109 protein-coding genes, 1 pseudogene and 1 riboswitch (1 of these 111 running past the window's edge) are annotated in these 112136 nt (G+C 67.7%); of the genes and pseudogenes, 66 read left to right on the forward strand and 44 right to left on the reverse strand.

Going from position 1 to position 112136, the window contains the following annotated elements; all coding sequences use genetic code 11:
• Together DQP58_RS03850 and DQP58_RS03855 are read right to left on the reverse strand one after the other, a co-directional pair.
• A pseudogene (locus DQP58_RS03850) lies at nucleotides 1-2878 on the reverse strand (cation-translocating P-type ATPase); the annotation flags it as partial.
• Nucleotides 2879-3060: 182 nt separating this feature from the next.
• Nucleotides 3061-4017, reverse strand: coding sequence for a sigma-70 family RNA polymerase sigma factor (locus DQP58_RS03855; RefSeq protein ID WP_112707184.1), 957 nt, complete (start codon nucleotides 4015-4017; stop codon nucleotides 3061-3063).
• A gap of 158 nt (nucleotides 4018-4175) precedes the next feature.
• Here DQP58_RS03855 and DQP58_RS03860 point away from each other — a divergent pair, with 158 nt between their 5' ends.
• Nucleotides 4176-4949, forward strand: coding sequence for an SDR family NAD(P)-dependent oxidoreductase (locus DQP58_RS03860; protein WP_112707185.1), 774 nt, complete (start codon nucleotides 4176-4178; stop codon nucleotides 4947-4949).
• 27 nt (nucleotides 4950-4976) lie between these two features.
• Nucleotides 4977-5714, forward strand: a complete 738-nt coding sequence (locus DQP58_RS03865; protein ID WP_112707186.1) for a DUF899 domain-containing protein — start codon at nucleotides 4977-4979, stop codon at nucleotides 5712-5714.
• A 70-nt stretch (nucleotides 5715-5784) separates the two neighbouring features.
• Here the strand turns inward: DQP58_RS03865 and DQP58_RS03870 are convergent, their stop codons facing one another.
• Nucleotides 5785-6009 (reverse strand): hypothetical protein, encoded by a 225-nt coding sequence (locus DQP58_RS03870; protein WP_112707187.1) that lies wholly within the window; start codon nucleotides 6007-6009, stop codon nucleotides 5785-5787.
• A 43-nt stretch (nucleotides 6010-6052) separates the two neighbouring features.
• Nucleotides 6053-6430 (reverse strand): nuclear transport factor 2 family protein, encoded by a 378-nt coding sequence (locus DQP58_RS03875; protein WP_112707188.1) that lies wholly within the window; start codon nucleotides 6428-6430, stop codon nucleotides 6053-6055.
• A 66-nt stretch (nucleotides 6431-6496) separates the two neighbouring features.
• Here DQP58_RS03875 and DQP58_RS03880 point away from each other — a divergent pair, with 66 nt between their 5' ends.
• Nucleotides 6497-6979, forward strand: coding sequence for an SRPBCC family protein (locus DQP58_RS03880; protein ID WP_112707189.1), 483 nt, complete (start codon nucleotides 6497-6499; stop codon nucleotides 6977-6979).
• Nucleotides 6980-7006: 27 nt separating this feature from the next.
• Here DQP58_RS03880 and DQP58_RS03885 read toward each other — a convergent pair whose 3' ends face one another.
• The 6 genes from DQP58_RS03885 to DQP58_RS03910 are packed head-to-tail and all read right to left on the reverse strand — an operon-like array spanning nucleotide 7007 to nucleotide 14441.
• Complete coding sequence (locus tag DQP58_RS03885; RefSeq protein ID WP_112707190.1) at nucleotides 7007-8167, reverse strand: NDMA-dependent alcohol dehydrogenase; 1161 nt, start codon at nucleotides 8165-8167, stop codon at nucleotides 7007-7009.
• 32 nt (nucleotides 8168-8199) lie between these two features.
• Complete coding sequence (locus DQP58_RS03890) at nucleotides 8200-9672, reverse strand: AMP-binding protein (protein WP_205869327.1); 1473 nt, start codon at nucleotides 9670-9672, stop codon at nucleotides 8200-8202.
• Nucleotides 9669-10451 (reverse strand): SDR family NAD(P)-dependent oxidoreductase, encoded by a 783-nt coding sequence (locus DQP58_RS03895; protein ID WP_082976136.1) that lies wholly within the window; start codon nucleotides 10449-10451, stop codon nucleotides 9669-9671. Before DQP58_RS03895 ends, DQP58_RS03890 begins: the two co-directional genes overlap by 4 nt.
• Nucleotides 10444-12069, reverse strand: coding sequence for an AMP-binding protein (locus DQP58_RS03900; RefSeq protein ID WP_112707192.1), 1626 nt, complete (start codon nucleotides 12067-12069; stop codon nucleotides 10444-10446). Before DQP58_RS03900 ends, DQP58_RS03895 begins: the two co-directional genes overlap by 8 nt.
• A 21-nt stretch (nucleotides 12070-12090) precedes the next feature.
• Nucleotides 12091-12831 carry a GntR family transcriptional regulator gene (locus tag DQP58_RS03905; RefSeq protein ID WP_112707193.1) on the reverse strand — a complete coding sequence of 247 codons (741 nt, stop codon included), beginning with the start codon at nucleotides 12829-12831 and terminating at the stop codon, nucleotides 12091-12093.
• Complete coding sequence (locus DQP58_RS03910; protein WP_112707194.1) at nucleotides 12831-14441, reverse strand: SMP-30/gluconolactonase/LRE family protein; 1611 nt, start codon at nucleotides 14439-14441, stop codon at nucleotides 12831-12833. Before DQP58_RS03910 ends, DQP58_RS03905 begins: the two co-directional genes overlap by 1 nt.
• 217 nt (nucleotides 14442-14658) lie before the next feature.
• Between DQP58_RS03910 and DQP58_RS03915 the strand changes: the two genes are divergently transcribed.
• The 8 genes from DQP58_RS03915 to DQP58_RS03950 all read left to right on the forward strand — a co-directional run bounded on the left by DQP58_RS03915 (nucleotide 14659) and on the right by DQP58_RS03950 (nucleotide 26359).
• Nucleotides 14659-15513, forward strand: a complete 855-nt coding sequence (locus DQP58_RS03915) for an SDR family NAD(P)-dependent oxidoreductase (RefSeq protein WP_112707195.1) — start codon at nucleotides 14659-14661, stop codon at nucleotides 15511-15513.
• On the forward strand, nucleotides 15513-16913 hold the full coding sequence (locus DQP58_RS03920) for an aromatic ring-hydroxylating oxygenase subunit alpha (protein WP_112707196.1): 1401 nt from the start codon (nucleotides 15513-15515) through the stop codon (nucleotides 16911-16913). The genes DQP58_RS03915 and DQP58_RS03920 overlap by 1 nt, the downstream gene beginning before the upstream one ends.
• Nucleotides 16910-18757 carry a flavin-containing monooxygenase gene (locus DQP58_RS03925; protein ID WP_165827790.1) on the forward strand — a complete coding sequence of 616 codons (1848 nt, stop codon included), beginning with the start codon at nucleotides 16910-16912 and terminating at the stop codon, nucleotides 18755-18757. The genes DQP58_RS03920 and DQP58_RS03925 overlap by 4 nt, the downstream gene beginning before the upstream one ends.
• A 65-nt stretch (nucleotides 18758-18822) precedes the next feature.
• Entirely contained in the window at nucleotides 18823-19758 is a 936-nt protein-coding gene (locus tag DQP58_RS03930; RefSeq protein WP_112707281.1) for an SDR family NAD(P)-dependent oxidoreductase, read from the forward strand.
• 13 nt (nucleotides 19759-19771) lie between these two features.
• The gene (locus tag DQP58_RS03935; RefSeq protein WP_112707198.1) at nucleotides 19772-20914 is read left to right on the forward strand and encodes a CaiB/BaiF CoA transferase family protein; all 1143 of its coding nucleotides are present in this window, start codon (nucleotides 19772-19774) and stop codon (nucleotides 20912-20914) included.
• A gap of 43 nt (nucleotides 20915-20957) precedes the next feature.
• Nucleotides 20958-22670 (forward strand): thiamine pyrophosphate-binding protein, encoded by a 1713-nt coding sequence (locus tag DQP58_RS03940; RefSeq protein WP_112707199.1) that lies wholly within the window; start codon nucleotides 20958-20960, stop codon nucleotides 22668-22670.
• A 28-nt stretch (nucleotides 22671-22698) separates the two neighbouring features.
• A complete protein-coding gene (locus DQP58_RS03945) occupies nucleotides 22699-24126 on the forward strand; it encodes an aldehyde dehydrogenase family protein (protein WP_112707200.1) in 1428 nt (475 codons plus the stop codon).
• Nucleotides 24127-24364: 238 nt separating this feature from the next.
• Nucleotides 24365-26359, forward strand: a complete 1995-nt coding sequence (locus DQP58_RS03950; RefSeq protein ID WP_112707201.1) for an acyltransferase family protein — start codon at nucleotides 24365-24367, stop codon at nucleotides 26357-26359.
• Between the two features lie 3 nt (nucleotides 26360-26362).
• Here the strand turns inward: DQP58_RS03950 and DQP58_RS03955 are convergent, their stop codons facing one another.
• Both DQP58_RS03955 and DQP58_RS27555 read right to left on the reverse strand, forming a co-directional pair.
• On the reverse strand, nucleotides 26363-27022 hold the full coding sequence (locus DQP58_RS03955) for an O-methyltransferase (protein ID WP_112707202.1): 660 nt from the start codon (nucleotides 27020-27022) through the stop codon (nucleotides 26363-26365).
• Nucleotides 27023-27122: 100 nt separating this feature from the next.
• A riboswitch (M-box (ykoK) riboswitch) is annotated at nucleotides 27123-27350 on the forward strand.
• 114 nt (nucleotides 27351-27464) lie between these two features.
• The gene (locus DQP58_RS27555; RefSeq protein ID WP_165827789.1) at nucleotides 27465-27674 is read right to left on the reverse strand and encodes a hypothetical protein; all 210 of its coding nucleotides are present in this window, start codon (nucleotides 27672-27674) and stop codon (nucleotides 27465-27467) included.
• A gap of 262 nt (nucleotides 27675-27936) precedes the next feature.
• Here DQP58_RS27555 and DQP58_RS03960 point away from each other — a divergent pair, with 262 nt between their 5' ends.
• Nucleotides 27937-29739 carry an NRAMP family divalent metal transporter gene (locus DQP58_RS03960; RefSeq protein WP_112707203.1) on the forward strand — a complete coding sequence of 601 codons (1803 nt, stop codon included), beginning with the start codon at nucleotides 27937-27939 and terminating at the stop codon, nucleotides 29737-29739.
• Here DQP58_RS03960 and DQP58_RS03965 read toward each other — a convergent pair.
• Nucleotides 29731-30675 carry an NADP-dependent oxidoreductase gene (locus DQP58_RS03965; RefSeq protein ID WP_112707282.1) on the reverse strand — a complete coding sequence of 315 codons (945 nt, stop codon included), beginning with the start codon at nucleotides 30673-30675 and terminating at the stop codon, nucleotides 29731-29733. The two genes, DQP58_RS03960 and DQP58_RS03965, sit on opposite strands and share 9 nt — an antisense overlap.
• Nucleotides 30676-30856: 181 nt before the next feature.
• On the opposite strand from DQP58_RS03965, the gene DQP58_RS03970 reads away from it, so the two are divergent.
• A complete protein-coding gene (locus DQP58_RS03970) occupies nucleotides 30857-31465 on the forward strand; it encodes a hypothetical protein (RefSeq protein WP_112707204.1) in 609 nt (202 codons plus the stop codon).
• A gap of 11 nt (nucleotides 31466-31476) precedes the next feature.
• Here DQP58_RS03970 and car read toward each other — a convergent pair whose 3' ends face one another.
• Together car and DQP58_RS03980 are read right to left on the reverse strand one after the other, a co-directional pair.
• Nucleotides 31477-35058: a carboxylic acid reductase gene (gene car / locus DQP58_RS03975; protein WP_240629559.1), complete on the reverse strand. Its 3582-nt coding sequence runs from the start codon at nucleotides 35056-35058 to the stop codon at nucleotides 31477-31479.
• 114 nt (nucleotides 35059-35172) lie between these two features.
• Complete coding sequence (locus DQP58_RS03980) at nucleotides 35173-35928, reverse strand: L,D-transpeptidase (RefSeq protein ID WP_112707205.1); 756 nt, start codon at nucleotides 35926-35928, stop codon at nucleotides 35173-35175.
• A 393-nt stretch (nucleotides 35929-36321) separates the two neighbouring features.
• On the opposite strand from DQP58_RS03980, the gene DQP58_RS03985 reads away from it, so the two are divergent.
• Nucleotides 36322-37254, forward strand: coding sequence for a LysR family transcriptional regulator (locus tag DQP58_RS03985; RefSeq protein ID WP_112707284.1), 933 nt, complete (start codon nucleotides 36322-36324; stop codon nucleotides 37252-37254).
• On the opposite strand, the gene oxc is transcribed toward DQP58_RS03985, so the two are convergent.
• Nucleotides 37238-39001, reverse strand: a complete 1764-nt coding sequence (oxc, locus tag DQP58_RS03990) for an oxalyl-CoA decarboxylase (protein ID WP_112707206.1) — start codon at nucleotides 38999-39001, stop codon at nucleotides 37238-37240. The genes DQP58_RS03985 and oxc overlap by 17 nt on opposite strands.
• A gap of 263 nt (nucleotides 39002-39264) precedes the next feature.
• Between oxc and DQP58_RS03995 the strand changes: the two genes are divergently transcribed.
• Nucleotides 39265-40857: a FadD7 family fatty acid--CoA ligase gene (locus tag DQP58_RS03995; protein WP_112707207.1), complete on the forward strand. Its 1593-nt coding sequence runs from the start codon at nucleotides 39265-39267 to the stop codon at nucleotides 40855-40857.
• A gap of 23 nt (nucleotides 40858-40880) precedes the next feature.
• Here the strand turns inward: DQP58_RS03995 and DQP58_RS04000 are convergent, their stop codons facing one another.
• Both DQP58_RS04000 and DQP58_RS04005 read right to left on the reverse strand, forming a co-directional pair.
• Complete coding sequence (locus DQP58_RS04000) at nucleotides 40881-43049, reverse strand: elongation factor G-like protein EF-G2 (RefSeq protein WP_112707208.1); 2169 nt, start codon at nucleotides 43047-43049, stop codon at nucleotides 40881-40883.
• A 141-nt stretch (nucleotides 43050-43190) separates the two neighbouring features.
• Entirely contained in the window at nucleotides 43191-43616 is a 426-nt protein-coding gene (locus tag DQP58_RS04005) for a TIGR03668 family PPOX class F420-dependent oxidoreductase (RefSeq protein WP_112707209.1), read from the reverse strand.
• A 175-nt stretch (nucleotides 43617-43791) separates the two neighbouring features.
• Here DQP58_RS04005 and DQP58_RS04010 point away from each other — a divergent pair, with 175 nt between their 5' ends.
• From DQP58_RS04010 to DQP58_RS04025, 4 genes are all read left to right on the forward strand, one after another.
• A complete protein-coding gene (locus DQP58_RS04010; RefSeq protein ID WP_112707210.1) occupies nucleotides 43792-44874 on the forward strand; it encodes a S1C family serine protease in 1083 nt (360 codons plus the stop codon).
• A 120-nt stretch (nucleotides 44875-44994) separates the two neighbouring features.
• Nucleotides 44995-46767, forward strand: a complete 1773-nt coding sequence (gene treS / locus DQP58_RS04015) for a maltose alpha-D-glucosyltransferase (protein WP_112707285.1) — start codon at nucleotides 44995-44997, stop codon at nucleotides 46765-46767.
• Nucleotides 46768-46816: 49 nt separating this feature from the next.
• Nucleotides 46817-48166, forward strand: coding sequence for a maltokinase N-terminal cap-like domain-containing protein (locus tag DQP58_RS04020; RefSeq protein WP_112707286.1), 1350 nt, complete (start codon nucleotides 46817-46819; stop codon nucleotides 48164-48166).
• Between the two features lie 47 nt (nucleotides 48167-48213).
• Nucleotides 48214-48900 (forward strand): YoaK family protein, encoded by a 687-nt coding sequence (locus DQP58_RS04025; RefSeq protein ID WP_112707211.1) that lies wholly within the window; start codon nucleotides 48214-48216, stop codon nucleotides 48898-48900.
• Nucleotides 48901-48957: 57 nt separating this feature from the next.
• On the opposite strand, the gene ag85C is transcribed toward DQP58_RS04025, so the two are convergent.
• The 5 genes from ag85C to DQP58_RS04050 all read right to left on the reverse strand — a co-directional run bounded on the left by ag85C (nucleotide 48958) and on the right by DQP58_RS04050 (nucleotide 52868).
• The gene (ag85C, locus tag DQP58_RS04030; protein ID WP_112707212.1) at nucleotides 48958-49983 is read right to left on the reverse strand and encodes a diacylglycerol acyltransferase/mycolyltransferase Ag85C; all 1026 of its coding nucleotides are present in this window, start codon (nucleotides 49981-49983) and stop codon (nucleotides 48958-48960) included.
• A gap of 232 nt (nucleotides 49984-50215) precedes the next feature.
• Nucleotides 50216-51034 (reverse strand): ABC transporter permease, encoded by an 819-nt coding sequence (locus DQP58_RS04035; RefSeq protein ID WP_112707213.1) that lies wholly within the window; start codon nucleotides 51032-51034, stop codon nucleotides 50216-50218.
• Entirely contained in the window at nucleotides 51024-51854 is an 831-nt protein-coding gene (locus DQP58_RS04040; protein WP_112707214.1) for an ATP-binding cassette domain-containing protein, read from the reverse strand. The genes DQP58_RS04035 and DQP58_RS04040 overlap by 11 nt, the downstream gene beginning before the upstream one ends.
• A complete protein-coding gene (locus DQP58_RS04045) occupies nucleotides 51851-52303 on the reverse strand; it encodes a MarR family winged helix-turn-helix transcriptional regulator (protein ID WP_112707215.1) in 453 nt (150 codons plus the stop codon). Before DQP58_RS04045 ends, DQP58_RS04040 begins: the two co-directional genes overlap by 4 nt.
• Before the next feature lie 67 nt (nucleotides 52304-52370).
• On the reverse strand, nucleotides 52371-52868 hold the full coding sequence (locus DQP58_RS04050) for a metallophosphoesterase family protein (RefSeq protein ID WP_112707216.1): 498 nt from the start codon (nucleotides 52866-52868) through the stop codon (nucleotides 52371-52373).
• A 79-nt stretch (nucleotides 52869-52947) separates the two neighbouring features.
• Between DQP58_RS04050 and DQP58_RS04055 the strand changes: the two genes are divergently transcribed.
• The 3 genes from DQP58_RS04055 to DQP58_RS04065 are packed head-to-tail and all read left to right on the forward strand — an operon-like array spanning nucleotide 52948 to nucleotide 54353.
• Nucleotides 52948-53256: a metal-sensitive transcriptional regulator gene (locus DQP58_RS04055; protein WP_112707217.1), complete on the forward strand. Its 309-nt coding sequence runs from the start codon at nucleotides 52948-52950 to the stop codon at nucleotides 53254-53256.
• Nucleotides 53257-53284: 28 nt separating this feature from the next.
• Nucleotides 53285-53899: a DsbA family protein gene (locus tag DQP58_RS04060; protein WP_112707218.1), complete on the forward strand. Its 615-nt coding sequence runs from the start codon at nucleotides 53285-53287 to the stop codon at nucleotides 53897-53899.
• 52 nt (nucleotides 53900-53951) lie between these two features.
• A complete protein-coding gene (locus DQP58_RS04065; protein ID WP_112707219.1) occupies nucleotides 53952-54353 on the forward strand; it encodes a DUF302 domain-containing protein in 402 nt (133 codons plus the stop codon).
• 36 nt (nucleotides 54354-54389) lie between these two features.
• On the opposite strand, the gene DQP58_RS26715 is transcribed toward DQP58_RS04065, so the two are convergent.
• Nucleotides 54390-54563 (reverse strand): hypothetical protein, encoded by a 174-nt coding sequence (locus tag DQP58_RS26715; protein WP_165827791.1) that lies wholly within the window; start codon nucleotides 54561-54563, stop codon nucleotides 54390-54392.
• 131 nt (nucleotides 54564-54694) lie between these two features.
• Here DQP58_RS26715 and DQP58_RS04070 point away from each other — a divergent pair, with 131 nt between their 5' ends.
• Nucleotides 54695-55150 carry a MaoC family dehydratase gene (locus DQP58_RS04070; RefSeq protein ID WP_112707220.1) on the forward strand — a complete coding sequence of 152 codons (456 nt, stop codon included), beginning with the start codon at nucleotides 54695-54697 and terminating at the stop codon, nucleotides 55148-55150.
• 16 nt (nucleotides 55151-55166) lie between these two features.
• On the opposite strand, the gene DQP58_RS04075 is transcribed toward DQP58_RS04070, so the two are convergent.
• The 3 genes from DQP58_RS04075 to DQP58_RS04085 form a co-directional block, all read right to left on the reverse strand.
• Nucleotides 55167-56462, reverse strand: coding sequence for an acyl-CoA dehydrogenase family protein (locus DQP58_RS04075; RefSeq protein WP_112707287.1), 1296 nt, complete (start codon nucleotides 56460-56462; stop codon nucleotides 55167-55169).
• Between the two features lie 81 nt (nucleotides 56463-56543).
• Nucleotides 56544-57242 (reverse strand): GAF and ANTAR domain-containing protein, encoded by a 699-nt coding sequence (locus tag DQP58_RS04080; RefSeq protein WP_112707221.1) that lies wholly within the window; start codon nucleotides 57240-57242, stop codon nucleotides 56544-56546.
• A 148-nt stretch (nucleotides 57243-57390) separates the two neighbouring features.
• A complete protein-coding gene (locus tag DQP58_RS04085) occupies nucleotides 57391-58488 on the reverse strand; it encodes a F420-dependent hydroxymycolic acid dehydrogenase (RefSeq protein WP_112707222.1) in 1098 nt (365 codons plus the stop codon).
• A gap of 51 nt (nucleotides 58489-58539) precedes the next feature.
• Here DQP58_RS04085 and DQP58_RS04090 point away from each other — a divergent pair, with 51 nt between their 5' ends.
• Nucleotides 58540-59145, forward strand: coding sequence for a GNAT family N-acetyltransferase (locus DQP58_RS04090; RefSeq protein ID WP_066868239.1), 606 nt, complete (start codon nucleotides 58540-58542; stop codon nucleotides 59143-59145).
• Between the two features lie 64 nt (nucleotides 59146-59209).
• A complete protein-coding gene (locus DQP58_RS04095) occupies nucleotides 59210-59557 on the forward strand; it encodes a hypothetical protein (protein WP_112707288.1) in 348 nt (115 codons plus the stop codon).
• Nucleotides 59558-59591: 34 nt separating this feature from the next.
• Here DQP58_RS04095 and DQP58_RS04100 read toward each other — a convergent pair whose 3' ends face one another.
• Complete coding sequence (locus DQP58_RS04100) at nucleotides 59592-60293, reverse strand: TetR family transcriptional regulator (RefSeq protein ID WP_205869328.1); 702 nt, start codon at nucleotides 60291-60293, stop codon at nucleotides 59592-59594.
• Between the two features lie 43 nt (nucleotides 60294-60336).
• On the opposite strand from DQP58_RS04100, the gene DQP58_RS04105 reads away from it, so the two are divergent.
• From DQP58_RS04105 to DQP58_RS04120, 4 genes are read left to right on the forward strand one after another with little or no spacing between them, the layout of a single operon-like run.
• The gene (locus DQP58_RS04105) at nucleotides 60337-61434 is read left to right on the forward strand and encodes a ferredoxin reductase (RefSeq protein ID WP_112707224.1); all 1098 of its coding nucleotides are present in this window, start codon (nucleotides 60337-60339) and stop codon (nucleotides 61432-61434) included.
• A 43-nt stretch (nucleotides 61435-61477) separates the two neighbouring features.
• On the forward strand, nucleotides 61478-62593 hold the full coding sequence (locus tag DQP58_RS04110; protein ID WP_112707225.1) for a fatty acid desaturase family protein: 1116 nt from the start codon (nucleotides 61478-61480) through the stop codon (nucleotides 62591-62593).
• 44 nt (nucleotides 62594-62637) lie between these two features.
• On the forward strand, nucleotides 62638-63162 hold the full coding sequence (locus tag DQP58_RS04115) for an SRPBCC family protein (protein ID WP_205869330.1): 525 nt from the start codon (nucleotides 62638-62640) through the stop codon (nucleotides 63160-63162).
• Nucleotides 63162-64214 carry an LLM class flavin-dependent oxidoreductase gene (locus DQP58_RS04120; RefSeq protein ID WP_112707227.1) on the forward strand — a complete coding sequence of 351 codons (1053 nt, stop codon included), beginning with the start codon at nucleotides 63162-63164 and terminating at the stop codon, nucleotides 64212-64214. Before DQP58_RS04115 ends, DQP58_RS04120 begins: the two co-directional genes overlap by 1 nt.
• Before the next feature lie 84 nt (nucleotides 64215-64298).
• Here DQP58_RS04120 and DQP58_RS04125 read toward each other — a convergent pair whose 3' ends face one another.
• Complete coding sequence (locus tag DQP58_RS04125; RefSeq protein WP_112707228.1) at nucleotides 64299-65402, reverse strand: DUF1214 domain-containing protein; 1104 nt, start codon at nucleotides 65400-65402, stop codon at nucleotides 64299-64301.
• The gene (locus tag DQP58_RS04130; RefSeq protein ID WP_112707229.1) at nucleotides 65399-65974 is read right to left on the reverse strand and encodes a TetR/AcrR family transcriptional regulator; all 576 of its coding nucleotides are present in this window, start codon (nucleotides 65972-65974) and stop codon (nucleotides 65399-65401) included. Before DQP58_RS04130 ends, DQP58_RS04125 begins: the two co-directional genes overlap by 4 nt.
• 104 nt (nucleotides 65975-66078) lie before the next feature.
• On the opposite strand from DQP58_RS04130, the gene DQP58_RS04135 reads away from it, so the two are divergent.
• Nucleotides 66079-67242, forward strand: a complete 1164-nt coding sequence (locus DQP58_RS04135; protein WP_240629560.1) for a sulfotransferase family protein — start codon at nucleotides 66079-66081, stop codon at nucleotides 67240-67242.
• Between the two features lie 25 nt (nucleotides 67243-67267).
• Nucleotides 67268-68152 carry an alpha/beta fold hydrolase gene (locus DQP58_RS04140; protein ID WP_112707231.1) on the forward strand — a complete coding sequence of 295 codons (885 nt, stop codon included), beginning with the start codon at nucleotides 67268-67270 and terminating at the stop codon, nucleotides 68150-68152.
• Nucleotide 68153: 1 nt separating this feature from the next.
• Here the strand turns inward: DQP58_RS04140 and DQP58_RS04145 are convergent, their stop codons facing one another.
• Nucleotides 68154-68366 (reverse strand): TOBE domain-containing protein, encoded by a 213-nt coding sequence (locus DQP58_RS04145; protein WP_064938695.1) that lies wholly within the window; start codon nucleotides 68364-68366, stop codon nucleotides 68154-68156.
• Nucleotides 68367-68450: 84 nt separating this feature from the next.
• A complete protein-coding gene (locus DQP58_RS04150; protein WP_112707232.1) occupies nucleotides 68451-69056 on the reverse strand; it encodes a TetR/AcrR family transcriptional regulator in 606 nt (201 codons plus the stop codon).
• Between the two features lie 140 nt (nucleotides 69057-69196).
• Here DQP58_RS04150 and DQP58_RS04155 point away from each other — a divergent pair, with 140 nt between their 5' ends.
• Complete coding sequence (locus DQP58_RS04155) at nucleotides 69197-70522, forward strand: cytochrome P450 (RefSeq protein WP_112707233.1); 1326 nt, start codon at nucleotides 69197-69199, stop codon at nucleotides 70520-70522.
• A 1-nt stretch (nucleotide 70523) separates the two neighbouring features.
• Here the strand turns inward: DQP58_RS04155 and msrA are convergent, their stop codons facing one another.
• Nucleotides 70524-71033 (reverse strand): peptide-methionine (S)-S-oxide reductase MsrA, encoded by a 510-nt coding sequence (msrA, locus tag DQP58_RS04160; protein WP_112707234.1) that lies wholly within the window; start codon nucleotides 71031-71033, stop codon nucleotides 70524-70526.
• Nucleotides 71034-71121: 88 nt separating this feature from the next.
• Between msrA and DQP58_RS04165 the strand changes: the two genes are divergently transcribed.
• From DQP58_RS04165 to DQP58_RS04180, 4 genes are all read left to right on the forward strand, one after another.
• Entirely contained in the window at nucleotides 71122-71628 is a 507-nt protein-coding gene (locus DQP58_RS04165; protein ID WP_112707235.1) for a nuclear transport factor 2 family protein, read from the forward strand.
• The gene (locus DQP58_RS04170) at nucleotides 71625-72644 is read left to right on the forward strand and encodes an NAD-dependent epimerase/dehydratase family protein (RefSeq protein ID WP_112707236.1); all 1020 of its coding nucleotides are present in this window, start codon (nucleotides 71625-71627) and stop codon (nucleotides 72642-72644) included. The genes DQP58_RS04165 and DQP58_RS04170 overlap by 4 nt, the downstream gene beginning before the upstream one ends.
• Nucleotides 72645-72708: 64 nt before the next feature.
• Complete coding sequence (locus DQP58_RS04175; protein ID WP_112707237.1) at nucleotides 72709-73551, forward strand: class I SAM-dependent methyltransferase; 843 nt, start codon at nucleotides 72709-72711, stop codon at nucleotides 73549-73551.
• Between the two features lie 50 nt (nucleotides 73552-73601).
• On the forward strand, nucleotides 73602-73982 hold the full coding sequence (locus tag DQP58_RS04180; RefSeq protein WP_112707238.1) for a DUF427 domain-containing protein: 381 nt from the start codon (nucleotides 73602-73604) through the stop codon (nucleotides 73980-73982).
• Here DQP58_RS04180 and DQP58_RS04185 read toward each other — a convergent pair.
• Nucleotides 73976-74377 (reverse strand): nuclear transport factor 2 family protein, encoded by a 402-nt coding sequence (locus tag DQP58_RS04185; RefSeq protein ID WP_112707239.1) that lies wholly within the window; start codon nucleotides 74375-74377, stop codon nucleotides 73976-73978. The two genes, DQP58_RS04180 and DQP58_RS04185, sit on opposite strands and share 7 nt — an antisense overlap.
• A 60-nt stretch (nucleotides 74378-74437) precedes the next feature.
• Between DQP58_RS04185 and DQP58_RS04190 the strand changes: the two genes are divergently transcribed.
• Together DQP58_RS04190 and DQP58_RS04195 are read left to right on the forward strand one after the other, a co-directional pair.
• Nucleotides 74438-75349 (forward strand): DNA-3-methyladenine glycosylase family protein, encoded by a 912-nt coding sequence (locus tag DQP58_RS04190; protein WP_112707240.1) that lies wholly within the window; start codon nucleotides 74438-74440, stop codon nucleotides 75347-75349.
• Between the two features lie 88 nt (nucleotides 75350-75437).
• The gene (locus tag DQP58_RS04195) at nucleotides 75438-75986 is read left to right on the forward strand and encodes a Dps family protein (RefSeq protein WP_112707241.1); all 549 of its coding nucleotides are present in this window, start codon (nucleotides 75438-75440) and stop codon (nucleotides 75984-75986) included.
• Between the two features lie 8 nt (nucleotides 75987-75994).
• Here DQP58_RS04195 and DQP58_RS04200 read toward each other — a convergent pair whose 3' ends face one another.
• Nucleotides 75995-77989: a chloride channel protein gene (locus tag DQP58_RS04200; RefSeq protein WP_112707242.1), complete on the reverse strand. Its 1995-nt coding sequence runs from the start codon at nucleotides 77987-77989 to the stop codon at nucleotides 75995-75997.
• A 188-nt stretch (nucleotides 77990-78177) separates the two neighbouring features.
• On the opposite strand from DQP58_RS04200, the gene DQP58_RS04205 reads away from it, so the two are divergent.
• The 7 genes from DQP58_RS04205 to DQP58_RS04235 all read left to right on the forward strand — a co-directional run bounded on the left by DQP58_RS04205 (nucleotide 78178) and on the right by DQP58_RS04235 (nucleotide 85907).
• Complete coding sequence (locus tag DQP58_RS04205; RefSeq protein WP_112707243.1) at nucleotides 78178-79170, forward strand: pirin family protein; 993 nt, start codon at nucleotides 78178-78180, stop codon at nucleotides 79168-79170.
• Nucleotides 79171-79172: 2 nt separating this feature from the next.
• The gene (locus DQP58_RS04210; protein WP_112707244.1) at nucleotides 79173-79808 is read left to right on the forward strand and encodes a TetR/AcrR family transcriptional regulator; all 636 of its coding nucleotides are present in this window, start codon (nucleotides 79173-79175) and stop codon (nucleotides 79806-79808) included.
• A gap of 72 nt (nucleotides 79809-79880) precedes the next feature.
• Nucleotides 79881-80822 carry a class I SAM-dependent methyltransferase gene (locus DQP58_RS04215; RefSeq protein WP_112707245.1) on the forward strand — a complete coding sequence of 314 codons (942 nt, stop codon included), beginning with the start codon at nucleotides 79881-79883 and terminating at the stop codon, nucleotides 80820-80822.
• Between the two features lie 27 nt (nucleotides 80823-80849).
• Nucleotides 80850-81791, forward strand: a complete 942-nt coding sequence (locus DQP58_RS04220; RefSeq protein WP_112707246.1) for a class I SAM-dependent methyltransferase — start codon at nucleotides 80850-80852, stop codon at nucleotides 81789-81791.
• Between the two features lie 89 nt (nucleotides 81792-81880).
• Nucleotides 81881-83446, forward strand: coding sequence for an LCP family protein (locus tag DQP58_RS04225; protein ID WP_112707247.1), 1566 nt, complete (start codon nucleotides 81881-81883; stop codon nucleotides 83444-83446).
• Nucleotides 83447-83552: 106 nt separating this feature from the next.
• On the forward strand, nucleotides 83553-84986 hold the full coding sequence (locus DQP58_RS04230; RefSeq protein ID WP_165827792.1) for an aldehyde dehydrogenase family protein: 1434 nt from the start codon (nucleotides 83553-83555) through the stop codon (nucleotides 84984-84986).
• Between the two features lie 57 nt (nucleotides 84987-85043).
• Nucleotides 85044-85907, forward strand: coding sequence for an SDR family oxidoreductase (locus DQP58_RS04235; protein WP_112707249.1), 864 nt, complete (start codon nucleotides 85044-85046; stop codon nucleotides 85905-85907).
• 27 nt (nucleotides 85908-85934) lie between these two features.
• Here DQP58_RS04235 and DQP58_RS04240 read toward each other — a convergent pair whose 3' ends face one another.
• Complete coding sequence (locus DQP58_RS04240) at nucleotides 85935-86759, reverse strand: tyrosine-protein phosphatase (RefSeq protein ID WP_112707250.1); 825 nt, start codon at nucleotides 86757-86759, stop codon at nucleotides 85935-85937.
• Complete coding sequence (locus DQP58_RS04245; protein ID WP_112707289.1) at nucleotides 86756-87973, reverse strand: acyl-CoA dehydrogenase family protein; 1218 nt, start codon at nucleotides 87971-87973, stop codon at nucleotides 86756-86758. Before DQP58_RS04245 ends, DQP58_RS04240 begins: the two co-directional genes overlap by 4 nt.
• 114 nt (nucleotides 87974-88087) lie before the next feature.
• Between DQP58_RS04245 and DQP58_RS04250 the strand changes: the two genes are divergently transcribed.
• The 4 genes from DQP58_RS04250 (at nucleotide 88088) to DQP58_RS04265 (ending at nucleotide 91666) form a co-directional block, all read left to right on the forward strand.
• Nucleotides 88088-88549 carry a DUF1348 family protein gene (locus tag DQP58_RS04250; protein WP_112707251.1) on the forward strand — a complete coding sequence of 154 codons (462 nt, stop codon included), beginning with the start codon at nucleotides 88088-88090 and terminating at the stop codon, nucleotides 88547-88549.
• Nucleotides 88550-88775: 226 nt separating this feature from the next.
• The gene (locus tag DQP58_RS04255; protein WP_112707252.1) at nucleotides 88776-89918 is read left to right on the forward strand and encodes a Re/Si-specific NAD(P)(+) transhydrogenase subunit alpha; all 1143 of its coding nucleotides are present in this window, start codon (nucleotides 88776-88778) and stop codon (nucleotides 89916-89918) included.
• A complete protein-coding gene (locus DQP58_RS04260) occupies nucleotides 89919-90245 on the forward strand; it encodes an NAD(P) transhydrogenase subunit alpha (RefSeq protein WP_112707253.1) in 327 nt (108 codons plus the stop codon). It abuts the gene before it with no gap.
• Nucleotides 90242-91666: an NAD(P)(+) transhydrogenase (Re/Si-specific) subunit beta gene (locus tag DQP58_RS04265; RefSeq protein ID WP_112707254.1), complete on the forward strand. Its 1425-nt coding sequence runs from the start codon at nucleotides 90242-90244 to the stop codon at nucleotides 91664-91666. The genes DQP58_RS04260 and DQP58_RS04265 overlap by 4 nt, the downstream gene beginning before the upstream one ends.
• A 30-nt stretch (nucleotides 91667-91696) precedes the next feature.
• On the opposite strand, the gene DQP58_RS04270 is transcribed toward DQP58_RS04265, so the two are convergent.
• A complete protein-coding gene (locus DQP58_RS04270) occupies nucleotides 91697-91822 on the reverse strand; it encodes a hypothetical protein (RefSeq protein ID WP_003874194.1) in 126 nt (41 codons plus the stop codon).
• Between the two features lie 159 nt (nucleotides 91823-91981).
• On the opposite strand from DQP58_RS04270, the gene DQP58_RS04275 reads away from it, so the two are divergent.
• Complete coding sequence (locus tag DQP58_RS04275) at nucleotides 91982-92617, forward strand: TetR/AcrR family transcriptional regulator (protein ID WP_066868225.1); 636 nt, start codon at nucleotides 91982-91984, stop codon at nucleotides 92615-92617.
• On the opposite strand, the gene DQP58_RS04280 is transcribed toward DQP58_RS04275, so the two are convergent.
• The gene (locus DQP58_RS04280) at nucleotides 92614-93513 is read right to left on the reverse strand and encodes an alpha/beta hydrolase (RefSeq protein WP_112707255.1); all 900 of its coding nucleotides are present in this window, start codon (nucleotides 93511-93513) and stop codon (nucleotides 92614-92616) included. The two genes, DQP58_RS04275 and DQP58_RS04280, sit on opposite strands and share 4 nt — an antisense overlap.
• Nucleotides 93514-93624: 111 nt before the next feature.
• Between DQP58_RS04280 and DQP58_RS04285 the strand changes: the two genes are divergently transcribed.
• The 5 genes from DQP58_RS04285 (at nucleotide 93625) to DQP58_RS04305 (ending at nucleotide 98880) form a co-directional block, all read left to right on the forward strand.
• Nucleotides 93625-94725, forward strand: coding sequence for an NAD(P)H-dependent amine dehydrogenase family protein (locus DQP58_RS04285; RefSeq protein ID WP_112707256.1), 1101 nt, complete (start codon nucleotides 93625-93627; stop codon nucleotides 94723-94725).
• Nucleotides 94726-94742: 17 nt separating this feature from the next.
• Nucleotides 94743-95483 (forward strand): glucose 1-dehydrogenase, encoded by a 741-nt coding sequence (locus tag DQP58_RS04290; protein ID WP_112707257.1) that lies wholly within the window; start codon nucleotides 94743-94745, stop codon nucleotides 95481-95483.
• Between the two features lie 205 nt (nucleotides 95484-95688).
• Nucleotides 95689-96279 (forward strand): TetR/AcrR family transcriptional regulator, encoded by a 591-nt coding sequence (locus DQP58_RS04295; protein WP_112707290.1) that lies wholly within the window; start codon nucleotides 95689-95691, stop codon nucleotides 96277-96279.
• 92 nt (nucleotides 96280-96371) lie between these two features.
• Complete coding sequence (locus DQP58_RS04300; RefSeq protein ID WP_112707258.1) at nucleotides 96372-97319, forward strand: aldo/keto reductase; 948 nt, start codon at nucleotides 96372-96374, stop codon at nucleotides 97317-97319.
• A gap of 220 nt (nucleotides 97320-97539) precedes the next feature.
• Nucleotides 97540-98880 (forward strand): FAD-binding oxidoreductase, encoded by a 1341-nt coding sequence (locus DQP58_RS04305; RefSeq protein ID WP_112707259.1) that lies wholly within the window; start codon nucleotides 97540-97542, stop codon nucleotides 98878-98880.
• Here DQP58_RS04305 and DQP58_RS04310 read toward each other — a convergent pair.
• The 4 genes from DQP58_RS04310 to DQP58_RS04325 form a co-directional block, all read right to left on the reverse strand.
• Nucleotides 98877-99422: a TetR/AcrR family transcriptional regulator gene (locus DQP58_RS04310; protein WP_066882088.1), complete on the reverse strand. Its 546-nt coding sequence runs from the start codon at nucleotides 99420-99422 to the stop codon at nucleotides 98877-98879. The two genes, DQP58_RS04305 and DQP58_RS04310, sit on opposite strands and share 4 nt — an antisense overlap.
• A 52-nt stretch (nucleotides 99423-99474) precedes the next feature.
• Entirely contained in the window at nucleotides 99475-100308 is an 834-nt protein-coding gene (locus tag DQP58_RS04315; protein WP_112707260.1) for a thioesterase family protein, read from the reverse strand.
• A 15-nt stretch (nucleotides 100309-100323) separates the two neighbouring features.
• Nucleotides 100324-101142: an SMP-30/gluconolactonase/LRE family protein gene (locus tag DQP58_RS04320; protein ID WP_112707261.1), complete on the reverse strand. Its 819-nt coding sequence runs from the start codon at nucleotides 101140-101142 to the stop codon at nucleotides 100324-100326.
• A gap of 73 nt (nucleotides 101143-101215) precedes the next feature.
• Nucleotides 101216-101692 (reverse strand): SRPBCC family protein, encoded by a 477-nt coding sequence (locus DQP58_RS04325; RefSeq protein WP_112707262.1) that lies wholly within the window; start codon nucleotides 101690-101692, stop codon nucleotides 101216-101218.
• 130 nt (nucleotides 101693-101822) lie between these two features.
• Here DQP58_RS04325 and DQP58_RS04330 point away from each other — a divergent pair, with 130 nt between their 5' ends.
• From DQP58_RS04330 to DQP58_RS04340, 3 genes are read left to right on the forward strand one after another with little or no spacing between them, the layout of a single operon-like run.
• The gene (locus tag DQP58_RS04330; protein WP_112707263.1) at nucleotides 101823-102713 is read left to right on the forward strand and encodes an acyl-CoA thioesterase; all 891 of its coding nucleotides are present in this window, start codon (nucleotides 101823-101825) and stop codon (nucleotides 102711-102713) included.
• A gap of 4 nt (nucleotides 102714-102717) precedes the next feature.
• Nucleotides 102718-103638: an LLM class F420-dependent oxidoreductase gene (locus DQP58_RS04335; protein ID WP_112707264.1), complete on the forward strand. Its 921-nt coding sequence runs from the start codon at nucleotides 102718-102720 to the stop codon at nucleotides 103636-103638.
• Nucleotides 103638-104828 (forward strand): acyl-CoA dehydrogenase family protein, encoded by a 1191-nt coding sequence (locus tag DQP58_RS04340; RefSeq protein ID WP_112707265.1) that lies wholly within the window; start codon nucleotides 103638-103640, stop codon nucleotides 104826-104828. Before DQP58_RS04335 ends, DQP58_RS04340 begins: the two co-directional genes overlap by 1 nt.
• On the opposite strand, the gene DQP58_RS04345 is transcribed toward DQP58_RS04340, so the two are convergent.
• Nucleotides 104812-105498, reverse strand: coding sequence for a DUF427 domain-containing protein (locus DQP58_RS04345; protein ID WP_112707266.1), 687 nt, complete (start codon nucleotides 105496-105498; stop codon nucleotides 104812-104814). The two genes, DQP58_RS04340 and DQP58_RS04345, sit on opposite strands and share 17 nt — an antisense overlap.
• A gap of 101 nt (nucleotides 105499-105599) precedes the next feature.
• Between DQP58_RS04345 and DQP58_RS04350 the strand changes: the two genes are divergently transcribed.
• From DQP58_RS04350 to DQP58_RS04385, 8 genes are all read left to right on the forward strand, one after another.
• Nucleotides 105600-106778: a CaiB/BaiF CoA transferase family protein gene (locus DQP58_RS04350; protein WP_112707267.1), complete on the forward strand. Its 1179-nt coding sequence runs from the start codon at nucleotides 105600-105602 to the stop codon at nucleotides 106776-106778.
• 159 nt (nucleotides 106779-106937) lie between these two features.
• Nucleotides 106938-107501, forward strand: a complete 564-nt coding sequence (locus DQP58_RS04355) for a hypothetical protein (RefSeq protein ID WP_112707268.1) — start codon at nucleotides 106938-106940, stop codon at nucleotides 107499-107501.
• 3 nt (nucleotides 107502-107504) lie between these two features.
• Nucleotides 107505-108209: an NIPSNAP family protein gene (locus tag DQP58_RS04360; RefSeq protein WP_112707269.1), complete on the forward strand. Its 705-nt coding sequence runs from the start codon at nucleotides 107505-107507 to the stop codon at nucleotides 108207-108209.
• A gap of 62 nt (nucleotides 108210-108271) precedes the next feature.
• Nucleotides 108272-109447, forward strand: a complete 1176-nt coding sequence (locus tag DQP58_RS04365; protein WP_165827793.1) for a cytochrome P450 — start codon at nucleotides 108272-108274, stop codon at nucleotides 109445-109447.
• Nucleotide 109448: 1 nt separating this feature from the next.
• Nucleotides 109449-110417, forward strand: coding sequence for a zinc-binding dehydrogenase (locus tag DQP58_RS04370; protein WP_112707271.1), 969 nt, complete (start codon nucleotides 109449-109451; stop codon nucleotides 110415-110417).
• Between the two features lie 7 nt (nucleotides 110418-110424).
• A complete protein-coding gene (locus DQP58_RS04375) occupies nucleotides 110425-111183 on the forward strand; it encodes an HpcH/HpaI aldolase family protein (RefSeq protein ID WP_112707272.1) in 759 nt (252 codons plus the stop codon).
• Nucleotides 111180-111581, forward strand: a complete 402-nt coding sequence (locus DQP58_RS04380) for a nuclear transport factor 2 family protein (protein ID WP_112707273.1) — start codon at nucleotides 111180-111182, stop codon at nucleotides 111579-111581. Before DQP58_RS04375 ends, DQP58_RS04380 begins: the two co-directional genes overlap by 4 nt.
• A protein-coding gene (locus tag DQP58_RS04385) for an SDR family NAD(P)-dependent oxidoreductase (protein WP_112707274.1) crosses the window boundary here: on the forward strand, nucleotides 111578-112136 show its 5' portion. Its footprint extends 170 nt past the window's final position; the window shows 559 of its 729 coding nt (coding positions 1-559); the start codon lies at nucleotides 111578-111580; its stop codon lies beyond the right edge, outside the window. Before DQP58_RS04380 ends, DQP58_RS04385 begins: the two co-directional genes overlap by 4 nt.

The raw sequence follows: 112136 nt of genomic DNA on the forward strand, positions 1-112136 counted from the left end.
CCTGAATCCCGGCCGCGGTCTCGACGTCGGCAACCGCGGAGATCGCCCGGTGCGCGGCGGTGCCGACCCCGGTCGCGACCACGATCGCCCGGGCGTGCCCGGCGACGATGGTGCTGCCCTCGAACAGCATGCTGGCGCGGTCGGGGTCGTTGACTGCGACGGGATCCACCTGCTTGTCCACCGGAAGCGATTCGCCGGTCAGCAGGGACTCGTCGACCTCGAGGTCTTCGGCGATCAGCAGGCGCGCGTCGGCGGGCACCACTTCGGGCGCGGCCAGGTCGATGACGTCGCCGGGCCGCAGCGACTTGGCGGATACCGTCGCCGTGCGGGTCGCGTGCCGGGCCGCCTCGAGCCGGCGGCGGGTCGTCGCGACGGCCGGAACGACCACCCGGCGCACCAGCTGGTCCTGCTCGGCGAACAGCTCCGCGGCGGCGGATTCGGCCCGAAGCCGTTGCGCCCCACCGGTTATCGCGTTGACGGTCATGACGCCGGCGACCAGCAACGCGTCGATGTTGCTGCCCACGATCGCCGAGGCCGCCGCGCCGACGGCCAGGATGGGGGTCAGCGGATCGGCGAGCTCGGTGCGGGTGGCCGACGCCAGCCGGACCGCGTTGTGCAACGGCTTGCGCAGCGGTTGCAGCGCCGGGCTGTACGACAGGTCGTCGAGGCGCCGCCGCCAGGACGGCTCGGTTTCGACGGCCATCGGCCGCGCGCCGCCGGCCAGCCGCGAGTAGACGATCTCGGGATCCAGTGCATGCCAGGCGGTCAGCGGTTGCGGTGTGGGGTCGGGCAGCCGGAGCACCCGGGCGGCCGAGAAGGTTCCCGTCACCAGCGCGGTGGCCGCGGCGGCGTTGACAGGGTTGAGCCAGCGCCGGAAGCTCACCGGGCTGGTGCTGGCCTCTTCCTCGCCGGTGACCAGCAGCAGTCCGGCCAGCGTGGTGCCGCCCTGCGCCAGGTGCACCGCCGACTCGCTGGCCGAGCGGGCCACCGGGATCGCCGAGAGGATGCGCACCGCGTCGGCCAGATCGGTGCCGGTGATGATGTCCGCCGTCCACGCCGTGGCGGCACGCGGATCGTCAAGGGCCACACCGACATCGGCGATCGCGAGCGCGGCCAGGGTGTCGGTGGAGGCGAAGTCCCGATGTAGCGCGGTGATCAGCAGCACCGGTCCCCGGTCGGCGCGTAAATCCCGGACCACGTTAAGCAGCGGCGTGCCCGGCGGGTGCGTGGTCCCGACGCTGGCCGTGAGATCTTCGGTGCCCGCGACATGGCGCAGCACCACCCGCGCGCCGGTGCGGTTCGCGGTCTGGAACAGCGGAATCGCGTACGGGTCGACCTCCCAGCCCACGTCGACGCTGCCCACGCATTCGCCGTCGACGATCAGATCCGCGCTTTCCAGACCCTGCGCGGGCGTTGCCGAAGAACCTTGGGTGCGAACCCATCTCAGACGCGCGCCGGTCGCGGGTAATTCGTCCGGGTCGGGCTCGGGCGCCTCTTCGCCGTGCAGCAGCGCGTCGGCCACCTCGTAGACGCGGTCGTCGTCCCAACCGGGAGCGTCTCCGCGGACCCGCAAGACGGCGCGATGATCGCCGCGCAGCGCGGCGCCGTCGATGACGACCACCTTGACCCGGTCCAGGCGGCGCAGTGCGCCCGGGTCGAGGACCAGTTGCCCGGAATGGGCGAGCCCGCGTCCCAGGATCGCGGCGAACGCCTGACGGCCCATGTGCGCGGCCCGGGGCACCCCGGCTTCGATGGCCGCGGCCGCGTCCTCGGTGCCGCCGCCGGCGACCAGCGCACTGACGGCGGCGATCAGCGAGCCGTTGGCCGCCGAATCGACGTAACTTTCCACCGGCCCGGCCATCGAGCCTTTCGCCTTGTCCATCGCCGCGTCGATGGTGCCGCCGACCACGACGTGGGAGGCCTCACCGGCGGCCGCCGCGGCCCAGCTGTGCCGGGGCAGCTCCGACTTGGCCGACGAGATGACCGGGACCACCGGAGCCTGCGGGCGGTCGGGGGAGGCCAGCTGCGGCTCGCGGTCTTGCCACACGCGACGGTGCGCCGACGCCTCGGAAACTTGCAGGCTGCGTTGCACCAGATCGAGCAGCGGCGTGCCGACCGTTTGGGTTAGCCCGTAGGCGGCTGCCGTGGTCGCGGCGAGCGCGATGTCGGTGCCCACGCGACCCAACCGCGCCTCCAAGATCGAGACCATCCGCGGTTGATGGTTGATGAGCGCGGCGGCGGCCCGGGTGGTTTTGGGCGCTGCGGGCAGTCGGGTCACCCAACCGGTGACCGCGGCGCTCACGGCGACGAGGTCCATGGCCGCCGCGGTCAGGGGCACCAGAATCGCCAGCGGGTTGCCCGGGTCCGCGAAGGGCGCGGAAGGCAGTTGCGGCTCCGATTTCGACCAGGTGATGTCGGCGGCGATCGAGGACACGGTCGCGCGCACCTCGTCCAGGACGGCGTCGCCGTCCGCGTCGTCGGCCAGCTCCACCACCAGGCGGCCCAGCGCGCCCTCGACATGCGCCTTGGCCACACCCGGGATCCGGCGCACCGGCTCCTCCACGACGGCCGCGTACTCGCCCCAGCGGGGGAAAGGCAGCAGCGGATCCAGATCCAGGTGCACCCGGTGCCCGCTGTGCCAGCGCACCGGCGGCAGGATCGCGGCGGGGGAGCCGCCGGACGAACCGTCCAGTCCGATCGCGCGGCCCGTCGTTTGGGCAACCGACTGAATGACCGGGCCGGCGAGGTCGGTTACCGGGCTGGCCAACGTCTGCAGCGCGCCAGCGGCGCCCGCCGCGGTGGACACTCCGGCCCGCACCACCTGCGCGGCTCCGCCGGCTACGCCGGCGACGACGCTGGAAACGCCGGGAATCTTCACTCGTCACCCTTCAACTACGTCTACCGCGCCTAATGATCCTGACGTGTGGAGGACCTGTCCACACGTGGGCCGGGAAGGTAAAACCGTGCGAGGACACCGCAGACGACGCGAGCCGATGCGAGCCGATGCAGGTCGGGCCTCCCTCAGAGAGCAAGGGGTGCGATTGCGTCCCTGCTCAGAGGTTACCGGGTTGCCGCCAAACCAAACGTGGGGAACAACCCGGCGTCGAGGAAGACGGTGATGCTCGCGACCCCGGTAACACCGGTGGTCAAGACGTGAATCGAATGTGCCCGCATCGTCTGATCGGCGCCACGCCGGTATTCGGCAACGGCGGGTTGCGCATTCGCGGCTGTCGGGATCATCACAACGTCGCCGGGCGGGGCCAGGGCGCGTCCGGCCAGGAACCGCAGCACGGCGTCTCGGCCGGTGAACCACACTGGCATAGGCGGCATTTCGAGCTTGACGTCCGCTTGCAGCAGCGCGGTCAGCGCGGCCATGTCCGCGTTTTCGAATGCGGCGCAATACCGGTCGAGCAATTCGCGGCGCTCGGCATCGCCGGGCTCTGACATGGTCTCCTCGGCGGGCGAGAGTTCGGCGAGGTGGGCCCGGGCGCGCTGCAGCGAACTGTTGACCGCCGCAGGCGTGGTCTCGAGAAGCTCGGCAACCTCGGCGGCGCTGAACTGTACGACGTCGCGCAGAATCAGCACGGCGCGCTGCCGCGCCGGAAGCTCTTGAAGGGCGGTCATCACGGCCAGCCGCACGCTCTGCTTTGCGGTCAGATCGTCTTCCGGGCTCTTGAACATCATCGCGTCGGGAATCGGCTCGAGCCAGGCGTGGGCGCCGGCCTTCGCGTCGAAATCGGCGTCCGGGTCGACCGATCCGTTGCCCACCCCCATCGGCAGCACGCGCCGGGCGCGGTTCTCCAGCGCCCGCAGGCAGGCGTTGGTGGCGATGCGGTACAGCCACGTCTTCAACGCCGCGCGTTCCTCGAACGCCCGATAGCCGCGCCAGCCCCGCAGATACGTCTCCTGGACCAGGTCTTCGGCGTCGTGCACCGAACCCAGCATGCGGTAGCAGTGCGCGATCAGCTCGGCACGAAAAGGCGCCGCCTGTTCGACGAAATCCTCCTGCGCCGGCACGAGCCTCTCCTTCCGGTGGGTGAAGAACCTACTCCCTTAGAGACACCGGGCCGCCGAAACTCATCGGGCCGGACGCGATGAATCCGGCCGTCGCGCCGTATCTGAATTGGTGAAGACGCTGCCACGGCCGCAGCACCCACCGCAGAGAGAGAACGACGATGAACCAGTCCCGCACCACCCATGCCGACGGGCTCGCCGACACCACCGCCATCGTGACCGGCGCGGGCCGCGGATTCGGCCGCGCAATCGCCGCCGCGTTGGTGGCGGCCGGCGCACGGGTCGCCGGCGTCGCGCGCACCCGATCACAACTCGAGGAGGTGCGCGCCCAGCTCGGCGACGCCTTCACCCCGGTGGTGGCTGACGCCGCCGACCCGGCCACAGCCGACCGGCTGATCGACGAATACCGGCCGCGCACACTGGTGCTGTGCGCCGGAGCGACGCCGCCGATGGCGCCGTTGCAGGAGCAGACCTGGGAGACGTTCAGCGCGAACTGGAACACCGACGTCGCGCAGGCGTTTCACTGGGTTCGCCGCGCGGTGTGCCAGCCGCTGGCGCCGGACAGTTCGGTGATCGTGATGTCCAGCGGCGCAGCGGTGAACGGATCACCGCTGTCTGGAGGCTATGCGGGCGCGAAGGCTACCGTCAGGTTCATCGCCAGCTACGCCGCCGCCGAATCGCAACGCGCGGGCCTCGGGATCGGCTTCACCGCCGTGTTGCCGCGGTTGACGCCGGCCACCGACCTGGGCGCCGCCGCCGTCGCAGCCTACGCCCAGCGGCAAGGCGTCGACGTCGACTCGTTCGTGCAGGCCGCCGGGCCCGCGCTCACCGCCGAACAGGTCGGTAAGTCGGTGCTCGAGATCGCCACTGGCGCCGCCGCCGACCATGACGCGTACCTGCTCACCGCCGCCGGCCTGTCGCCGCTGGCGGCCTGAGAACTCGGAGAGGAAAGGCAGACGGCAATGAATACACCGCCGATCGTGTCCGCCGAGCAGTGGGCGAGCGCGCATCAGGAACTGCTGGTCAAGGAGAAGGAGCTCACCCGGGCCCATGACGCGCTGGCGGCCCTGCGGCGCCGGATGCCGTGGACGGCCGTGGACAAGCGGTACGAGTTCGAGGGGCCCGAGGGCAGGGTCGACCTGTTGGGCTTATTCCACGGCAGACGACAACTCGTCGTCTATCGCGCCTTCTACGGGCCCGACATCCACGGCTGGCCCGACCACGCGTGCCGGGGCTGCTCGATGATCGCGGACCATATCGGCAACCTGGCCCACCTCAATGCCCGCGACACCACGCTGGTGTTCGCTTCGCGCGCACCGCAGGCCGACATCGAGCGACTCAAGGCGCGGATGGACTGGAAGATGCCGTGGTACACCATCACCGATCAATTCGACAGCGATTTCGGCGTTGACGAATGGCACGGCACCAACGCCTTCATCCACGACGGCGACCGGGTGTTCCGCACCTACTTCATCAACAACCGCGGCGACGAGGCGCTCGGAACCACGTGGAGCTTCCTCGACATGACCGCGTTGGGGCGCCAGGAAAACTGGGAGGATTCGCCGGAGGGCTACCCGCAGAGCGCCCCGTACGAGTGGTGGGACTGGCACGACGCGTACGGCATGCACGAGCCGTCGCGCTGGTTCGGCGAGCCGGACCCCAACGATCCCAACGACATCCGGCCGCCTCGCGAAATCTAAAGCCCGAAAACACGAATGCGCGGTAGCCGTCGACCGGCTACTCGCGCAATATTCGGGCGATGGGAATTCGCTACAGAATTCGGTGGTTCGCCCTGCCTACCTGGTAGCCGGTCGGGAACGACTTCTCGATGACCTGCAGCTGGTGGTCCACCCTGGACTCCAGCTCGAGCACCACGCAACTATCGCTGAAGGATTTCGATTCGAGAACTATGTACCGCTGACCACAATCGGTGATCGGGTCGCCCGAGTGCAATTTCTCGACCGGCACCGACTCCGGAGTTTCATCTGCCTCCATTCCTGACACGTTAGGTCAATTCCGCAGGCGAGGGAATAGACCGTTACGTGCGATCGCCTTGCGGCTGCTTGAAGTACACGCTGACGTGAGAGATCAGCCCATCTTCGCCCTGCTCGAAGAGGATGCACTCGGGCCACGTGGTCGCAACGCTGTCGATCTCGAACGTCTCGGACAGCTCGGCGTAGGAAACCCGCGCATCCACGCGCGAGACCCGCCGCACCTCCAACCGATGCCCTTCAAGACCGGTGCACACCTTGCGCAAGTAGGCGACGTAGCGTGCCTTGCCCTCGACCACGTCGCAGAACGGCCCCTCCCTGATCAGGCCACCCTCGGTGATGGTGTCGGCCAGTCCGTCCCAGTCGTGCGCGGCCAGGCATTCCAGGTAGCGCTCTACGACTTGACCTTCCGCAGCGTCGCCCATCACGCCTCCATCCTCGGCCCCGCGCCGAGCGTAACGCCACGGCGAACAAACCGGCAGAATGTCGCCGTGACGTTACATTCGCGGGCACTGTCGTTGTTGTTCGTCCACGCCGACCGGACACTGAGCGAACACGTGCCCGCGCCATCCGACGCCGTCCGCGACTTCTACGTGGATCTGGACAACATCAAGCTCGTGCACCCGCTGATCGTGTCCGTGAAAACGTTGTCCCGCAGCGAAACCCCCGACGGCTACCACCAGGCCTACCGCGTCGTCGACCGGATCCCTATGGGGCCGTTCACCATTCGCACCGGTTATCACGCCCGGCTGCGGGTGCCCGTCAGCGGCGACGTGCTGACCGAGGCCGACCAGTCACCCGGGGTCCAGTTGCGCGGCACGGTGAGTTTCGATCCGGTCGGCGGCGGCACCCGGATCACCGAGCGGATTTCGATCACCACCCCGCGGCTGTTGGCCGGGGTGACCATCCGCGAAGCGGTCAAGGCGCACGTCAAGATGCTGGCCGGCATCCGCAGGCACTTCGAGTCCGGTTGAGCCGCTGGGACGAGTCCGCGCCCGTGGTCACACGCCGGCGAAATCGATGACGCCGCGAATGTTGCGGCCCTCCCGCAGGTCTGCCATCGCCTCGTTGATCTGGTCGAGCCGATAGTGGCGGGTGACCAACTCGTCGAGTTTCACCGCGCCGGCCTGATACAGCGACAACAGCATCGGCACGCTGGTGCGCGGATTCATCCCGCCGTACAGCGCGCCGCGCAGTTGTTTGGCCGACAGCGTCATCTCCTGCAGCACCAGCGGAACCGGCGGTTCGGTGAACGGGGTGATGCCGGTGAGCACGCAGACCCCGCCCTTGCGCAGCAGCGCCATCGCCAGCGGCAGCAAGTCGACATGCACCACGCCGGGGCAGACGACGACGCGGTCTGCCATCAGCCCCGCGGTGATCTCGTTCACCAGCGGTATCGCGTCCTGCGCGGAGGCGGCGGTGTGCGTGGCGCCGAAGATCTTGGCCGAATCCCGTTTGGATTCAACCGGATCCACCGCGACGACGTACTTCGCACCGACGGCGCGCGCCCCTTGCAGGGCGTTCATCCCGACACCACCGGCGCCGAGGACGACGACGGTGTCGCCCGGTTCGGTGCCCGCCGAGACCGTCGCGGAGCCCCAGCCGGTGCTGACCCCGCACGAGACGAGCGAGGCGGCATGGAACGGGATCGCGTCGTCGATCTTGATGACCGACCTCTCCGAGAGCACCGCATATTCGGCGAACGTGCCGAGTTGCCCGTAGGCCAGCAGGTCTTCGTCGCCCAGGTGCCGCCGGCAGGTTCCGTCGGTCGGCATCTCCCGGACGAACAGGCTCGCCCCGATGTCGCAGATGTAGCTCTGGCCGTTCACGCAGAAGCGGCAACTGCCGCACGCCGGAATGAACGACAGCGCCACGTGATCGCCCGGCCGCACCGACGCCACGCCGGGCCCCACCTCTTCGACGACACCGGCACCCTCGTGCCCGCCGAGCAGCGGGAACCAGTCCGGCGCCGGCTGGCCGCTGGCGGCGATCGCCTCGGCCGTCGGGACCACGTCGCCGGTGAACAGATGGTCGTCGGAGTGGCAGATTCCGGCGACGGCCATCCGGACCATGACTTCACCGGCGTGCGGCGGGTCCAGCTCGATCTCCTCGATGTCCCAGTCCTGGCCGACCCCGCGGATGACAGCGGCACGACATTTCATTTGCGACCTCCCTTTCGTGGCCTGGCGGGGGCTCAGCGCGCCAGGCTCGCCCGTAGTTCACGCTTGAGCACCTTGCCGTAGCTGTTCTTCGGTAACTCGTCGACGAATTCGTAACGCTTGGGCCGTTTGAAGCGGGCGATGCGCTCCAGTAGATGGGCGTCGAGCGCCGCGGGTTCGACCGCGCCGACGATGAACGCCACCACCACCTCACCCCACTCCTCGTCGGGGGTGCCAACCACGCACGCCTCGGCGACGCCGGGATGTTCGAGCAGCACCTCCTCGACCTCCCGCGGGTAGATGTTGCTGCCGCCGCTGATCACGACGTCCTTCGACCGATCCCGCAGGGTGAGGTAACCGCGCCCATCGAACGAACCCATATCGCCGGTGTAGAGCCAGCCGTCGTTGAGCGCGCCGCGGGTCGCCTCGTCGTTGTGCCAGTATCCGGACATGACCGCGTCGCCGCGGCAGACGATTTCGCCGATCTCGCCGACGGGCGCCGGGCTGCCGTCGGCGCGCAGCACCGCGACCTCCATGCCCGACCGCGCATACCCGACCGATCCCAGGATCGCGTCGTCGTCCGACTCGTGATCGGCGCGGCGCAGTCCGGTGATGGTCATCGGTGATTCGCCCTGCCCGTAGATCTGCGCGAAGATGGGGCCGAACGCCGTGATCGCCTTGCGCAGGCTTTCGACGTACATGGGTCCGCCGCCGTAGACGATCGTCCGCAGATTGGCCGGGCGGCCGCGGCCCGTATCGACCAGCCGTTGCACCATCGTCGGCGCCAGGAACGCGCTGGCGCCCGGGTGGTGTGCGCAGAGGGCGAGGAACTCGTCGGGATCGAATGCGCCCGAGGCGGGCAGGATTTGCCGCGCACCGCGCAGCGTGTACGGCAGGATGTAAAGTCCCGACCCATGCGACATCGGCGCGGCATGCACCAGGCTGCAGTTCTCGTCCGGATCGTCGATGTCGGCGAGGTGGGCGACCGTCATCGCCGTGAGGTTGCGGTGCGAGAGCATCGCCCCCTTCGACCGGCCGGTGGTTCCGCTGGTGTAGAACAGCCACGCCAGCGCCGAGGGGTCCGTGCGCGGCGGCCGCGCCGGGGCGGCGGCGAACCGCCGCGAATAGTCCTCGGAATCAAGGATTTCCGTGGGCGCCGCGGTCATCGGGGCGAGCTCGGCACCGATGGCCGACGACGCGAATACCCTTGCGGCGCCGGCGTCCTCGAGGATCTGTGCCATCTCGCGCGGATGCAGCTTGTAGTTGATCGGGACGACGACACATTCGGCCGCCCAGATCGCGAACATCAGCTCGACGATCTCGGGGCGGTTGTGGGCCGCGATCGCGACACGAGCGCCCGCGCCGTGCTGCCCGCGGATCGACGCGGCCAGCCGTAACGCCCGGTCCCGCAACTCGATCCAGGTGCACACCCGGCGTTCCCCGACGTACAGCGCGCCGCGGTCGGGGAACCGGCTCGCGGCCTGGTCGAGCATGGCGAACAGATTCATCGCTCGGTCCACCGCGACGACAGCCCGAACTCGGAGAGGTACTTCGTCGAGCTCCAGCCGCCGTCGACGACGATCGTCTGGCCGTTGATGAAACTGCCACCCGGCGAACACAGAAAGGCGACCGTGCTGGCGATGTCGTCGATGCGGCCCAACCGCTGATGCGGCGTCATCTCGGTGTTGATCTTGCGGAATCGCTCGTCCTCCAAGCGCTTCTCCACCATCGGCGTCACCGTCACCCCGGGGGCGACGGCGTTGCAGCGAATGCCGGACGCGCCGTACTGGCAGGCGATGTGGGTGGTCAGCGCGGTCAGGCCGCCCTTGGCGGCCGAATACGCGCCGCCGCGCAGGCCGCCGACGACGGCGAAGGTCGAGGTGACGTTGATGATCGCCGACCCGGGTCCCATGTGTGGCAACACGTCGCGCGCCAGCCGAAACGGTGCCCGCAGCATCAAACCCAGGAAGTAGTCCAGGGTTTCGTCGTCGGTCTCGTGCAGCGGCTTGGGGCTACCGACTCCGGCGTTGTTGATCAGGAAGTCGATGTGGCCCCAGCGGTCGACCGCGAGGTCCACGATGCGGCCCGGCGCGTCGTCATCGGTCAGGTCGACCGCCAGCGTTGCGACGCGATCCGGATCACCGACCGCCCTTGCCAGTTCGGCCAGCCGACCTTCGTCGCGGCCCGTCCCGAGCACTGCCATGCCCATCTCGGCGAGCTTCGTCGCGCACCCCAAGCCGATACCGCTGCTTGCTCCCGTGACGATCGCGACCTGCATCTCACCCATCCTTCGTCAATTCCTGCGTTAAGGCCGCCCGGATCCGATGCTTGAGAACCTTGCCCGCGTCATTCTTCGGCAGGGCGTCCCAGATCTCGACCTGTTCGGGCGCTTTGAATTTGGCGACGCCCTTGCTCACCAACAGCGCAAGCAAACTCGCGACATCCGGGGCCGCCACACCGGTGGGAACGATCACCGCACAGGCCCGCTCTCCGGTACGGTCGTCGGGCAGCCCGACGACCGCGATCTCGGCGATGCCCGGATGGTCGGCGAGCAGGTCCTCGACCTCCTTGGCCGAAATGTTTTCGCCGCTGCGGATGATGACGTCCTTAGCGCGGCCGGTCACCACCAGGTACTCGTCCTGCGAGCCGGATGAGACCCAGCGTCCGAGATCGCCGGTGCGGAAAAAGCCTGCGTCATCGAAAGACTCGGCGCCGTCCTCGGGATGAAGATAACCCCGCAGCATCTGCGGGCCGCGCACGCAGATCTCCCCGTCACCGGTGGGCGCGGTCTGGTGGGCGACGAGCTTGATCTCGGCGATGCCGGGCCGGCCGTCGGTGTCCGCCGCGGCACCGGCCTCGTCGGGCCGGAGAGCGCCGACGGTCGCGACGGGCACTTCCGTGCAGCCGTACACCCGGGTGATCACCGCGCGATCGAAATAACCTGCGGCGCGGCGGATCAACGACGGCGACACCGACGCGCCGCCGCAGATGAACACCTTCAGGTCCGGCAGACGGGTGCCGGCGCGCTCGGCGGCCGACAGCAGCTGCTGCAGAAACGGCGTCGCCCCGGCCATGTGGGTACACCGCTGCGAGTCCATCAGCGTGACCGCCTCCGCGGCGTCCCATCGGTCCATCAACACCGCGGTGGTGCCCAGCAGCAGCGGGCATTCGAAAGCGTATATCGAGCCGCCGATGTGCGCGACCGGCGACGGCACCAGGAACGTGTCACCCGGCGCGATCATCCAATGGTCGCGGATCTGGCAGATCAGCGCGTGCAGCGAGTTATGTGTGTGCAGAACGCCTTTCGGACGACTCGTGGTGCCCGACGTGTAGAGCACCATGCGCACGGAGTCGGGATCCAGCGCCGGCAGCGCAGCGGCGCCGGAGGGCGGCCGCTGCAGCAGTGAGCCGTACGATGTGTGCGGACCGGCGTCACCGCGCAGCACCACCACCTCCGGCGCGCGGCTCATTGGCCTCGTCACGCGTTCGATCATCGCCGCGTAGTCGTGGCCGCCGTAGCTTTCCGGGACGAAAAGCAGTGCGGTGCCGGCATCGTCGAGGATGAAGCGCAGGTCGTGGTCGCGCAGCGACGGCAGGATCGGGTTCACCACCATCCCGGCGAGGGTTGCGCCCAAATAGATGACCGCGGCCTCGTGCCAGTTCGGCAGCATGAACGACACGACGCTGCCGGTCGGCATGCGCGCCGACAGGGCGACCGCGAGCGCGTTGGCCTGGGCGTAGAGCGTGGCGCAGTCCACCCGAGTATCGCCGTCCACCAAGGTGATTCGCCGGGGAGAGGCTTGGGCGGCCGCGCGCAGCGCGTCGGCCAGCGTGGTGTGCACCCATAACCCGCGCCGGTATGCTTGCGAAGCCTGCGCCGTGTCGTGGGGCGCCCGGGCGGTCACCGCGGCCTCATCCGGGGCGGCCTAATCATCCACGCGACGCATGGTCATCGCGTACCGAAACCTCGACGACAGGTGGGTGTTGATCGTCACCTGCGCCACCTCACCGTCGGAGGTCGTGTAGGTGCGCCGCATCTGCAGCGCGGCCGTCCCCGCTTCCACACCGAGCCCGTCGGCCAGTTCGGGTGACAGCAGGACGGCGGCGATCTCCTGGTGCAACTGGGCGACGCTCACGCCGAACAGATCCTCGATCAACGGAAAGATCGGGCCGACGTGGCGCTGCAGCAGCCTGCCGACGGCGGCGAAACTTCGGTTGATGTAGTACTCAGTTCGGCACATCGGCACCGAGGCACCGTCGGCCTGCCGATAACCGCGCACCGACAACCACTCGGACCCGACCTCGAGGCCGGTGCGAGCGGCGAGCTCGTCATCGATCGTCACCATCGCGTTGGATTCGATGGTCAGCTGCGCGCCGGCCGCGAACGCGAGCAGGTCGTCGATCGACATCGCGTCCTGGGCATAGGAACTCGACGCCGGCCGGGGTACCACCCGGGTGCCCGCCCTCGGCCGGGATGCGACCAGATTGTCCTCGCGCAGCCGGCGCAGTGCCTCGCGGATGGTGTAGCGGCTCACCGCGAAGCGCTCGCACAGCTGGTGTTCGGTGGGCAATTGCGATCCCACCGGGTAGACGCCGTCGACGATCTCCTTGCGCAGCGTGCGTGCGATCTGGAGGTAGCGGTGGTCGCCGGCCACGGCCTGGGGCATCAGGGACCGCCCGGGGTCGGGCGCAAGGCCAGCACGCTGCCGTCGCCGTCCGCCGAGACGTACAGCGTCCCGTCGCCCGCGGCGGTGATGCCGGCGAACGGGCCCTGCGGCCCGGAGAACGGCGGCATCCCGCGCAGCGGTTTGGGCGTCACACCCGGCGGGGGGCCGACCGGCAGACCGGATGCGATGGTGCGCCGCGCGTTGGTGCTCAGATCGAACGCGACCAGCTCCTTAGCGCCGGCGTCGACGACGTAGAGCACGTCTGCGCGCACCAGAATGCCCTGCGGCCGTTGCAGATCGGCGACGACCATGTCTCGGCTCGACCCGTTCACCCGCACCACCCGCCCGGCTCCGGCCTCCGCCACCAGGGCGGACCCGTCCGCGTCGATCGCGACGCCTACCGGGTCGCGCAGCCCGGTCGCCAGCACCTCGACGCCGCCGGATTGCCACGACAGCACCCGCCCGGTGCCCAGCTCGGCGAACACCACGCCGCCCGGGCTCAGGGCCACACCGTAGAGCTGGTCGAAACCGTCTGCCAGCACCTCAGTTTCGTTGGCCTCCGGCCGATACCGGCCGACTTGGCCGCCGGAGGTCGTCACGACGAACTCACCGGGCCCGCTCGCCGCAACGCCGCGCAGGAATCCGGGGTATCCGGGGCTGAACAACATCCCGGCGGTGTGCAGGGACCCGTCGGGCAGGGCGACGTAGAAGTACGTGCCGTCGGCGATGTAGAGCTGTCCGTCGTGGCCCACCGCCAGATCAAGCGGCCAGTTGAGGCCGCCCGCCAGTACGGATTGTGTTGTGCCGTCCGGCGATATCTCGGTGATCTCGCCGGTGAAGTTGGAAACGAACAACCGATCGCCGACGAAGGTGCAGTTGTCCAGCCCCGGATTCAGCTGGGCGATCAGGCGCTGTTCGCCGCTGCGCGGATCGATGCGCAGCACCTGTCCGGTTGCCACCTGCGTCGAGACGATGTGGCCCTGGGCGTCGAACTTAACCGAATCGGGCAGGCCGAGGCCCGTTGCCACGCATTGCGATTCGCCCCCGTCGGGGTCGACGCGCCAGATTTCGTTGGCCCCCATCACGGGGAAGTACAGCAGCCCGTCCGGGCCGACCTCCATCGCGTTCGGTGAGGGCACGCTCTCCAAGAGCACCCGTGGCGGCCCGCCCGCCAGGTCGAATTCCAGCAGCCGTCCGCCTTCACGGCATTCACCGATGAACAACCGGTCCCGGTAAAAGGTGATCCCGTTGGCCGACGGCACGTCGTCGCGCAGGACGCGCGTTCGGCCGCCGGTGTCGCGCACGCTGACCCGGCCGTCCATCACCTCGGTGGCGTACAGGTTGCCGGCGGCGTCGAACGCGACGTCGTCGGGCGCCACGATGTCGCCGCCCTTGGGGCTGGCGGTCACCAGTTCCCCGGTGCGGTGGTCCAGCGCGCTGATCTGGCTGCCGGTCACCTGGGCGATGTAGATGCGACCGTCCGGGCCGGTGCGCAGACCGTTGGCTCCGAACAGCCGGCTGGGCGCGGTGACCCGCTCGAGCTCCCAGCCCTCGGCGACGTCGATGGGATGCGCCACTGGGTACCGCGATGGCTGCGTTGAGATGGGCATGGCTCGCCGAGGTCCTTCCGTCAGCCGTTTGGGCTGGACGCTATCAACTCCTCCTAGTCCAGACAATAGCCGCCAAAGGGCGGCGAACCGACCTTGACAGCGAAGTCCACCGATCGGAATAGTGTTCTCCAACGGGCAGAATGCGATATCTTGTCCGGACAAAAAGGATTGATCCCGCCGCGGTGGCGCGACGCCCGGCGGCAGGGGAAAGCAGGTCATGGCCGATCACGGGGATCTCCTAGGACTCGACGGGCGCGTCGTCGTGGTTTCCGGCGCCGGTGGCGGTGGCATCGGCACGACCGTCACGGCCATGACCGCCCGGGCCGGGGCCACCGTGATCGCGGTGAGCCGGTCGAAGGAAAACCTCGACGAACACATCACCCCGCTGGCACAGCAGGGCCTGCCCGTGCTGCCCGTCGCCGCCGACGCGTCGACCGACGAGGGCATCGCCGCGGTGCTCGACCACGCGCGCCGCGCCGAAGGCGAGTTGTACGGGCTGGTCAATGTCGCCGGCGGCGCCGACCCGTCGACGTGGATGCCGTCCACCCGGGTGGCGCGCGGCGACTGGCGCAAGATCTTCGCCGACAACCTCGAAACGGCCTTCTTCATGAGCCAGGCCGTGGCGGACGAGCTCGTCGCGCAGCACCGGCAGGGATCGATCGTGTCGATCTCCTCGGTCAGCGGCATGAACACGGCGCCGTTCCACATCGCCTACGGCACGGCCAAGGCGGCGATCGTGGCGATGACCCGCACGATGGCACTCGAGTTGGCGGTGGCGGGCATACGGGTCAACGCCGTCGCGCCCGGCGTCACCGAGACGGCGGCCTCGCGCACGTACGTCGACGAGGATCCCGATCGCGACCGGCAGGCGATCGCGATGGGCCGCCGCGGTCGGCCCGAAGAGCAGGCCGGCGCCATCCTGTTCCTGCTCTCGAAGATGTCGAGCTACATCACCGGCCAGACGCTGCTCGTCGACGGCGGGCTGGACCTCAAGTGGAGCCACCTCGGCGCCGACAACACGTCGCTGTTCCTCAAGGACGAATCCTTCCGCGCGGCAATCAGGAGGATGTGATGACCGATCTCGCCAAGGGCGCGAATCCCGAAGCGGCCGAAGAACTCTCGGCACCGATGACCATCGGCGTGGAGGCCTACATCTCCGAGGATTACGCCCGCGCGGAGCGGGACAAGCTGTGGCGCAAGGTATGGCAGCAGGTGGGCCGGGTCGAGGAGCTGCCCGAGGTCGGTAGCTACTTGACCTACGACATCCTCGACGACTCGATCATTGTGGTCCGCACCGGTGCGGCAGAATTCCACGCGCACCACAACGTGTGCATGCATCGCGGCCGCCGGCTGATCGACACCCCCGAGGGCGCCAAGAACGCCTGCGCGCGAACCCGAAAGTCGTTCGTCTGCGGCTTCCACGGCTGGACGTACGGCCTGGACGGCACGTGCACCCATATCCGTGAACAGCAGGACTGGCAGGGCACACTCACCGAAGACAACACGCACCTGCGTCCGGTGCGGGTCGACACCTGGGGTGGCTGGTTGTGGATCAACATGGACCCCGACTGCGAGCCGCTCGCCGATTTCCTGTTCCCCGCCGCGAAGATCCTCGACCCGTTCGGGCTGGAGAACATGCGCTACAAGTGGCGCAAGTGGCTCTCGTTCGATTGCAACTGGAAGGTCGCGCTGGAGGCCTTCAACGAGACCTACCACGTCTACACCACCCATCCCGAGTTCAATAAGTTCGGCGAGTTCAAGGGTTGGGCGAAAGCCCAAGGTAAGCACAGCCACATCGGTTACGACGCGCCCGAGGACATGGAGGCCACCAAGTCCAAGATCCGCCTCGGCATCGGCGCCGATCCCCGGGTGTCGACCGCGGAGATGCAGGTGTACACGATGGAGGAAACCAACGCCACCACCACCCAGACGCTGGTGAACGCCGCCAAGCGACTGGTCGACGAGCTGCCCGAGGGGACACCGGCCGACAAGGTCCTCGAGCACTGGCTGGCCGCGGCGCGCCGCGACGACGAGGCTCGCGGCGTGATCTGGCCGACGATTCCCGCCGATATCCTCGGGCAGGCCGGCACCGCCTGGCAGATCTTCCCGAACTTCCAGATCGGCCAGGGCCTGACCAGCGCGCTGTGCTACGGCGCGCGACCGCACCCCAGCTACAACCCGGACAAGTGCATCTTCGAGGTGTCGGTCTTCGAGCTGTACCCTAAAGGCCAAGAGCCGCAGACGGAATGGGAATACACCCCGGTCGGTGACCCCAGGTGGCGATCGGTGCTGCCGCAGGACTTCTCCAACATGGCCGCCGTGCAGCAGGGCATGAAGTCTCTAGGCTTCCCCGGCACCAAGCCCAACCCGTACCGCGAACGCAGCACCGTCAATCTGCACTACCAGTTGTCGAGGTACATGGGCACCGGTGAGCCCCAAGAGCTTTCAGATAAGGAGCGCCGCCAGGCATGACCATGTATCAAGACGGCTGCGGGCCGACCCGGACGCCCGACGACATCGACATCGACGCGCTGCGTGAGAAGTACGCCCGGGAGCGCGAAAAACGGCTCCGCAAGGAAGGTTCCAAGCAGTACATCGAGCTGGAGGACGACTTCGCCGGCTACTACGAAGTCGACCCCTACACACCCGTGACCCCGCGCGAGCCGATTCGCGACGACATCGACGTCGCGGTGCTCGGTGGTGGATTCGGGGGCCTGCTCTCGGCGGCCTACCTCAAGAAAGCGGGCGTCGATGACGTCCGAGTCATCGAACTCGGCGGCGACTTCGGCGGCGTCTGGTATTGGAACCGTTACCCCGGCATTCAGTGCGACAACGAATCATACTGCTACATACCACTTCTCGAAGAGCTCGATTTCATGCCGTCGAAGAAATTCGCCGATGGCGCCGAGATTTACCAGCACTGCCGCAACATCGGCAAGCACTTCGGCCTCTACGATTCGGCGATCTTCTCCACCCAGGTCCGCGACCTGCGGTGGGACGAAGAGATCACGCGCTGGCGGATCAGCACCAACCGCGACGACGACATCCGCGCCCGGTTCGTCGTGCTGGCCTCGGGCCCGTTCCACCGCCCGAAGCTGCCCGGCATTCCCGGAATCAAGGACTTCAAGGGCCATGCGTTCCACTCGTCGCGGTGGGACTACGACTACACCGGCGGTGACACCGGCGGCAACCTGCACAAGCTCGCCGACAAGAAGGTCGCCGTCGTCGGCACCGGCGCCACCGCGATCCAGATCGTCCCGTTCCTGGCGCGAGACGCCCAGCATCTCTACGTTTTCCAGCGCACCCCCTCGACGGTCGACGAGCGCAACAACGCGCCCACCGACCCGGAATGGGTGAAGACCCTGCTGCCGGGCTGGCAGCGGGAGCGCCAGCGCAACTTCCACGCCTGGACGTTCGAGGGCATGGCGCCGGGCCAGCCGGATCTGGTGTGCGACTTCTGGACCGAGCTCGGACGCAACACCGCCGCCCGGGTGCTCGTCCTGCCCGACCCCGCGGCCATGACGCCCGAGCAGTTCATGGCGATCCGGGAGGAAGAGGATTACAAGTTGATGGAGCGGCTGCGCCGCCGCATCGACGCGTTGGTCGAGGATCCGCAGACCGCCGAGGCGCTCAAACCCTATTACCGATTCCTGTGCAAGCGGCCGCTGTCCAATGACGAGTACCTGCCGATGTTCAATCGGTCCAACGTCACCCTCGTCGACGTCTCCGATTCCAAAGGCGTGGAACGCATCACCGAAAAGGGCTTGGTCGCCAACGGTATCGAGTACGAGGTCGACTGCATCATCTACGCCAGCGGCTTCGAAATCACCACCGAGATCAGCCGCCGCTACTCGATCGAGACGATCCAGGGGCGCGACGGGCTGTCACTGTTCGACTACTGGAGAGACGGATACAAGACGCTGCACGGGATGACCAGCCGAGGATTCCCGAACCAGTTCTATACCGGCTTCACCCAGGTCGGCATCTCCGCCAACATCGCGGCGAACTACGAGCTGCAGGGCGAGCACATCGCCTACATCATCGCCGAGGCGCTCAAGCGCGGAGCCACCACCGTGGAACCCAGCCAAGCGGCGCAGGAGCAGTGGTGCGCGACGATCCGGGAAACCGCGGTCGACAATTCGGCGTTCGACGCCCAGTGCACGCCCGGCTATTACAACAACGAGGGCGGGGGCGGGGGCGAGGGCATCCGGTCGCACCTGGGCGAGCCGTACGGCCCCGGCTTCTACGCCTTCGAGGACCTGTTGCGGGTCTGGCGTGATAAAGGGGAGCTGGACGGGTTGGTGCTCGGCCGTTGAACGAAACCGCTAGCCCGCAGGGTGCCGACCCGCTGCGCCCGGCTACGCCGCGCTTGCGATCGCCACTGCCACAACTGCGATTCGACGGTCGCGTCGCCGTGGTGACGGGAGCCGGCCGCGGGCTGGGCCGTGCGTACGCTCAGCTGCTCGCCTCGCGGGGGGCCAAGGTGGTCGTCAACGACGCCGGCAGCGGCCTCAACGGCGAGGGCGCTGACTCGGGCCCGGCCGAGCAGGTGGTCGGGGAGATCACCGCGGCCGGCGGCGAGGCCGTCGCCTGCGGCGCATCGGTGGCGACCCGCGACGGCGGCCAGGAGATCATCGCGACCGCGCTCGAACACTACGGCCGCATCGACATATTGATCCACAACGCCGGCAACGTCCGCCGCGGCTCGCTCAAACAGATGAGCTACGAGGACTTTGACGCCGTGCTCGACGTGCACCTGCGCGGCGCGTTTCACGTTGTGCGGCCCGCGTTTCCGCTCATGTGCGACGCAGGCTACGGCCGCATCGTGATGACGTCGTCGATCGGCGGGCTGTACGGGAACCACGACGTGGCCAACTACGCGGCGGCCAAGGCCGGCGTGATCGGGCTGGCCAATGTCGTAGCGCTGGAGGGCGCCGCGGAGGGGGTGCGGTGCAACGTGATCGTGCCGGCCGCGGTGACGCGCATGGCCGAGGGCATCGACACATCGGCCTATCCGCCGATGGGCGCGGAACTCGTTGCGCCCGTCGTGGGTTGGCTTGCGCACGAGTCTTGTTCGGTGACCGGTGAACTGTTCATCGCGCTGGCGGGCCGGGTGGCGCGGGCGGTGATCGCCGAGAGCCCGGGCGTGTGCCGGCCGGCCTGGAGCATCGAGGAGGTCGGCAGCCACCTGGACGCGATCCGATACGCCGAGGCACCGCTGATTTTCCCGGTCGTCCCCGATGGACACAACGCGCACATCCGCTACAGCTTCGAGCTGGCTCAGAGGTTAACCGATCAAGGAGCGCTCAATGGCTAGCCCGACCGGCCCGATGGCGGGGCTGCGCGTCATCGACCTCACCGCGATGGTGATGGGGCCGTACTGCACACAGATCATGGCCGACATGGGCGCCGACGTCATCAAAGTCGAACCCCCGCAGGGCGATAACACCCGCTACATCTCGGTGGGCCCCGCCCCGGGCATGAGCGGGGTGTTCGTCAACGTCAACCGGGGCAAGCGCAGCGTCGTGCTGGACCTGCAGACCGACGCCGGCGCCGGCGCGCTGCGCGCGCTGGTCGAGACGGCCGACGTGTTCATCCACTCGATGCGGGCCAAGGCGATAGCCAAGCTCGGCTTCGGCTACGACGATGTCGCCGCGATCAATCCCGCTGTCGTCTATACCAATTGCTACGGGTACGGGCGCCGCGGACCCGATCGCGACCGACCCGCCTACGACGACACCATCCAGGCCGAATGCGGCCTGCCCGCGGTGCAACAACAGTTGACCGGCGAGGCCGACTACGTCGGCACCATCATGGCCGACAAGATCGCCGGACTGACGGCGCTGTACGCGACGACGATGGCGTTGTTCCACCGCGAACGCACCGGGCAGGGGCAAGAAGTCGAGGTCGCCATGTTCGAAACCATGGCCTCGTTCATGCTCGTCGAACACGCCAACGGCGCCCTGTTCGACCCTCCGCTCGGGCCGGCGGTGTATCCGCGCACCGTGGCGCCCAATCGCCGCCCCTACCGCACCAGCGACGGCCATATCGCCGCGTTGATCTACAACGACAAGCACTGGAATGCGTTCATGAAAGCCGTTCAGCCACCGTGGGCCAGCGAGCTGTATTCCACGCTGGAGCAACGCGCCCGCGAGATCGACACCGTCTACGGGCTGGTGGCCGAGACGATGAAGGAGCGGACCACCGCGGAATGGCTGGCGCTGCTTCGTGAACTCGAGATACCGGCCGCGCCACTGAACACGCCGCAAGCGCTGTTCGACGACCCGCACCTGGCCGCCGTCGGCATGTTCGAGACGGTGGACAGCCCGCACGGGCCGGTGCGGTTCCCCGGGGTGCCCACCTGGTTTTCGCAGACACCGGGCCGGGTCGCGGGGCCGGCGCCCGAGCTCGGCGCACACACCGCAGAAGTGCTCGCCGAGCTGGGCTTGGCCGTGGACGCGAATCCGGCATAACGCTTAGCAACGAAATATCTTGTCAGCGAAGGAGTTTTCCACGATGGCTGTGCCCGTCTACAAACGCATTCTCGACCTGTTCGAGGCCGAAGGCGTGAACACCCTGTTCGGCATCCCCGACCCGAACTTCGTGCACATGTTCGCGGAGGCGGACGCGCGGGGGTGGTCGGTGGTGGCTCCGCATCACGAACTGAGCGCCGGGTTCATGGCCGAGGCGGCGTCGCGCATGACCGGTAACCCCGGCCTGTGCATCGGCACGCTGGGCCCGGGCATGGCGAACATCGCCGGAGCGATCCAGTGCGCGCTGGTGGAGAACTCGCCGGTGGTCTTCCTGGGCGGGCAGCGAGCCCGGGTGACCGAGCGCCGGGTACGGCGCGGCCGCATCCAATTCGTCCAGCAGGAACCGCTTTTCGCCGCGTCGGTGAAATACAGCAGCTCGATCGAGTACGCCGACCAGACCGACGAGATCATCCACGAGGCCATCCGCCGGGCCATGTCCGGCACGCCCGGTCCGACCTACGTGGAGTTCCCGTCGCACGTCATCCTCGAGGAGCTCGACGTCGACGCCGCCCCGCCGCCGTCGGCCTACCGGCTGGTCAACCAGGGCGCCGGCACCCGCGAAGTGGCCGAGGCCGTCAAGCTGATCCGGGCGGCGCAAAGCCCGATCCTGTTGGTCGGCCACGGCGTGCACACCTCCCGCACCCAGCAGCAGGTCAAGGAGCTCGCCGAGCTGATGGCGTGCCCGGTGATCCAGACCTCCGGCGGCACGTCCTACATCCCGGGTCTGCAGGAGCGCACGTTCCCCTACCTGTTCTCGCCCGCGGCCAACGAGGCCGTCGAGGAATCCGATTTGTGCGTCGCGCTGGGCACCGAGCTCGGTGAGCCGATGCACTACGGCCGGACCCAGCATTGGGCCGCCAACAACGCGAACCGCAAGTGGGTGTATGTGGAGCAGGATCCGGCCGCCATCGGCGTCAACCGCCCAGTCGACGTGGCGTTGGTCGGCGATCTGCGCGGCGTGGTGCCCCAGCTGGTGGACGCGCTCAAGGATGCCCCGCGCAAGCCCGCGCCGGCGCTACAGGCCCTGATCGAAAAGGATGCGAAAGAGCTTGCGGACGTGGCCGAGTCGGCACCGTCCGGCCGCTCGCCGATCCACCCTGCCCGCTACGTCGTCGAGGCCACCAAGGCGTTCAACGAACTCGACGACGGCATTCTCGTGCGCGACGGCGGCGCGACGGTGATCTTCCAGTGGACCTACTCGCAGTCCAAGCCGCGCGACGTGATCTGGAATCAGAACTTCGGCCACCTGGGCACCGGCCTACCCTACGCCGTCGGAGCGTCGGTCGCCGAAGGGGGCAAGCGCCCGGTGATGCTGCTGACCAGCGATTCGGCGTTCCTGTTCCACATCGCCGAGCTGGAAACCGCTGCACGGCAAAATCTTCCGCTGGTGTGCGTGGTGGGCGTCGACCACCAGTGGGGCCTGGAAGTGGGCGTGTACAAGCGCACCTTTTCTCAGCCGTCGCCGCAGCCCGGTGTGCACTGGAGCAAGGACGTGCGGATGGACAAGGTCGCAGAGGGATTCGGCTGCCACGGTGAGTACGTCGAGAAGGAATCCGAGATCGGCCCGGCGATCGCTCGCGCCTACGCCAGTGGCAAAGTCGGTGTGGTGCACGTGTGCATCGATCCGAAGGCCAATTCCGAGGAGATGCCCAAGTACGACCGATTCCGGACCTGGTACGCCGAAGGCACTCAGTAGGGCCCGCAGTAGAAAGAGGACCGATGTCATGCGCGAAAACCTGAAGTTCTACATCGACGGACAGTGGGTCGACCCGGTGCGGCCCAACACTTTCGACGTGGAGAACCCGGCGACCGAGCAGGTGTCCGGAAAGATCTCGCTGGGGTCGGCCGCCGACGTCGACGTGGCTGTCAACGCCGCCCGGCGGGCCTGCACCGGCTGGTCACAGAGCACCCGCGAACAACGCCTGGACCTGTTGCAGGCCATCCTCGCCGAATACCAGAAGCGCGCGGACGATCTCGCGCAGGCGGTCACCGAGGAAATCGGTGCGCCGCCCTCGTTGGCCGCCGGGCCGCAGGTCTTCCTCGGGATCGGTCACCTGACCACGGCCATCGACGTGCTGAAGAACTTCCCGTTCTCTGAACAGAAGGGCGCGACCCTGATCGCCAAGGAGCCGATCGGCGTCTGCGGTTTGATCACGCCCTGGAACTGGCCGATCAACCAGGTCGCGGTCAAGGTCTACCCGGCGCTGGCGACAGGCTGCACCGTCATCCTGAAACCGTCCGAGGTGGCGCCGTATTCGCCCTACATCTTCGCCGAGATCCTGGACGCCGCAGGCGTGCCGGCCGGAGTGTTCAACCTGATCAACGGCGACGGCGCAGGCGTGGGTGCGGCCCTGGCGAGCCATCCCGACATCGACATGGTGTCATTCACCGGCTCCACCCGCGCCGGTGTCGAGGTCGCCCGGAACGCCGCGCCCACCGTCAAGCGAGTCACCCAGGAGCTCGGCGGCAAAAGCCCCAACATCGTCCTCGACGACGGCGGTTTCGCCGACGGCGTGCGGGCCGGCGTGGCCAACATGATGCCCAATTCCGGGCAGAGCTGTAACGCGCCGTCGCGCATGCTGGTGCCGAATTCCCGGATGGATGAGGCCATTAGCCTCGCGCGTGAAGCCGCCGAACAGATCCCGGTGGGCAACGGTGAGGCGACGGCGATCGGGCCGGTGGCGTCGAGGACACAGTTCGAGAAGGTTCAGCGCCTGATCCAGCAGGGCGTCGACGAGGGCGCGACCGTGGTCGCGGGCGGCCCCGGCCGGCCGGCCGGGCTGGACAAGGGTTACTACGTCAAGCCGACCGTCTTCGCGCACGTCACCAACGACATGACGATCGCCCGCGAGGAGATCTTCGGGCCGGTGCTGTGCATCCTCGGCTACGACGACCTCGACCACGCCGTTGAGATCGCCAATGACACCGAATACGGTCTTGCCGGCTTCGTGTCGGGGGCCGACCTGGACACCGCGCGCGAGGTCGCCCGCAAGATCCGCGCGGGTTGGGTGACGATCAACCATGCCTTTGACATGAACGCGCCGTTCGGCGGCTACAAGCGCAGCGGCAACGGTCGCGAGTGGAGCGAGTTCGGCTTCCACGAGTACCTGGAAGTCAAGAGCACCCTGGGCTACGCGCCCGACGAGGCTTGACGCGTCGGGCCGAAACCCGAACGCGGCACGGCAGAAAACACCTCGCGTGTCCTCCACGTGATCCGGCGGGCCCGCCTCTAGGCTGGCTTGCTGAACTCAACAGGAGGGGCAGCGACGTATCGGCATCAACCATGGCGCCGGGCGAGATGGTAGTTACGGCGCGCTGACAGAAAGCACCGAGCCGGGCGGGTCTAACCCCGCACCGGCTCGTCGTTCTCGGCCCCGATGGGTCGCCCCCGTGCGCCGGGTCGGCCGGCTGGCGATCTGGGACCGGCCGGAGCGGGCCAGCGGAATCCCGGCACTCGACGGGCTGCGCGCGATCGCCGTCGCGCTGGTGCTCATCGGGCACGGCGGCATCCCCGGCGTCACCGGCGGATTCATCGGCGTCGACGTGTTTTTCGTACTCAGCGGTTTCCTAATCACCTCGTTGCTACTGGACGAGTTGGGGCGCACCGGTCGTATCGAGTTGACCGGCTTCTGGATTCGGCGCGCGCGTCGATTGCTACCGGCGCTGGTGCTGATGGTGCTCACCGTGGCCGCGGCCCGTCAGCTGTTGCCTGACCGGTCGCTGACCGGCCTGCGCGACGACGCCATCGCCGCCTTCGTGTGGATGGCGAACTGGCGCTTCGTCGCCCAGAAGACGGACTACTTCACCCAGGGCGCCCCGCCCTCGCCACTGCAGCACACCTGGTCCCTGGGGGTGGAGGAGCAGTACTACTTTGTCTGGCCGGTGTTGCTCATCGCGGTCACCCTGCTGCTCGCCGCGCGCGCGAGGCGGCGCTCGAGCCGGGCCACGGTCGGCGGCGTGCGGTTCGCCACGTTCGTGATCGCCACCGTGGGCGCGCTGGCCTCCGCGGCGGTCGCGATCGTGATGACGTCGGACGGTACCCGCGACCGGATCTACTTCGGCACCGACACCCGCGCGCAGGCGTTGCTGATGGGCGCCGCGTCGGCCGCCCTGCTGGTTCGGGACTGGCCGTCGATGAACCGCGGCTGGTGCATGATCCGCACCCGGTGGGGTCGCCGGGTGGCCCGAGTCCTGCCGGTGCTCGGTCTGGCGGGACTGGCGGCGGCGACGCACTACGCCACCGGCGCCAGCGGCGAATTCCGGCACGGCTTGCTGATCGGGGTCGCGGTGGCGGCCGTGATCGTGATCGCACCGGTCGCGCTGGAGCAGCGCGGGCTCGTCGCCCGGGCGCTCGCGGTGCGCCCGCTGGTGTGGCTGGGCACCATCTCCTACGGCGTGTACCTGTGGCACTGGCCAATCTTCTTGGCGCTCAACGGCGAACGCACCGGGTGGTCCGGGTTGCCGTTGTTCGCCGCGCGGTGTGGGGCCACGCTGGTGGTGGCCGCGGTGTCGTATTGGCTGCTCGAGCAACCCATTCGGCGCTGGCGACCGGCTCGGGTGCCGTTGTTGCCGCTGGCGGCCGCGACGGTGGCCAGTGCCGCGGCGGTGACGCTGTTGGTGGTTCCGGTGGGCACCGGGCCCGGTCTGCGTGAGGTCGGTCTGCCGCCCGGCGTCTCGGCGGTCGCGGCGGTCTCGCCGTCACCGCCCGCGACTAGCCGGCCCCGAGATGCCAACCGGCCGTTCACCGTCTCAGTGTTCGGGGACTCCATCGGGTGGACTTGGATGCACTACCTGCCTCCGACGCCGGGGTTTGCGTTTCTGGATCACACGGTCATCGGATGCAGCCTGGTGCGCGGGACTCCCTACCGCTACATCGGCCAGACCCTGGAGCAACGGTCCGAGTGCGACGGCTGGCCGATCCGCTGGTCGAGGCAGGTCAGCCAGGACCAGCCGGACGTCGCGCTGCTGGTCATCGGCCGCTGGGAGACGGTGGACAGGGTCAATGAGGGGCAGTGGACCCATATCGGTGACCCGACCTTCGACGCCTACCTCAATGGTGAGCTCGAACGGGCACTAACCATCGTCGGCGGCACCGGTGTCCACGTGGTGGTCGCCACCGTCCCGTACAGCCGGGGCGGGGAAAAGCCGGACGGCCGCCTGTATCCGGAGGACCAGCCGGATCGGGTCAACCTGTGGAACGCCATGTTGCGCAAGACCGTGAGCCACCATCCGAACGTCGCGATCCTCGATCTGAACAAGAAGCTGTGTCCCGACGGCGTCTACACCGCCAAGGTCGACGGCATCAAGGTGCGCAGCGACGGCGTCCACCTCACTCCCGAAGGGGTGAAGTGGCTGACGCCGTGGCTCGAGGAATCGCTGCGGTAACCGCTAACCGCTTGTGCGGCAGCTGATTTCCATGCTGTCGCTGTCGCGTACCTGGAAGTTGAAGCTCACGTAGCCGTTGTCGGGGTTGCGCACCCGGTCCAGATAGGGCGCCATGTCGGCCGAGCTGGCGTTGTCGGCGATCACCAGCACCCCGGGTGACAGGCGCGGTTCCAGCAGTTCGAGCACGGGCAGGTACAAGTCTTTCCAGCCGTCGAGTAGGACGAAGTCGACCGGTCCCGGCAACTCCGCCAGCGTGGACAGCGCATCGCCTTCGAGGATGGTGATGACGTCGTCCAAGCCGGTCTCGGCGAACGTCTGCTTGGCCGCGGCGATCTTGGTGTCGCTCAGTTCGGTGGTCACCACCCGGCCGGTGCCGTTGTCGCGCACCGCGGCGGCCAGGTGTACGGCGGAAATTCCGAAGGACATACCGAATTCGACGACGGTGGCCGGGCGGGTGGCCCGAATCAGTGAGTACAGCAGCCGGCCGGCCTCCGGTGTCACCGGAATGTAGAACTCGCTCATCGCATCGGCCCGCTCCTGCGCGGTCATCGGGCGATCGAAGGTGCCGCGCCGCTCGCGCAGCAGCGACATCTGCTTCCTCGACTCGGCGTACATGCGGTCGAGTACCGATGCGACCCGGGCATCCTGCAACGTTGTGGTCATGGCGACGAGCCTAAGTGCGCAGCCTGAGCGGGCGCTGGGAGTGCGGCGTCGGACGCTATGCGTTTGACGATCCTGCGGCCCCGGTGTCACTATGGACCCGCAAGCACCTCGGTAGGTGAGGCGTCTGCATGGATACAGGCCACTGACCCCGAACGTCGAGAGACGCCCCGGGTCAGGACAGCTCTTCCCGGACTAAGGGTTGAGCCCAAGTGGCTTCTGGACTGGGAGCGATCGCAAGCGCGGCGAAGCCGGGCGATGCGGGTCGCGACCATTGATTTGGGTCCGGATACGCCGTGCAGTGCCGAAGCTCCGTCGAGAGGGGTGCGACCCGCGGCGTGTGCCGCTAGTCATTCCTGCCTCTCTCGTTCAGGTGAACGTGGTGACACCCGCGTGTGTCTTGGCCGTGAGGAGGTGAGGGCGAGATGAGTCCCGGCGATAGTCCCTATCCGAAATCCGTCTTGTCCCGATCCGGTTCCGGCATTTCTTTCACCGCCTGACCTCGCCTGGTCCCGCGCGGCTGAACCGCCATGCCGATGCCGATCGGTCCCTTCGGCAGGAGAAATATCATGGCTTTTGTTGTTGCACACCGTTTTTCCGTTGCATCCAGGATGCGCGGACGGTCCATGCTGCGTGCTGGCAGGTTGTTGGCCAACAGGTTGCACCTGCGGCCCGGCCTGACGCCGCAGGAGCGGGCCAACCTTTACGTCTCGAGGATGCCCATCGCGGTGGTCACCGCGTCGCTGGGTGGCCACGCCTCGGGGTCCCACAGCAACCACCGTTGAGCCGTTCCGCCCGGCCTTGGCGGCGGACGGCGCAGCGTCGCCCGTCGCCGTCGGCGCGTTGAGCGCCGCAACCACGGCAGCCTCAATTCGCTCCATCCCTGCGCGAAACCTGTTCGAGATAGCGAGGATTCGATGACTTCGATCCACACCGGCGGCGGCCGCCGGGGCCCGGCGCCTGGCCGGACCCCTACCGCGCCGGAAAGCTCCGGCGCCGAAGGCGCTACCGTGCTGGATGCCGCGCACGCCGGCGACATCGTCGGCGCGTTCGGACGCATCCGGCGCGACGCGACCGGCGCATACGGGGCATTCAGCGGACGCTGGCGGCGCCTGCGGACGCTGGCGGTCATCACCGGTCCCGGACTGATCGTCATGGTGGGCGACAACGACGCCGGTGGCGTCGCCACCTACGCGCAGGCCGGCCAGAACTACGGCATGGGCCTATTGTGGACGCTTGCGCTGCTGATTCCGGTGCTGTACGTCAACCAGGAGATGGTGCTGCGGCTGGGCGCGGTGGCGCGGGTTGGCCACGCGCGCTTGATCTTCGAGCGGTTCGGCAAGTTCTGGGGTGCCTTCAGCGTCGGGGACCTGTTGATCCTCAACGCCTTGACCATCGTGACCGAATTCATTGGTGTCTCGTTGGCTCTCGGCTTCCTGGGCTGCCCGAGGATCGTCGCCGTCCCGGCCGCCGCCGTGCTGCTGTTCGCCGTGGTGGCCGGCGGATCGTTCCGCCGCTGGGAAAGGTTGATGTTCCTGCTGATCGCGGTGAATGTGCTGATCATCCCGCTGGTGGCGCTGGTGCATCCGACCCCGAAAGCCACCGCCGCCGGCCTGATCCCGCAATTCCCCGGTGGGCTCAACTCGACGGTGCTGCTGCTGGTGGTGGCGATCGTGGGCACCACGGTCGCGCCGTGGCAGCTGTTCTTCCAGCAGTCCAACGTGGTGGACAAGCGCATCACCGCCCGCTGGATCCCTTATGGCCGAGCGGATCTCGCCATCGGAATCGTCGTGGTGATGGTCGGTGCGACGGCGCTGATGGCGGTGGCGGCGTTCGGATTGGCCGGGACCGCCGACGCGGGACACTTCACCGAAGCGGGGGCGGTCGCGTCGGGGTTGTCCCAGCACCTGGGCCGAACGGTCGGGGTGCTGTTCGCCATCATCCTGCTGGACGCGTCGCTGATCGGCGCCAACGCCGTCGGGTTGGCGACCACCTATGCGGTCGGCGATGCCATGGGTAAGCGGCACTCGTTGCACTGGAAGATCAGCGAGGCCCCGCTGTTCTACGGGGGTTACGCGCTGCTGCTCGGGGTATCGGCGGCGATCTCGTTCAGCCCCGATCACATCCTGGGCCTGGTGACCCAGGGCGTGCAAGCACTCGCCGGCGTGCTGCTTCCCTCGGCGACCGTCTTCCTGGTGCTGCTGTGCAACGATCGGGCGGTGCTGGGGCCGTGGGTGAACACGGTGCGGCAGAACATCATTGCGTGGACCATCGTGTGGTGTCTGGTGCTGCTCTCACTGGCATTGACGGCGACCACCTTCTTCCCCGGCCTCGCCACCGGCACCATCGAGGCGGGACTGGCGGCCGGCGCGGTCCTCGGCATCGTCGGCGGCGCGGTGATGATCGTCGCCGGGCGGCGACACCTAAAACGGACCGAGGCCGAGGCCATCGTGCGCAGCCTTGGGGGCGGCCTGGATCCGGGAGAGGTGGACGAACTCGACGATGCCGCGTCGCTGACGCGCGCCGAGCGGCACGCGATACGTCGCCAGGACCGCGCGAGCTGGCAGACCCCCAACCTCGCCTTGCTCGATCGGCCGGCGATGTCGCCGATGCGGCGGGCGGGGCTGTTGACGCTGCGGGGTTACCTGGTGGTGGCGGTCGCGTTCGTCATCATCAAGATCGTGCAGGCCGGCGCCGTCGGCCCGGCCGCGTCACTGTGAATTGGTCGGCAGCAGAACGATTTTCCCGTGGGTATGCCGCCGCTCGAGCTCGGCGTAGGCATCGGCGACCCGGTCCAGGGGGTAGGTGGCGGCGATGTCGAACTCGATGGCGCCGGACACGATCAACTCGGCGATCTCGGCGAGCACCTCGGGCGTCGAGGCGTCCATGCTGCCCTCGGTCTTGGCTCCCACTTCACCGGCCTTCTCGAAGGAGATGATGGTGTCGATCCGCTCGGGTGCCACGCCGAGGTCGACGGCCAGCTGGACGTAGTCCGGGCCGAACAGATCGATGAAGGCGTCGATTCCGTTGGGCGCAGCCGCGCGCAGCCGCTCGGCGAGCCCGTCACCGTAGGCGATCGGGATGACGCCCCGCGAGCGCAGCCAGTCGGCGTTACCCGGCCCCGCGATGCCGAGCACTCGGGCCTGACGCAACACCAGAAGCTGCACGACCAGGCTGCCCACCCCGCCCGCGGCGGCCGACACGGCGACCGTCTCACCCGGTCGCGGCCCCACCGCACGCACGGCCGCATAGGCCGTCGCACCGACCACATAGAGCGAACCCGCTGCCTCCCAACCGAGTTGGGGTGGCTTGCGGATCAATTGGCCCACCGGAACCGCGGTGTGCGTGGCGTGGCTGGACCGGCGCATGCTGAAGCCCAGCACCTCGTCACCGACCTTGAAATCGGTGACGCCGGGCCCCAGGGCGGTGACGACGCCGGCGAGGTCGCTGCCCTGGCCGGAGGGAAAGGTGGCCGGGAAGATCTCGTGCATCGCCCCGGTCCGGATCCCGGCCTCGCCGGGGTTTATCCCCGCGGCGCGCACTTCGACCACCACCTCACCCCGGCCGGGGGAGGGCATCTCGATGTCCGCCACGTACAAGACCTCGCGCCCCCCGTAACGGTCGAACCGTACTGCGCGCGCCGCTGCGGCCGTCATACCGATCTCCTTCTGCGCGAGGATGTTGTCACCCACGCCAGCATAGGCACATCAAAGTGCTACCCACCGGGCGCAGAGTGGGCTTATGTTCGTAGCAAGCCTGGGTCACACCACCATTTCGCCTGCGGTGTCGGGAGCCGCGGTGCAGGCCGGATACCGATGACACGTGGGAGGGACACGCGTGGGAGTTGATCGGATCGGCATCGCCGGTTGTGCCGCTGCCGTCATCGTGGCGGGGGCCGCGAGCGCCGGATGCGGTGGTGCCGACAAGGCCGCACAGCCGTCTTCGAGTTCCCCGACGTCAACCAGTTCGAGCGCGGTCACCGGCCCGCCGTCGGGCCAGCCGTCGGACTACGGCTCCTTGCTGATCAAGCCGAACGACGTTGGCGGCGGTCTGACCGCGCCCCAGTCACCCATGCTCAACCCCAACAACGCGCCGGGAGTCGCGCAGCTGTTCGCCAACGCCGACAGCAGCCGCCGGCTGTGGGACACCATCGTGGTCGCCGCCGACCCATCGGCGGCAGCGGCCGAATTGGCCACCACCCAAGGCAGTTACAACGGCAAGGTGAACGGGAACTGGCAACCGCTTGCCGTCGGCGCCAACGGGGTGACCATTTCGGGCACCTCACCGGACAGCTCCCAGGCGATGACGGTGCTGGTCTTCACCGAAGGCAAGGCCCTGGTGACCCTGGAATTCGACAGCGCGCCAAACGACCCGATCGATCCGGCGATCGCCCTCGACATCGGTCGCAAGCAGGATGCCGCGATCAAACACGGGCTCCCCGGCTAGCTCAGGCGCCGTTACACCAGGCCCAGTAGGCCCAGATCCGCGACGTACTTGTCGATCAGCGCCGCCGACAGGTGTGGGATGTCCTGGTCTGCACCGATTTTCGCGGCTCGCACGGCCGCGCGGAACACGTCGGTGGGGGCCGGCGCGCCGCGCAGTGGCGTCTCCGGCTTCCGGTACGCGTCCAGCAACGGCAGCACCGAATGCTGACGCTGCGTGTCCGGCAAAGCGCGGATGGCCGTCGTGAACCGGCTCAGCCACTCGTCGTAGTCGTCGATGCGCCGGATGTCGTGCCCGGCGGCGATCAGCCAGTCGACGAACACATCCAGTGAGACGCCGTCGTCGTGCGGGTTCATCACATCGAAGGACCGATACACCCCGGAATGCTCAGCGGCCGTGGCGATCTGCTCACCCAGCGTGGTTACGGCTTCGGCCACGAAGTCGGCGGGCAGCCCGTCGTAGTGGGCTACCGCCCGGTTTCCGTGAGGATCGGTCTGGTAGAACGAGGCCGGCGCGATGCCGGTGATCAACAAGCTGAACAGCAACCGGGTGAACGCATCCGGCACGTTCAGCTGGCCGGCATAGCGGCTGTGCGCCAGGATCATGTCGGAGCGGAACACGGCGACCGGCAACCCGCACAGGTCGTGCGCCTCGCGCAGCAACACCTCGCCGGCCCACTTGCTGTTCGCGTACCCGTTCGCGTAACTGTCGTCGACCGGCCGCAACGCGCTCACGGTGCGGATGTCACCGTCCTCGGTGAACGTGGACGGATCGACCGACAGGGCCACCGCGACGGTCGACATGTACGTGACGGGTTTGATCCGGGTCGTCAATGCCAGGCGAATCAGCTCGGCGGTGCCCACCACGTTGGGGCCGAAGAGTTGGTCGTACGGCAGCACGTGGTTGACCAGAGCGGCCGGGTGCACGATCAGGTCCACAGTTTGCGCGAGGCGCTCCCAGGTCGGCTGAGCCAAGCCAAGTTTGGGTTCGCCGATATCGCCGACGATGACCTCAAGGTGGTCGGCGGCCAGGGCGCGGAACCGCTCCAGCAAGTGCGGATCTCCGCTGTCGAAGACACCCTCCAGCCGTTTGGCGGCGGCCGAGGCGTCCGCGGCGCGGATGATGGAGATCAGCTTTCCGCCGGTTCCGGCTAGCCGCTCGAGCCAATCCAGGAGCAGGAAGCGCCCGAGATAACCATTGGCGCCGGTCAGCAGGACGGTGTGCGGTGTGCCGGTCACGTGCGGCAGCGCCGGGGCGTCGGCCAGGGTGGTGGCGTCGATGAACTTGTCCAGCGTGAGATCCGCGGCGTGGACCTGCGTCGCGCCCTGCCCGTGCACGGTGGCGAACGTCGGCCGCCGGGACCCCGATTCACGCTCGGCCTCAACGTATTTCGCGAGCTGACCCAGATCGGTTGCCGGTCCGGTGATCATCCCCACCGGCACCTCGACGTCGAAGATGTCGCGCAACAGGTTGGAAAACGTGAGCGCCGACAGGGAATCGCCGCCGAGCTCGATGAACAGAGCGTCGGGCGCCGGCGGACCTCCGGCCAGGCCCAGCAGCGCCTCGGCGGCGCGGGTGAGAGTGACGATCACCGGGCGCTCGGCCGCGCCTTCGCGCAACGCGCGCAGTTCGGTCACCCGATTCTCGGCCAGCTCCGCGTACAGCTGTTCGAGCCGAGCACCGTAGTGCTCCTTGAGCTTTGGCCGCAGCAGCTTGCCCACTCCGGATAGCAGGCCGTTGTCCTCGCTGAACCGCTCGGTCTCCACCAGGAAGTCGACGGGCACCTCGTAGGACTGCAGCTCGGCGAGTTTCGCGGTCTGGCGCAGGGATTCGCCGAGGGCGGCCTTGAGTCCGTCGGCGTCCTCGGCGAACCTCTGGGCGGCGTCGTCGGTCGGAACGACCACGGCCAGCAGATACGGCCGTTCGCTGTTGCCGTAGATGAAGATCTGGCGCACCAGAGCCGCGCTGGAGAACACCGCTTCCAGGCGCGCGACGGCGACGAACTCGCCCTGGGCCAACTTCAGCACGTTGTTGCGGCGGTCGACATAGGCGAGCCGGCCCGGCTCCAGCTCGGCCATCACGTCACCGGTGCGGTAATAGCCGTCGGCGTCGAACGCCTTGGCGGTGACATCGGGTCGTTTGAAGTATCCGGGCGTGGCGGTCAGCGACTTCACCAGCAATTCGCCTCGCGGATAAGGCTTGTCGGTGCGGAAATATCCCAACTCGGGCACATCGATGAGCTTGTAATCGAGCACCGGTGGCTGGGTGATCCGCCCGTCCTTGGTCACCATGCCCACCTCGGTCAGGCCGTAGCCGTCGAGAACGTGGACGTCCAAACAGGTCTCGATGAAAGCGCGCATCTCCGCCGCCAGCGGCGCCGTGCCGCAGAAGGCGGTCACCACGCGTCCACCGAGGACCTGCTCACGCAGCTCGGCCCGCGCCTGCGCCTCGGCGGCGGGCGTCTCGGCGCCCGACAGCTCGAGTCGGTCGACCGCACTCTGGTAGCGCTGGTACAGCATCTCCGCCACCCGCGGCACGAGCCCCATTTCGGTGGGGCGCACCAAATTCCAGTCGTCGAACAACGTCGACAGGTCGCTTTCCGGGACGAAATAACTCGTGCCACCGGCCTGGAACGCCGTCGACAGCGGTATCCGGCCGCCCAGGTGGTTCAGCGGCATGAAGTTCACATTGATGACCGGCGTGTCCGCGAAGTCGGGCATCAGTTCGGTGGTCCACAGCTTGCAGAGCATTCGCTCGGTGTACATGGCGCCCTTGGGCAATCCGGTGCTGCCCGACGTGTACATGATCATGGCCAGCCGCTCATCGGTGTCGCCGGTGAACATCGGCTCAGGTGGCAGGCTTCGTCCGCGTTCGATCACCTCCGCGAGCGTCTCGATGGTCACCGCAATGCCGGCGCCAGACAGCTTCGCCTGCGCGCGTTCGACGGCCTCGCGCTGGTCGTCGACCTCGGGCTGGTAGTCGAAGACCACCACCCGCCGCAACGACGAGCTGCCGAGCGCCGCGTCGACGGCGAGGTCGAGATAGCCGACACCGGCGGCCAATACGGACGGCTCCACCTCGTCGACGATCGGCTTCAGTCGTGAGGGGGTCGTGTTGTGCTGCAGCGGCACGGCCACCAGCCCGAGATAGCCGCACACGAGATCGATGGTGAGGTATTCGGCACTCGCGAAACCCACGGTGGCGACGAAGTCCCCGGGCGCCACGGGGTTGGTGGCGTCGCGTCGCCATGAGGCGGCGATGGCGCGGACATCGGCCCACAGCTCGCGGTAGGTCATGGTGTCGAATCGGGGCAGCAGCTGTGCGCTGGTGCGGCCGGTGCCGGGGTCGATGGTCAAGGAGCGGGCGCGCCAGCCCAGTGCGGGGCGCTCGGCATAACCCTGGGCAAAGATTTCCAGGATCTGCGGCAGCCGCAGACCGGGTTGGCGTGCCGCGCTCTGCAGGGCGGGTTCGGGCTTGGTGCTGCGGAACTCTTCGTCGCGGGCGGCCAGATCGCTGATGCGGTGGGCTACCTGCCGGCGCACCGCGCTGATCGGGCCTGTGGAGCTGCCTTTCGCGCGCTTCGCTTCATCGGTCATGGCCCGCCTCTCGTTCAGATCCAGTCGTCTACCGGAACGAACCCCCGCGGCGCAGGCTTCCGTTCAACCGTTGTGACGGTTGTCACACGCGAGTGGAGAGGTGGGCGGTGCGGCTCAGGCCACGACCTGAATGGGGTCGCCGACATTCACCTCGTTGAAGTACCAAGCGGCATTGTCGGGGCTGAGGTTGATGCAACCGTGGCTGACGTTGGCGTAGCCCTGGGAATCGACCGACCACGGGGCCGAGTGCACGTAGACGCCGCTCCAGGTGACGCGAACGGCGTATGAGGCGGTGATCTTGTACCCCTCGGGGGAGCTCAGCGGGATGCCGATGGTCCGCGAGTCCATCACCACGGTGCGCTGCTTTTCCAGCGCGGTGAAACTGCCGATCGGGGTGGGCCGGCTGGGCTTGCCCATCGATGCCGGCATGGTGCGCAGCACCTCGCCGTCCCTGCTCACCGTGAAGGTGTGCTTGGAGATGCTGGCGACGCCGAGCAGCGCCTCCCCGGTGTCGAAGCCGGTCGTCAAGGCCTGAATGCCCACCGAGACGTGGGTGTGGGCGGGCCAGTACTGATTCGGGACCCACTGCACCACGGTGTTGTGGATCCACTCGAAGTGTCCCGGCGTACCGCTGGACGAGGTCACGTGGATCGACCGCTCGACGGCCGACCGATCGGCGACGGGGGCGGTGAACGTCACCACGACGGGGTGGGCCACCCCCACCACGGCGCCGTTAGCGGGCAAAATCGAGGCAACTTCGGGGGTGGGTTGCGGCACCGGCACGGCGGCGGTACTGCGAACGACCGGTCCCACCAGCCCCATCGCCGTGATCGCGACCATAACAAATAGATAACGAACGCCTCGACGCATAGCGTCCACCCTTCGAGATGGTGCGATCAACACACGAATATCCTACTGGTTACCCACTGATCACCGGTTTCAGCAAACAATGACAGCTCGGTCCGCTCGCCACGGTCACGATCCGATCACCGATCGGGTTCAGTTGCGTCAGCAGCGCGGCCGGTGAGCATGGCGGCCGAGCGCCGTCCCACGGGCCCGCCAGCGGACTCGGGCGCAGCTGCGTGAAAGCGGCACCGATACTTCGGTTCTCGCGCGATCGCGACGCTGAGCGGCCCGGTATCGACCCCTCGCCGCAACCGAGTGGCCGGCGGCACGCGGACTTGCTTGGCCCGCCTCGCCGGCAACGCGTTAGCCTCAGCGGATCGGTGTCCGAAGGCCGAGCCCAAATACGAGGGAGTGCGGATGCTCTTCCGTCAGCTGGAGTACTTCGTTGCGGTCGCTTCCGAGCGGCACTTCGCCCGGGCTGCCGAAAAGTGCTTTGTATCCCAGCCCGCGCTGTCGGCCTCAATCGCCAAGCTGGAACGGGAACTGAACGTCACGCTGATCAACCGCGGGCACAGCTTCGAGGGCCTCACGCCCGAAGGGGAGCGGTTGGTGGTGTGGGCCAGGCGGATTCTCGCCGAGCACGACGCCTTCAAATCCGAGGTGGACGCCGTGCGCTCGGGCATCACCGGGACGCTGCGGTTGGGGACCGTCCCCACCGCGTCCACAACGGCGTCGCTGGTGCTCTCGGCGTTCTGTTCGGCACACCCGTTGGTGAAGGTGCACATCCTGTCCCGGCTTGCGGCAAGCGAACTGTACCGGCGCCTGCGCGAATTCGAGCTCGATGCCGCCATCGTGCACGCGGCGCCCGACGAGACTCACGACGTGAACTTGGTCCCGCTCTACCAGGAGCGCTACGTGCTGCTGGCGCCGGCGGACATGGTGGGATCCGGTGCGGCGACGATGAACTGGGCGCAGGCCGCGCAATTGCCGTTGGCGTTGCTCACGCCCGACATGCGCGACCGCCAGATCATTGCCAAGGCCTTCGCCGACCATTCCATCGTCGTCAACCCGCAGGTCGAAACTGATTCTGTGGCATCGTTGTTCGCGCAGGCATCGGCGGGCAACTGTGCGTCCATCGTGCCGCACACGTGGCTGTGGACGTCGCCGCTGGGCAGCGACATCCGGGCGGTGGAACTGGTTGATCCGGTGCTCAAAGCCGATGTCGCCCTGGCCACCAACTCCACCGGGCCCGGATCGCCGATCGCCCGCGCGCTGGCCACCTCCGCCGGGCAGCTGGCGCTGGGCGAGTTCTTCGACGCGCAGCTGTTAGGGCTTACCCGCCGGCGTTGACCGCCGCCTTCGGCGGTGTTGCCGCGCTGGCCGGGTTCAGGTTGGCTAGATGTCCGCTCTCCACCCCCGCCGCCGGGTCGAGTTCACAGTCGATGATCGACGGTCCCCCGGCGCCGATCGCTTCGGCCAGCGCGGCGCGCAGCTCCGACGGGGTGGTGACGTGGTATCCCTTGCCGCCGAACGCTTCCGCAAGCAGCTCGTGGTGCGCCCGGGCGTTCAACACGGTCGGTGCCGGGTCCGCGCAGCGCGCGGCGGTGCCGGGTGCGGCCTCGTCGCCGCGGTAGACGCCGCCGTTGTTGAGGATGACCACGGTGACCGGTAGGCGGTAGCGGCAGATGGTTTCGATCTCCATGCCGCTGAAGCCGAATGCGCTGTCGCCCTCGATCGCGACCACCGGTTTGCCGGTCTCGACGGCCGCGGCGATCGCATACCCCATCCCGATGCCCATCACGCCCCAGGTGCCCGTGTCGAGCCGGTGGCGGGGCAGCTCCATGTCGATCACATTGCGGGCCAGATCGAGCGCGTTGGCTCCTTCGTTGACGACATACACGTCCCGGTTGTCCTGCAGGACGGAGCGAATCGCGCCCAGGGCGTTGAAAAACCGCATCGGGTGCGGATCGTCTGCCAGGCGCTCGCGCATCTTGGTGTCGTTGCGGGCTCTGCGCTCGGCCAGTTCGTCGATCCATTCGCGCGGCGCGGTGATCGGCCGGGCGGCCACGCCGTCACACAGTGCCGACAGCACCGAACCGATGTCGCCGGCCAGCGGCGCGGCGATGCGCTGGTTGCTGTCGAATTCGCAAGCGGCGATGTCCACCTGCACGAATTTGGCGTTAGCGTTCCACTGCGGCGAATCCCCATGGCCCAGAAGCCAATTCAGTCGGGCGCCGACCAGCAGGACGGCGTCGGCGCGCGCGATCGCGAGCGAGCGGGCGGCCGCGGCCGACTGCGGGTGCGAATCCGGAAGTAGTCCTTTGGCCATCGACATGGGCAGGAACGGGATGCCGGTGGTCTCGACGAACATCCGAATCGCGTTGTCGGCCTGGGCATACGCCGCGCCTTTGCCGAGCACGATCAGCGGCCGCCGCGCTTGGGCCAGCACGTCCAGCGCACGGTCGATCGCGTCGGGCGCCGGCTGCTGGCGCGGTGCGGGGTCGACGACGCGCCAGATCGTGTCCGCCGCGGCGCCGGCGTCCATGGCCTGGCCCAGCACCTCGCCGGGGATGTCCAGGTAGACGCCGCCGGGCCGACCCGAGACGGCGGTGCGAATGGCGCGCGCGATGCCGCGCCCGATGTCCTCGATCCGGCCGATCCGATAGGCGGCTTTCGCGAACGGCTTTGCGGCGTTGAGCTGGTCGAGGTCCTGATAATCGCCGCGCTGCAGATCCACCAGCGCTCGATTGCTGGAGCCGGAAATCTGAATCATAGGAAAGCAATTCGTAGTCGCGTTCGCCAGCGCGGGCAGCCCGTTGAGAAAGCCGGGTCCGGACGTCGTGAGGCACACACCGGGCCGACGGGTGAGAAATCCGGCCGCGGCGGCGGCATTTCCGGCCGAGGTTTCCTGGCGGAAACCGATGTAGCGGATTCCGGACGCCTGCGCGACGCGGGCGAGGTCGGTGATCGGGATGCCGACGATGCCGTAGATGGTCTCGACGCCGTTGGCCTTCAGCCCGTCCACCACGAGGTGAAAGCCGTCGGTCGGGCGCGTCGGTTCCGGCGCCGGGTTTCCAGATGCCGAAGCTGTGGACATGTGGCGACTCCTCGGATGCGTGCGGTCGGCGGGTGGGTGCGCCGGGGGCGGGTCTGTAGCCATCACTGTGGCCCCAGCGCACCCCGCGTGTCCAAGATGAAGGCGCTATCCGGCGATTTGCACTATCTATCGTGCCAGGTCAAAGCGCCGTTAGGCGGGATCGATAGGCGGCGGTTATCGATCGTGAGCGAATCGATATTGGACGGCCGAGAAGGCCGCGCGGCAGGGTTGGCCTCGGCAGCCGAAGTGGAAGGAGTGCGGCGATGACATCTGAGGCGATTGGCAGCGGCGAGGGGTTGACCGAATCCGCGAGCCCCCGGCTGGCGGACCTGGTCGAGGCGGCGGCGCGCCGGTCGCCGGAGGCGCGGGCATTGGTCGTCACCGCCGACCGCATACCCATCATCTATCGAGACCTGATCGGGCTGGTCGATGATCTGGCCGCCCAACTGAAGGCAGGTGGTCTGCGGCCGGGGGAGCGGGTCGCGCTGCGCGCCGGCAGCAACGCCGAGTTCGTCGTCGGGTTGCTGGGGGCGTCGCGCGCGGATCTCGTTGCGGTTCCACTGGATCCCGCTCTGCCCCTGGCCGACCAGCGGACCCGCAGCCACGCGGTCGGTGCCCGGGTGGTGCTCGTCGACCAACCCGGTGACGCCGATAATGATTCGGCCGCGCCGCCGTGGTGGCCCATCGCGGTGACGGTCGGGCCGGACGGCACCGCCCCGGCGGTCAGCGTGGACGCCGCTGCGGCGCCCCGCCGCGACGTGGCCACACCGCAGGGGTTGCGCGACGACGACGCCATGATCATGTTCACCGGCGGAACCACCGGTGTGCCCAAGATGGTTCCGTGGACGCACCACAACATCGCCCGCTCGGTGGCAGCCATCATCGCGGGGTACGGGCTGAGCCCGCGAGACGCGACGGTGGCGGTGATGCCGCTCTACCACGGCCACGGGCTGCTCGCCGCGCTGCTGGGCACGCTGGTGTCCGGGGGAACGGTGCTGCTGCCCGCACGGGGAAAGTTCTCCTCCCACACGTTCTGGGAGGACATCAAGGCCGTCCGCGCCACCTGGTACACCGCCGTCCCGACAATCCACCAAATCCTGTTGGAGCGAGCGCGAACCGAGCAGCCGGGCGGCACGCCCACCCTGCGGTTCATCCGTAGTTGCAGCGCGCCGCTGACCGCCGAGACTGCCCAGGCGCTGCATGACACGTTCTCCGCGCCGGTGGTGTGCGCATTCGGGATGACCGAGTCGACCCACCAGGTGGCGACGACCGCCATCGACGGTGCCGAGCATAGCGAAAACCCCGGTGCCACACCGGGTCTCGTCGGCCGGTCGACGGGTCCGCAAATCCGGATCGTCGGGCCGGACGGCAAGGCGCTGCCGGCGGAGACGGTCGGCGAGGTCTGGCTGCACGGCCCGACCGTGGTGCGCGGTTACCTCTGCGACCCGTCCATCACCGCCGCCAACTTCACCGAGGGGTGGCTGCACACCGGTGACCTGGGCACCCTGTCGCCGGCCGGCGACCTCGTCATCCGCGGCCGGATCAAGGAGCTCATCAACCGCGGCGGGGAGAAGATTTCGCCGGAGCGCGTCGAGGGCGTCCTGGGCAGCCACCCCGACGTGCTCGAGGTGGGGGTGTTCGGCGTGCCCGACAAGCTGTACGGCGAGGCGGTGGCCGCGGTGATCGTCCCCCGCGGGCCGGCGGCGCCGACGGCCGACGAACTGGCGGCGTTCTGCCGTGACCGGTTGGCGCCCTTCGAGGTGCCGGCCCAATTCCAGCAGGCCGATGAATTGCCGCACACCGCAAAGGGTTCGCTCGACCGCCGGGCGGTGGCCGAGCGGTTCGGTCGCGACTAGGTAGGGCCTGACGCGCAGGCGCCCTAAACGGCGGCGTTCACCCGGGCGGCCGCGGACTCCGGCATCGGTTCGTAGCGGACGAACGACCGGGTGAACGACGCCGCGCCGTGCGCGAGCGACCGCAGGTCGATGGCGTATCGGGTCAATTCCACCTGGGGCACCTCCGCTTTGACCACGGTGCGTTCGTTGCCCGCGGTGTCCGAGCCCAACACCCGGCCGCGCCGGCTGGACAGGTCACCCATCACCGCACCGACGTAGTCGTCGGGCACCAGGACCGAGATCTCGTCGATGGGCTCGAGCAGCGCCACCTTGGTCGCCGCGGCGGCCTCCCGCAGCGCCAGCGAGCCGGCCATCTGGAACGCGAAGTCCGACGAGTCGACGCTGTGCGCTTTGCCGTCGAGCAGCGTGACGCGGATGTCGACCACCGGGTAGCCCGCATGCACGCCCTTGTCCATCTGGGCGCGCACGCCCTTCTCCACGCTCGGAATGAACTGGCGCGGTACCGCGCCGCCGACCACCTTGTCGACGAACTCGAATCCCGAACCCTCCGGCAGCGGCTCCACCTCGATGTCGCACACCGCGTACTGCCCGTGCCCTCCCGACTGCTTGACGTGGCGACCGTGGCCTTTCGCCTTGCCGCCGAACGTTTCCCGCAGTGGCACCCGCAGTTCCACGGTATCGACCGTGACCCCGTACCGATTGGCCAGCGCGTCGAGCACCACCCCGGCATGTGATTCACCCATGCACCACAGCACGATCTGGTGTGTCTCGGAGTTCTGCTCGATCCGCAGCGTCGGATCCTCGGCGGCCAGCCGTCCCAGCCCCACCGACAGTTTGTCCTCGTCGGTCTTGGCGTGCGCCGCGATGGCGACCGGCAGCAGGGGCTCGGGCATGGTCCAGGGCTTCAAGACCAACGGCTCGGATTTGTCCGAGAGCGTGTCACCCGTTTCGGCGCGGCTCAGCTTCCCGATGGCGCAGATGTCGCCCGCCACCACGGCCGCCGCTGGGCGCTGCTGCTTGCCCAACGGGAAGGACAGCGCCCCGATGCGCTCGTCCTCGTCGTGGTCGGGGTGCACATGGCCCTGAGAATTGGAGCCGTTGGTGCCGCCGAAGAACGACGCAAAATGGCCCGACACATGGACCGTCGTGTCGGGCCTGATGGTGCCGGAGAACACCCGGACCAGGCTGACCCTGCCCACGTACGGGTCCGACGTCGTCTTCACCACCTCCGCGAGCAACGGCGCGTCCGCGTCACACGTCAGGCTGGCGTGCGGCGCACCGACCGGCGTGAAGACCTCCGGCAGTGGATGTTCCCTCGGAGACGGGAAGCCGCGCGTGGCGACCTCCAGCAATTCCAGGGTGCCGACGCCGCTGCTGCTGCAGACCGGGATCACCGGAAAGAACGAGGCCCGGGCGACGGCCCGCTCCAGATCCGCGATGAGCACGGATTCGTCGATGGCCTCGCCCCCGAGATAGCGCTCCATCAGCGACTCGTCCTCGGACTCCTCGATGATTCCTTCGATCAGGGCGCCGCGCGCTTCCTCGATCTGCTCGGCGTCGGAGGGATTCGGTGACAGCACGGTGCGTGTGCCGCCGCTGTATTCGTAGCGCTGCTGGGACAGCAGTCCGATCAGGCCGCTGCAGTTGGGCAGGTCGGTGGGCAGGTACAGCGGTAAAACCTTGTCGCCGAACGCATTCTGGGCGGCGGCCAACGCCTCGGCGTAATTCGCGCGGGTGTGGTCGAGCTTGGTGATCACCACGGCGCGGGGCATGCCGACCTGGTTGCATTCCTGCCATAGCGATTTGGTGGGCTCGTCGACGCCCTCGTTTGCCGCGATCACAAACAGCGCGCAGTCCGCGGCCCGCAGCCCGGCGCGCAACTCGCCGACGAAGTCGGCGTATCCGGGTGTGTCGACCAGATTGACCTTGACACCGTCGTGCGACAGGGACGCCACGGCCACACCCACCGACCGTTGCTGGCGGATCTCGGCGTCGTCGTAATCGCAGACCGTGCTGCCGTCGGCGACCGAGCCGCTTCGGGTCAGCACACCGGCGGCGACCAACAAGGCTTCCACGAGTGTGGTTTTGCCGCCGCCCGACGGGCCCACCAGCACCACGTTGCGGATCTCGTCGGGACCGGTGGCGGTGGGGGCGTTCCCCGCGCCTTGGGAAGTAGTTGTCCTGTCGGCCATGACTTTCCTCCAGGTTGCCCGGGCGCACCGTTGCTGGCCTCGCTAGCACCTAACTAGCTACCATTCACCCAACTTCGGTAGACCACAAGACCGTCGGGCCAGATCGAGTGGCCCACGCGCCTTGGCCGGCCGGGCCACCGGTTAGTAGTGCCAGCCCGACCAACGCTGCACCGCCACCGCGATCACCGGGCCGTCCAGCGAAACCGATTGGTACTGGGGATATTTCGCGCGCAGCAGTTGGTATCCGAGGTCGGCGTCGTCCCCACCGGTGTGGATCGTGGCGACGCCGTCGGCGCGCACCCACCACAGCTGGGTCCAGTCGTCGGCGTAGTGATCGACCAGCAGGCTCACGCGGGGATTGCTGTCGATGTTGGCCAGGCGGCGCAGCCGCCGCGTTGTTTTCGGTTTCGCGTCGACGGCCGTGTACACCACGTCGGATCCGTCCCGGACATCGGTGGCGACCGCGAAGACCACCGGGACGACGTGCGGTTGGCCGCCGGGCCCGACCGTGGCCAACCGTGCCACCGGGGACCCGGCGAAGCCGGTTCTGGGGTCGAATCCGCCCACCGTGTCAGCCTAGGACCAGGGGTTGAATACGACGCGCGAGCCGATGAGGCCGATCAGAACCTGACACATGCCGTGCATAGCTACCTGCATTACGGTTATATACACACAAATGTGCCGCCAAGAGCTTGAGGCCGGGACAGTTTGTTCTCTACCGCAAAGCAGGAGGGTGACACCGATGAGCAAATCGCACCGGCGCGCGGTCCGGTGGTCGTGGTTGGTGAGCGTGCTGACCGTCGTCGGACTGGGCCTTGGCTGGGGATCCGGCGTGGGCCTTGCACCGGCGTCGGCGTCACCATCGAACCTGGCGCTGGATCGATTCACCGATCGTCCCCTGGCGCCAATCGACCCGTCGGCGATGGTGGGTCAGGTCGGGCCGCAGGTGGTCAACATCGCCACCAAATTCGGCTACAACAACGCGGTGGGCGCCGGAACCGGCATCGTGATCGACCCCAACGGCGTCGTGCTCACCAATAACCACGTGATCTCCGGTGCCACCGACATCAGCGCATTCGACGTCGGCAACGGGCAGACCTACGCCGTCGACGTGGTCGGCTATGACCGCACGCAGGACATCGCCGTGCTGCAACTTCGCGGCGGGTCCGGCCTGCCCACCGCCGCCATCGGTGGCGAGGCCACAATCGGAGAGCCCGTCGTCGCGCTCGGCAACGTCAACGGCCAGGGCGGCACCCCCAACGCGGTGACCGGCAAGGTCGTCGCCTTGAACCAGAGCGTCTCGGCGACGGACACCCTGACCGGCGCGCAGGAGAGCCTGGGCGGCCTGATCCAGGCGGACGCCCCGATCAAGCCGGGTGACTCCGGCGGGCCGTTGGTGAACAACGCCGGGCAGGTGATCGGCGTCGACACCGCCGCCACCGACAGCTACAAGATGTCCGGCGGGCAGGGCTTCGCCATTCCCATCGGGCGCGCGATGGGCGTCGCCGGGCAGATCCGGTCCGGCGCCGGCTCGAACACGGTTCACATCGGCCCCACGGCGTTCCTCGGGCTGGGTGTGATGGACAACAACGGCAACGGCGCGCGGGTGCAGCGGGTGGTCGGTGCCGGTCCCGCCGGGGCCGCCGGCATCGCGCCCGGTGACGTCATCACCGGCGTCGACAACGTCGCGATCACCGGGGCGACGTCCATGACCGAGGTGCTCGTTCCGCATCACCCCGGCGACACCATCGCCGTGCACTACCGGTCCAACGACGGCGGTGAGCGCACTGCGAACATCACACTGGCGGAGGGCCCGCCGGCCTGACATCCACGCCGACGAAGCCCGCCGTTGGTCAATTCGATTGTCACGGGGCGTGTTTCGTCACATGCGTGTGGGCGTGATTCCGAAAGTCGCGCCCAGGGTACCCGTGGCATCGTGGATTTGATGAACGACGCAAGAGAAGCTGTCGAGCACCATCCCGAGGGGGGCAGTCACGTCCAGGACGGCGTAGTCGAGCACCCCGACGCCGAGGACTTCAACAACGCCGCCGCGCTGCCCACCGACCCCACGTGGTTCAAGCACGCCGTGTTCTACGAGGTGTTGGTGCGGGCCTTCCTGGACGGCAATGCGGACGGGTCCGGTGACCTGCGCGGGTTGCTGCAGCGATTGGACTACCTGCAGTGGCTGGGCATCGACTGCATCTGGTTGCCGCCCTTCTACGACTCGCCCCTGCGCGACGGCGGCTACGACATCCGGGACTTCTACAAGGTGCTGCCCGAGTTCGGGACGGTCGAGGATTTCGTCGCGCTGCTCAACGCCGCGCACGAGCGGGGGATCCGGGTCATCACCGACCTGGTGATGAATCACACCTCCGATTCGCACCCCTGGTTCCAGGAGTCGCGGCACGACCCCGACGGCCCGTACGGCGACTTCTACGTGTGGAGCGACACCAGCGAGCGCTACACCGACGCCCGAATCATTTTCATCGACACCGAGGAGTCGAACTGGACGTTCGACCCGGTGCGCAAGCAGTTCTACTGGCACCGGTTCTTCTCGCACCAGCCCGACCTGAACTACGACAACCCGGCCGTGCAGGAAGCGATGATTGACGTGCTGCGCTTCTGGCTCGAGCTGGGCATCGACGGGTTCCGGCTGGACGCGGTGCCCTACCTGTTCGAACGCGAGGGCACCAACTGCGAGAACCTGCCCGAGACGCACGCCTTCCTCAAGCGGGTGCGCAAGGTCATCGACGACGAATTCCCGGGCCGGGTGCTGCTGGCCGAGGCCAACCAGTGGCCCGCCGACGTCGTCGAGTACTTCGGCGACGCCACCACCGGCGGCGACGAGTGCCACATGGCGTTCCACTTCCCGCTGATGCCGCGCATCTTCATGGCGGTGCGCCGCGAATCCCGCTTTCCGATTTCGGAGATCCTGGCCCAGACGCCCGAGATCCCCGACATGGCGCAGTGGGGAATCTTCCTGCGCAATCACGACGAGTTGACGCTGGAGATGGTCACCGACGAAGAGCGTGACTACATGTACGCCGAGTACGCCAAGGATCCGCGGATGAAGGCCAACGTCGGCATCCGCCGCCGGTTGGCGCCGCTGCTGGACAATGACCGCAACCAGATCGAGCTGTTCACCGCGCTGCTGCTGTCGCTGCCCGGCTCGCCGGTCCTCTACTACGGCGACGAGATCGGCATGGGTGACGTCATCTGGCTGGGTGACCGCGACGGCGTGCGCACACCGATGCAATGGACGCCGGACCGCAACGCGGGCTTTTCCAAGGCGAACCCCGGCCGGCTCTATCTGCCGCCCAGCCAGGACTCCGTCTACGGCTATCAGGCGGTCAACGTCGAGGCCCAACGCGACACGAGTACGTCGCTGCTCAACTTCACCCGGACGATGCTGGCGGTGCGGCGCCGCCACGAGGCCTTCGCGATCGGCAGCTTCGAAGAATTGGGCGGCTCGAACCCGTCGGTGCTGGCGTTCGTACGGCAGGTCTCCGACGACGGCGACACCGTGCTGTGCGTCAACAACCTGTCGCGTTTCCCCCAGCCGATCGAACTGCATCTGCAGCACTGGAGCGGGTACACACCGGTCGAGCTGACCGGACAGGTCGAGTTCCCGCGCATCGGCCACCTGCCCTACCTGCTCACCCTGCCGGGACACGGCTTCTACTGGTTCCAGCTGACCGGAAGCGAGGACGACGCATGACGACCCCCGCCACGAGGCAGACTGGTGCGCATAAGGAGGAATGGCGCAAATGACTCAGCCAGCCAAGCTGCCTTGGTCTGAGTGGCTTCCACAGCAACGTTGGTACGCCGGGCGTAACCGGCAGTTGACGCGCGCCGAGTCCAGCGTTGTCGTCCCGCTTGGCGACGACCTCGACCTGGTCCTCGTCGACGCCGACTACGCCGACGGTTCGCGCCACCGGTACCAGGTGATCGTGCGATGGGATGCCGCACCGGTCTCCGAGTACAGCAGCGTTGCCACCATCGGCTCCGCCGACGACCGGACCGGGTTCGACGCGCTGTATGACGCCGAGTCGCCGCGGTTCCTGCTCTCCCTGATCGACTCGTCGGCCGCGCGCCGGGGGTCGGGCACCGAGGTGATTTTCGCCAAAGAGCCGGGCATGGAGCTTCCGCTGGAGGCGATGGCGCACGTCTCCGACGCCGAGCAGTCCAACACCAGCGTCACCTTCGACCGCGACGCCATCTTCAAGGTGTTCCGCCGCGTCAGCAGCGGCATCAACCCCGACATCGAGTTGAACCGCGTGCTCGGCCAGGCCGGCAACCCGCACGTCGCGCGGCTGCTTGGCACCTACGAGATGACCGGTTCGGACGGCAGCGCCGACGCGGCGTGGCCGCTGGGCATGGTGACCGAGTTCGCCGCCAACTCCGCGGAGGGCTGGGCGATGGCCACCGCGAGCGTTCGTGACCTGTTCGCCGAGGGCGACCTGTACGCGTACGAGGTCGGCGGCGACTTCGCCGGTGAGTCCTACCGGCTCGGCGAAGCCGTGGCTTCCGTGCACGCCACCCTGGCCGAGACGCTCGGAACCTCGCAGGCCGTGTTCCCGGTGGACAACGTGCTGGCGCGACTAGCCGCGACCGCGGCCCTGGTGCCCGAGCTCGAGGAGCACGCGGCGACGATCGAAGAGCGATTCCAGAAGTTGATCACCGAGACGATCACCGTGCAGCGCGTCCACGGCGATCTGCACCTGGGCCAGGTGCTGCGCACGCCGGAGCGCTGGCTGCTCATCGATTTCGAGGGCGAGCCGGGACAGCCGCTCGAGGAACGCCGCGCGCCCGATTCACCGTTGCGTGACGTGGCCGGCGTGCTGCGTTCGTTCGAGTACGCAGCGTACGGGCCGTTGGTCGACCACGCCGACGACAAGCAGTTGGCGGCCCGCGCCCGTGAGTGGGTCGAACGCAACCGCACCGCATTCTGCGACGGCTATGCGGCCGCCTCCGGGACGGACCCGCGCGATTCGGCGCAGCTGCTGGCCGCCTACGAGCTCGACAAGGCCGTCTACGAGGCCGGTTACGAAGCGCGGCACCGGCCGGGCTGGCTGCCGATTCCGTTGCGCTCCATCGCCCGTCTCACCGCCCTCTAGCGTTCGCGTGCGCTGCGCGTGCCGCGGCTGTCTGACAGCATGTGCGTGTGCCGAACGAGATCAACAACAGTGAGTCGCGGTTGTCCTGGGTGCTGGCGGTGCTGGCCGGGATTTTGGGGGCGACCGCCTATACGCATTCCGCCGGATACTTTGTGACCTTCATGACAGGCAACGCCCAGCGGGCGGCGCTGGGGTACTTCCGCGGGGACGTGGTGCTGTCGATCTCCGCGGGTGTGTTGATCCTGTGCTTCGTCGCCGGCGTGATCATCGCGTCGGTCTGCCGGCGCCACTTCTGGGTGGCGCATCCGCACGGGCCGACGGTGCTGACGACGTTCAGTCTGGCGGCGGCCACCGTGGCCGACGTCGTCGACGAGGGCTGGACCGAAAACCTGCTCGATTTCGCGCCGATCATGTTGGTGGCGTTCGGGATTGGGGCGTTGAACACGTCCTTCGTCAAGGACGGTGAGGTGTCGGTCCCGCTGAGCTACGTGACCGGCACGCTGGTGAAGATGGGCCAGGGCATCGAACGCCACCTCGCGGGTGGGTCGACGGCCGACTGGCTGGGCTACTTTCTGCTGTTCGCCAGCCTGGTGTTGGGCGCGGCCGTGGGTGGCTTCATCAGCCTGTTCGTCAACGGGACGTGGATGCTGGTGGTGGCGACCGTGGTGTGCGCGCTGACCACCGGCTACACGTACTTCCACTCCGATCGCCGGGCCCTGCTCAACGAGGCGTGAGAAAAAGCATCGGCAGTAGCGCTGACCGGTGCGCTACTGCCGATGCTGGCCTTGGCCTCAGGCCGCGGGAGGGTTAGCGGTGGGGGCGCTAGCCGGCGCGGCGTTGACCGTGTTGAGGGTTTGGAGGATGTCGGGCTTCATGGCGACCAACTGCTGGTTCCAGTAGGGCCACGAGTGCGTCCCGTTGGCGGGGAAGTTGAACACCCCGTTGCGTCCGCCGGCGGCCACATAGTTGTTCTGGAACTGCTCGTTGGTGCGCAGCGTCATGCCCTCCAGGAACTTGGCCGGCATGTTGTCCCCGCCGAGGTCGCTGGGGGTGCCGTTACCGCAGTAGACCCAGACGCGGGTGTTGTTGGCGACCAGTCGCGGAATCTGGACCATCGGGTCGTTGCGCTTCCACGCCGGATCGCTGGAGGGCCCCCACATGCTGTTGGCGTTGTAGCCACCCGCGTCGTTCATCGCCAGCCCGATCAGGGTGGGCCACCAGCCCTCGGACGGGTTGAGGAAGCCCGACAACGCGGCGGCGTACGGGAACTGCTGCGGGTAGTAGGCCGCCAGGATCAGTGCGGAACCGCCCGACATGGACAGCCCGACCGCGGCGTTGCCGGCAGGGGAGACCTGCTTGTTGGCCTGCATCCACAGCGGCATTTCCTGGGTCAGGAAGGTCTCCCACTTGTAGGTGTAGTTCTGCCCGTTACCCGAGGACGGCTGGTACCAGTTGCTGTAGAAGCTGGACTGGCCGCCGACCGGCATGATCACCGACAGGCCCGACTGGTAGAACTCCTCGAAAGCCGGGGTGTTGATGTCCCAACCGTTGTAATCGTCCTGCGCGCGCAGGCCGTCGAGCAGGTACACGGCGTGCGATCCGCCACCCTGGAACTGGACCTTGATGTTGCGGCCCATCGACGGCGAGGGCACCTCGAGGTATTCCACCGGAAGGCCGGGCTTGGAGAAGGCCCCCGCGACGGGGGAGCCGCCGGAGGCAACGGCGAGGCCGGACAGCAGGGAGGCCCCCATGGCCGCGATCGCCAGTCGGCGCGGCATGGTAGCCGCTGCGCCACGCAACTTTTCGAAGAACGACATAGCTCTCTACCCATCCCAACTTTCATCTGCCGCATGGTGCGGTCGAATCTGTTCTCGGGGAGTCAAACACAGCGGGAGGGTTGAATTCGCTTGTCGCGGCCGGGATGTCAGATCGCGGTTAGCTAACGATTGGGCCTCGCACAGAAATCGTCACGGTCGGGTCACGATCGGCTTTCGAAACCCTGCGCACGCCTTGCGATACGCTAGCGCATGCGCTATCGCCGGCGTCGGATCATGCCACCAAGCGGCGCAAAAGCGTTGAGGCCGTAATGATTCCGAGCACCGCGGCCACCACCAGCACCGCGATGTCCGCAGGGTTGTACGGGGTGCCGATCAGCAGCGCGCGCAGCGCGTTCACCTCGTAACTGAGGGGATTGACCTTGCTCAGCACGTGCAGCCACGCCGGCATCACGTCGACCGGATACAGGGCATTGGATGCGAAGAACAACGGCATCGTGATCGCCTGCCCGATCCCCATCAGGCGGTCGCGACTGCGCACCAGGCCGGCCAGTGTCATGGACAGGCAGGCGAAGAAGGCGGCGCCGAGCATGACGATGGCCATCGCCGCCGCGATTCGCAACGGATTGACCGTCAGGCCGACCCCCATCACGTACGCCAGCGCCAGCACGCCGACCACCTGGGCCACCGAACGGACCCCGGCCGCAAACGCTTTGCCGGTGATCAGCGCCGACGCCGGCGCCGGCGTCACCATGAGCTTGGCCAGCACGCCGGCGTCTCGGTCCCAAATGATCTGTATCCCATAGAAGATGGAGATGAACAGCGCCGACTGGGCGATGATCCCCGGCGCCAGGAACGCCAGGTATGACACCGATCCGGTGGGGATGACATGTAAATGGCTGAACGTGGTCCCGAAGATCAACAGCCACAGCGCGGGCTGCACCATCCGGGTCACCAGTTCGGTCCGGTCGTGCTGCAGCTTCTGCAGTTCGACGATCGCGAACGCCCCGATGCGGCTGGCCAACGCACCGGCTCGTTGCCATCCGTGCGGCGCGCGAAGCAGTGTCGGGCCGGCGGCGCTATCAACCGACACGGCGAGCCACCTTTCTGCTGGAACGGATTTCACGAATGGACCCGTTGGCTTCCGCGGGATCCGCTTCATCGGCCAGACCCGATGCCGCGTAGTGGCGGAACACATCCTCGAGCGTGGCGTTCGCAGACACCTTGGCCTTCAACCTGTCGGGTGTGCCGACCGCCCGCAGTCGACCGCGGTGCATGAGCGCGACCCGGTCGCACAGCGCGTCGGCTTCTTCCATGTAGTGCGTGGTAAGCAGCACGGTCATGCCGAACTGGGCCTGCATCTTTTGCACCTGTGCCCACACGCCGTCACGCGCGATGGGATCGAGCCCGACGGTCGGCTCGTCGAGCACCAGCAGCGACGGGCGATTGACCAACGCCTGGGCCACCTCGAGGCGGCGGACCATGCCACCGGAATAGGACGACGCCAGCCGGTCGGCCACGTCGATGAGATCCATGGCGACCAGCGCTTGATCGACGCGGTCGGCGCGCTCGGCGCGGGGCACCCCGTACAGCCGCGCGAACCACTGCACGTTTTGCCGGCCGGTCAGTGCGGGCTCGATCGAAAGCTGTTGGGGCACATAGCCGATATTGCTCCGAATGTCGGTGGTCTGGCGGCGGGCGTCCATCCCGAAGATGCGCAGTTCGCCATGCTGCACCGGGGTCAGCGTGGTCAGCATCCGGACCATGGTCGTCTTGCCGGCGCCATTGGGCCCCAGTAGGCCCATGGTTTCACCGGGCCGTACCTGCAGTGTCACGTCATCGACGGCGGTGAACTGGCCGTACCGGTAGGTCACCTTCCTGGCGTCGACCGCCATCGGCAGCGATCCGCTCATGATCGCCGCTCTCTCATCTTGCGGGTCATCGTGTCGAGGACCTCCAATCCCTTTGTCAAAGCCTCGATTTGGTCATCGTCAAGCTCGTCGATCACCTCGGAGAGCAACGCTCGGCGGGTGGCGCGGGATGCGTCGACGACCTGCTGGGCGGGCTCGGCCAGCCGCAGTTGGCACACCCGGCGATCGCCGTCGCCGGCCGTCCGCAGCAGTAGCCCGGCGGACACCAGCTTGGTGACCAGGGTCGACGCGGTGTTGGGGACCAGGCCCAGCTCGGCGGCCGCGGCGCTGACCGAGATCCCCGGCCGACGGCCGACCAGCCACAGCAGCTCCGTCTGCGACTCGGACAACCGTGCCGATTCGAACCCGCGACCCGACGACCGCCGGAGTTGCCGGCGAAACCTGCCGACGACACCGAACAGCTCGCCGGCCACATCAGTGCGTGAGTTCATCTGGGCCCATAATACCTCTGTAGCCGAGCTATCTATGTGGGGAAGCTGTGCGTAGGTTATGTACCCGCTACCGGGCCAGGCGATGCAGCGTGACCTCGGTCAACTCGCCGTCCGCGGCGCGCGCCGTCATGTAGGTGCAGGAGGGTTGGCGGCGGCGATCCGTCGGTGACCCCGGATTGAGCAGTCGCAAGCCGGTGTCGGTGGTGGTGTCCCACGGGATGTGGCTGTGCCCGAAGACCAGCACGTGGGTGTCGGGATAGAGCCGCGCCATCCTTGTGTCGCGTCCGGTCGCGGCGCCGGTCTCGTGCACGACCGTCAGCCGGACCCCGGCCAGCGTCACGTCGGCCCGTTCGGGCAGTCGAGCCCGCAGCGCGGGACCGTCGTTGTTGCCCCAGCAGCCCACCAGCAGGGCCGCCCGGGCCTCTAGCTCATCGAGGAATTCGGGTGCTATCCAGTCGCCCGCGTGCACGACTACATCGGCCGCGGCCACCTCACTCCAGACCTGCGCCGGCAGGTCGCGGGCGCGTTTGGGAATGTGGGTATCGGCAATCAGCAGCAGCCTCACAAGCCCATCTTGCGCTAGGCGGGATCGACGGCCAGGCAGGCGAGGGTCGATACCCTACGGGGTATGGTATAAAGTAGGCATGTCGATCGAAAGTAATGGCAGCTCACCGCGCACGAAGGCCGGTGCGGAGCACGACCCCGGTGATATCGATGCCGTGCTCACCCGGTTGCGCCGGGCGCACGGTCAGCTCGGGGGAGTCATCTCGATGATCGAGCAGGGACGCAGCTGCAAAGACGTCGTCACCCAGCTGGCTGCGGTGTCAAAGGCCTTGGACCGCGCGGGTTTCAAGATCATCGCCTCCGGGTTGCGCGACTGCATCACCCGAGGGCACGATCAGCCGGCCCTGTCGATCGACGAATTGGAGAAGCTGTTCCTAAGCCTGGCGTGATTGCCCGGCGCGACGAAACGGAGAGAAAATGTCTGCCGTCCAACGTAATTCGACCCAGCCGGCGGTGACGCTGTGGTTGGACCCGGTCTGTCCGTACTCGTGGAACACCGCGCGGTGGCTGCGTGCCGCCGCCGAGAAGACCGGGCTGGCCATCGATTGGCGGCTGATGAGCCTGGCCGTCCTCAACGAGGGACGCGAACTGTCGCCCGCACACCAGGCGCGGATGCATGACTCCCAGCAGTTCGGCCGGCTGATGGCCGCCATCGCCCGCGACCACGGCGTCCCCGGCTGGGCCGCCGCGTATTTCGCCTTCGGCGAGCGGTACTTCGAGCATTCGCAACCCCTCACCGACTCACTGGTCGAGGAGGTGCTGAGCGCGGCGGGCGTTCGTGACATCATCCCCGCGGCCACCTCTGATGCCGCATTCGATGACGTCGTCAGGCGGGCACACCAGGACGGGCAGGACGCGCTCGGCGAAACCGGCGGCAGCCCGATTCTGCGTATCGGCGAACACACCTTTTTCGGGCCTGTCCTGACGGCACTGCCCGACGCGGACGGCACCCTCGCGCTGTTCGACGCGGTGGCCGCCCTGGCCGCAATTCCCCAGTTCACTCAGCTGCAGCGGCCCCGCACCGCGGCCTAGCCGGGATTGCTGCGCATTCCTGGGTAGTGCCACGCCCACAGAGGAGGATTAAATGACATCAGGATTGAGCACCACACTGCACACCTCGTTCGAGGACGCGGTGGATCGGACGACGAAAGCACTGGCCGACCAAGGTTTCGGCGTACTGACCACGATCGACGTGAAGGCCACGCTGAAGCAAAAGCTCGGCGAGGACATGGAGAACTATTTGATCCTGGGTGCCTGCAACCCGGTGCTGGCGCACCGCGCCCTGGACATCCACCGCGAGATCGGACAGTTGCTGCCGTGCAACGTCGTGGTGCGGTCCGATCCCGCCGGCGATGCGGATGCGGTTCTGGTCGAGGCGATGGATCCTCAGCTGATGGTCAGAGTGACGGGCCAGCCCGGCGCTCTGCAAGACGTGGCGGACCAGGCCACCGCCAAGCTGCAGGCCGCGATCGGCGCACTCGGGTAGCTTCGGCGCAGCCCTACCCGCCCTCGCGGATGGGCGCTAGCCGTCTTGACTGCGGGCTTCGGCGCCCGACTCACCGGCGTCGAAGGAATCGTCGGAGCCCGCCGCGCCCACGTACGAGCCGTCTTCCTCACCCGCGGCGGCGCGGGACTGAGTCTGGTGGTTCTCAGCGTCCACGTCTTCCTCGGTCTTGTGGCCCTTGTGACCTGGCATGGTGGCTTCCTTTTCTGGGGAGGCGGCGTCCCCCGTGGGGTTCCCTCGACAGCGCATATGAAACGGTGACCTCCGGCCATGAGGTGACGCCTCGGCGCTATTGTTAGCAGCCGAAACCAAGGAGAACTCGAATGCGCACCTTCGAATCAGTCACCGAACTCGCCGCCGCCGCGGGCGAAGCTCTCGGGCACAGCGACTGGGTCACGATCACCCAGGAAGACGTCAACCTGTTCGCCGATGCGACCGGTGACCACCAGTGGATTCACGTCGACCCGGAACGGGCTGCGTCGGGCCCGTTCGGCACGACCATCGCCCACGGTTTCATGACCTTGGCGCTGCTGCCCCGGCTGCAGCATCAGATCTACACCGTCAACGGCATCAAGCTGGCAATCAACTACGGCGTCAACAAGGTTCGTTTCCCTGCACCGGTTCCGGTCGGCTCCCGGGTACGCGCCCAGAGTTCGTTGGTCAGCGTCGACGACGTGGGTAACGGCGCCGTGCAGGCGACCATCTCGACCACCGTCGAGATCGAGGGATCGGCCAAGCCGGCGTGCGTGGCCGAAAGCGTCGTCCGTTTCGTCGCCTGAGGTCGGGGCCGCGTACCTAGAACTCGGCGACGGCGTGTTCGAGCCGCTCGGCCAGACGTGCCTGCGCTTCGGCGCGCCGGGTCGGTATGTGAGCCGACGGGAAAGGCGTTGTCACCGGCTCGTATTCGCGCAGGGTCCGGCGGGCGACAGTCATTTTGTGCAACTCGGTGGCGCCGTCGGCGATACCCAGCGACTCGGCGGCCACCAGCATCTTGACGAACGGCATCTCATCGGAGACGCCGAGCGCGCCGTGTAAGTGCAGAGCCCGCTGCGCGACATCGTGCAGCACCTGGGGCATCGCCACTTTCACCGCCGCGATGTCGCGCCGCACCTTCTGGTAGTCGTGGTGCTTGTCGATCAACCACGCGGTGCGCAGCACCAGCAGGCGGAACTGCTCGATCTGGATCCAGCTGTCGGCGATCTTCTCCTGGGTCATCTGGAAATCCGACAGCCGGCCGTGCCGGGTCTTGCGGGACACCGCGCGCTCGCACATCATGTCAAAAGCGCTGCGGGCCAACGCGATTGTGCGCATGGCGTGGTGAATCCGGCCGCCCCCGAGCCGGGTCTGCGCGATCATGAACGCCTGTCCCTCGCCACCCAGCACATGGTCGGCGGGCACCCGGACGTCGTTGTAGCGGACGTAGCCGTGGGTGGCGCGCTTTGACGATTCGGCTCCGACGCCGACGTTGCGCACGATTTCGATGCCAGGCGTTTCGGCCGGAACGATGAACAGTGACATCTTGTCGTAGGTGCGGGCCTCGGAATTCGTGACCGCCATGACGATGAAGAACGACGCGTGTTTGGCGTTGGTGGAGAACCACTTCTCCCCATTGATCACCCAGTAGTCGCCGTCTCGGGTTGCGGCGGTGACGAATTGCCCCGGGTCAGAACCGCCTTGCGGTTCGGTCATCGAATAACAGGAGGTGATTTCGCCGTCCAGCAGTGGCTGCAGGTAGCGGGCCTTCTGCTCGTCGGTGCCGAACAGGGCGAGGATCTCGGCGTTGCCGGAATCCGGTGCCTGACAGCCGAACACCGACGGAGCCCAGCGCGAGCGTCCCAGGATTTCGTTGAGCAGCGCCAGCTTGACCTGACCAAAGCCTTGGCCGCCCAACTCCGGGCGCAGGTGCGCGGCCCACAGCCCCTGGTCCTTCACCTGCTGCTGCAAGGGCCGCAGGATGGCCATCATCTCGGCGTTCTTCTTGTCGTACGGGTCGAGCGCGACCAGGTCGAGCGGTTCGAGCTCTTCGGCCATGAATTTTTCGACCCAGTCCAGCTTTGCCTGGTACTCGGGGTCGGTTTCGAAGTCCCACACGGTGGCCAACCAATCCCCGGCGCAACGCCGCGCCGGACTCGTTGATGAAGCCTCCCCATCCTAGAGCGGGGCGGCGCGGGCTCAGTCGGCGCTGCGGGTGTCGATCACTCGCTGGGCGACCTCGATGAGCTTGGTTTGACTCTCCTGGGAAAGCCGGCGCAGCAACTCGAAGGCGCGCACGTCATCGACGCCGTAGCGCTCCATGATGATGCCCTTGGCCTGGCCGATGCGGTCCCGCGTGGACAGGGCCGATTGCATCTGCTGCCCGTGCCGCCCGGCCATGATCGCCGAGGCGGCATGCGCGGCGAACACCGTGCCGATGGTTTCGGCTTCGGTGTCCCACGCACCGGGCCGGAAACTGAACAGGTTGAGCGCGCCGGCGGTGCGATCGGCGGTGTAGAGCTTGAACGAGAGGCTGCTGAGGACGCCGTGCCCGACGGCGGCCGGTGCGTATTTCGGCCAGCGAGGCTCGTTGCGGAGGTCGTCCGTGCGCACGATCGTCTGCTTCAGCGCGGCGTCGTGACAGGGGCCCTCATTGAAGTCGTGCTGCAGCTTGTCGAGCTTGGCGACCAGGCTGTCGGTGTCGGCGACCGATTCGAAATCATCGCCCCCTTTCACCAGCAATACCCCCGCGAGGTCCGCCGCCGGTATCAGTTCCACCGCCGCGGTGGTCACGTCGGCGAGAACCCGGTTGAGCGAACGCGGCACCGCGATCTCCCGGGATAGCTCGGCCATGCGCGTAGCTAGCTCGTGCCGGGCGGTCGGGTCTAAAGACTCCATGAGACCGGATTCTCCACGATGTGTCACGACGCGTCACCCCCATGGTCTCCTTCAGCGCCGGCACCAGAGGCCGTCGGAAAGTTGCCCTCACCCGAGTTTGGGGCAAAAGACCCCGGGTACCCGGCGTCGACAGCCCGATCTCAACCCGTCAGTGCAACTTCGGCAAGACGTTGGCGCCGTAGAACTCGACGGCGGCAATGGGATTGTCTTGGGGAAAGTGCAGGAACGGAATCGCACCGGCGTCGAGAATCCGCTGCAGGGCGTTGATGTGGGGAGCCGGGTCGGTGCCGACCGTCCAGCCGCCCAACACCTTGTCGATCGGGTTGGACTCGGCGGCGCGCTGGATCTCGACGGGGCTGGGTTGATCGACGGCCCCGGCGGTGAAGCGCCATAGCGTGGCGGCCCGGGTCGCGACGGCGTTGTCGCCGACGACCGCGAACAGTTCGGCGCGTTTTCCTAGCGTCGCCACGTCCCGCCCCGCGGCCCGGGCGCCCGCGCCGAAGGCCGCCAACAGCTTTGGATTCGTGACATCGCTCGCCTGGGTGATCCACCCATCCCCGTACTGCCCGGCCAGTCTCACGCTTCTCGGGCCGGCGGCCGCGACGAAGATGGGCGGGGGCGTCGCCGGAACATCGTAGAGTTTCAGCGAGTTCGTCTGAAAAAAGTTGCCGGAGAACGAGATTCGCGAACCGCTCCACAGCTGGCGGATCAGCTGTACCGCTTCGACCAGCCTGTCATGCCGCTCGGCGTAGTTGCCGTAGGTGTTCGTGGTGGCCTGTTCGTTAAGCCGTTCACCGGTGCCGACGCCCAGGAACACCCGGCCGGGATAAAGAATCGCCAGGGACGCGAACGCCTGGGCGACCGTGGCGGGGTGGTAGCGGTAGGTCGGGCAGGTCACCCCGGTGCCGAACGAAACGTGGCTGGTGGCGTTGCCGACGAGCGCCAGGGTCAGCCACGGGAACATCGCGTGGCCTTCGTTGTCCTGCCACGGCTGAATGTGGTCGCTGGCCCATACGTGTTGGAAGCCGGCGCCTTCGGCCGCCTTGGCCTGCGCCACCAGCTGGTCGGTGCGGAACTGCTCGTGGGAGAGGACGAAGCCCACACCCTTGCCCGGCGGGGCCGCCGGCCCGCTGGACTTGCCGCGCTGGGCGCCCGGTTTCGCGCAGCCCTGCGCCAAGCCGGCGGACCCGAGGACGCCGGCGCCGGCCGCCATCCGCCCGAACGTTCGTCGCGAGATGCCGGTCACGGGGTCGGCATACCCGTCGCGCCGGGCCTCACACGCACTAGCGTGATGCAGATGACCCCGCAGGTCCGTCCGGCAGTCAAAGCCGATGTCCGCACGCTGTCGCGCACCCTGGCTCGCGCGTTCTACGACGACCCGGTGATGATCTGGCTGATGCCCGATCAGGACAAGCGCATCGCGCAGCTGTCCCGGTTGTTCGCCACGATGACCCGCCATCACCACCTGGCCCGCGGCGGGGTGGAGGTGGCTGGAGCGGGGGCGGACATCGTTGCGGCCGCGCTGTGGGATCCGCCCGATCAGTGGCAAGAGACGCCGCGGGGACAGCTGGCGATGACGCCGACGTTCATCCGGGTGTTCGGCCTGCGCTCGATGCGGGGACGCGCGGTACAGGAATTGATGAAAAGCGTGCACCCCGAGGAGCCGCACTGGTACCTGGCGGTGATCGGCAGCGATCCGGCGGTTCGCGGCAAGGGATTCGGTCAGGCGTTGATGCGGTCGCGGTTGGACCGCTGCGACGCCGAATACTGCCCGGCCTATCTCGAGTCGAGTAAGCCCGAAAATGTGCCGTATTACGAGCGTTTCGGCTTCAGCGTCACCCGTGAGATCGTGCTGCCGGACGGCGGGCCCAGCCTGTGGGCCATGTGGCGGCCGCCACGGTAGGAGCGCGGCGTACGGCCCGTCGGCCCGCGTTTAACCCCCCGACGCCGCGGGCAACCGGATGGGCATGAGCGATAACCCCCAGGCCGACGTGGATCCCGCGGACTTCCCCGAGGAGGGTGGCCCGGGTGACACCTTGAACCCGAGCGAAGGCACCGACTCGGACGAGTTACGCAACGACGACGGTGACATCGTCGTCGACCCGCCTGAGGGCTGGAGCGAGGCCGACCGGTTCGGCATGACGGCCAGAGAAGAACGCGAGGGCGAATCCCTCGACGCTCGACTGGCTGCCGAAGAGCCCGACGTCCCCGAGACCATCGAGCCGGTCGACGACGGTCCCCGGCGCGCCCACCGGGGCCAGATCGACGGCACCCCAGAGGACGGCGACTCGCTCTACGAGGTCGTCGACGAGTAAGTCAGTGCTCGGCTGTTTACTGCGGCCGATCGGATCAGGGCGTGCTGCGCCAGCCGGCGATGCCGGTCGCGATCATTCGCAACTGCTTGACCGCGAGCCGGCGGATGTCCTCGGTCGCCTCGGCGCTCTGCGAATCCTCGATGGCCTCCGCGATGACGATCATGGCGTTGACGAACAGGGTCGCCAGCACGTTGAGATCCTCGGTGGTCCACTTGTTCAGGCCCGGGAATCGCGCCAGGTCGGTGGCCAGCTCGGACGTGATCAGCCGGATCTCGGTACGGATGGCGTAGCGCAGGACCGACAGGCCGCTGTTGCGCTCCCGGCCGATGAGCCGCCAGTGTTCGCGCCTGTCGGCGACGCTGGCGACCAGGATCTCGACGGACGACTCAATCACCCGGTTCGGGTCGAGCTTGCCGGCACGCGCATCACGCAGCGTGTCGCGCAGGCTCCGGAACGACTCGTCGATCAGGACCAGGCCCAGGGCCTCCATCGATTCGAAATGCCGGTAGAACGCCGCCGGAACGATCCCGACCTCCCGCGTCACCTCGCGCAGGCTCAAACTGGAGAAGCTGCGGTCCTGCAGGAGCTTGAGTGCCGCGGCGATGATGGCCCGGCGCGTCGCCTCCTTGCGCTCCTCGCGCGACTGGCTTTCCCGCGTGCGTTCGCGCCCCGAGCCGCGTCCCCGTGAGCTAGGAGTACGGCTGTTCACTGTGTGAACCCTACCACAGCCAGGCATTAAACCCTTGACTGCATGGCGTCCGCAGTCGCACGGTGTACATATGTTCACTCAAACCGCTCAAGCTTCTGGCCGAGTCCTCGCGCGGACCCTTCGGCAGCGCGTGTTGGGTTCAGAGCTGTTAGACCTGCTGACCGGTCCGCACGGCGTCGACCGCTACACCGAACTGGTGGCGCCCACCTGGACGCTGGGCGAGGCCCGTGCCAAGGTGACCGACGTGCGCCGGGCCACGCCCCGCAGTGTGACCCTGACCCTGACCCCCAACGACACCTTCCTGGCCGCCCACACCCCCAAGGCCGGGCAGTACGTCAACCTGACCGTGGAGATCGACGGCCGCCGCCACACCCGGTGCTATTCGCCCGCCAACGCCGAAGGCGGTACCACCCTCGAGTTGACGATCGGCCGGCACGACGGCGGCCTGGTCTCGAACTTTCTGTACGAACACGCCCGCCGCGGGATGGTGGTCGGTCTGGCCGGGACCGGCGGTGATTTCACGCTGCCGGCACCGCAAACCCCGCGGCGCATCCTCTTCGTCTCCGGCGGAAGCGGGATCACCCCGGTGATGTCGATGCTGCGGACCCTGGTCGCCCAGGACCACGACGGCGAAATCGCATTCATTCACTACGCGCGCACACCGGCCGAGGCCTGCTACCGCGACGAGCTGAAGGCGATGCCCGGCGTGCGGGTGCTGCACGGCTACACCCGATCCGAGGGCGGCGACCTCTCCGGACGCTTCGGTGCCGAGCACCTGGCCACCGCGCTGACGTCACCAGATGCGGTATTCGTCTGCGGCCCGGCCGCTTTGGTCGAGGCAGTGCGATCGCACTGCGACAACGTGTACACCGAGAGCTTCGTGCCGCAGGCCTTCGATGTGCCGGCCAATCCCTCGGGTGGACGAGTCACGTTCTCCGACAGCGGTGTTGACGTCGTCGACGACGGGCGCTCGCTGTTGGAGCAGGCCGAAGCGGCCGGGCTCTCGCCCGAAAACGGATGCCGGATGGGCATCTGCCACACCTGCACGCGGCGTAAAACCGCCGGCACCGTGCGCAACCTGGTCACCGGTGCGGTCTCGACCGCTCCCGATGAGGACGTGCAGATCTGCGTGTCCGTTCCGGTCGGTGACGTGGACCTGTCGCTGTAGCGGCCGGCCAATCCAGCCCCTGAAAACTTCTGGAGGACAAGCAATGTCGAACCCCAAGATTGCCTTGACACCCGAACAGGCCGAGGAATTCGGCCGGGAACTCGACGCCATCAAGGAACGCGTGATGGCAGACCTCGGCGAGCAGGACGCCGACTACATCCGCCGCGTCATCAAGGCCCAGCGCGCGCTGGAGGTCGGCGGCCGGGCGCTGTTGTTCGCCGGGATCCTGCCCCCGGCATGGCTGGCCGGCACCGCGATGCTGGGTCTGTCGAAGATCCTGGACAACATGGAGATCGGCCACAACATCATGCACGGCCAGTACGACTGGATGCGCGACCCGGCCATTTCCGGGCGCACCTTCGAGTGGGACACGGCGTGCCCGGCCGATCAATGGCGCCATTCGCACAACTACATGCACCACACCCACACCAACATCGTGGGTATGGACCGCGACATCGGGTACGGAATCCTGCGGATGAGCGAAGACCAGCGCTGGCAGCCGTACTTCCTCGGCAACCCGATCTACGCGTTCCTGCTGATGGTGTTGTTCCAGTACGGAGTTGCGCTGCACGAGCTGGAAACCGAGCGCATCCGCGCCGGCGAGATCCGGCTCGAGGACAAGCGGGAAGTGCTGCGCGAGATCTGGCGCAAGACCCGTCGGCAGACCCTGAAGGACTACGTCGCCTTCCCGCTGCTGGCCGGTCCCTTCGCGCCATTCGTGTTCACCGGTAACCTCACCGCCAACCTGATGCGCAACGTGTGGTCGTACATGATCATCTTCTGCGGCCACTTCCCGGACGGGACACAGGAATTCACTGTCGAAGAAACCAAGGACGAGTCACGCGGCATGTGGTACTTCCGCCAGATCCTCGGCTCGGCAAACCTGACCGGCGGCAAGATCTTTCACCTGCTGTCCGGTAACCTCTCGCACCAGATCGAGCACCACCTGTTCCCCGACATGCCGGCCCGCCGCTACGCCGACATCGCGCCGGAGGTGCAGGAGATCTGCGAGCGCTACGGCATCCCCTATAACCGCGGTCCGCTGCTGCGTCAGTTCGGCACCGTCGTCCGCAAGATCGTCAGGCTGACCTTCCCCGACTCGTGGGTGCCGAAGGCCGGCGTGGAAAAGTCGCCCGAGCCCGAGCCGATCGCCGCGTAAATCTACGCGGCTGAGGCATTGCCTCGCGCCGGGACAGGGGCACAATGAGGTCCGTGGAATGGACCGGCGCGCGTTACGCGGACACCCCGACCGTGCAGGCTTCGACGTGGATCGACGCCGACCCGGCGCGGGTGTGGAGCCTGGTTTCCGATATCGCGCTGATGCCGGCGTTCAGCAGCGAGCTCAAGGCCGTGGAATGGGCCGAGGGGTCGGATGGCCCGCGGGTCGGCGCTCGGTTCGTCGGACACAACGAGCATGATGCGTTCGGGCAGTGGAGCAGCACGTCGCATATCGTGGCATGCGATGAGCCACACGAATTCGCTTGGGCTGTCGGCGAAGCCGGCAATCCCGCCGCGAAGTGGCGATTCCGGTTGACGCCGCGTGACGGCGGCACCGAGCTGAACTACTGGATGCAGATGGGGCCGGGACGCTCGGGCCTGTCGGTGGCCATCGAGTCGATGCCCGACAAGGAACAAAAAATCGTGTTCGTGCGGCTGCGCGAGTTCGAGGGGGCGATCGGAAAAACCCTGGCGGCGATCAAACGGCTGGCCGAACACGGAGTGCATTGATGCGGACCGCCACGACGGTCGAGTTGTCGGCCGCCGGGAGGGAAATCGCCGACCTAGTGGCATTGGTCGTCGAGGCGGAGAAACTGGGTCTCGACGTCTGCTGGGTGGCCGAGGCATGGGGCGCGGACGCGCCGTCGGCGCTGGGCTATCTCGCGGCGCGGACCGAGCGGATGCTGCTCGGTTCCGGTGTGCTGCAGGTTGGCACTCGCTCGCCGGTCCTGGTCGCCCAGACCGCGATCACGCTGTCCAATCTGTCGAACGGGCGATTTCTGCTGGGTTTGGGCGCCTCGGGTCCGCAGGTGATCGAAGGGCTGCACGGCGTCTCGTTCAGCCGGCCACTGGCTCGCATCGCCGAAACGGTCGACATCGTGCGGCAAGTGTTCGCGGGCGGGAAGATTTCCTATACCGGAGGGGAATTTGAGATTCCCCGGTCCGGCGGCGAGGCGGTGCCGATGCGGTTGTCGACCCGCGCCGAGCACGCCATCCCGATCTACCTTGCCGCCCTGTCACCGGCGATGCTGCGGTTGACCGGGCGGGTCGCCGACGGGTGGCTGGGCACCAGCTTCGTTCCCGAAGGCGCCGGCGATGCCTACTTCGCCCACCTCGACGGGGGGCTGGCGGCCGCGAACCGTGCCCGCACCGATCTCGACATCTGCCAGGGCGCCGAAGTCGCTTTCGCTGCAGATGAAGACGAGTTGAAGGGCATGGTCGCGGGCCGCAAGAAGGAGCTGGCGTTCAGTCTCGGCGGCATGGGATCGCCGAGCACAAATTTCTACAACCAGGCCTACAGCCGGCAGGGCTGGGCGGAGGTTGCGGCCGACGTGCGCGAGCGCTGGCAGCGCGGCGACCGGGACGGAGCAACCGGTTTGGTGACCGACGAGATGGTGCTGGCCACCACGCTCATCGGGACCGAGGATATGGTCGCGGCGCGCCTGGCGGTGTGGCGCGATGCCGGTGTGGACACGGTCCGGCTGTATCCCGCGGGTGACACCCTGGACGCCAAGCTGGAGACGCTGGGCCGCGCGATCGAGTTGGTCCGCCAGATCGCCTAGCTATCGCCGAACGTGCACTGATGGCGATGTTTTCGCGGTTTCGTCGCCCTCATTACACGCTCGGCAAAACCCTGGAGCCGGCATCTACTGCGTATCGGTCGGTGCGTCGACCGCCTTGACGAGTTTCACCTCGGGCCGCTGCGGCACGCCGTCGGCCAAAAACCAGCGAAACGCCAGATTTCCGCGTGGGTAGCCCAGCGTGGTAAGCGAATTGGGGTGCGCGGTGTTGGCCGCGGATAAGACGACCGTCACCGAACCGTCGCTGTTCGCCACGGCGCTGTGGCCGTTCAGGGAGCACCGGGCGTCCCGGGCGCCGAACGTCGCCATGAACTGGTTCCACACCACCAGGTTCCAGAACCTGCACGACGGCGGCCGGTGCGTGATCACCAGCGCCTCGTCCTCGTCGAGCACGAAACTGCCGTAGGAGTAGCAGGCGTCGCGCGCCGACCACCCGAAGTTGGCGTCCGGCACCTGATAGGGATCGGCGAATTCATTGGCCGCGTGCGCGGTTTCGTGCCCGAGCGCGTGTTGGTCGTCCACCCGATTTCCCACGGCCAGCGGCACGATGGCGAACATGGTGCGTAGCCAGGTGGCGGCGGCGCGCAGGCTCGCCGCGGTCTCGGCGTCGCCGTGCCGGATCGGGTCGGGCTCGTCGAGCGCCTCGATATACCACGTCACCGGGCGACCGGTCAGGGGATCGGCCTGGTAGTCGCGGGTCATCAGCACGGCCGCGTCGGGCGTGGCGGGAAAGTCGAAGGCGAAGTTGCCCTCGGCGTCGATGTCGAGATCGGTGTCGCGGACGATCGCGACCACCCGGTCCGACCAGGCGCCGGGCGTCGGCTCGTTGTACGCCGTCACCGAAAAGTACACGCTGTCACCCCTATTGCCGCTGATGCGGTATCGACGGACGGGATCGACCGGGCACATGTAGTAGTAGGCATCGGTGTTGTCCCCGCCCCAGCGGCGGTCTCGGCGAAAAGGCGTGTTCACCGCGACGAACTGGGGCCGACCCGGTTCGGGGAACAGGTAGGTGTCCAGGGCCACGCCCAGGGTAGCGGCCAGCATCCGGTAGCCGTCGGCGACGTGTCGGTCGTCGGTGACGGCGCGGTCACCTTCGAGGAACGAGTGACCCAGTTCGCCCAGTGTTTTCAGCAATTCCTGCCACGCCTCGGTCGATTGGTGCGTCATGCGCTGATTCCTTTCAGGAGCAACCTGGTGGTGCGAGCGACCCACGCCTCGTCGAGTTCGGTGCCGCGGGTGAGCAGGGCGACCAGCGTGACGCCGGCGATGGTCTCGGCCAGTTCGGCGGCGGTCACGTCCGAGCGCACCTCACCGCGCGCCGCGGTAGCCGCCAGCCAGTCGGCGAGTCCGCCGCCGATGACCCCGGCGAAGCGCTCCAGCAGCGCCGAGTGCAGCGTCGGGTCCGCGGCCAGCTCGCCGATCAGCCCGGGCAGGGCCGCCCTGGCGGCCGGCGTGGTGAGGAAAGCCATTGTGCGGCGGACCATCTCGCGCAAGCCCTCGGCCGTCGACCCGGTATCGGGGATGGCCGTTCCGGCGCCGATTGGGAACACCGCCTCGTGCACCAGGTGCGCCTTGCTGGGCCAGCGGCGGTAGATGGCGGGCTTGCTGGTGCCGGCGCGTTCGGCGATGGCGGAGACCAGCAATCCGGGGTAGCCGGTTTCGGCCAGCAACTCGACGGTCGCGCGAAGCACCGCGGCGTCGATCCGCGGATCACGGGGTCTGCCAAAATCCACAACCATTACGAAACTCAGAGTAACATAAGTCCGCCGTGACCGTTCACTCAGTTCGTCTCGAAGACCTGCCTCTGCCCCGCTTCAGCGCCGAGGGCCAGCAGATCCTGGACATGATGGCCTCGATGGCGCCCGAGTGCCCGTTGGATGCCGCCGCGCTGCACACGCACGCCAGCGCCGACACCGGCCTGGACGACTTCGGGCCCGACGACTACCGGGAACGCCTCGAGGTCTACCTCGCCGCCCTGCGCGAGATCGACGGCCTGCACGACGCGGGCGTGGTGAACTTCTACGGGCAACTCCTGCAAGTCCTCAAGAACCGGTTGCTGTTGACCGACCTGCTGAGGCGCCATCCCGAGATCAACGAGATCGAACTGCGTTCGCCGGTGGTCATCGCCGGGCTGCCCCGCACCGGCACCACACACCTGCACAATCTGCTCGCCGCGCCGCCGACCTTCCGCACCATGCCGTACTGGGAAAGCAACGAACCGTTCCCGATGCCGAATGAGGTTGACGTCCACCCGGATCCGCGTCGGACCCGGATGGACGTCGCGATCGGGGTGATCAACATGGTGATGCCGCATTTCGCGCTGATGCACGAGATGACCACCGATCACGTCCACGAAGAGATCCAGCTGCTGGCCAACGACGTGTCGACGATGCTGCTGGAGACGCTCGCCGACGTCCCCCGCTGGCGCGACTACTACCAGACGCACGATCAGACGCCGCACTACGAATACCTGGCCACCCAACTCCGGGCGATGCAGTACCTGCGTGGGGGTCGGCGCTGGCTGCTCAAATCGCCCCAACACCTCGAGCAGGTGCCGGTCCTGGATCGGGTCTTTCCCGACAGCATCGTGGTGTTCACCCACCGCGACCCGGTCCCGGTGGCGCTGTCGATGATCACGATGATCACCTACTCCGCCCGCATGCACCGCTCGCCGGTGCCGGTGGAGCGGATCGCCAGTTCCTGGATCGACCGCCTGGATCAGATGCTCACCGCGCTGATCCGCGACCGCGACACCATCGGTCCGGACCGCTCGATCGACATCCGGTTCGACGACTTCATGGCCGACGAAATCGGCGTGGCCGAACGGGTCTACGCCCTGGCCGGCGAACCCTTCACCGAGGAGGCGCGCAACGCCGTCGACGACTACCTGACGGGTCACCGGCGCGGACGGCTGGGCAGCGTCGTGACGTCCTACGAGATGTTCGGGCTGAACGAGGAGAGCCTGCGTGAGCGCTTCGCACCCTACGTCGAGCGGTTCCTGAAATAGGCGCGGTGCGCTAGTTTTTCAACCCATGGTCACTATGCCCGCGCTGGACGGCGTCGAACACAGGTACGTCGAGCTGGGAGGCGGCGTCACCATCCATGTCGCGGATGCCGGTCCGGCCGACGGACCGGCCGTCATGCTGGTGCACGGCTTCCCGGAGAACTGGTGGGAGTGGCACGAGCTGATCGGTCCGCTGGCCGCCGACGGTTACCGGGTGGTGTGTCCCGACCTGCGGGGGGCGGGCTGGAGTTCGGCGCCGCGCTCGCGATACCTGAAGGCGGAGATGGCCGAGGACCTTGCGGGCGTACTGGACGAGTTGGGCATCGCGAAAGTGAAGCTGGTCGCCCACGATTGGGGCGGGCCCGCGGCTTTCATCATGATGTTGCGCCATCCGGAGAAGGTGACGGGCTTTTTCGGACTCAACACCGTGGCGCCCTGGGCGAAGTTCGATTTGGCGGCGGTCCGCGACCTCTGGCGCTTCTGGTATCAGGTTCCGATGTTGCTGCCCGTGATCGGACCTCGGGTGCTCAGCGATCCCCACTGGCGGTTTCCCCGGATCCTGGGTTCGTGGGTCGGCGGCGGGTTTCCACTGCCCGAGGACAGCGTGCGGTTATACGCGGAGTGCATGCGCGAGCCCGGGCACGCGGAGGCCGGATCGCGGTGGTATCGCAGCTTTCAGACCACGGAGATGCGCCGCTGGCTGGGTGGTGAGTACGACGATTGTCGAGTCGACGTACCGGTGCGCTGGCTGAGCGGTACCGATGATCCGGTGATCACGCCGCGGCTTCTGGACGGATATGCCGACCACATAAGCGATTTCGAGGTGGAGCTGGTCGACGGAGTCGGTCACTGGATCGTCGCGCAGCGACCGGATTTGGTGCTGGATCGGTTGCGCGCGTTCCTGAAACTCTGAGTCAGTCGACGCCGATGGTGACTTCGGTCGACTTGATGAACACCGTCGCCTTCTGACCGACCTCAAGGCCGAGGTCGGTCGCGGCATCCTTGGTGACCGACGACGTGATCACCTGGTCGCCGCCGTCGAGCGTCACCTTGACCACCGCCATCACCGTGCCGAGATCGACCTCGGTGATGGTCCCCTTGAGCTGATTTCGCGTTGACAGCCGCATCGCTAGGTCCTCCGTTTCCGCAAAAGACATTCCGGCGATGAGCCTAGGCCCCGAAAACCGTTCGCGCGACGGGTTTCTGCGCCGTCAGTGCCGGGGGCCCAGCAGGGCGACGGAGGCATCCACGGCGGGTTCGACGATCTCACGGACCGGTTTACCGTCTTCGACCGCAAGCGCGGTGAGCTCACGCAGACCGCCCAACAGGATCACGGCCAACGGCGCCGTCAACGGAGGCAGCTTGGCGCGCCGAAATCCGGGACTGGCGCTGAGGTCGATCAGCAGGCTGGTCAGCAACTGTAGTCCGCGGCGCTGGACGGGGCGAGCGGCCGCACCCAGCGAGGGTAGTTCGCGGATCCAGCTCAACGTGATGGCCGGGCGGGCCTCGATGTATCCCACATAGGCCTCGACCGCCTGACGGATCTGGACGTGCCAATCGGCCCCGGAATCGACCGACGCCGCGATCTTGGCGCCCAACTTCTCGATGTCGACGGCCAGCAGCTCCAGGAAGCACTCTTCCTTGCCGGCGAAGTGGTCGTAGAACGTGCGCTTGGAGGTCCGCGCGTAGCGGACAACGTCGGCGACCGTGCTGGCGCGGTAACCACGCTCGCTGATCGAGGCGGCGAGGCCGTCGAGCAACCGGAGTCGAAACGGATCGACGTCGCCGACCGCGGGGTCGTCATCCGTTGCTGTCATTGCTGAGGTCACGGCCGGCGCCCCCTTTCGATTCGAACGCATCTTGTCAGCTTTGGTACTGCAGAGTACCGTACTCGAAAGGTCCGTGGTACATCGCGGTACCAACTTCCGGCCCGGCAGATGTGGGGAGCAATGACGCCATGAGTGATGTAGCCACCGTCCCGCCGCCCGCGGTCCACTTGCCTCCTGCGGTTCGAAGCCCGAAGCTATTGCAGGGCATCGGCTTTGCCGTGTCCCGACGGATGATGATGCGACGCCTGTCACGCCGTTACGGCAACGTCTTCACGCTGCGCCTGCCGATGTGGGGGCGTGTCATCATGGTCAGCGACCCACAGCTGGCCAAGCAGATCTTCACCACCAGCCCAGACGAACTCGGCAACATCCAGCCGAATTTGAGCAGGCTGTTCGGCTCCGGCTCGGTATTCGGGCTCGAGGGCGATGACCACCGCCGCCGGCGGCGACTGCTGGCGCCGCCGTTTCACGGCAAGAGCATGAAGAACTACGAGGCGATCATCGAAGAAGAGACGCTGCGCGAGATGGCCGACTGGCCGGAGGGCAGGTCATTCCCGACGCTGCCGCCGATGATGCGAATCACGCTCAACGCGATCCTGCGCGCGGTCTTCGGCGCCGAGGGCGCCGAACTCGACGAGCTGCGCCGGCTCATCCCGCCATGGGTCACCCTGGGATCACGCCTTGCGGCGCTGCCCAAGCCGAAGCGCTATTCCCGGTTCGGCCTGTGGGGTCGGCTGGACAAGTGGCGGCGTCAATACGACGCCGTCATCGAGAAGCTGATCGCAGCGGAGCGGGCCGATCCGGGCTTCGCCGAGCGAACCGACGTGCTCGCGCTGCTGCTGCGCAGCACCTATGACGACGGTGCAGCCATGTCGCACAAGGAGATTGGCGACGAGCTCCTGGCTCTGCTGGCCGCCGGGCACGAGACCACCGCGTCAACGCTGGCGTGGGCATTCGAGCGGATCAGCCGGCACCCCGAGCTGTTGGCGAGGCTTGTCGAGGAGGCCGACGGGGTCGGTGATGGCGGCAACGAGCTGCGCCAGGCGACGATCCTGGAAGTCCAACGGGCGAGGACCGTCATCGATTTCGCCGGTCGCCATGTTTACCCCGAGGCCTACCGGCTCGGCGAATGGGTGATCCCGCGCGGCTATTCGATCATCGTCGGCATCGGGCAGATTCACGACAATCCCGACGTGTTCTCAGATCCCGGGCGGTTCGACCCGCAACGGTTCATCGACACGAAACCGTCGGCGCTGTCGTGGATCCCGTTCGGCGGGGGGACGCGCCGGTGTGTTGGGGCAGCGTTCGCCAACATGGAAATGGACGTCGTGCTGCGAACGGTGTTGCGGCACTTGACCATTGAGACCACGGACGCTCCGGGCGAGCGCTGGCACGGCCGCGGGGTCGCGTTCACCCCGAAGGACGGCGGCCGAATCGCGATGCGGCGGCGCTGAACTACTGCGCGGCCGCGCGACGCGGCAGCTTCCAGCCCGGACGGATGAAGTGGCAGGTGTATCCGTTCGGATAGTGCTGCAGGTAGTCCTGGTGCTCGGGTTCGGCTTCCCAGAAGTCGCCGGCCGGGCTGACCTCGGTCACCACCTTGCCGGGCCACAGCCCCGATGCCTCGACATCGGCGATGGTGTCCAGCGCGATCCGCTTCTGGTCCTCGTCCAGATAGAAGATGGCCGACCGGTAACTGGGGCCCCGGTCGTTGCCCTGCCGGTCTTTCGTTGTCGGATCGTGGATCTGGAAGAAGAACTCCAGGATCGTGCGGTAGTCGGTGACCGCCGGGTCGTAGACGATCTCGATGGCTTCGGCGTGGGTGCCGTGATTGCGGTAGGTCGCATTGGGGACGTCACCGCCGGTGTAACCGACCCGCGTCGAAACCACGCCCGGCTGCTTGCGGATCAGTTCCTGCATCCCCCAGAAGCAGCCGCCGGCGAGAATCGCTTTCTGGTTGGTCATGCTTCGTCCTCCATAACCGGCTAGCACTCGGGCAGGAACAAGGCCCAGGCTACACTCCGCCGATGAGCTGCAATGGTGCCGCGAAATCATGAACAACCCGAAGTTCTCGCGTAGCGAACTGGCCGCCGCGTTCGAGAAGTTCGAAGCGACCGTCGACGCGGCGGCGCGGTCGCAGGACTGGGACGCGTGGGTCCAGCACTACACGCCCGACGTGGTGTACATCGAACACGCGGCGGGCACCATGCACGGCCGCGACGAGGTCCGCGAGTGGATCAGCAGGACGATGGGCAGCTTTCCCGGCAGCCACATGGTCGCGTTCCCGTCGCTGTGGTCGGTGATCGACGAGGAACGCGGGCGCATCATCATGGAGCTCGACAACCCGATGCGCGATCCGGGCGACGGCACCGTCATCAGCGCGACGAACATCTCCATCATCACCTACGCCGGTGACGGCCTGTGGCGTCAACAGGAAGACATCTACAACCCGTTGCGCTTCGTGCGGGCGACGTTGAAGTGGTGCCGCAAGGCGCAGGAACTCGGCACCCTCGACGAGGAAGCCGCGCGTTTCATGGACCAGTACGGAGGGGCCCAGTGACCACCAGACCCAAGCTCGTCATCGGCGCCAACGGCTTCCTGGGTTCGCATGTGACCCGCCAGCTCGTCGCCGACGGTTTCGAAGTCCGGGCCATGGTGCGGCCGAACGCCAACACCCGCTCCATCGACGACCTGGACGTCACCCGGTTTCACGGCGATGTGTTCGACACCGCCGTGCTGCGCGAGGCGATGGACGGCGTGGATGACGTCTACTACTGCGTCGTCGACACCCGCGCCTGGCTGCGCGACACCTCCCCGCTGTTTCGCACCAACGTCGAGGGGCTGCGCAACGTCCTCGAGGTGGCCGTCACGCAGCCCGGCCTGCGCCGGTTCGTCTTCACCAGCACCTACGCGACCGTCGGCCGGCGCCGCGGGCACGTGGCGACCGAAGACGACGTCGTGGGCACTCGCGGGCTGTCGGACTACGTCAAGTCCCGGGTGCAGGCCGAGAACCTGGTGATGCGTTACGTGGCCGAGTCCGGCCTGCCCGCGGTGGCGATGTGCGTGTCGACGACATACGGCGACGGCGATTGGGGTCGCACCCCGCACGGTGCGTTCATCGCCGGCGCGGTCTTCGGCAAGCTGCCCTTCACGATGGAGGGCATCCAGCTGGAGGCCGTGGGCGTCACCGACGCGGCCCGGGCCATGATCCTGGCCGCCGAACGCGGGCGCATCGGCGAGCGATACCTGATCTCCGAGCGGATGATCGCGTTGAAAGAGGTGGTCCGGATCGCGGCGGACGAGGCCGGGGTGCCGCCGCCGCGGCGCTCGATCTCCGTCCCGATGCTCTATGCCCTGGGTGCCCTGGGCAACCTGCGGGCCCGGCTCACCGGCAAGGACGCCGAACTCAGCCTCGCCTCGGTGCGCATGATGCGTGCCGAAGCGCCCGTCGACCACAGCAAGGCGGTGCGCGAATTGGGTTGGCAGCCACGCCCGGTCGAGGAATCCATTCGCGAGGCGGCCCGCTTCTGGGCGGCGATGCGAAATGCCAAGGGTAAGAGCGCGACTCCCGGCTGAACGCCACGCCGATCGCCGTTCAGGATGCGCCGCGGCACGTCGTGGGGGACTAGCCTCGGGCGGTATGCCGACCGCGCGAGTACCCGTCGATCTCAGCGGGGCGCCCCAGACCATGCTGGCGACGTTCTACGCGAAGGCGCTGGACGCCGACTTCGACAAGCCGATCCTGGGCGATCGGTACGCGAAGGAGATCGTCGAGCGGATCGACTACGACTGGAAGAAGACGACCATCACCGCGCGGCGGGCGCCCTCGGTGACCTCGCGGTCGGCGCACTTTGACGAATGGACACGCAAATTCCTTGCCGCGCACCCGCATTCGGTTGTGCTGCACCTGGGCTGCGGGCTGGACAGCCGGTTTTTCCGCGTGCAGCCCGGCCCGGGTGTCGAGTGGTACGACGTCGACTACCCCGAGGTTACGGCGCTGCGCGCCCAGCTCTACCCGAGCCGCGATCACTACCGCGTCATCGCCGCCTCGGTCACCGACCCGGCATGGCTGGAAGACATCCCCGCCGACCGTCCCACCCTGATGATCGGGGAGGGGCTGACCATGTACCTCACCGAGCGGGACGGCACCGCGCTCCTGCGGAGGGTGGTCGACCGGTTCGGTTCGGGTGAGCTGCAGTTCGACGCGTTCAATTGGCTGGGAATCAAGTCGCAATGGCTCAACACGGTGGTGCGGCGGTCGGGAGCCACGCTGCATTGGGCGATCAACGGACCCGACGACATCGTCAAAGCCGTGCCGGAGGTGCGGCTGCTGGCCTGGGAACGATGGTTCGAGTCGGACACCTTCAAGCGCTTGCCCCGGTCAACCCGAGTCCTGGGCAAGGTCATGTCGCGGCTTGAGGCGGTGGCGAACATGGCGCAATACCACCGCTACGCATTCGGTCCGGCCGAACGGGAAGGCTAGGCCACGGACGCGCGTTGAACGATTGATAGGCGCCTGAAGGAGGAACCACCATGGCCCACCCGGAAATCAAAGAGCCCAACGCGGGGCACCCGATCACCATTGAGCCCACCAAGGGACGGGTGCAGGTGCGCGTCAATGGCGAGCTCGTCGCCGACACCACCGCCGCGCTGGAACTGCGTGAAGCCACTTTGCCTGCGGTGCAATACATTCCGATCGCCGACGTGGTACAGGATCGGCTCACCCGGACGGACACCAGCACGTACTGCCCCTTCAAGGGCGACGCCAGCTACTACAGCGTGACGACTTCGGCCGGTGACACCGTCGACGACGTGATCTGGACGTACGAGCAGCCGTATCCGGCGGTCGCGGCGATCGCCGGGCATGTGGCGTTCTACCCCAACAAGGCCGACATCAGCGTCGTAGCTCAGTAGGGGACCCACCCGGGAAGCGCGGTCGCCACCGCGCGGGTGTCGCTGTAGAGGCGCATCGAGACGATCAGCCCGTCGCGGGTGTCGAAGATGCACACGAATGGGCTGTCGTACTCGGCGCCGGCGGACGTGGTGCCGGTGGCCTGCGCCTCCACCACCACGGTCTCCCCCTCGTTGACGCAGCGCACCAGGTCGATGGTCAGTTCGAGTTCCTGTTTGCGTCGCTCCACCGCACGCCGAAACGCGTCCTTGTCACAGGACGTGCGGGTGTAGAGCGTCCAGTAGGTGAAGTCGTCGCTGAGCAGGGAGAAGCCCTCGTCCAGATCGCCGCCGTCGCTGGTGCTCTGCAGGAACATCCAGGCCAGTTCGCCCTGCGGGTCATCGAACGGCGTCATCACAACGCAATATTGACGTGGGACGCAGTTCACGGTCAATCACGGCAGTCGGGGAGTCATCAGGTGGAAAGCGCGCGCACGGTCGTGTTTCCCGGCGCCGTCAGCTTCGGGCACACGTTGGCGCCCCTTCGCCGCGGCCGAGGGGATCCGTGCTTCCGGGCTCCCGGTGACGGCTCGATCTGGCGTACCAGCCTGCTACCCACCGGTCCGGTCACGGCCCGGATCAGCCGCGTCGCCCACAACGCCGCCCGCGCCGTGGCGTGGGGCGGCGGCGCGCAGGAGTTCGTCGAGATGCTGCCCGCCCTGCTCGGTCTCGAGGACGACGACTCGGACTTCGTGCCGCACCATCCGACGGTTGCCGCCGCACAGCAACGGGTTCCACACCTGCGCCTCGGAAGAACCGGCCTGGTGCTGGAGGCGCTGATCCCGGCCATCATCGAGCAGCGGGTGCCCGGCGCCGATGCGTTTCGCGCATGGCGGGTGCTGGTGTCGAAGTACGGCACGCCGGCGCCGGGTCCGGCGCCGGACGGGATGCGCGTCATGCCGGCCGCGGAGGTCTGGCGATACATCCCGTCGTGGGAGTTTCATCGCGCCAATGTGGACCCGAGACGGGCGCAGGCGGTGGTGACCTGCGCGCGTCGGGCCTCCTCGCTGGAGCGGCTGGCGGGTGGGCCGGCCGTGCAGGCGCGTGCGGCGCTCATGTCGCTGCCGGGCGTGGGGGAGTGGACCGCCGCCGAGACGGCACAACGCGCCTTCGGTGACGCCGACGCCGTGTCGGTGGGCGACTACCACATCCCCAAAATGATCGGCTGGACGTTGCTGGGGCGGCCCGTCGACGACGCCGGCATGCTCGAACTGCTCGAGCCGATGCGCCCGCACCGCCAGCGCGTGGTCCGGCTCCTCGAGGCCAGCGGACTGGCGTACGAACCGCGCCGCGGACCGCGGCTGCCGGTGCAGCAAATCCACTCACTTTGATCCGTCGCGTTTTTCACTATCGCCACCGGGTACCCAACGGGGCAGTAACCGTGTGTGAACCCCATGGAAGGAAGCTAGGAAACAAGCGATGACTCAGTTCACGATTCCGGGATTGACCGACAAGCAGGCGGCACGACTCACCGAACTGCTGCAAAAGCAACTGAGCACTTACAACGATCTGCACCTGACGCTCAAGCACATTCACTGGAACGTGGTGGGGCCCAACTTCATCGGCGTGCACGAGATGATCGACCCGCAGGTGGATGCGGTCCGCGGATTCGCCGACGATGTCGCCGAACGTATTGCGGCTCTTGGTGCTTCGCCGCAGGGTACTCCCGGTGCCATCATCAAGGACCGCTCGTGGGACGACTATTCGGTCGGCCGCGATACGGTCCAGGCCCACCTGGCCGCGCTGGATCTGGTGTACACCGGCGTGATCGAGGACATCCGCCAATACATCGACGAGACAGACGAACTCGACCAGGTGACCCAGGACCTGCTGATCGGCCAGGCGGGTCCGCTGGAGAAGTTCCAATGGTTCGTCCGGGCGCACCTGGAGAGCGCCGGCGGAGAATTGGCTCACAAAGGCAAGAGCACCGAGAAGGACGCCGCAAGCAGCGCGCGTGGCAACTCCTGACGGTTGTCCTAGTGACGGTGCTTGGAATCGGCGCCCCGCGAACCGTTTTTGGGGACTAGGACATTGATGCGGTCTCCGGCCGTGAGTTGCACGGCCGGTTGGGCGTCGACCAGCTGCCGGTTGTGGACTACGGATACCGGAAGGTGGCCTGCGGGCCAATCGAGGTCGTCGAGCGTGCGTCCGACCGCGGCCGAATCCGCCGCCAGAGTGTGCTCGATGATGCAGTATCCGTCGAGTTGACTTCGCGGATCGTGTTCGGTCTCGGGACTTCTCGGGTCCGCGGAGTCACCGCCGAGATTCGCGGCGGTGGGTCTGGGTTCGACATCAGTGACGTAGGCACTGACCGCGCGCAGCACGTTCTGGTTGGTCAGCCAACCCTGAACGCGCTGAGCGTCGGTATCGATCACCGGTAGTCCATCGCGGCCGTAGAGCACCAGCTGGCGCAGGGCCTGCGCGAGGCTGTCGTTGGCAAACAGCGCCTGCGGTTCCCGGATCCGGGTCACGGGACCGAGCAGTTGGGTCCTGTCGTGGGTGGCGTCGCTGGTCGGGTGGGTCAGGTCCAGTGGAGTGGCAAATGGATGCATGGCCTCGGCGACCGTGAGGCCCGCAAAAGCGTGGGCGGGCGTGGGGCGATCGATGTCGATGCCCCGGCGTAGCAGCTTGGCGGTGTAGATGGTGCCGTAGGAAAGCCCGCGCGACACCGTGGTCCCCACGGCGACGGCCAGCATGACCGGCAATGTCAGGGTGAAGTCGCCGGTCATCTCGACTGTGCTGGCCAGCGCGGTGAGCGGGGCCCGGGCGGCGGAAGCGAATACCGCGCCCATGCCGACGATGGCATACAGCGCGGGATGTCCCACCGCAGTGCCGATGACGTGCTGGACGATCAACCCGAACGCCATGCCGGAAGTAGCCCCCACGAACAACGACGGAGCGAACACGCCGCCGGAGCCGCCGATCCCGATGGTCAAGCTGCACGCCAGCATTTTGCCGCCGGCGAGGACCACCAGGAACCACAGAGCGTAATGGCCGGCAAAGGCGGCGTACATGACCGGGTAGCCCACCCCGTACAGCTGCGGCACGGCGAGCAACAGCAGGCCCAGCACCAATCCACCGACCGCCGGTCGCGCCCAGTCCGGGCGCTCGCCCCAGAGCCGATCACACAGATCCTCCGTCTTGTACAGGACGTTTTTGAACACGATGCCCAGCACCCCGGCGACCGCCGCAAGAAGGGCGATCAGCAAGTAATTGGCAATGTGATTGAGCTCGATGCCCTCGGGAAGCTTCGTGAGGAAAGGGGCGGAGCCGAAGAACACGCGGGCGATCACGTCGGCGACCATCGCCGAAAGCATGATGGTGAAGATCGCCTCGACCGAGAGTTCACGCAGGATCAGTTCGACGGCGAAGAACACCCCGGTGATCGGGGCGTTGAACGTTGCCGAGATGCCGCCGGCGGCGCCGCACGCCACCAGCACCCTTAGCCGATTCTCCGGCATCCGCACCCATTGACCGAAGCCTGATGCCAGCGCCGCACCGATCTGCACGATCGGCCCCTCCCGACCGACCGAGCCGCCGGTTCCGATGCACATCGCCGAGGCCAGCGCTTTCACCACCGTCACTTGCGGGCGGATGCGGCCGCCGTTCTCTGCGACGGCGATCATCACTTCCGGGACGCCGTGGCCACGCGCCTCGCGCGCGAACCGGCTGATCAGTGGCCCGTACAGCAACCCGCCGATAACGGGGATGACCGCGTAAAACGCGATCCCCAACCAGGGCAGGTGGTCGCTGGCCGCCCACCCCTGTTGGCCGAACTCGTCATGGCCGGTCGCCAGCCAGGTGAAGCCGAAGACCAGGTAGCGGAATGCCACCGCGCCGAGCCCGGCGCCGACCCCCACCACGATTGCCACGCAGAACAAACCCAGTTGGTTCGCCCGCAGCCAGCTCGCGAGCTGTCCCGGAAATCCGGCCCTCGGGTTCGGGTCACCGGCTGATGTGTCCTGCCCCATGCCCGTCACCCTCCCCAGCGGTCTTTTCATCGCTGCGTCGAAACCATGTCCGACCGTCACCCGCACCCGCGACGACTATCTATGTCAGCAAATATTGCCCTATGGAACTATCGGCCGCCTGTCCGCCAGCCGGGAATAAGTGGACCTTAGTCCGGTTATACCGGGCGTTCACCATATGAGGAGGCCAGATGCCTGCAGTCACCGCCGATACCCTGACGCTGCCGCGAGTGAGCGGCCCCGCCCCCGCCGACACCGAGCGGGCCGTCCGATCGATCACCACCGGCCCCCGCGGCTATGAGGGCGAGGGTTTTCCGGTCGTGCGCGCCTTCGCCGGCGTCAGCACGGCCGCGCTCGACCCGTTCGTGCACATGGACCAGATGGGTGAGGTCGACTACCAACCGGGCGAGCCGCGGGGCACCGACTGGCATCCGCACCGCGGCTTCGAAACCGTGACCTACATGCTCGACGGCAAGTTCGCGCACCAGGATTCGCACGGCGGTGGCGGCTTGATCGCCGACGGCGCGACGCAATGGATGACCGCGGGGTCCGGCATCCTGCACATCGAGACGCCGCCGGCCGAACTGGTGGACAGCGGCGGCCTCTTCCACGGCGTCCAGCTGTGGGTCAACCTGCCGAGGAAGGACAAGTTCGCACCTCCGCGCTATCAGGCCATCGAGGGTGGCGACGCGGCCCTGCTCGCCTCCGACGACGGCGGGGCGCTGATCCGCATCATCGCCGGCGAAATCGACGGCCACCCGGGCCCGGGCATCACCCACACCCCGATCACCCTCGCCCACGCGACCATCGAGAACGGGGCCCGGCTCAACATTCCGTGGCGGCGAGATTTCAACGCGCTGGCCTATGTGCTGTCCGGCAGCGGGTACGTCGGTCCGGTCGCACACCCGATCCGCCAGGGGCAGTTAGCGGTCCTGGGAGCCGGCGATCGGATCACGGTTGGCGCCCAGCGGGCACCGGATTCGAGCGGCCTGCCGGCCCGGGGCGCCATTGATGTGCTGCTTCTGGGCGGACGGCCGATTCGCGAACCGGTATTCCACTACGGCCCTTTCGTGATGAACACTCGGGCGGAATTGATCGAGGCGCTAGAGGACTACCAAGCCGGAAAGTTTGGCACCATTCCGCCAAATGCGCTAATGCCGCACCGCGGGGGTGGCACACTTTAGCAATGCATCCCCGGGGGAATCGCAGGCCGGGGCGTCCGCCTGCCGCGAAAGCCGACGAGACGCGGCAGAGGATCATCCAAGCCGCCCGTCTGGTCTTCAGCGAGCGCGGCTACGACGGCGCGACGTTCCAGGCCATCGCGGCACGCGCCGACCTCACCCGACCGGCGATAAACCATTACTTTTCGAGCAAACGAGCGCTTTATCGCGAAGTTATGGACGAGACAAATGAATTCATCATCGGAGCGGGAATTAAACAGGCCGAAGGCGAGACGGGGCTGGTAGCACGGCTGACGGCGTTCATCTCCGCGGCGGTGAAAGCCAATTCGGAAAATCCCGCCGGGTCGGCGTTCATTATCGGCGGCGTACTCGAATCGCAGCGGCACCCGGAATGGAGCGCAACCGAAAATGATTCCGTGCGGGTGGCGCGGGAATTCCTGATGCGCGAAGTGAACGAGGCAATCGTGCGCGGCGAGGTCGTCGCCGACATCGATGCCTCCGCGTTGGTCGAATCGCTGCTCGTGGTGATCTCGGGGGTGGGCCTCTACGCCGGTTACATCAAGAGCTACAAGGAAATGCTGGCCGTCACAGGGATGCTGCGCCAGCTTCTGGAAGGTGCGCTCTGGCGGCCGGAGGCCTAGCGCCGTCGGTGCAGTGAAGTTGCGCACAAAGCGTATAGGCTAACTAACTTATCCCGGTACGATAGACGGGATATGACTGACCTGGATGCCTCGCTACCGCCTTCCGTACGGTCTGCCGGCGACAGCTGGACCATCACCGAACTCGTCGGCGCCACCGCGCTGGGCGTCGCCGCGTCGCGCGCGGCCGAGACCGCCGGACCCGATCCGCTGATCCGCGACGAGTTTGCGCGGCTGCTGGTGTCGTCGGCAGGACCGGCATGGGCCCGGCTGGCCGACCCCGAGCTCGGCTGGCTCGACGGCGATCAGCACGGCCAGCGCGCGCATCGGTGCGGCATCGACTACCAAGCCGTGCGCACCCACTTCTTCGACGAGTACTTCGCCGAGGCCGTCGACGCAGGCATCCGCCAGGTGGTGATCTTGGCCGCCGGCCTCGACTCCCGGGCCTACCGGCTGGACTGGCCGACCGGCACAGTGGTCTACGAGATCGACCAGCCGCAGGTGCTCGAGTACAAGGCGGGCATCCTGCAGCAGCACGGCGCCGTGCCCACCGCCATCCGGCACCCCGTCGCGGTGGACCTGCGCGACGACTGGCCCGCAGCCCTGACCGCCGCCGGATTCGACCGCACCCGGCCCACCGCGTGGCTGGCCGAAGGCCTGCTCCCGTACCTGCCCAGCGACGCCCAGGACCGGCTGTTCGAGATGTTCACCGCGCTCAGCGCACCCGGCAGCCAGGTCGCGATCGAAATGTTCGGCATGAACTCGCGCAGCAACTCGCAACGCTGGCTGCGGATGCGGGAGCGGCTCGGTCTGGACGTCAACGTCCAGGCGCTGACGTACCACGAGCCGGACCGTTCGGATGCCGCGGCGTGGCTGGCCGAGCACGGCTGGCAGGTACGCAGCGTGAGCAACCGCGACGAGATGGCCCGGCTGGGGCGTCCGGTGCCCGACGACCTGACCGACGAGGCGGTCCGCAGCACCCTGTTGCGGGCGCGTCTCGGCGCGCCCACCGCCTGACCGAGGATCGATCCAAGGAGCAACGCCATGAGTTCACTGCGCACGCACGACGACACCTGGGACATCAAGAGCAGCGTCGGCACCACCGCGGTGATGGTCGCCGCGGCGCGGGCCATCGAGACCGAGCAGCCCGACGCGCTGATCCGCGACCCCTACGCCCGGCTGCTCGTCAACAACGCCGGCGCCGAGGTGCTCTGGGAGGCCATGCTCGACCCGGAGGTCGTGGCCAAGATCGAAGCCATCGACGAAGAATCCGCCGCCCGGATCCAGCACATGCGCGGCTACCAGGCGGTGCGGACCCACTTCTTCGACGAGTACTTCGCCGACGCCGTCGCCGCCGGGATCCGACAGGTGGTGATCCTCGCGTCGGGTCTGGATTCGCGGGCGTACCGCCTCGACTGGCCGGCCGGCACCACCGTCTACGAGATCGACCAGCCCCAGGTGCTGGACTACAAGACCACGACGCTGGCCGAAAGTGGCGCCACGCCGTCCGCCGACCGCCGCGAGGTGGCGATCGACCTGCGCGAGGACTGGCCGACCGCGCTGCGCGCCGCTGGCTTCGACCCCGACCGGCCCACCGCCTGGCTGGCGGAGGGCTTGCTGATGTACCTGCCCGCGGAGGCCCAGGACAAACTGTTCACGCAGATCGGCGAGCTGAGTCCGGCGGGCAGTCGGGTCTCCGCCGAGACGGCACCCATGCACGCCGAGGAGCGGCGCCAGCAGATGCGCGAACGGTTCAAAAAGGTGGCCGACCAGCTCGGCCTCGAGGAGACCGTCGACGTCGGCGAACTGATGTACCGCGACGAGCACCGCGCCAACCTCGCCGACTGGCTCAACGAGCACGGCTGGCGCGCCACGGCACAGAACTCGATCGACGAGATGCACCGCCTGAATCGTGGGGTGCAGAGCTCCGAGATCGACGAAGACCGGGACGCCTTCTCCGACTTCGTGATCGCCGAGCGCCTGTAGCGGCGCGCACCGGCTCGTCGACCGTCCGTTGGCTCGCGGCTGCGGTTACCGGGAATTCGCCTGGTCATCGGGGACAATGGTCACTCATTATGGCCAGTGGCGGATCGGGGCGATCGCACCGTTGGGCGCTGCGGAAGGGCCGGATGGTCGCCGCCGTCGCCTCGGCCGCGGTCATGGCGATCACCGGTATGGGCTGGACGGGCTACCACACCGCGCTTGGCAGGATCATCATCTCCCACGCGCTGCCCAATGCGGCGACGACGCTGGACGGCAACCAGAACATCTTGCTGATGGGCTTGGACAGCAGGTTGGATCAGAACGGTCAGCCGCTGCCCCAGGAGATCTACGACGCGCTGCACGCCGGTGACGAAAGCTCCGGTGGTTACAACGCCAATGTCCTTATCGTCGTGCATCTATCGGACGGCGACGGGCCCGTCACCGCGATCTCGATTCCGCGTGACGACTACGCGGAGCTACCGGGCTGCCCGGGGTCGGTCTGCGCCGGCAAGATCAAGCAGGCCTACGGGCTGGCCTATCAGCAGTCGCTGAATTCGCAGGCGGCCGGGAAATCGGGTGGGGCGGGCGCCACCAACCTGGCGGCACGCGAGCAGACCGCCCGCGAGGCTGGGCGCAAGGCCGAAATCAGCGCTGTCAACGACTTTCTGGGGATCTCCGTCGACCACTTCGTCGAGATCACGCTGGGCGCGTTCTTTCAAATCGCCAAGGCCGTCGAGCCGATCACGGTGTGCCTCAACGCCGATACGCGGGACAGCTATTCGGGTGCCGACTTCCATCAGGGGGTGCAGCGCATCGACGCCGCGGACGCGATGGCCTTCGTGCGGCAACGCCGCGACGAAAACGACGGCTCCTTCACCGATTTCGACCGGACGCGACGGCAGCAGGCGTTCCTGGTGTCGTTGGTCCAGGCGGCTCGCAGCGGCGGTGCGCTGTCCAGTGTCAGCGGCCTGCGCAAGCTGCTGCAGGTCGCCCGCGACAACGTCGCCGTCGACGACGGGCTCGACATCATGGAATTGGCCTCGCGGGCCTCGCAATTGAGCGAGCGGCCGCTGTCGCTGTACACCCTGCCCATCTCCGGCTTCGGCAAGGACGCCAACGGGTCCGACATCAACCAGGTCGACCTTCCGACGATCCGGCGCATCGTCAACGAGCGCTTCATGTCCGACACACCGGCCGCGCTCGAGGCCGCGTCACCGGCCACCCAGCCGGCACCGGTACTGACCGAACCCGTGATCCTCGACGTCGTCAACGGGGCCGCACGGGACGGACTCGCGGCCGCCATCGAGGAGGCCTTCGCGGCCCGCGGCTTCACCCGCGGCAGCGCCACGACCGCGGCGGACCCGGCCGACGACAGCGTCATCGAATACGGCCCCGGGGCGGACCGGGGCGCGCAGCTCCTGGCCGACCAGCTGCACGTGCCCGCGGCGGCCAACGGCGCGGTGGCCGCGGGCACCGTGCGGCTGACGGTGGGGACGGGATTTCCCGCGGCGGACTACCTCGCCCACCCCGACGGCGGGACCGACCCGTCCGGGTCGGGGCAGGTGGATGCCGTCGCCGCCACCGGCACCGGCGACCGCGCCCCGGCGCCGACCGACCTCAGCCAGATGACCGCGGCGAAGGTGCCCTGCGTCAAGTAACCGGGTTGGCCGGATCCTTCCTATTGCTCTCCCAACCGGATGGTTAGTATCGCGGTTATCACCGATGAGCGGCCGCCCTGCAGCGGGACTCTGCTCGGGAAGGACAATGATGACCACCGAATCGGTTGCATCGCAGACATCGCTCGCCAAGGACTCCACCAACGGGGCGGCTGCGGCCGACGTTCCCGCCACGGTTGCCCGCCTTCGTCAGACCTTCGCCACCGGACGTACCCGCGACGTCGAATGGCGCAAGCGGCAGCTGCTGCAACTGGCGAAGCTGATGGAGGAGAACGAGGCCGCGATCGCCGCCGCGCTCGCCGAGGACCTGGACCGCAGCCCCTTCGAGGCCTACATCGCCGACATCGCCACCACCGCCGGCGAAGCCAAGTACGCGGCCAAGAAGGTGCGGAGGTGGACGCGCCGCAAGTACCAGCTGCTGGAGGTGCCGCAACTTCCCGGCCGCGGTTGGATCGAGTACGAGCCCTACGGCACCGTGTTGATCATCGGCGCCTGGAACTACCCGTTCTATCTGACCCTGGGTCCGGCCGTCGGAGCGATCGCCGCCGGAAACGCCGTCATCCTCAAGCCGTCCGAGATCGCGGCCGCGTCCGCGCACCTGATGGCCGAGCTGGTGCCGAAGTATCTCGACAAGGACGCCATCGCGGTGGTCGAGGGTGACGGTGCGACGAGCCAGGAGCTCATCGCCCAAGGCTTGGGCCGAGTGTTGTTCACCGGCGGCACCGAGATCGGCCGCAAGGTCTACGAGGGCGCGGCGCCACACCTGACGCCCTGCACCCTGGAGCTTGGCGGCAAGAGCCCGGTCATCGTCGCCGCCGACGCCGACGTGGAGGTGGCGGCCAAGCGGATCGCCTGGATGAAACTGCTCAACGCCGGACAGACCTGTGTGGCACCCGATTACGTCCTGGCGGACGCCACGATTCGCGATGAACTGGTCGACAAGATCGGTGCCGCCATCACCAAATTCACCTCGGACAAGCCGGGCGGCATGCGGGTGGTCAACCAGCGCCAATTCGACCGGATCAGCGGTTACCTGTCCAGCGGAGACGGCAAGGTCACCGTCGGCGGGGCCTGCGACGCGTCGAACCTGCGCATCCAGCCCGCCGTCGTGGTGGACCCCGACCCGAACGGGCCGCTGATGCAAAACGAGATCTTCGGTCCCGTCCTGCCGGTGGTCACCGTCCAAAACCTGGACGAGGCAATACGATTCGTGAACTCCAGGCCCAAGCCGCTGTCGGCCTACCTGTTCACCAAGCGGCGCGAGACGCGCGAGCGGGTGATCAAGGAGGTGCCGGCCGGCGGCATGCTGGTCAACCACGTCGCCTTCCAGGTGTCGACGGCCAAGCTGCCATTTGGTGGCGTCGGCGCTTCGGGGATGGGGGCCTACCACGGCCGCTATGGCTTCGAGGAGTTCAGCCACCGCAAGTCGGTGTTGACCAAACCCACTCGGCCCGACCTGTCGAGCTTCATCTACCCTCCGTACACCGAGCGGGCCTTCAAGATGGCCCGCCGGATGTTCTGACCCTGGCTTCACCGAAACCGTTGCAAGACTGAGTTTTTCACAGCAGAGAGGAAACGTATGCCCGGAGTGCAGGATCGCGTCATCGTCGTCACCGGAGCCGGTGGAGGCCTGGGCCGCGAGTACGCCCTGACCCTCGCCAAGGAGGGCGCCAGCGTCGTCGTCAACGACCTCGGCGGTTCGCGTGACGGCACCGGCGCCGGCCACAACATGGCCGACGAGGTGGTCAAGGAGATCAAGGACGCCGGCGGGCGGGCGGTCGCCAACTACGACAGCGTCGCCGAATCCGAGGGCGCCGAGAACATCATCAAAACCGCGCTCGACGAATTCGGCGCCGTGCACGGCGTGGTCAGCAACGCCGGCATCCTGCGCGACGGCACCTTCCACAAGATGTCCTTCGAGAACTGGGACGCCGTGCTCAAGGTGCACCTCTACGGTGGCTACAACGTCATCCGCGCCGCCTGGCCGCACTTCCGTGAGCAGAGCTACGGCCGCGTCGTCGTCGCCACCTCTACCAGCGGGCTGTTCGGTAACTTCGGCCAAACCAACTACGGCGCGGCCAAACTCGGCCTCGTCGGCCTGATCAACAGCCTGGCGCTGGAGGGTGCGAAATACAACATCCACGCCAACGCGGTCGCCCCGATCGCCGCCACCCGGATGACCGAGGACATCCTGCCCAAGGAGGTGCTCGAGAAGCTGACCCCCGAATACGTCGCACCCGTGGTGGCCTACCTGTGCACCGAGGAAAACCCCAACAGCGCTTCGGTTTTCGTGGTCGGGGGCGGCAAGGTGCAGCGCGTCGCGCTGTTCCAGAACGCGGGCGTCAACTACGACAAGCCGCCGACGGTGGAGGACATCGCCTCGCAGTGGGGCGAGATCACCGACCTGTCCGCCGCGAAGCAGGCGGACTTCAAGCTGGGCTGAGCCAGCCGCGACCGGGTGGTCAGCGAGTCAGGCGAGCAGCTCGCCGCGCAGGCGTTCCACGTCCGCCTCGCTGACACCCGCGTCGCGTAAATAGGCGTCCAGCGACCCGAATTCGTCGTCGATCGCTTGGCGCGCGGCGTCCAGGTATTCCGGACGTACGCCGAGGACTCCGTCGGACAGCCGCGCCTCGGTGAACGTCATGACTTCCGGGGTGAGCTCGACGTCGGAGCGCTGCTTGATCATCTCGGAGATGTGGTCCCGGAGTTGAGGGACCGCGGCGTTGCTGCGCAGGTAGTCGGCGATGATGGTGTCGCGGTCGACGCCGAGCACTTCCAGCACCGTCGCGATCACGAAACCGGTGCGGTCTTTGCCCGCGAAGCAGTGCGTGAGCACCGGGCGACCCGCACCCAGCAGCGAAAAGACTTGCCGCACAGCGCGTTGCGCTCCGTTGCGGGTCGGGAACTGCCGGTATTCGTCGATCATGTGACGAACGGCGGCCTCGTTGACGGCCTCGTCGGATTGGTTCGGGTCGCCTTCGAACAGCCGACGGAACGCGTGCTCGTGCGGGGCCTCGTTGTCGGTCGGTGCATCGTCGCCGAGGTCGGGAAGGGGCAGGCGATGGATCTCGACGCCGTCGGGAACCAGCCCTGGGCCGCGCCGGGCGACTTCCTGGTTTGCGCGCAGGTCGGCGACATCGGTGATGCCCAGCTCGAGCAGCGTTGCGCGTCCGGCGTCGTCGAGCCGGCTCAGCTCACCGGACCGGAACAGCCGCCCGGGCCGAAGCGCGCTCGCGCCGTCGGCGACGTCGCGAAAGTTCCACGCCCCGGACAGTTCTCGCAGCGCCTCGGTCATCCTCCGGTGACCGCCGCGGCGAAGGCCGACTGTTCGCGGCCGATCTCGGTGCGCGCGATGGTCCGCATGTGCACCTCGTCGGGTCCGTCGAAGATCCGCATGGCGCGGTGCCAGCCGTACAGGCGGGCCAGCACCGTGTCGTCGCTGACGCCGGCGGCGCCGTGCACCTGGATGGCGCGGTCGATGACGTCGCACGCCACCCGTGGTGCCACCGCCTTGATCTGCGAGACCAGCAGGTGGGCGGCCTTATTGCCGTGCTGGTCGATGGTCCACGCCGCTTTTTCGCACAGCAGCCGGGCCTGGTCGATCTCGTTGCGGGACTGGGCAATCGCCTGCTGCACCAGACCCTGGTCGGCCAGCGGCCGGCCGAAGGCGATGCGGTTGTTCGCGCGGTGCACCATCAGCGCCAGCGCACGTTCGGCCCCGCCGAGCGCGCGCATGCAGTGGTGGATGCGGCCCGGGCCCAGCCGGGCCTGGGCGATTGCGAAGCCGCCACCCTCCTCGCCGAGCAGATTGGTGGTTGGCACCCGCACGTTGTCGTAGATGATCTCGCAGTGCCCGTGCTGGTCTTGCCAGCCGAACACCGACGTGGAGCGCACCACCGTCACGCCCGGGGTGTCCATCGGCACCAGCACCATCGACTGTTGCTGGTGGCTGGCGGCGTCGGGATTGGTGCGTCCCATCACGATCAGGATCTTGCAGCGCGGGTCGGCCGCGCCCGAGGTCCACCATTTACGGCCGTTGATGACGTAGTCGGCGCCGTCGCGCACGATCGAGGTCTCGATGTTGCGGGCGTCGCTGCTGGCGACCGCCGGCTCGGTCATCGAGAACGCGCTGCGGATCTCGCCGGCCAACAACGGCTCCAGCCACTGCCTGCGCTGCTCTTCGGTGGCGAACAGGTGCAGGGTCTCCATGTTCCCGGTGTCGGGCGCCGCGCAGTTGACCGCCTCGGGCGCGAGCTCCAGGCTCCAGCCGGTGAGCTCGGCCAGCGGGGCGTACTCGAGGTTGGTCAACCCCGATTCGGCCGGCAGGAACAGGTTCCACAGGCCGCGTTCCTTGGCCTTGACCTTGAGCTCCTCGATGACGGGCGGGACCGTGTGGTCGTGTGGGCCGGCTTCTTCGCGGTATTTGTCGTATTCGGCCTCGGCCGGAAAGACGTACTCGGTCATGAAGTCGGACAGTCGCTTGTGGTAGTCGCTGGCTTTGGCCGACATCGCGAAGTCCATGCCCGTCACGATAGGACACGTGTCGAGTCGCCGGGTTTCCGGTCGTCAGCGCGGTGCTTACACCGGGGTGAAAGCGCGCCGGCGGGGCGGCACGATAAAGGAATGAGTGACGCCCGCCCCCCGTTCCCGCCGTTCACCCGGGAGACCGCGATCCAGAAAGTGCAGGCGGCCGAGGACGCCTGGAACACCCGCGATCCCCACCGCGTCAGCCTGGCCTACACGGTCGATTCGCAGTGGCGCAATCGCGACGAACACGTCGTGGGCCGCGACGAGATCGTGGCGTTTCTGACCCGCAAGTGGCAGCGCGAACTGGATTATGCGCTGCGCAAAAGCCTTTGGGACTTCCACGACAACCGCATCGCGGTGCGGTTCCAGTACGAGTGCCGCGACGCGTCCGGCCACTGGTATCGCAGCTACGGCAACGAGCTGTGGGAGTTCACCGAGTCCGGACTGATGGCGCGGCGCGAAGCCAGCATCAACGACGTGCCGATCGAGCAATCGCAGCGGCGCTACTTCGGGCCCCGACCGGAGTCCGAACACGGCCACGACATCCCGCTTTGGTAGCAACAACGGCCGCTTGTGACCTCACAACGGTACGGGCGCTACTGCGGCGCGCGGCGGCGGCGAACCATCGACCGGAGCGTCGATCGCCCGCGGCCGGGTATCCCGCGGTGGGCGTTGACGCGTCCATGGTGAAACCTGGTTAAGGTAGCGAAGCGCGCGGCCGAGCCGGCGCCACGCCCATCGGCAGGGACAGTACGGGAAAGTACGGAAAGTAGATGTACGCGCCATGACAAATGCGCAGACGACGGTAGGAGTGGTCGCCGAATCCGGCGCCGACGAGCGGCGGGTCGCGCTGGTGCCGAAGGCGGTGGCGTCGCTGGTAAACAGCGGCGTGGCGGTGGTGGTCGAATCCGGCGCGGGGGAGCGGGCGTTGCTGCCTGACGCGCTCTACACCGAGGCCGGGGCCAGCATCGGGGACGCGTGGGCCGCCGATGTGGTGGTCAAGGTCGCGCCGCCGACGCAGGCCGAGGTGGCCAAGTTGCACAGCGGTCAGACCCTGATCGGTTTCCTCGCGCCGCGCAACGCCGAGAACTCGATCGGCGCGCTGAAGCAGGCGGGCGTGCAGGCGTTCGCGCTCGAGGCCATCCCGCGGATCTCGCGGGCCCAGGCGATGGACGCGCTGTCATCGCAGGGCAACGTGGCGGGTTACAAGGCGGTGCTGCTGGCGGCCTCGGAGTCCACCCGGTTCTTCCCGATGCTGACGACGGCGGCCGGCACGGTGAAGCCGGCCACCGTGCTGGTGCTCGGCGTCGGGGTGGCCGGGCTGCAGGCGCTCGCGACGGCCAAACGGCTGGGCGCCCGCACCACCGGCTACGACGTCCGGCCCGAGGTCGCCGACCAGGTGCGCTCGGTGGGTGCGCAGTGGCTTGACATCGGGATCGACGCGGCCGGCGAGGGCGGCTACGCCCGTGAGCTCACCGACGAGGAGCGCGCCCAGCAGCAGAAGGCCCTGGAGAAGGCGATCAGCGGGTTCGACGTCGTCATCACCACGGCGCTGGTCCCGGGACGCCCGGCGCCACGGCTGGTCACCGCGGCGGCGGTGGAGGCCATGAAGCCCGGCAGCGTGGTGGTGGACCTGGCCGGAGAGACCGGCGGCAACTGCGAGCTCACCGAGCCCGGGAAGACCGTCGTCAAGCACGACGTCACCATCGCGTCGCCGCTGAACCTGCCGGCCACCATGCCCGAACACGCCAGCGAGCTCTACAGCAAGAACATCACCGCACTGCTGGACTTGCTGCTCACCGACGGCAAGCTGGCCCCCGACTTCGACGACGAGGTCGTCGCGGACTCCTGCGTGACCCGCGCCGGCGACGATGCAGAGCGCAGCGATGCGGAGGAGCGGCGCCAGACCAGCGGAGAGGTTTCCTAGATGTACGACGAGCTATTGGCCAATTTGGCGATCCTGGTGCTGTCCGGATTCGTCGGGTTCGCCGTCATTTCCAAGGTGCCCAACACGTTGCACACGCCGCTGATGTCGGGCACCAACGCCATCCACGGCATCGTGGTGCTGGGCGCGCTGGTGGTGTTCGGCTCGGTCGAGCACCCCTCGCTGGCGGTGCAGATCATCCTGTTCGTCGCGGTGGTGTTCGGAACCCTGAACGTCATCGGCGGGTTCATCGTCACCGACCGGATGCTGGGCATGTTCAAGGGCAAGAAGAAGGTCCCTGCCAAAATCGAGGAGCCGGCCGCCAAATGAACTACCTGGTTATCGGCCTCTACATCATCTCGTTCGCCCTCTTCATCTACGGCCTGATGGGCCTGACCGGACCCAAGACGGCGGTGCGCGGCAACCTGATCGCCGCGGTGGGAATGGCGCTGGCGGTGGCGGCGACGCTGATCAAGATCCGCCACACCGACCAATGGGTGCTGATCATCGCCGGTTTGGTGGTGGGCGTCGTGCTCGGCGTCCCGCCCGCCCGCTACACCAAGATGACCGCCATGCCGCAGCTGGTGGCGTTCTTCAACGGCGTCGGTGGCGGCACGGTGGCGCTTATCGCGCTCTCGGAATTCATTGAGACGCAAGGTTTTTCGGCCTTCCAGCACGGCGAGTCGCCGACCGTGCACATCGTGGTGGCCTCGCTGTTCGCCGCGATCATCGGATCGATCTCGTTCTGGGGATCGATCATCGCGTTCGGCAAGCTGCAGGAGATCATCTCCGGATCGCCGATCGGCTTCGGCAAGGCGCAGCAGCCGATCAACCTGCTGCTGCTGGCCGGGGCGGTGGGCGCGGCCGTCGTCATCGGTCTGCACGCGCATCCGAGCACCGGCGGAGCATCACTGTGGTGGATGATCGGGCTGCTCGCCGCCGCGGGCGTGCTGGGGCTGATGGTGGTGCTGCCCATCGGCGGCGCTGACATGCCGGTGGTGATCTCGCTGCTGAACGCGATGACCGGGCTTTCGGCGGCTGCAGCGGGGCTGGCGCTGAACAACACCGCGATGATCGTCGCGGGCATGATCGTCGGCGCGTCCGGTTCGATTCTGACCAACCTGATGGCCAAGGCCATGAACCGCTCGATCCCGGCGATCGTGGCCGGCGGCTTCGGCGGTGGCGGGGTCGCGCCGAGCGGCGGCGACGGCGGCGACAAGACCGTCAAGGCCACCTCGGCCGCCGACGCGGCGATCCAGATGGCCTACGCCAACCAGGTGATCGTGGTGCCGGGTTACGGCCTCGCGGTCGCCCAGGCCCAGCACGCGGTCAAGGACATGGCGGCGCTGCTGGAGGCCAAGGGCGTGGAGGTCAAGTACGCCATCCATCCGGTCGCCGGCCGGATGCCGGGCCACATGAACGTGTTGCTGGCCGAGGCCGAGGTGGACTACGACGCCATGAAGGACATGGACGACATCAACGACGAGTTTGCCCGCACCGACGTCGCGATCGTCATCGGCGCCAACGACGTCACCAACCCGGCGGCCCGCAACGACGCCTCCAGCCCGATCTACGGCATGCCGATCCTCAACGTGGACAAGGCCAAGTCGGTGATTGTGCTCAAGCGGTCGATGAACTCCGGTTTCGCGGGGATCGACAACCCGCTGTTCTACGGCGAGGGCACCAGCATGCTGTTCGGCGACGCGAAGAAATCGGTGACCGAGGTCGCCGAGGAACTCAAAGCGCTGTAACGGCAGGAAAAGCGCCCGTGCGCTGGGCGGTTAGACAGGCGGATACGCCGGCGGCGGGTAGCCGTTTCCGTCGGTGACCCCACGCAAGCCCCAGGTCAGGTACCGCATGAAGAACTCGATCTCGTCGCTTCCGTCGTAATCCGGACTCGGATCCATCGGCCCCACCTCTCGACTCATCGCGTTCGATGAGGAGTCTAGTCGCATACGCCTGCACGGGACACCCGGCGTTTTGCTTAAACTGTCCAACCAGTTAGTTGATAGCTATTCTGGGCCGAACCGGCTCTGGCCTGGCCATACCAACGATAGTGAGAGCAGATGCCCACCGACAGCATCACCCCGAATGGGCTGACCCGCCGCGAAGAGCTGCTGGCGGTTGCCACCAAGCTGTTTGCTGCGCGCGGCTATCACGGCACCCGGATGGACGATGTGGCCGACGTGATCGGGCTGAACAAGGCGACGGTCTACCACTACTACGCCAGCAAATCGCTGATCCTGTTCGACATCTACCGCCAGGCCGCCGAGGGCACGCTGGCCGCCGTGCACGACGACCCGTCCTGGACCGCGCGCGAGGCCCTCTACCAGTACACCGTCCGGTTGCTCACCGGCATCGCCAGCGATCCGGAACGGGCCGCGGTCTACTTCCAGGAGCAGCCCTACATCACCGAATGGTTCACCAGTGAGCAGGTCGCCGAGGTTCGGGAGAAGGAAGCGCAGGTCTATCACCACGTGCACGGCCTGATCGACCGCGGCATCGCCAACGGTGAGTTCTACCCGTGTGACTCGCACGTGCTGGCGCTGGGCTACATCGGCATGACCCTTGGCGCCTACCGCTGGCTTCGCCCGAGCGGGCGGCGGTCGGCCAAGGAGATCGCCGCCGAGTTCAGCACCGCGCTGCTGCGCGGGTTGATCCGCGACGAAGCCATCCGCACGACGTCCCCGCTCGGACCCTAGGCCGGCGCGCCTTTCAGGTGCTTGTCGAGGAACGCGAGCTGGTCTGCGACCACCCGCTCGAAGGCGTCGTCGACGTAGATCTCGAAATGTCCCTCGGGATATAGCTTGATCTCGCCGCGGGGCGCCCTGGCTGCGTGGCGCAGCGTAGCCTTCGCGGGGGCCACCGAATCCGCTTCGCACACGCAGAACAGGATCGGGCACTCGATCTTGGGTGTCTCGCGACCAGGCCGATAGCCGAAGACCTGCAACGCGATTCGCGCGGCCACCTCGTTGCGCAATTCGACCCCGTCGGGCACCAGCCGCAGGTAGCCCGGGTACGCGTCGGGGGTGTTCATCAACGCGACCTCGCCCGGCCTACCGGCCGCCGGGACCATCACCGGCGGGCGGCCGCGCCGGCGGGCCAGCAGGTCGCGCACCACGCGGGCCGTGATGCGCGCGGCGACCAGCGGGTTGGTGATGGTGCGGGCGGACGCGAGGCCGTCGGTGAAAGGGCATTGGGCGACGGCGGCGGCGATGCCCGGCAGTCGGGCCGCCGTGGCGATCACGTGGCCGCCGGCAAAACTGGTGCCCCACAATGCTATCCGGTCGGGATCGATGCCGGGCAGGGTGCGGGCGTAGGCGACGGCCGCCGCCCAGTCGGCGAGCTGCATGCCGACGTCGAGGACCTGACGCGGCTGGCCCCCGCTGTCGCCGAAGTTGCGGTAGTCGAACACCAGGCAGGCGTAGCCCGCAGCGCTGAACCGCTCGGCGTAAACGTCCAGCCGCATGCTGCGCACCGCGCCCAGGCCGTGCGCCATCACCAGCAGCGGCACCGGCCCGTCGCCGGCCGGCCGGTAGAGCCAGGCGCTGATCAGGTCGTCGCCGGAGGTGAATTGAAGGTCTTCGCGTTGTGTCATCAGCGATTGATTCTGCCCCGCGGGCCGCGGCCAGTCCCACCGGTATGCTCCCCAAATTTTATGGACTACTGTCTAGAAAAGTTGTCCAGGGTTTTAGGGACGGAGACTGTCATGGCGATCCGCGTCGCGCACGTCGGCACCGGAAATGTCGGAGGGCTGGCCCTCGCCGAACTCATCACCAACCCACAGTTCGAACTGACCGGGGTGTGCGTCTCGACGCCCGAGAAGGTAGGCAAGGACGCCGGTGAGTTATGCGGCGTCGGCCTGGACACCGATGTGGTCACGGGCGTCGCCGCCGTCAATGACCTGGACGCCATCATCGCCGCCAAGCCCGACTGCGTCGTCTACTGCGCGATGGGCGACACCCGGCTACCCGAGGCGATGGCCGACGTGATGCGCATCCTGGCCGCCGGCATCAACGTCGTCGGGTCGTCGCCGGGGTTGCTGCAGCACCCGTGGGGCGTGATGCCCGACAAATACATCGCCCGCGTGGAAGACGCCGCCCAGCAAGGCAATTCGAGCATCTTCATCAGCGGCGTCGATCCCGGATTCGCCAACGACCTGATCCCGTTCGCGCTCGCCGGCACGTGTCAGCGCATCGAGCAGGTGCGCTGCATGGAGATCCACGACTACGCGTCGTACAACGGGACCGAGGTCATGGACTACATGGGGTTCGCCAAGCCCATGGACGAGATCCCGATGCTGCTGCAGCCGGGCATCCTGAGCATCGCGTGGGGCACCGCGATCCGTCAGCTGGCGGCCGGCCTGGGCATCGAGGTCGACGAGATCACCGAGTCCTACCAGCGCGAGCCCGCGCCCGAGGATTTCGACATCGCGATCGGCCACGTGGCCAAGGGCACCGTGGCGGTGCTGCAGTTCGAGATTCGCGGCATGGTCAAGGATCATCCGGCCATCGTCATCGAGCACGTCACCCGGCTGCGGCCCGACCTGCGTCCCGACCTGCCCCAGCCCGCCTCCGGTGACGGCTCCTACCGCGTCGAGATCACCGGCGAGCCGTCGTATGCGGTCGACATCGTCCCCAGCAGCCGCAAGGGCGACCACAACCACGCGGCGATCGCGGGCGCCGCGGGCCGCGTCGTCAACGCCATCCCGGTGGTGATCGCCGCGCCGCCGGGCATCCGGACCACACTTGATTTGCCGCTGGTAACGGGCAAAAGCCTTTACGCACCAAGCACTTTGGTGACCACCTAAATCGAAAGGAGACCCGCGTGGGTCGGGTAGACGGCAAGGTAGCGCTGATCAGCGGTGGCGCCGGCGGCATGGGAGCCGAAGACGCGCGGCTGCTGGTCGAGGAGGGCGCCAAGGTCGTGATCGGCGACATCCTCGACGACCAGGGCAAGGCGCTGGCCGACGAGATCGGCGATTCCGCGCGCTACGTGCACCTCGACGTCACCCAGCCCGACCAGTGGGACGCCGCCGTCGCCACCGCGGTCGGCGAGTTCGGCAAGCTCAACGTCCTGGTCAACAACGCCGGCACCGTGGCGCTCGGCCCGCTGAAGGGCTTCGATCTGGCCAAGTGGCAGAAGGTGATTGACGTCAACCTGACCGGGACGTTCTTGGGCATGCGGGCCGCGGTCGAGCCGATGATCGCAGCCGGCGGCGGCTCGATCATCAACGTGTCCTCCATCGAGGGCCTGCGCGGCGCGCCCATGGTGCACCCCTACGTAGCGTCCAAGTGGGGCGTGCGCGGCCTGGCCAAGTCGGCCGCCCTGGAGCTGGCGCCGCACAACATCCGGGTCAACTCGATACACCCGGGGTTCATCCGCACCCCGATGACCGCCCACCTGCCCGAGGACATGGTGACCATTCCGCTGGGGCGCCCGGGCGAGGTCCGGGAGGTCGCGACCTTTGTGCTCTTCCTCGCCAGCGACGAGTCGTCCTACTCCACCGGCAGCGAGTACGTGATGGACGGTGGCCTGGTCACCGACGTGAATCACAAGGAGTTCTAGGGCGCCGCGCTGTAGACGCGCTGTCTCCCTCCCGGAGGGAGTGTTGCTGTTGCCCGCCTCCGAGCGACAACGGGCTGAGGTCGGTCATTCCCGGTCGCTACCGCGCGCGACCAGGTGTCGCTCGGAGGCGGGCAATTGTCCATATCCCCAGACGACGGTCCACGGCGGACGGTATATAGATGACCGGTCGACTACTATGGATGTCATGCCGCGACCCGCGAATCCCGAGGTACGCAGCCGCATGCTGGGGGCAGGACTCGACCTGGTGCACGCGCGTGGGTTCGCGGCCAGTGGCGTCAAAGACATCACCGACGCGGCCGGCGTGCCGAAGGGGTCGTTCTACGCGTACTTCCCCAGCAAAGAGGCGTTCGCGGCGGCCATCCTGGAGCATTACTGGGCCGATATCGAAGCGCGGCTGGTGCCCATCCTTGGGGCGGACGGGCCGGCGCGGGAGCGAATCACCCGCTTCTTCCATGCGCTCGCCGACGAACACGAAACCGGCAACTTCCTGCTCGGCTGCCTGGTCGGCAACCTCTCGCTCGAGCTCGGGGGATCCAGCGACCAGGTCCGTGCCGAGCTCGTCCGCATTCTCGACCGCTGGGACACGGCCATCGCGGAATGTGTGCGGTCCGGCCAGCGTGGATCGGGAGAGATTCGCGCGGACCTTGATGCCGAGCAACTGGCAGCCCAACTGATCGAGGCGTGGGAAGGGGCGGCCTTACGCGGCAAGGTGACCCGCAGTCGCGGCCCCTACGATCGCTTCGAAGCGGTCACGGTCCCGGCGCTCCTGGACTGATGGGTAAGACCGGGAATAGCGGCGCCGCCTGCGGCCGTTAAATAGACGACTGGTCAGTTATAAATTAGGTACCGCGAGGAGGCCGGACCGCCATGACATCGAACGAGAATCTCAGTCAACGCAGAATCGTCCTGAACAACGGCGGGCAGATTCCGGCGCTCGGGTTCGGGACTTCGCTTTCCGATAACGGCAGGACGCGCGAGGCCGTCAAGGCCGCCGTCGAGGTCGGGTTCCGCCACCTCGACGCCGCGGAGCGTTACCGCAACGAAGCCGAGGTGGGCGCGGCGCTCAAGGAGCTTTTCGCCGACGGGACGGTCCGCCGCGACGAGGTGTTCGTGACCACCAAGCTGTGGAACAACAACCACCGACCCGAACGGGTGAAGCCCGCGCTGCAGGCGAGCCTTGGCAGGCTCGGGCTGGACACGGTGGACCTGTATCTGGTGCACACCCCGTTCGCGTTTCAGCCTGGCGATGACCAAGACCCCCGCGACATCCACGGCGCCGTCATCTACGACGACGGCGTCACCCTGGAGGAGACGTGGGCCGCGATGGAAGCCCTTGTGGGCGAGGGCCTTACGACCGCAATCGGGCTATCCGACATCGATGTCGAAGGCGTCCGAAGGATCGTCGAGACCGCCCGCATCAAGCCCGCGGTCGTCCAGGTCGAGTCGCACCCCTACCACCCGCAGTGGGAACTGCACCGATTGCGTGACACGGACGGAATCATCCTGTCGGCGTTCGCCTCGCTGGGGCACGCGCTGGAACCGCGGCTTCTCGACGACCCTCTCATCGTGTCCATCGCTCGGCAGCTCGGCAAGACTCCCGCGCAGGTGCTACTGGCCTGGGGAATTCAGCGGGAAAGCGCGGTTCTCACGGCATCCGTGACGCCGGCACGCATTCGCGAGAACTTCGACGTCACCGCACTTCCCGAGAGCGCGATCGAGGACATCAATGAGCGCCTGCAAACTCGGCACCGGTTCAATTCCGTTGTCGACGCAGGGCAACCGGGATTCGCCGAGGTGCCCCAAGGTAGTGGATAGGGTCGAGCGGTGAAGGCGATGGCGCTGACCTATTTCGAAACGCCGGGCCGGGTTTTCGGCATGTCGGCCTCGTCGTCGCCAACTCCTTCATGCTGACTGTGGGAGTCGAGAACGGCCATTTCGAAGGGTGTTTCCGGGCGGTGCCGCCCCGCCGGGATGAACCGGAGACAACACGCGGCCGGTGTGAGGTTGATGCGTGCGCGGTGCTATAACCGCGAGCATGCTGCGCAGCCTGGCGAGCCTGGTCGGATCGAATCACGTCGTCACCGATCTCGACGTGCTGGCGGCGCGCAGCGTCGACCACACCGGCCGCTACCGCGGCAAGGCGAGCGCGCTGGTGCGGCCCGGCACGGCCGAGCAGGTCGCCGAGGTGCTGCGGGTGTGCCGCGACGCGGGCGCGCATGTGACGGTGCAGGGCGGCCGGACCTCGTTGGTGGCCGGCACCGTTCCCGAGCACGACGACGTGTTGCTGTCCACCGAGCGGCTGCACGCCGTCGCTGACGTCGACACCGTCGAACGCCGCATCGAGGTCGGCGCCGGGGCCACGCTGGCCGCGGTGCAACGGGCCGCCGCCGCAGCCGGTTTGGTGTTTGGGGTGGACCTGGCCGCCCGGGACACCGCGACCGTGGGCGGCATGGCATCGACGAACGCCGGCGGCCTGCGCACCGTGCGCTACGGCAACATGGGCGAGCAGGTGGTCGGCGTGCAGGTGGCCTTGCCCGACGGCACGTTGCTGCGCCGACACAGCCGGGTCCGCCGCGACAACACCGGCTACGACCTGCCGGCGCTGTTCGTGGGCGCCGAGGGCACGCTGGGCGTGATCACCGAGCTGGACCTGCGGCTGCACACCACCCCGTCGCACCGGGTGACGGCGATCTGCGGGTTCGCCGACCTCGACGCGCTGGTGGCGGCGGGCCGGGTGTTTCGCGACGTGGACGGCATCGCGGCCCTGGAACTGATCGACGGCCGCGCCGCGGCGCTGACCGCCGAGCATCGCGGCGTCGGTTCACCGGTCGCCGGCGACTGGCTGCTGCTGGTCGAACTGGCCGCCGATCACGACCAGACCGAGCGACTGGCCGAGCTGCTCGACGACGTGCCGATTTCTGGCGAACCCGCGGTCGGGGTGGATCTCGTTGCGCAGCAACGGTTATGGCAGGTCCGCGAATCGCTGGCCGAGGTGCTCGGCGTGTACGGGCCGCCGCTAAAATTCGACGTCTCGCTGCCGCTGTCGGCGATTAGCGAATTCGAAAGCCAAGCAATCGAATTGGTGCACACGCATGCTCCCGACGCGCTGCCGGTGCTGTTCGGCCACATCGGCGAGGGCAACCTGCACCTGAACGTGTTGCGCTGCCCGGCCGACCGCGAGCAGGCGCTGTACGAGCCGATGATGGACCTCATCGCGCGATCCGGCGGCAACGTCAGCTCCGAACACGGCGTCGGCAGCCGCAAAAGGCCGTATCTGGGGATGTCGCGCGAGGCCGTCGACATCGCGGCGATGCGGACGGTCAAGGCCGCACTGGACCCGACGGGTTATCTCAACGCTGCGGTGCTATTCGACTAGCTGCCCTTGATGCCCACCGCGTGGCGCAGCTGAGCCAAAAACTGATCCGCGTCGTCGCTGCGCACGATGTAGTGCGAGATCGCGATCCGGATCACCGTCGCCGCCTTCACCGCCGCGTTGGGTCCGGGCAGGTGGCGCTGCAGGCCCTCGCGCATCTGCGGGATCACCCAGGAGAACTGGGCGATGGTGTGCTCGGGCTCGACGTCGACCATCCGCACCCCGGAGTAGGAATGCTGGTATTCGACGATGAACCGCAGCACGGCGTCGAGCTTGTCCACGCCCTTCAGTCCCGCGGTGGCCTTCACCAATCCGCTCTCGAAGATCTGGCGCTCGTAGGCCGAAAACGCCGACAGCAGCTCCTCTTTGGAGGCGAACCAGCGGTACAGAGTCGGGCGGGACACCCCGGCCTGGGTGGCGACGTCGGACAAACTCAGCTTGGTCTTGCCGTTACGGCCGAGCACCTCGGCGGTGGCCGCCAGGATCCGCTGACGGGTGGAGGTGTCGGTGTCGGCGATCGTCGTCGCCCGGGCCGGCTGGCTCATGATTCACACTTTTCGCAGTGTCGCCGAGGTGTCATGATAATTCGCTCCCACGTTAGGCCCGAGGCGGGCGCCGGCGCACCAGCACCGACTGCTGGATGGCGCCGACCGCGCCCTGCTCGTCGAACAACGTGCCGATGGTCGTCCCGATGCCGTCCGGCCCGTAGCTGGTCTCCGCCCGAATGCCGATCCAGTCGCCGTCGGGAACACGAAACACATGCACGGCGAGATCGGTGTTGAGGAACGTCCACTTGGTGATGTCGAGCTTGCTGCCGATGCCGTTGGCGCAGTCGGCCACCGCGAACAGCCGTTCCAGCTGCGTCATCGACTCGCCGTTGACCAAATCGACCGTCGGGTTGATCCAGGACTCGCCGGGGCCTTCGCTCAGCGGCTCGGTCAGCCACAGCCACTCCAGGCTGTGCACGTAATTGCGGTCCCAGTCCCGCGCCTTCAGATTGCGGTTGAAGGCCTCGGCCCGGGGCCGGGGCAGTGGTGCCGCGGCGTGCGCGATCGGTTCGGTGTCCTGGTGCTGCAACCGCCACCCGCTGGCGCGCGCCACCGGCCGCGGGGCGCCGTCGGGACCGGGGGCCAGCATCTCGGCGCTGAGCAGTTCGATCTGCTTGCCGGGGCGCTGCACGTCGGCGCGCACCCACAGATCGCCCTCGGCCGGGACCCCGCCCAACAAGTCGATGACCACGCGGGACAGCCGAGTGTCGTCGCGCTGCTCGCACCGCTCCAGCGCCCGGACCAGCAGCGCGGACACCGGACCACCGTGCTGGATCGCCGCCGACCAGGTGCCGCGCGCCAGATCGGTCGCCCGGAACCTCTCGCCCAATGCTGCGTCGACATCGCCGGCCGGGTCGATCAGCTCGTAATAGGCGTCGGTCATCGTCAACCTCTCGGGTCAGGGCAGGCCGGCGCCGGGGGTGGTCACCGTGACCGCGTCCAGCCGGGAAAGCCGCGTGCCGGCCAGGCGCTGAGGATAGGCCTCCGTGCTCGACAACAAAAACAGCGTGCGGCGCTGCGGACCGCCCAGCGCGCAGGCGATGGCGACCCGCTCGCCCATGTCGATTCGGTCGGTCACGTCGCCGCCGGCCATGATCCGCTCGAACTGGTGGGCCAGCGTCATCGACGCCCACACCCCACCCTCGGCGTCCAGCGCGATGCCGTCGGGCGGCCCGTCCAGGCCGTCGGCGAAAACTCGTCGGTCGGACAGTCCGCCGTCGGCGCCGATGGAGAACGCGGAGAGCCGCCGGCCGGTCGACTCGGCGACGATCAGCGTCCCGCGGTCCGGGGTGATCGCCATCCCGTTGGGGAAGTCGAGGTCGTCGGCGACGACGGTGGCGCTGTCGTCGGGGTCGAGCCGGATGATGACGCCGCCGTGCAACGCCTGGCAGCCGATGTAGGCGCGGCCCGCGTCGTCGATGACCATGTCGCCGAGGTTGGCCGGGGCCACGTCCGCGAGATCGGCGATGGTGACCACGGTTTCGCCGTCATAGCGCAGCACCTGTCGGTCCTCGGTGGACGCGATCAGCAGCGACCCGTCGGGCCGAAACCCCAGGCCCGACGGCGAATGCCCGGGCAGCGGCAGCGTGGTCAGTGATCCGCCCATGGTCGCGGTGTGCACCGCCTCGCCCAGCATGTCCGAGAACCACAGCAGGCCCTCGAACCACCGCGGGCCCTCACCGAAGCAGAAACCGTTGGCCAGCGGCTCGGGGATCATCGGTCCCCGCCTGGCGCAACCCGCTCTGCTTTACAAAACACCGAAAAAGTGTCATGCACCGCGGGCACCGGTGTCAATCTGCCGATCGGGCGAGCTCGCGGGCCACGGCCTCGTGATACGCGTCGATCTTGGCGGGATTGGCCTGCATGAAGAGCTGATCGGGCAGCGGGGCGTGCTTGTACGCCTCGATCGTCATGGTGCGGGAGAACAGCGTGACGTCCTGCCCCGGCCTGGTGAAGTGGTAGGAGACCGTGATGCGCCCCTCCATGCCGCCGTTGCCGTCGCGGTCATGGCCCAGCCGGCCGAGTGAGGTGAACACGAACCGCGTCGGGCGCACCGCGGCGGCCAGCTGCCAGGTGAAGACCCGGTCGCCGTCGGGGCCGGCCTCCTCCCAGGTGTCACCGACCTTGAGCGGGAGCTGCGGCATGTTGGCGATGTGCGCGCTGCCGGGGTAGGTCTTGGTCCAGTTCTGCGGGTTGGTGACGAAGTCGTACACCGTTTCGGCGGACTGGGTGAACGCCGTCTCCGAGGTGGTGGTCACGATACCCAATTGCGTTGCCTCCCTAGGCTTTCGGCCGTCTCGCCGGTGCGGCGGCCGCCGTCTTGTTAGCCAAGCTTTACAAATCCTACTGAAAGTGTCACGCTGAGCGCTGAGCTGCGAGCGCGAGAGGTGAACGGGATTGACGAAGGCGTCTGAGGAATCCGCGCAGACCGAATGGACCGTGCAGGGTCTGCTGGACCTGTTCGACGTCCAGGAAGACGGGCAGGACAAGTTCACCGGCGAGACCGGCATCGCGGCGGGCGACGAACGCCAGGTGGTGGAGGGCACCCAGGTGCTCGCGCAGGCGATCGTCGCGGTGGCCAAACGCTTCCCCGACAAGTCGGTGCGCTCGGCGCACGCCGTCTTCTCGCGCGCGATCACCGTCGGCCCGCCCATCGAACTGGTGCTCGACGTCGTGGCCGAGGGCCGCTCCACCGCCACCGCGGTGGTCGCCGTGCACCAGAACGGCCGGCGCTGCCTGAGCATCACGGTGCTGGCCGACGTCCCCACCGACGACGTCATCCGTCACCACCTGCCGCGCCCCGACGTCACCGGCCCGGCGGACGCGAACCCCTCGCCGATGCCGATGGTCGGTCGCGAACTACGCCTCGTGGACGTCGTCGACGTCAACAGCCCCGACGAGGTCGGCCCGCCGGAGCTGTACGCGTGGCTGCACTACGACCCGATCCCCACCCGCGACGAGTTGGCCAAGGCGCTGCTCGCGTACTTCACCGGCCATCTCGGGATCTCCACCACCATGCGGGCGCACGACGGCATCGGCACCGCGCAGGCGCACCTGACCGTGTCGACCGCGCCGATGAGCATCTCGGTCGCCTTCCACGAACCGGTGGACTGGACCGGGTGGCTGCTCTACACCCACGAGAGCACCCAGGTCGGCGCGGGCATGTCGTACGTGCGCGGGACCGTGCACTCCGAAGAGGGCGAGTTGCTGGCATCCTTCGCCCAGGAGGCGCTGATCCGCCCGCTGCGCACCAGCGACACGGCGATCGACTCCCGCGCGCGGTTCTAAGGCCATGCGATTCACCATCACCCACCCGATGCACAGTCATCCGTACAACCCGGAGCTGGTGAGCGGGGACGGGATCGGCAAGGTGGCCGCCGCGACCGAGGCGGCCGGAATCCACGGCTTCGGCTTCACCGACCATCCGGCGCCCTCGCAGCGCTGGCTGGAGGCCGGCGGACACGATGCGTTGGATCCCTTTGTCGCCTTGGGTTTCGCGGCGGCGACGACGTCCACGCTGCGGCTGATCCCCAACATCGTGGTGCTGCCGTACCGAAACCCGTTCGTGGTGGCCAAGTCCGGCGCCACCCTGGACCTGCTCTCGGGCGGGCGGTTCACCCTCGCGGTGGGCGTGGGTTACCTCAAGCGCGAGTTCGCGGCGCTGGGGGTCAGCTACGACGAGCGCGCCGAGCTGTTCGAGGAATCGCTGCAGGTGATCCGGGCCATTTGGACCGGCGACGATATCTCCTTTGAGGGCAAGCACTTCAGTGCACGCGGCATCACCGCACATCCCCGCCCGGTCAGCGATCCGCACCCGCCGATCTGGATCGGGGGCAACACGTCGTCGTCGCGGCAGCGGGTGGCCCAGTACGGCGACGGGTGGTGCCCGTTCCCGGCGCCGCCGCAGCTGGCCCAGACGGCCGGCACGGCCGTCATCGACTCGGTGTCGAAGCTCGCCGACGGCATCGACGACCTGCGGCGCAGATGCGATGCCGCGCAGCGGGATTGGTCGTCGATCGACATCACGTTCACCAACTTCGAGGGCGGCAGCATCACCGACGACGACTTCAACGCCGACGCCTACCTGCACGGCTTGGAGAAGCTGGAGAAGCTGGGCGTCACGTGGGTCAGCGTTCACCTGCCCGGCGACAGCCTGACGCATGCGCTCGAAACCCTCGACCGGTTCCGCACCCTGGTCATCGACGCGGCCTGATGGACTTCTCCCGCGTCGACCTTTCGCCCGAGGAGCAGAAATTCCTCGATGAGACCCGGGCGTTCATGGCCGAACACGTCACCGACGACGTGCTTCGGCGCGATCGTGAGACCGGTGAAAACTTCAGTGAACCGGTGCATCTGGCGCTAGGCGAAGCGGGTTATCTGACCTCGGACTGGTACCAGGAGTCCGAAGGGGGATTCGACCCGGTGCGCCGGCGAATCTTCCACCTCGAGATCGGTCGCGCCCACACCCCGTGGTTCCACTGGGGCACCACGGCGGTCGTCGCCCGGTTGGTTAAGCAATTCGGCGCGCCCGAACTCGCCGATGCGATCCTGCCGGGCGTGCTATCCGGGGAGATCCGGCTCTGCCTGGGCTACACCGAGCCCGAGGGCGGCTCGGACGTCGCCACCTGCAAGACCCGGGCCGTGCGTGAGGCGGACGGAGCGAGCTGGATCATCAATGGCTCCAAGATGTTCACCTCCAACGCGCAGAACGCCAAGTACGTCTTCCTGCTCACCAACACCGATCCGCAGGGCCCGAAACACAAGAATCTCACCATGTTCCTGGTGCCGCTGGATTCGCCAGGCATCGAGATCCAGGGCATCCGCACGCTGGACGGTGACCGCACCAACATCGTGTACTACAGCGACGTGCGGGTCGACGACCTGTACCGGATCGGTGAGGTCAACGGCGGCTGGACGGTGATGCGGTTCGCCCTCGACGCCGAACACGGCATCACCGATCCCCAAGACCATGGCCTGCAGAACATTTCGATGCTTTCGGAGCACGGCCACCGGATGGCCGAGGCGGCCGACGGGGTCGCGGCGATCCTGTCGAGACCCGATGCGACGGGCCGGCGGCCGATCGACGACGACGCGATCAAATACCGGCTCGGGCGCAGCATGGCCCGCATCGAGGCGGCCATGTCCACCCCCGGAATGTATGGGCGGGTGGCGCTCATCCAGACCATGCGTGAGGTGTCCCAGGAACTGATGGACCTGCTCGGGACGGCGTCGGCACTGCCCACCGACACACCGGGTTCGGCGGACTTCGCCGATAATGGCGCCATCGAGTTCATCTTCCGGCACGCCGTGCCGGCCGGCATCTACGGCGGCACCATGGAGGTGTTCCGCAACATGATCGCCCAGCACGAACTGGGGCTCGGGCGTCCTAGCTACGGGCGCTGACCGGCAGCTCGGCCGTCACCTTGACGCGGGTCTCGTCGAAACTCAGAAACCCCTTGATGGGCAGGCTTTCCGGCGGCGGCCCGGGATAACTCCACGCGACGTCGGCCACGACATGGTCACCCGAGGCGAACGACCAGTACGTCGCGAAACCCTTGTAATTGCAGTAACTCTCGGTCTCGGAGCGCCGCAGCAGATCGGTGCGCACGTGAGCCGGATCGACGTAGAGCCGCGGGGCGAGCGCGGTCTCGAACACGATCACCGTGTCGTCGGTGTCCACCAGCGTCGCGCCCTCGGCGCGGACGCGCAGGCGCCGCCTGGTCGGACGGCAATCGACGCGGTGATAGGGATTGGGCGGGTAGTGCACGAGCCTGCGCCCCTCTTCCAGCCAGGTGTCGACCGCGCCCCAGGGCACCTGGACGAAACCCGGCGCTTCCGGTTCGGGCTCGCTCGGCAGGTCGCCCACCTCGTCGGCGGCGAAGGCGTAGCTCAGCGGCCGGCCCCGGCGGTGCACCATCAGCGCCCGCTCGGTGTCGATCACCACCCGCCCGTCCTTGACGGCCTGCACCCGCCGGGGGTGCGGTTCGACGTAGACGACCTCGTCGGGGATCGCGGGTGAGAAGCGTCCCGCGGGATCGCTGCTGAGCGGACCCCGCCCGGCCACCAGACTCATGCGTGCCAGCCTAAGTCCATCGAACGTCGCGCTAGCGTGGCACTCGGGATCCGGCGTCACGCTGGCGTGACGCTCGAGCGGCAGAGAGCGGGAACTTACCCATGGCGGGACCGGTAGCAGGCGTCAAAGTCGTCGAACTCGGGGTCTGGGTGGCCGGGCCGGCCGCCGGCGGCATCCTGGCGGACTGGGGCGCCGACGTGATCAAGATCGAGCCGCCCACCGGTGATCCGGCGCGCATGTTCGGTCGCATGTTGGGCTGCGATCTGGGCCTGAACCCACCATTCGAGATGGACAACCGGTCCAAGCGCAGCGTCGTACTGGACCTGGGCACCGACGCAGGCCGCTCCACCGCCTTCGAATTGCTTTCCGACGCAGACGTTTTCCTGACCAACGTGCGCCCCGGCGCGCTGCAGCGCCTCGGCCTGGACTTCGAGTCGGTGTCGGCGGCCAACCCCCGCCTGGTCTACGGGCTCATCACCGGATATGGCGAAAGCGGGCCCGACGCCGACCGCGCCGCTTACGATGTGGCCGCCTTCTGGTCCCGGGCCGGGGTGGCGCACCTGCTCACCCGTCCCGGCGACACGCCCCCGTTCCAGCGCGGCGGCATGGGCGACCACTCCGCCGGGATGACGATGGCCGCGGCCGTGTGCGCGGCGCTGCTCGCGCGCGAACGCACCGGGACGGGCCAACTGGTCACGACCTCGCTGTACCGGCAGGGTGCCTACACCGTCAGCTTCGACCTCAACACCTATCTGATGAGCGGCCAGCCGATCGCCATCGGCCAGCGCGAAACGATGGGCAACCCGTGCATGAACAACTACGCCGCCTCCGACGGGCGGCGGTTCTGGATCGTCGGCCTGGAGCCCGAGCGGCACTGGCCGGCGCTGTGCCGCGCGGTGGGCCGGCCCGAGTGGCGCGACGACCCGCGCTTCGCCGATGCCCGGGCCCGCGCCACGAACTCGGCCGCGCTGATCGCCGCGTTGGATGACATCTTCGCGACGCGGCCCCTCGACGAGTGGGCGCAAATCTTCGCCGGCGAACCGGATTTCTTCTGGTCGCCGATCAACACCCTCGAGGACGTCATCGCCGACGAGCAGTTCCACGCCGCGGGGGGAATCGTTTATGTGCCCGACGCCGCCGACGCACAAGCCGCCGTGCCGATGGTCGCCACGCCGGCGGACTTCCACGGGACGCCCTGGGCGCCGCGTTCTGCGGCACCGGAACTCGGGCAGCACACCGAGGAAGTCCTGGCCGACCTCGAGGCGCGCCGCGGTTCCTGACGGGCCACCCGGAGCTTTACAAATTTCGCCGGAAGTGTCACGCTGTCCGGTGAGCCGCGTCGCCCGGTGCGGGATGCGGCTCCAGCCCCTGGGAAAGCCCATGACAAGCGCGTGAGACCCGCCAGCGGACCGCGGCGGGTGGTGGTGAGGAATGGATCGATGGTCGCTCCGACGTTCGACATCAGCAAGAGCAGCGCTGCGGAAACAACCCGCGCACACGGCGAGGGTCTGCGCTACCGACTCGACGTGGTGGCGGCCAGCGCCGTCGATGTCGTGCAATCGGCGGGCGGCTGGCTCTACGACCGGGCGATGGCCGGTTGGGAAGTGACAGTGCTGCTCCCGCGTGGCTGCGACACCCGGTCGCTGCGGATCCTGGGGGTGCGGGCGGCGGACCTCGAGCCGGAGCTCGCCGGACTGGGGGAGGGCTCGACGAGCCTGGCCGTCAGCGCCGATGCGTTCACCGCCGACGCCCGGGTGCGGTCCGTGGTCCTCGAGGCGCTGGACAACCGGCTGACCGAGGTCGCGCTGTGGGGCGACGGGTGGCCGCTGAACGTGGGCCGCGCGACCACCCGGGCGCAGCATCTGCTCAGCGGTGCGGCCCGCATGTTCAAGGGCTATGCGCTTGCGGCGGCGGGCATTCCGGCCACGACGGTCGGCGCCACCGAGGCGCTGCTGTGCGACGTGGGTTCGGGGTCCGACTCAGAGCTGATCCGGCTCGACTAGGCCATGAAGAAGTACTTCCGACACACGCTGCTCTACCTGCACGAGACGATCTCGCTGGGATCCGGGCGAAGCGACCGGTTCACCGAGATCTTCACCGACACTTATCAACCGATGATGGAACAACTCGGCGCGCGGCTGTTCGCGATCTGGGAATCCACGCCGTACAACGGTCACTGGCCGCAGGCGACGATCATCTGGGAGATCGACGGGTTCGCCGATTACGCCAGGATCGGCGCCGCGCAGGCCCGCGGCGGCAGCCACGAGGCCGCATCCGGAAAATGGGCGGCATTCCTGGCCGACATCGGCGCCTCGGGGGAGGGCCGCATCATGTACCCCGGCCCCAGCAACAAGACGCTCGCGCAACTGCGCGAGGCCAATTTCACTGCGCCGCTGGTGATTCAAGAGATCATGCAGACCAAACCGGGCCGCCAGGACGACTACATCCGCGAACTGGAGCGGCTCTACGTTCCCTGGTCGGAACGCACCGGCAAGCGCTGGCTCGGTTCGTTCACCACGACATTCCGGTACAACGAGGTCATCCACTACTGGGCGCTGGACGGCGGCTGGGACTGCTTCGCCGAGCACTACCCCTCCTGGAAAGAGAGCCCGCCCGCCGAGATCGTCACCTGGATGAGTGTGGCCCCCGCGTTGCGCGACGGCTGGGAGGATTCCATTCTGCAGGCCCTACCGCCCTCGCCGCTGCAGTGACGGAGCTACGAAACCTGGTGAGCGTCAAGGACTTCAGCTACGATCCGTTCGACGCGGCGGTGATGGCGAACCCGTTGCCGTACTACCGGATCCTGCGCGATCACCACCCGGTGTACTACATGCCGCAGTGGGACACGTTCGCCCTGTCGCGTTTCGAGGACATCTGGACTGTGCTGGAAGTCAACAACGGCACCTTCGTCGCCTCGGAAGGGACGCTGCCGCCGGCATCGGTTCTGGCGCAACACAACAGCGGCCCGGTCGCCGACCCGCCCCTGCACCCGCTGCCGTTCCATGCCATGTTCGACGCCGACCTGTACGGTGAGATCAGGCGGACCCATTCCCGGCCGTTTCGGCCGCGGGCGGTCACCGACCTCGAGGGCCGCATCCGCGCGCTGGCCAACGAACGCCTCGACGACCTGCTGCCGGACGGGTCGTTCGATCTGACCCAGGACTACGGCGGCATCGTGGTGGCCGCCATCGTCTGCGAATTGTGCGGCATCCCCACCGATCTCGCGCCGCAGGTCCTCGCCACCGTCAACGCCGGCAGCCTCGCCCAGCCCGGCGAAGGCGTGGACACCGGACAGGCGCGGCCCAACTACTTCGAATACCTGCTGCCCGCGGTCCAGCGTCGCCGCGCCGATTCGTCCGGCGGGCCGCTTGACGTCGTCGACGGTCTGCTCGGCTATCACCTGCCCGACGGCAGCGCGCTCGACGACATGGAAGTCGCGACCCAGATGCTGTGCATCTTCATCGGGGGAACCGAGACGGTGCCCAAAATCGTCGCCCACGGCCTCTGGGAGCTCAGCCGCCGGCCCGACCAGCTGGCCGCCGTGCGCGCCGACCTGGAGAACAACGTGCACATCGCGCGCGACGAGATGATCCGATTCTGCGCGCCGGCGCAGTGGTTCGCGCGAACGGTGCGCAAGCCCTTCGAGATTCACGACCAGACCCTCAACCCGGGCCAGCGCGTCATCACCCTGCTCGCATCCGCCAACCGCGACGAACGCGAATACCCCGAGCCCGACGAGTTCATCTGGGACCGGCCCATCCGCCGCTCCCTGGCGTTCGGCCGCGGCCAGCACTTCTGCATCGGATATCACCTGGCGCGGCTGGAAGTGGCTGTGCTGTTGGAAGAATGGCTGCGCCGGGTCCCCGACTACGCGATCGACGGCCAAGCCGCCACCCGGCTGCCGTCCAGCTTCCAATGGGGCTGGAACAACATCCCGGTGGAGGTCTGACGTGTGGTCCTACCGGATCATCGCCCCGTATCAGTTCGAGCGCAATACTATTGATGACAAGACCCCCGACTGCCTGGCCGATGGGCAGGTGCTGCTGCGGTTTTCGGCCGCGGGCGTGTGCGGCAGCGACCTGCCGGCCTTTCGCGGCGCCAGGGGCCGCATCCCGGGTGACGACGGCCGCAGCGGCCCCGAAAAGGACGGCTTCCCCATCCACGAGGTCGCCGGCGAGGTGATCGCCAGCCGGCATCCCGCGCACCGCCCCGGCGATCACGTGGTCGGCTGGGCCTCCGGGTTCGACGGCATGATGGAACGCATCGTCAGCAACGGCGACGGGCTGGCGCCCTACGATCCGGCGCTCACCCCGGCCCAGGCGGTCGGGCTGCAACCCTTGGCCTGCGTCCTCTACGCCTGCGAACAGCTCGGCGACCTCGCCGGCCGGCACGTCGCGATCATCGGCCAGGGATCGATCGGCGTGTTGTTCTCCTATGTCGCCAAGGCGGCGGGTGCGCGGCGCGTCACCGGGATCGATCCGATCGACCGCCGCGATCTGGCAAGGGCTTTCGGGGTTGACGACCCGGTGCGCGCCACCAGCGACCGCTGGGTGAGCCAGCTCGATCCCGCAGACCGCGCCGACGTCGTCATCGAGGCCGTCGGCCACCAGGTCGCCACCCTGACCCATGCGATCGACGCCGCCGCCCCCGGCGGCACCGTGTTCTACTTCGGCGTCGCCGATGACGAGATGTACCCGATCAACATGCGGGCGATGCTGCGCAACAACCTCACCCTGAAATCCGGTGTGACGCTGGACCGCCGGCGAATGCTGGAGCTGGCGGGCAAGTTCGCCGCCGAGCACCCGTGGCTGCTGGGCGCCTACCTGACCCACACGTTCGGCGTCGACGGGGTGCAGGACGCCTTCGAGCTGGCCTGCCGGCCGGACCCCGAACGCATCAAGATCGCGATCGCCGGATGAGCCGACCATGACGGACAGCACGCCGAGCAATCTGCAGGTGGCGCTGGGCCGCAAGGCCCCGATTTTCGGCGGCTGGGTCACCGGCCCCACGGCGCTGGGCCCCGAGGAATTCGCCCGCGCCGGTTACGACTACGTCGGCTTCGATGCCCAACACGGCTATCTCGACGACGCCGGCATAGCCAACATCCTGCGCCGCACCGAGCACCTGCCCGTCGGCACCGTGGTGCGCCTGCCCAACGCCGACGCCGCACCGATCGGGCGGGTGCTGGACGCCGGCGCGGACGCCGTCGTCATCGCGATGATCGAGTCGGCGGACCAGGCCGCCGCGGCGGTGGCCGCGACCCGGTACCCGCCGCGGGGGGTGCGCAGCTTCGGCCCGCTGCGCGCCAGCCTGGGGCACGATCCCGCCGCCCACGAGTCGCGCGTCAGCGTGTTCGCGATGATCGAGACCGCGGCGGCGCTATCCGGCATCCACGAGATCTGCGCCGTCGAGGGCCTCACCGGAATCTACGTCGGCCCGGCCGATCTGGCCATCTCGCTGGGCGCCGGGGTGGTCGGCGCCACCCGGCATCCGGAGGTGCTGGACGCGATCGTGCGCGTCCACCGGGCGGCGTCCGACGCGGGCCTGGTCACCGGCATCCACGCCGGGGACGGCAAGACGGGCCACGCCATGGCGCAGCTGGGATTCGGCATGATCACCCTGGCCGCCGAGTCGCAGGCGCTGCGCCGCGGGGCCGCCGAACACCTGCGCGAGGCGACGCAATGACCCACGACGACCACGCCGCGATCCGTGAGCTGCTCGCCGGCTACGCCCTGGCACTCGACGCCGGCGACGTCGAGGAGTGCGTGCAGCTGTTCGCGTCCGATGGCGAATTCCTGGTCTACGGCAGGACCTTTGCCGGTCGTGCCGACATCGCGGGCATGTTCCACGAGGCGGCCCGCGGCCTGCACCTGACCGGAAGCGCGCGCATCGAGGTCGACGGGCAGCGCGCCACCGCCCGATCGCAGGTGCTGTTCGTCCGCGCCGGCGACCTGCAACTGCGGCCCGCCCTCTACGACGACGAGCTGACCCGCATCGACGGGCGGTGGCGCTTCGCGCGGCGCCGTTGCCGCTTCGTCACGAGCGCCGGGCTGGCCAACAGCCCCGAGGTGAGCCCAGCATGAAGGAACGCGTCGCACTGGTGACCGGCGCCGCCGGCGGGCAGGGCTGGGCCATCGCGAAACGCCTGCGCGACAAGGGCTTCGCGGTGGCCGCCTGCGACCGCCGGGCCGACGAACTGCGCGCCACGGTCGGCGACGCGGGCGACGACGGAGTCATCGCCGTCCAACTCGACGTCACCTCGCCCGAGCAGTGGGACTCCGCCGTGACGGAGGCCGTCGGCCGGTTGGGTTCGCTGAGCACGCTGGTCAACTGCGCCGGCGTGCTGCACCGGGCACCGTTGAGCGAGGAGACGGCCGAAGGCTTCGAAAACGCCTGGCGCGTAAACTGTCTGGGCCCATTCCTGGGGATGCGCGCGGCGCTGCAACACCTGCGCGAGGCGCCGAACGCGTCGGTCGTCAACATCTGCAGCACCGGCGCCATCCGGCCCTTCCCGCAGCACGCCGCGTACGGGTCGTCGAAGTGGGCCCTGCGCGGGCTGACCCAGACCGTCGCGGCCGAACTCGCGCCCGCCGGCATCCGGGTCAACGCCGTCTTCCCCGGGCCCATCGCCACGACGA

Source organism: Mycobacterium colombiense (assembly GCF_003284975.1).
Classification (GTDB): domain Bacteria; phylum Actinomycetota; class Actinomycetes; order Mycobacteriales; family Mycobacteriaceae; genus Mycobacterium; species Mycobacterium europaeum_A.

Excerpts from the sequence above, each read along its gene's own strand:
- DQP58_RS03945 (WP_112707200.1), top strand. The coding sequence starts at position 22,699 with ATGCGCGAAAACCTGAAGTTCTACATCGACGGACAGTGGGTCGACCCG.
- DQP58_RS03940 (WP_112707199.1), top strand. The coding sequence starts at position 20,958 with ATGGCTGTGCCCGTCTACAAACGCATTCTCGACCTGTTCGAGGCCGAA.
- DQP58_RS03860 (WP_112707185.1), top strand. The coding sequence starts at position 4,176 with ATGAACCAGTCCCGCACCACCCATGCCGACGGGCTCGCCGACACCACC.
- DQP58_RS04165 (WP_112707235.1), top strand. The coding sequence starts at position 71,122 with ATGAACAACCCGAAGTTCTCGCGTAGCGAACTGGCCGCCGCGTTCGAG.
- DQP58_RS04375 (WP_112707272.1), top strand. The coding sequence starts at position 110,425 with ATGACGGACAGCACGCCGAGCAATCTGCAGGTGGCGCTGGGCCGCAAG.
- DQP58_RS04260 (WP_112707253.1), top strand. The coding sequence starts at position 89,919 with ATGTACGACGAGCTATTGGCCAATTTGGCGATCCTGGTGCTGTCCGGA.
- DQP58_RS04120 (WP_112707227.1), top strand. The coding sequence starts at position 63,162 with ATGCGGACCGCCACGACGGTCGAGTTGTCGGCCGCCGGGAGGGAAATC.
- DQP58_RS03965 (WP_112707282.1), bottom strand. The coding sequence starts at position 30,675 with ATGACGGCCGCAGCGGCGCGCGCAGTACGGTTCGACCGTTACGGGGGG.
- DQP58_RS03895 (WP_082976136.1), bottom strand. The coding sequence starts at position 10,451 with ATGGGTGAGATGCAGGTCGCGATCGTCACGGGAGCAAGCAGCGGTATC.
- oxc (WP_112707206.1), bottom strand. The coding sequence starts at position 39,001 with ATGTCCACAGCTTCGGCATCTGGAAACCCGGCGCCGGAACCGACGCGC.
- DQP58_RS03955 (WP_112707202.1), bottom strand. The coding sequence starts at position 27,022 with ATGACCACAACGTTGCAGGATGCCCGGGTCGCATCGGTACTCGACCGC.
- DQP58_RS26715 (WP_165827791.1), bottom strand. The coding sequence starts at position 54,563 with ATGCCAGGTCACAAGGGCCACAAGACCGAGGAAGACGTGGACGCTGAG.
- DQP58_RS04210 (WP_112707244.1), top strand. The coding sequence starts at position 79,173 with ATGCATCCCCGGGGGAATCGCAGGCCGGGGCGTCCGCCTGCCGCGAAA.
- DQP58_RS04285 (WP_112707256.1), top strand. The coding sequence starts at position 93,625 with ATGGCGATCCGCGTCGCGCACGTCGGCACCGGAAATGTCGGAGGGCTG.
- DQP58_RS04020 (WP_112707286.1), top strand. The coding sequence starts at position 46,817 with ATGACTCAGCCAGCCAAGCTGCCTTGGTCTGAGTGGCTTCCACAGCAA.
- DQP58_RS04215 (WP_112707245.1), top strand. The coding sequence starts at position 79,881 with ATGACTGACCTGGATGCCTCGCTACCGCCTTCCGTACGGTCTGCCGGC.
- DQP58_RS04275 (WP_066868225.1), top strand. The coding sequence starts at position 91,982 with ATGCCCACCGACAGCATCACCCCGAATGGGCTGACCCGCCGCGAAGAG.
- DQP58_RS04150 (WP_112707232.1), bottom strand. The coding sequence starts at position 69,056 with ATGACAGCAACGGATGACGACCCCGCGGTCGGCGACGTCGATCCGTTT.
- DQP58_RS04345 (WP_112707266.1), bottom strand. The coding sequence starts at position 105,498 with ATGAGTCTGGTGGCCGGGCGGGGTCCGCTCAGCAGCGATCCCGCGGGA.
- DQP58_RS04280 (WP_112707255.1), bottom strand. The coding sequence starts at position 93,513 with ATGACACAACGCGAAGACCTTCAATTCACCTCCGGCGACGACCTGATC.
- DQP58_RS04110 (WP_112707225.1), top strand. The coding sequence starts at position 61,478 with ATGTCGAACCCCAAGATTGCCTTGACACCCGAACAGGCCGAGGAATTC.
- DQP58_RS04265 (WP_112707254.1), top strand. The coding sequence starts at position 90,242 with ATGAACTACCTGGTTATCGGCCTCTACATCATCTCGTTCGCCCTCTTC.
- DQP58_RS04340 (WP_112707265.1), top strand. The coding sequence starts at position 103,638 with ATGGACTTCTCCCGCGTCGACCTTTCGCCCGAGGAGCAGAAATTCCTC.
- DQP58_RS04220 (WP_112707246.1), top strand. The coding sequence starts at position 80,850 with ATGAGTTCACTGCGCACGCACGACGACACCTGGGACATCAAGAGCAGC.
- DQP58_RS03995 (WP_112707207.1), top strand. The coding sequence starts at position 39,265 with ATGACATCTGAGGCGATTGGCAGCGGCGAGGGGTTGACCGAATCCGCG.
- DQP58_RS04125 (WP_112707228.1), bottom strand. The coding sequence starts at position 65,402 with ATGACGCACCAATCGACCGAGGCGTGGCAGGAATTGCTGAAAACACTG.
- DQP58_RS04245 (WP_112707289.1), bottom strand. The coding sequence starts at position 87,973 with ATGTCGGCCAAAGCCAGCGACTACCACAAGCGACTGTCCGACTTCATG.
- DQP58_RS03980 (WP_112707205.1), bottom strand. The coding sequence starts at position 35,928 with ATGCGTCGAGGCGTTCGTTATCTATTTGTTATGGTCGCGATCACGGCG.
- DQP58_RS04155 (WP_112707233.1), top strand. The coding sequence starts at position 69,197 with ATGAGTGATGTAGCCACCGTCCCGCCGCCCGCGGTCCACTTGCCTCCT.
- DQP58_RS04080 (WP_112707221.1), bottom strand. The coding sequence starts at position 57,242 with ATGGAGTCTTTAGACCCGACCGCCCGGCACGAGCTAGCTACGCGCATG.
- DQP58_RS04230 (WP_165827792.1), top strand. The coding sequence starts at position 83,553 with ATGATGACCACCGAATCGGTTGCATCGCAGACATCGCTCGCCAAGGAC.
- DQP58_RS03920 (WP_112707196.1), top strand. The coding sequence starts at position 15,513 with ATGACCGATCTCGCCAAGGGCGCGAATCCCGAAGCGGCCGAAGAACTC.
- DQP58_RS04360 (WP_112707269.1), top strand. The coding sequence starts at position 107,505 with ATGAAGAAGTACTTCCGACACACGCTGCTCTACCTGCACGAGACGATC.
- DQP58_RS04180 (WP_112707238.1), top strand. The coding sequence starts at position 73,602 with ATGGCCCACCCGGAAATCAAAGAGCCCAACGCGGGGCACCCGATCACC.
- DQP58_RS04100 (WP_205869328.1), bottom strand. The coding sequence starts at position 60,293 with ATGCCTGGCTGTGGTAGGGTTCACACAGTGAACAGCCGTACTCCTAGC.
- DQP58_RS04315 (WP_112707260.1), bottom strand. The coding sequence starts at position 100,308 with ATGACCGACGCCTATTACGAGCTGATCGACCCGGCCGGCGATGTCGAC.
- DQP58_RS04115 (WP_205869330.1), top strand. The coding sequence starts at position 62,638 with ATGAGGTCCGTGGAATGGACCGGCGCGCGTTACGCGGACACCCCGACC.
- DQP58_RS03890 (WP_205869327.1), bottom strand. The coding sequence starts at position 9,672 with ATGAATCTGTTCGCCATGCTCGACCAGGCCGCGAGCCGGTTCCCCGAC.
- DQP58_RS04255 (WP_112707252.1), top strand. The coding sequence starts at position 88,776 with ATGACAAATGCGCAGACGACGGTAGGAGTGGTCGCCGAATCCGGCGCC.
- DQP58_RS04000 (WP_112707208.1), bottom strand. The coding sequence starts at position 43,049 with ATGGCCGACAGGACAACTACTTCCCAAGGCGCGGGGAACGCCCCCACC.
- DQP58_RS03925 (WP_165827790.1), top strand. The coding sequence starts at position 16,910 with ATGACCATGTATCAAGACGGCTGCGGGCCGACCCGGACGCCCGACGAC.
- DQP58_RS04195 (WP_112707241.1), top strand. The coding sequence starts at position 75,438 with ATGACTCAGTTCACGATTCCGGGATTGACCGACAAGCAGGCGGCACGA.
- DQP58_RS04145 (WP_064938695.1), bottom strand. The coding sequence starts at position 68,366 with ATGCGGCTGTCAACGCGAAATCAGCTCAAGGGGACCATCACCGAGGTC.
- DQP58_RS03935 (WP_112707198.1), top strand. The coding sequence starts at position 19,772 with ATGGCGGGGCTGCGCGTCATCGACCTCACCGCGATGGTGATGGGGCCG.
- DQP58_RS04240 (WP_112707250.1), bottom strand. The coding sequence starts at position 86,759 with ATGACCGAGGCGCTGCGAGAACTGTCCGGGGCGTGGAACTTTCGCGAC.
- treS (WP_112707285.1), top strand. The coding sequence starts at position 44,995 with ATGAACGACGCAAGAGAAGCTGTCGAGCACCATCCCGAGGGGGGCAGT.
- DQP58_RS04295 (WP_112707290.1), top strand. The coding sequence starts at position 95,689 with ATGCCGCGACCCGCGAATCCCGAGGTACGCAGCCGCATGCTGGGGGCA.
- DQP58_RS03905 (WP_112707193.1), bottom strand. The coding sequence starts at position 12,831 with ATGCCCCAGGCCGTGGCCGGCGACCACCGCTACCTCCAGATCGCACGC.
- ag85C (WP_112707212.1), bottom strand. The coding sequence starts at position 49,983 with ATGTCGTTCTTCGAAAAGTTGCGTGGCGCAGCGGCTACCATGCCGCGC.
- DQP58_RS04135 (WP_240629560.1), top strand. The coding sequence starts at position 66,079 with ATGATGGCCTCGATGGCGCCCGAGTGCCCGTTGGATGCCGCCGCGCTG.
- DQP58_RS04130 (WP_112707229.1), bottom strand. The coding sequence starts at position 65,974 with ATGGTTGTGGATTTTGGCAGACCCCGTGATCCGCGGATCGACGCCGCG.
- DQP58_RS04060 (WP_112707218.1), top strand. The coding sequence starts at position 53,285 with ATGTCTGCCGTCCAACGTAATTCGACCCAGCCGGCGGTGACGCTGTGG.
- DQP58_RS04355 (WP_112707268.1), top strand. The coding sequence starts at position 106,938 with ATGGTCGCTCCGACGTTCGACATCAGCAAGAGCAGCGCTGCGGAAACA.
- DQP58_RS04250 (WP_112707251.1), top strand. The coding sequence starts at position 88,088 with ATGAGTGACGCCCGCCCCCCGTTCCCGCCGTTCACCCGGGAGACCGCG.
- msrA (WP_112707234.1), bottom strand. The coding sequence starts at position 71,033 with ATGACCAACCAGAAAGCGATTCTCGCCGGCGGCTGCTTCTGGGGGATG.
- DQP58_RS04095 (WP_112707288.1), top strand. The coding sequence starts at position 59,210 with ATGAGCGATAACCCCCAGGCCGACGTGGATCCCGCGGACTTCCCCGAG.
- DQP58_RS04300 (WP_112707258.1), top strand. The coding sequence starts at position 96,372 with ATGACATCGAACGAGAATCTCAGTCAACGCAGAATCGTCCTGAACAAC.
- DQP58_RS04270 (WP_003874194.1), bottom strand. The coding sequence starts at position 91,822 with ATGGATCCGAGTCCGGATTACGACGGAAGCGACGAGATCGAGTTCTTC.
- DQP58_RS03985 (WP_112707284.1), top strand. The coding sequence starts at position 36,322 with ATGCTCTTCCGTCAGCTGGAGTACTTCGTTGCGGTCGCTTCCGAGCGG.
- DQP58_RS04205 (WP_112707243.1), top strand. The coding sequence starts at position 78,178 with ATGCCTGCAGTCACCGCCGATACCCTGACGCTGCCGCGAGTGAGCGGC.
- DQP58_RS04335 (WP_112707264.1), top strand. The coding sequence starts at position 102,718 with ATGCGATTCACCATCACCCACCCGATGCACAGTCATCCGTACAACCCG.
- DQP58_RS04380 (WP_112707273.1), top strand. The coding sequence starts at position 111,180 with ATGACCCACGACGACCACGCCGCGATCCGTGAGCTGCTCGCCGGCTAC.
- DQP58_RS04040 (WP_112707214.1), bottom strand. The coding sequence starts at position 51,854 with ATGAGCGGATCGCTGCCGATGGCGGTCGACGCCAGGAAGGTGACCTAC.
- car (WP_240629559.1), bottom strand. The coding sequence starts at position 35,058 with ATGACCGATGAAGCGAAGCGCGCGAAAGGCAGCTCCACAGGCCCGATC.
- DQP58_RS04010 (WP_112707210.1), top strand. The coding sequence starts at position 43,792 with ATGAGCAAATCGCACCGGCGCGCGGTCCGGTGGTCGTGGTTGGTGAGC.
- DQP58_RS04045 (WP_112707215.1), bottom strand. The coding sequence starts at position 52,303 with ATGAACTCACGCACTGATGTGGCCGGCGAGCTGTTCGGTGTCGTCGGC.
- DQP58_RS04140 (WP_112707231.1), top strand. The coding sequence starts at position 67,268 with ATGGTCACTATGCCCGCGCTGGACGGCGTCGAACACAGGTACGTCGAG.
- DQP58_RS04200 (WP_112707242.1), bottom strand. The coding sequence starts at position 77,989 with ATGGGGCAGGACACATCAGCCGGTGACCCGAACCCGAGGGCCGGATTT.
- DQP58_RS03960 (WP_112707203.1), top strand. The coding sequence starts at position 27,937 with ATGACTTCGATCCACACCGGCGGCGGCCGCCGGGGCCCGGCGCCTGGC.
- DQP58_RS04105 (WP_112707224.1), top strand. The coding sequence starts at position 60,337 with ATGTTCACTCAAACCGCTCAAGCTTCTGGCCGAGTCCTCGCGCGGACC.
- DQP58_RS04070 (WP_112707220.1), top strand. The coding sequence starts at position 54,695 with ATGCGCACCTTCGAATCAGTCACCGAACTCGCCGCCGCCGCGGGCGAA.
- DQP58_RS04175 (WP_112707237.1), top strand. The coding sequence starts at position 72,709 with ATGCCGACCGCGCGAGTACCCGTCGATCTCAGCGGGGCGCCCCAGACC.
- DQP58_RS04305 (WP_112707259.1), top strand. The coding sequence starts at position 97,540 with ATGCTGCGCAGCCTGGCGAGCCTGGTCGGATCGAATCACGTCGTCACC.
- DQP58_RS03915 (WP_112707195.1), top strand. The coding sequence starts at position 14,659 with ATGGCCGATCACGGGGATCTCCTAGGACTCGACGGGCGCGTCGTCGTG.
- DQP58_RS04235 (WP_112707249.1), top strand. The coding sequence starts at position 85,044 with ATGCCCGGAGTGCAGGATCGCGTCATCGTCGTCACCGGAGCCGGTGGA.
- DQP58_RS04320 (WP_112707261.1), bottom strand. The coding sequence starts at position 101,142 with ATGATCCCCGAGCCGCTGGCCAACGGTTTCTGCTTCGGTGAGGGCCCG.
- DQP58_RS03865 (WP_112707186.1), top strand. The coding sequence starts at position 4,977 with ATGAATACACCGCCGATCGTGTCCGCCGAGCAGTGGGCGAGCGCGCAT.
- DQP58_RS04365 (WP_165827793.1), top strand. The coding sequence starts at position 108,272 with ATGGCGAACCCGTTGCCGTACTACCGGATCCTGCGCGATCACCACCCG.
- DQP58_RS03875 (WP_112707188.1), bottom strand. The coding sequence starts at position 6,430 with ATGGGCGACGCTGCGGAAGGTCAAGTCGTAGAGCGCTACCTGGAATGC.
- DQP58_RS04090 (WP_066868239.1), top strand. The coding sequence starts at position 58,540 with ATGACCCCGCAGGTCCGTCCGGCAGTCAAAGCCGATGTCCGCACGCTG.
- DQP58_RS04055 (WP_112707217.1), top strand. The coding sequence starts at position 52,948 with ATGTCGATCGAAAGTAATGGCAGCTCACCGCGCACGAAGGCCGGTGCG.
- DQP58_RS03885 (WP_112707190.1), bottom strand. The coding sequence starts at position 8,167 with ATGAAATGTCGTGCCGCTGTCATCCGCGGGGTCGGCCAGGACTGGGAC.
- DQP58_RS03910 (WP_112707194.1), bottom strand. The coding sequence starts at position 14,441 with ATGCCCATCTCAACGCAGCCATCGCGGTACCCAGTGGCGCATCCCATC.
- DQP58_RS04310 (WP_066882088.1), bottom strand. The coding sequence starts at position 99,422 with ATGAGCCAGCCGGCCCGGGCGACGACGATCGCCGACACCGACACCTCC.
- DQP58_RS04065 (WP_112707219.1), top strand. The coding sequence starts at position 53,952 with ATGACATCAGGATTGAGCACCACACTGCACACCTCGTTCGAGGACGCG.
- DQP58_RS04350 (WP_112707267.1), top strand. The coding sequence starts at position 105,600 with ATGGCGGGACCGGTAGCAGGCGTCAAAGTCGTCGAACTCGGGGTCTGG.
- DQP58_RS04225 (WP_112707247.1), top strand. The coding sequence starts at position 81,881 with ATGGCCAGTGGCGGATCGGGGCGATCGCACCGTTGGGCGCTGCGGAAG.
- DQP58_RS03870 (WP_112707187.1), bottom strand. The coding sequence starts at position 6,009 with ATGGAGGCAGATGAAACTCCGGAGTCGGTGCCGGTCGAGAAATTGCAC.